Origin of the sequence: Trichocoleus sp. FACHB-90 (assembly GCF_014695505.1) — a bacterium.
In the GTDB taxonomy this organism is placed as follows: Bacteria; Cyanobacteriota; Cyanobacteriia; order Cyanobacteriales; family FACHB-T130; genus Funiculus; species Funiculus sociatus.
Genome location: NZ_JACJOK010000061.1, coordinates 1 through 115,343, shown reverse-complemented (window position 1 = coordinate 115,343; position 115,343 = coordinate 1). Strand labels below are relative to the sequence as shown.

Sequence of the window (115,343 nt, the reverse complement as noted above, 5' to 3'; positions counted from 1 at the left end):
AATTACAGGCAAATCTAGTTGATGGGCCAACAATAGCTGCGCCTCAAATACCATTTTTTGCTGCGCCCAATCTTGGGCTTTGTAAAAATCTAGCCCAGTTTCGCCAATTGCTACAACTCTGCTGTCAGAAATCGCCAGCGACCGAATTCCTTCGGCAGTCTCTGATGTCCACTTTTCGGCATCTAGGGGATGTAACCCCACGGCGAAGTGTAGTTCGGGAAAGCGGTTCGCTAGCATTTGAATACTAGCAAACTCAGCAGGCTCGACGCACGAATGCACCAGCCGAACCACCCCCGCTTCCCGCCAGCGCTCTTGTAGTGCCTCCAGATCCGACTGGAAAACATCAAAGTTTATATGAACGTGGCTGTCGATCAACTGCATACGTTGAGTCATTAGTTATTGATCGTTAGTCGTTAGCCATTGGTTAAGGCTAAGGACACAAGCGGGATGCCTGTGTTATGAACTAAGGACTAATGACAACTGACAACAAGCTCTTGAGAGCTAAGAATCAGCCGTATCCTCAGTCGTCGCTGAATCTGATGTTGTTCCCGCTTCGGTTTGGGGAAGTGTCCGTTTGAGAGCTTTGGCAAGACGGGATTTTTTCCGAGAGCCGTTGTTGGTATGCAACACTCCCCGCTTTACCGCTTTGTCAATTTTGCTGTAAGCCGCTGACATCCGACTCTCAACCTCTTGCAGTAATTCCGGAGACGGATTGGCTGCGTAGGTTTGAACGGCACTCATGTAATTCTTCATCAGCGTCTTCACAGCTGATTTGTAGGTCTTATTACGCACACGGTTGCGTTCGGCTATTTGGACTCGCTTGAGAGCTGACTTAGTATTGGCCACAGTCTTGAGGGAAATTTTAGTACAGGTAAGAAAGATAACTAGATAGATTAATATAGCATCTCTCTAAATAGTATAGCGATCCCTGGAAAAATCCAGTTAAGCTATAGAAACGAGTAAAGGCGAATCGCTGGATCGTCTGAATTGATGAGAATGCTGTTTGACCTGAACTCGTGCGGGTAATTCCTAGATGGTGATTCCGACTCCATGCTGCGAATCATTACTCAGGTAGCTGAGGCAAAAACTGAACTGCGGCGTATTTGCGATCGCACACACGACGATCAGATTGTCCACAAAGAGGCAACTGTTCGGGAAGTCTTACAGGCTGTGAAACGGCAAGGCGACAAAGCCCTGCTGCACTACACGGCTGAATTTGACGGGCAAAGTTTTACGGCTGAACAACTGCGCGTCAGTGGCTCAGAACTGGATGCTGCTTATCAGCAGGTGTCCAAAGAGTTACTAGACGCGATTGGCCTGGCACGTCAACAGATAGAAGCGTTCCACCGACAGCGCATCCCGAAATCTTGGGTGCAATTCGGGGAGGATGAAATAGTCCTAGGGAAGCGCTACACGCCTGTAGACAAAGCCGGACTTTACGTTCCTGGTGGTAGGGCAAGCTATCCCAGTACGGTGTTGATGAACGCCATTCCAGCCAAGGTGGCTGGTGTCCCTCGAATTGTGATGGTGACACCACCAGGGCAAGGGAAAACCATTAACGCGGCGGTGCTGGTGGCTGCTCAGGAAGCAGGCGTACAGGAAATTTATCGGGTAGGGGGCGCACAAGCGATCGCGGCTTTGGCCTATGGGACTGAAACTATCCCAAAGGTAGATGTCATTACAGGCCCCGGTAATATATATGTCACCTTGGCGAAAAAACTCGTGTATGGCACAGTGGGGATTGACTCCCTGGCTGGCCCTTCGGAGGTGCTGGTGATTGCCGATGGTGCCGCCAACCCGGTATACGTAGCGGCAGATATGTTGGCACAGGCAGAACACGACCCGATGGCAGCGGCAATTCTGGTGACAACGGATGCAGGGCTGGCGAAGAAAGTACAGTTAGAGGTAGAGCGACAGCTGGAGAATCATCCGCGACGGCTACTGACAGAGAAAGCGATCGCGCACTACGGCTTAATTGTTGTAGTTGACTCCTTGAATGTTGCCGCAGAACTCTCCAATGAGTTCGCCCCGGAACACCTAGAGCTTGAGGTGCAAGAACCTTGGGAAATACTCGAAAAAATTCGCCACGCTGGTGCTATATTCCTAGGTAACTCAACGCCGGAAGCGGTAGGAGATTATTTGGCAGGGCCTAATCACACCTTGCCCACCTCTGGCGCCGCACGATACGCCTCAGCGCTGGGAGTAGAAACCTTTATGAAACACTCCAGCCTGATACAATACTCTCCTACAGCGCTCCAGAAGGTTAGCAACGCTATTCAGATTCTCGCTCAAGCTGAGGGTCTGCCTTCCCACGCTGACTCGGTGCGACTGCGAACACAGAAGCCGACTGATGAGTAAGGAGATTTTTGGGTGCTAAAAACTATTCTGGTGGCTTTGGATGGTTCAGAACTTTCGGAGCGAGTGATTGAGTCTTTGAAAGAACTGCAAATACAGCCAGCGACCAAAATTATCCTCTCTCATGTCATTCCTTCGTCTGAGTCTGAGGTAGAAATTGCCGTTGACCGTCCGCAGACGTGTTCTGAGGATTTACCCTATCGGCAGATTGAAAAGCAGCTGCAATCTTATCAGGTTGACCTAAGCTGCGACAGCGAGCTAGAAATTGTCACTGGCGATCCCGCTGAAGAAATTATTCGCCTTGCTAATATCTATCAGGTTGATTTGATTGTGATTGGCAGTCGTGGTTTAACTGGGTTAAAGCGAATTTTAGAAGGTTCTGTTAGTAGCCAAGTTGTTACAGATGCCCCGTGTTCTGTGCTGGTGGTAAAGCCGGGATAACAGTTAAAAGAAGCCCTGGCGACTAAAGTCGCGGCTAAACAGACAAAACCTGCGTAGGCAGGTTTTAGAATTGTTGATTACTCTTAGCGTGGTAGGGACGGGTTTCAAACCCGTCCCTACGTTTTTGTAATCGTGAATTCTATTCGCAGGGTGTATTAGACGCAGATTAGGAAAAAGATTCAGGCTCAGGGTCTAGATTTTGAAACTCCGAATGGTTCTTGATGTCAGTCTTACTTTCTGGTTTTTCGTCAGTTGAATTTGAGTTATTCCGTTCTATTTCCGTTGGGAAGAATTGCTCTAAGCCAGGGATTACATACTGAAAGCAGTCCATAAATTTGCCTCTTTAACTTAGTTTGGAGTGCTGGATTTAGCATTAAATTCATGCTAAGAGGAACTTTTTATAATTCCTAGTCCCTAATAACTTCTAGTAAACTAGAAGAATTCTTCTAGTTGAGATTGGCTGAGTAATAGGTTAAGTTCGTAATCAAGAAGCTGAGAACCTGTCGAGACTGCGATCGCGTTATGAAATTATGGGATGGTTGGGATAATTTTCTAAAAGTGATGGCTTCTGACCACCAGCTAACTGTGGATCAACAAGCGGTTTTCTTGGTCAGATTTGCTCGGCAGAACATCCATAAGAAAAATCAGGATGTTGCAGATGAAGTTATAGGAGGTGAACCTGAGAAAGCTCTTCAGTCCTATGACAAGTATATGAAGGAGATATTCGGTAAGCTTTCACAGAGTTTTCCTGAAGTTAACTCCGAGTACAAAGGCAAGGTTAAGAGAGTGCAAGCTTGCCTGGAAAAAGTGTATTTAGAACAACAGCAAAACAAAGATTCTGAGACTGGTAGCGCAATCGCGTCTCATGACTGGAGACAAATTTGCCGCGATATGCTGGAGTCTCAGAAACTAAACATCAGGCGACAAGCTACCGAGGTAGTTTCTAAAGCATTTTATGTAGAGCTGGGATTAGTTGAGCGCAAACACCAACCCAGACGTAGCGACGATTCCTCTGTTTCACCAGAGCAAGGATCGGGTTTTTTCCAGCTACATGAGGAAGAAATCACCCAAACTTATGAGCATGAAGAGTTTCTAGAGCAAGTTATTACGCAGGGACAAAGCAAAAAGAGCCAAGGGAGACGCATCGCCATCATTGGCGAACCGGGAGCCGGGAAAACTACTCTGCTAGAAGCGATCGCATTCTCTCCAAAAACACCAGGTTTCCCAATTTGGGTGTCTCTGGGTAGTTTGAGAGATAAAAGTTTAGAAGAATACCTGCGTCAGAAGTGGCTAAAAGACGCGCTTAAAACTTCAGATGTCTCGGAACAGCAGAAAGAACTAGAAAATCTGTTCAAAAGTGGTGAAGTGTTGCTGCTGTTGGATGGAGTGGACGAAATGCCAGCATCTTCACCCGTCGAAGCTTTAGCCAAACTCAGGGAAGAAGTCACAGGCTGGGTTGCTGATGCGCGAACTGTGCTGACTTGTCGGCAAAATGTCTGGGATGCAAGTGTTAATGCTTTACCGGGTTTTGATACTTATCGCACCTTAGACTTTAGCTATGGGGAAAGCAATAAACCAGATCAGGTGAGACAATTTATCTGCGAGTGGTTCTCCATAGCTGAAAAACCAGAACTAGGGGAACCGTTACGGGAAAAGCTAGACGAAGACAGACATCAGCGCATCCGAGATTTAGTCAAAAACCCACTGCGGTTGTCGTTACTGTGCCAAAGTTGGTATTTTCGCCAAGGCGATTTACCAGAAACTAAAGCCACGCTTTACGAACAATTTACAGAAGCTTTTTATGAGTGGAAAGAAGAACTACACTCTACAACTTTGACAGAGCGAGAGAAGTTAAATGAGGCGCTAGGATTGTTGGCACGGGAAGCAATTGATAAAGAAAAATCACGGTTTGCGATCCGAGAAAGTTTTGCTCTCAAGGTCATGGGGGAAGACCTTTTTAAGTTAGCAACTGAAAAGCTGAATTGGTTGGTGGAAGTATACAAGGATACAGACACAGGTAAACCTGTCTATGCCTTCTTTCATCCCACGTTTCAAGAATATTTTGCAGCTTGTACGATTCCACATTGGGATTATTTCCTAAACCATGTCCCCCATAATCCAGCTCAGGGAACTTATCTCATTTTTGAGCCGCAGTGGAAAGAAGTATTTTTGCTGTGGCTGGGACGAAAAGAGATACCAAAAGAGCAAAAAGAGAAGTTGATCAAGGTATTGGTGAAGTTCGAGGATGGATGTAAAAATTTTTATCGGTATCGAGCGTATTTTCTCGCAGCAGCAGGGATTGCAGAGTTTAGAGAGTGCAGATGGGCTGATGACATTGTGGCGCAGATTGTAGGGTGGGGTTTTGGTTATTTCAATGCCGACATACAAGAGTTTGGGACATTTCTCGTGCCAATTGAAGAAGGATGTAAGGCAGCACTGCGAGAGAGCGCTCCCCGCAAGGCTATCAATGCTCTGATTCACCTGTTAACCAATAGTCAGCATGCAGTGACTCAGCAAAGAATTGCCCAGAGCTTAGGGGAAATTGGTACTGCTAACCTAGATGCCATAGGTGCTTTGACTCATCTGGTAGTCAACACTCAGAATGATCGAACTCGTTATCAAGCCACCAAAAGCCTGGAGAAAGTCGGCATTGGCAACCAGAAGGTTATCGACACCCTGACTCAGTTGCTGCATCCGAATCTAGATGAAGACACTCGCTGGAGATCCGCCTACACACTGGGGGTAGTTCACCCCGGCAATCAGAAAGCCATCGGCACCCTGACTACCCTACTACATAATCCCCGGAATCCGAGGAATCTTTTGTCCATCGCCTCAAGTTTAGAAAAAATACATCCTGGTAACGAGGATGCCATAAAGGCTCTGATTCATTTGCTGCATTCTGGTCAGCCTAGTTTGATTCGTCGGATGGCTGCTAAGTTCTTGTGGATAATTTGCACCTACAAGCCGGATGTTGTTAAGGTCTTGACAGATCAGCTGCATTCTAAACAGGATAAAAACACCCCCTGGATAGTTGCCGAAGGCTTGTGCGAAATCGGCACTGACAATCGGGACACCATTAACGCCCTCATATCGCTGCTGCATCCTAACCAGGATGAGGACACCCGTTTGAGAGCTGCCTACATATTAGGGGCAATCCACCACAGCAAACCGGACACCATCAACGCCCTGATTGAGCTGCTCACCAGTTTGAATGAGGGCATTCGTGGAAGAGCCGCCTACACATTAGGGGCAATAAACCCTGGCAACCGGGACATCGCCATCAACGTCCTGACTGAGCTGCTCACGAGTCCGAATGAGAGCATTCGGCTGAGAGTTGCTGAGAGCTTGGGGACAATCGCTCCAGACAACCCAAAAGCTATCACTGCCTTGATTGAGCTGCTGTACAACAGTCATGATGATTGGATTCGTCGGGGAGCCATCGAGAGTATAGGGAAAATTGGTGCTGGTAACTCGAAAGCTATTACTGCCTTGATTGATGTGCTGCATAACAGTCACGATGATTTGACCTGTCGAGAAGCCATTGAGAGCATAGGGAAAATTGCTCCTGGCAACTCAGAAGCAATTGCCGTTTTGATTAAGCTGCTGCAAATCAGCCAAGATTTGCTCATCCGCATCAAAGCTGCTAAGAGCTTACAAGAAATCCTCCAAGATGACTTGTTTTCAGATGTAGTCTCAGGCTTAAAAAACTGCTTGACAGATCGGAGCTACGAAAATGATTCTGCTCTCTACACTCTTTGCTACGAAGTCATTTGGCACTGCACCCAAAACATGACTTACCCAGACTTTTATCAAGCGTGGAATAGTTAACATTAAACAGTTTAATTCTTAGAAAACCTATTCACTGATATTCCATCTCAAGTTAAACCCACTGACAAAATATATCCCATTACCGTAGATATTCAAACTCTGAAAATTGAGGAAAGCACAAGCGCGGTAAGCGAGGCTATGCCGAAGGCGATCGCGCAAAAATTCTGCACCAAAATTCACCTTTATGAGAATGAGTAAAGTAGAGCGCGATCGCATCCTCTAGCAGAACCTTTACCTTCCTTGATATTCCTGTAACCAATCTTCTAAATCGGTAGCATCGGCGAAATCTAACAACGCCTCATTCAAATCTTCCAGTTGAGTAATAGATAGCGCCTCAATGCGTCTTTGCAGATTGGAGTCAAGTGTACCGCACAGGCGGGTAAGCGATCGCATAACCATCCTTAGCGCCTCTTCCTGCTTTCCTTCTTCCCGTCCCTTTTGGATAATATCTTGGTAAATTACAGATTCACGCATAACTTCCTCTCTAAACAAACTTTGAATTAAATTCTGGTTAAACCGTAAACCCGCTAATAGCTGAGTACAAGTCGAAAACTCTTTAAAACGGTTGCAGACGGAAGGAGAAATGGAGTCCACTGTCTTGCAGGGAGCCGCCTTGATTGTCGATAGACGTGAGGGGAATTCCCCAATCTAAACGGGCTAAAAAATATGGGGAAAGTTCCCAGCGCAATCCTAAACCAACGCTAGAAAGAGTTTGGGGAGTTGCGATTTCACTATTGTTGTTCCAAACGGTTCCGATATCAAAAAATGGAGCTATTTGGATAATTCCAATTCCATCGGGTTCGCGGATGAGGGGAAAGCGCACTTCTAGCGATCCAAGAAAGCCATTATCTGCAACTCTTTGATTTTGTCGGTAGCCGCGCACTGTATCAACGCCACCGATACTAAATTGTTCTAAAGAAAGTAGTGTGTCGTAGGAAAGTTGGATACCTGTACGGGCGATTAAAACAACGTTGCGTCCGAGAGCCTGAACGTACTGAAATTGTCCTACCCAACTGAAAAATTGCCCATCGGCTGCGGCTTCGTTGATGGTGGCGTTTAAAGCGTTCACGCCTACGCTAAATTGCGATCGCGCTGCAAAAACTCTGTTGGAGGAGCGATTTGTCCACTCTTGACTAAAACGCAAGGCGGTGACTGTGGACAAGCCATTTTCTGGCCCTTCCGAAAAAGAAAAGGGTATCTCACCTAATATATAAGTCTGGCTTTGTCGCCAATCAGCTGATACTGCAACTGCAAATTCTGTACTAGGCGTGCGGATAATTGGTTGACGGAACGAGAGTGATACAGTTTGCGCTTCACCTTCAATATTTAGCGGCGCAAAGGGTTCCTCTATAATCTTGCTGCTGTTGTTCCCATAGCGCAGGCTGAGGGTGCCATCAAGGGAATTTACGGGAATGTCGTAGCTTAAGCTGTAACTTCGGATACCTTCTGTTAGTCCATATTCGGCGGCGAAGCGATCGCCATATCCGAGTAAATTATTGTGACTGGCGGCAACTGTTCCTCTGATTTCCCCAACGCTGGGAGACTCTCGATTTTCCAGCAGGAAGGCGGTGGTGATGGGCGGCGTTTCCTTCAGGGAGAGGGTTAATATACTTAGTCCGGGAGCAGTTCCGGCTGTCAGTTCTGCTTGTACTGAACTTAGCAGCGGATTTAGTTGTAATAATTGTAACGCTTCTTCCAGACGTTGCAGATTAACTGGAGGTCGGGAGGCACGTTCGATGCGCGATCGCACATAATTTTCTCTGAGCCTATTTAACCCCTGAATTTCAACTTTTTCTATCGCTCCTTCTATTACCTGAATTGTAATCTCACCACTGGTTACATCTTGGGGCGGCAAAAATGCGCCGGAGGTAGTGTAGCGATCGCGAGTGTATAAATTTGTAATCGCAGTGCGAATCTCTAACAGTTGTTCAAAAGTTGCTTCCTTACCAATAAAGGGTTGTACAATTTCCTGTAATTTTTCTGGCGAAAAGACGGTACTCCCCAAAACCTTAATGCTCTTGATTTTGACTCTCACTCCCTCACCCGGTGGAGTTTCAGTTGGTTCTGGCTGTGGTGTTTGCAGGAAAGGTTCCGGTGATGGTGTCTCCTGGGGTGTGGGCAAAGGTTCCAGGTTAGAGCCTGGGGGTTCCACAGTTCCGGGCGGGATTTGAGGCGGTGTCTGTGGTAATTGTGCAACTGTGAATTGCAAGTCCTGCTGGGGAATCAATTCCCTCTCTAATAGCCCTGCGTTAAAACGGACTGAATTTGAGCTGTGAGATTTTAATTGCTGGCTGTCTGAACTGACTATTTCACCTTTGGAAAAATTTGGGTCATGGTCAACGCTAGACGGTGAGGCGGCGATGGTACTACAGCGCTTTTCGGGTGAGTGAGGTACACACCCCGACTTCTCCAAAAAGTCGGGGATCTCTTCACATAGCCTGGACTTCATCCGACTGCAAGCCGCTGTATCCTCTTGCATCAGCGTATTTTCTGGATTTCCAGCCCAAGCTGGCGATCGCGTAAGAGCCAGGAAACTCCAGCTGAGGCATAACAACCCTGTATTGATCGCAAACAGCTTAGAATTCATGGCTTTTATCAGTAAATCTACGGTTCGTCAATGATTCAGTAAAACTATTGAGTTGAGGTGTAGAAAGTTGTACGAATTACCAAATCCTTATAACTCATGGTTTTACATCCGTAAATCTACGGTCTGGTTCGGTAAGATTCCGTAAAACTGCTGAAATAGTTCAGTGGAGATACAGACAATTGAAAGTATCTCCACTAAAATAACAATAATCTACCTAATGATACATGACTAAGCTATATATAATATGCAACGGTTGGCATCGCTTCATTCTTTTATTTTTGTCGGGGTTTATTCTTTGTTTTGCACTCAACGCTTTGCCGATCAAGTCAGCAGAGGTGTCGGTAGCGACTCAACCTTTTTCGGATAAGGCAGACCTAACCCCCCAACCCCCTTCCCTATCAGGGAAGGGGGAGAAATTGCAGGAACCTCTCCCCTACAAGGAGAGGTTAACCGAAAAGTATGGGGTAGCGACTCACCAGACAAGCGTTATCGCTTCTACTTCCTCTGTGGCGCTGGTGCAACAGGGGATTGAACGCTATCAAGTAGGAAATTTTACAGAAGCGATCGCACTTTGGCAAGAAGCACTCGCGCAAACTAAACAAGCCAAAGATCGGGCTGTTATTCACACTAACCTGGCAGTAGCTTATCGCCAAACTGGCAAAATAGATCGAGCGATCGCTTCCTGGGAGCAAGCGATTCAAATTTACGCAAAAGATGGCAAGTCGGATCGCCAAATAGCGAAATTGTTGACAGAACAAGCGCAAGCTTACAGCGATTTAGGACAGTATCGAAAAGCGATCGCACTTTTACAGCCTGGTATTAAAATTTCCGACAAGTCCACGCAAGCCGCAGCCCAAGGAGCTTTGGGAAACGCTTACTGGGCATTAGGCGACTACGAGCAAGCATTAGCAGCTCACGACGCTAGCCTGAAAATTGCCCGCGAGCTGCAATCTAATAATCTCCAAAGCACTGCTCTAAATAATCGTGGCAATGTTTATCTGAGTCGAGCTGAGCGATATCGCTACCAGGCAACTTTGGCTCGTCTAGAAGGAGATCCGCAGTTCAAAGAGTTGACAAAACTGGCAGAAAATGATGTAGACGCTGCTCAGTCGTCTTTTCAGGAAAGTGTAGCACTAGGGGGAAGCGGATCGGCTATACAAGCTTTGCTGAATTTGAACCGCCTGTTAGAGCGATCGCCTTCGCCAAATTTGGCAGAAATTGCCAATAACCGCAACTCTGCGCTCGCCTTAATAGAACAAGCGCCAGATTCGCGAGATAAAGTATACGCCTTAATTAATATTGCCGACAGTTTAAAGCGTCAGAATTCCACAGAAGAAGTGGCGAATCGTATTTCAGAATTTCCAGTTTGGATATTAGAAAAAGCCCTCACCATTGCTAAAAATATTGGCGATAGTCGCGCCGAATCTTTTGCTCTTGGTAGCTTAGGGAATTTGTACGAAGTTTCTAGGGAATATGAAAAAGCGCTCTTGTTGACAGGTGAAGCTCAATTAGCTGCACAAAAAGTTAACGCTGCTGATAGTTTGTATCGTTGGCAATGGCAGGCGGGGCGGATTTATAAAGCCATCGATAAACAAAGTCAAGCGATCGCATCTTTTAAGGGCGCGATCGCTACTCTCCAAAGTATTCGCGGCGACATCGTTGTAGCTAACAAAGAGTTGCAATTTAACTTCCGCGACGACGTGGAGCCAGTTTACCGAGGACTGATGGAGTTATTGTTAGCAACCGAGAATCAACTTTACGGGCGAAGCATTGCACCAGAAGATTCAAAGCTTGTAGCTCAAGATAATAGCCGCAATGCTTCCCCCCTACTAAAAGACAATTCTCTCAAAACTGTTATCGGCACCTTAGAATCCCTTAAACTAGCAGAATTGCAAAATTTCTTTGGCGATGATTGTGTGCAAGTAGCACTAAATAATAACCAGAGAAATGGAGCTATTCCTGACGCCAATGCAGCTGCAATTTACTCAGTCATTTTGGACGACCGCACCGAAATGATTTTTCAACGTCCCAATGGGACAATGAGCAGCTATAAGGTAGAAATTGGCAAACAGCAACTAGAAAAAGAAATCGAGCTGTTACGCAATTTGTTAGAAAATCGGGGAAGCGAAGAATATCTCACCCAAGCCCAAAAAGTTTACAACTTGCTGATTCGCCCGATGGAGGCAGATTTAGCTGCATCCAAACTGCGTACCTTAGTCTTCATTAATGATGGGGTAATGCGACAGATACCGATGTCAGCGCTGCATGATGGCAAAGAATTTTTAATTCAGAAATATGCGATCGCTACCACACCCAGCATCAACCTTACTAACAGTCAATCCCAAGACAGGCGCAAGCTGAAAGCTTTAATTATGGGCTTAACTGTCGAAAAACCGCCATTTGCGCCGCTAATGAATGTTGAAGCCGAGGTGAAAGCCGTCAAACAAATTCTTGGCGGTACTCCCCTAGTAGACAACGCCTTCACCCTGGAAAACTTGCAAACCCAACTCCAGCAAGATAGCTACCCGGTCGTTCACATGGCGACACACGGCAAATTTGGAGTAGATGCCGAGAACACCTTTTTATTAGGGTATGACGAGCAAATTAGTATCGAGCAAATTGATAACTTATTGCGATCGCGTCCTGGTAAACCAGCAGTCAAACTCCTAACCTTGAGTGCTTGTCAAACCGCCGCTGGTGACAATCGTTCCGCCTTGGGAATTGCTGGCGTAGCAGTTCGCGCCGGAGTGGAAAGCGCACTTGCTACTCTGTGGTTTATCAATGACGAAGCTACAGTTCCGCTAATTGAAGAATTTTATACGCAACTAAGCCAACCAGGAATTACCAAAGTAGAAGCACTTCAAAAAGCTCAACTTAAAATGATCGCCAATTTCGATTACAACCATCCTGCTCTTTGGTCGCCTTTTATCCTCATCGGAAATTGGCTGTAAAAATCCTTGTTCCTAAGCTGCGGACTGAGAAAGAAAACAATTACCAATTACCTCTCAAATGAAAAATTACCCATTTCTTGCTTTTTCCCTTTTACCTTTTACCTTGTGCCTTTCTCTCCCCATTCCTGCCATTGCTCAAATCTCTTCTGATGGCAGTGTCCCTACTACAGTTACACCTGGCAACAACTTTACGATTAATGGAGGACTCAGAACTGGAAGCAACTTATTTCACAGTTTTTCAGAATTTTCTGTACCCAACGGCGGTAGCGCTTACTTCAACAACGCTTTTGATGTTCAGAACATTATCAATCGCGTCACAGGTACATCTATCTCAAATATTGATGGTTTGCTCAGAGCAAACGGTACAGCTAACTTATTTCTAATCAATCCCAACGGCATCATCTTTGGAGAAAACTCTTCGCTCAATATTGGTGGTTCATTTGTAGCAACAACTGCCAATGCTCTCCGGTTAGCTAATGGTGATGTTTTCAGTAGCGATCGCGCTCAACCATTACCATCACAAATACTAAATGTAGCTCCTTCTGCCCTGTTATTTAATCAAATTGCCGCAGGAAATATCATTAATCGCTCCGTAACTCCAGATGCAAATCCGATAAATCCCGGCTCCCTGAACGGTTTGCGAGTAAATGATGGTAATAGTATCTTGCTTTTAGGTGGCAATGTAACAGTAGATGGCGGTGTATTAACTTCCCTAAGCGGTATTATCGAGTTAACGGGATTAGCAGGAGCAGGAGAACTAGGGTTAAAGTTTTTTGGCAGCGTTCCCTTTGTAGATTTTGCTCAAGCCGATGCCCAAGGAGTGCAAAATGCAGATGTATTAATTACCAATAGCTCAAGGATTAATACAAGTGCTGCAATCGGCAACAAATTTAATGCTGGCGGTATTTTCATTAGAGGCAAAACAGTTTCTATAGAAAATAAAGCGGAACTAGCTACCAGTATCTATGAACCAGAAAATGCTGGTTTAGTATTAATTGCCGCTACAGAAAACATTTCAATCACAGGCGAAAGTAAAATTCTCAGCACTGTAGAATCTCAAGGAGTAGGCAAGGCTGGCGGTATTATTATCACCGCTCCTTCAATTTCAGTCCAAGATGGCGCTCAATTACAAACTCTAGTCCGTGGAGGTGGTATTGGAAATGCCGGAGTAATATCTTTACAAGCTACAAATAATGTCTCTCTTACAGGCGATGGAAGTGGGATTTTCAGCACTGTGGAATCCACAGGCATCGGCAATGCTGGTGGTATTGTTATTAACTCTCCTTCAATCTCCCTACAAGACGGCGCTCAACTGCAAACTCTGGTACGGGAAAATGGTTTAGGAAATGCAGGATTGATATTTTTAGAAGCTACAGACTCGGTTTCTTTAGAAGGTAATGGTACTGCAATTCTTAGCACTATACAACCCGGAGCTGTGGGAAATCTTGATACTCTTGCTGGGAATATTTTTGGCGATTCATTAGCCACAGGTGGGGATCTCATTGCTTCTATTGGTATCGAAACTGGAACGCTTAGCATAAAAAATGGCGCTCAAATTAATACCAGCACTGGAGGAATAGGCAATGCTGGCGCTGTAATTGTGTTAGCAAAAGATTCTGTTTCTATAGAAAATGGCATCGGGATATTAAGTGGTGTAGCAGAAGAAGCAACAGGATCGGGCGGCGGTATCATTATGGTTAGTAAGTCTTTTTCTGCTACTAATGGCGGTGGATTAACAACTGAAACTCAAGGACAAGGTAACGCTGGCGTTATACTTTTGGTAGTCGAAGATTCTATTTCTCTTAAAGGTAATAACGCACCACCGACATCATTACAAACTGGCATTGCTAGTACGGCAAGCCAGGGAAGCAGCGGCAAAGGCGGCGGGATTATTATTAATTCTCGATCGCTTTCGATAACTGATGGCGCTGGAGTTAGTGTCAGCAGTGCAGCAACAGGCAGCGCTGGCGACATTATTATGACGATGAGCCAAGACATAACGATGGACGGCGGGAGCATTACAGCCGAGTCTTTGCAAACTGGCGGTGGTAATATCGTGATTTCTGCCAAAGATATCAGCCTGCGTAATAGTAGCCTGATTAGCACCAGCGTTTTTAATGGCGACGGTGGCGGCGGCGATGTCGTTCTCGTGGGAACTAACCCAGAATCTTCACAATTCATTGCTCTGGAAGATAGCGACCTTCTGGCGGCTGCTGAAAATGGCCCAGGAGGAAACATCACGGGTAGAGATATCCCTGCTTTTATCTATGACAAATATGCTCCGGTTCGCAAAGACTTTGTTGATGCCAGGATATTTCGTAATAACGGTCGCGTTGATATTTCAGCTTCCTCTAGATTTGGCACCAATGGTGTAGTCGATGTGCCAGATTTCACCTTTTTACAAAATTCGATTTCGCCGTTAGCAGCTAATTTTGTTAGTCCCGATCAAGTGGTGGCTGGTAGTTGTCTGGCGCGGCGCAATGTGGAACGGGGAAGTTTCACAGTCACGGGTACGGGTGGTTTACAGCCGACTCCGTATGATGCACAAAGCGATCGCTACCGTCTCGTAGATGTCCAACCCCTTGAGGAGGGACAAGAGGAACAAGGTGAACAAGAGGCAATTCCCAATTCCCAATTCCCAATTCCCAATTCCCAAAATTGGAAACTGGGCGATCGCGTTGTTGAAGCCCAAGCAATGACCGCTACGGCAGATAGACGCATTCTCGTCGCCACAGCTGCTCAAAAGGTGGAACCTGTCAGTGCTAAGGATTTAATTTGCCATCCCGACACTGAGCCGGAAAAGGCTGAGTAATACTAAATCATTAGTTATGCGTTAAAAATTTAGCATTGTTTACACTGCCTTGCCAGGGATAGCAGCCCTAAATGATTCGTGAAGGCGAGATACCCGACTTCTCTCTCGAAGTCGGGTATCTGAAGGGCTGGCTCATAACTCAAATAGCATTGCTATATATCAGGTTTTGCTTGAGTGAGATTATTCTCGTTTCCAGCCAAAGACCCGAAGGAATCCGGGAAAAAGTCAGAAATATGGAAAATGCGATCGCCAACGTGTAGTAAAAAAAACTACGGGCATCACAACATCTGTGTATATCTATGGCTACTTCCCGTCAATTCGCTACTACAGTAACCGGAACTGCATCAATTCTTTTGATCCAGTTCTTCGGCTTAATCGATACTCCCCTCAATTCGATATTCAATCGTGTATCTAGCGATCTAGGGTTTAACTCGATGGCTTACGCAGATGTTGTGCTGAAAGCTCAAGCTGATTCTGATTCTAGGTTTGAGCCTGGTGACATAGGTGCGCCGAAAGACACCAAAGGCACTGGCACCCAAGTGCGCTATCAGCCACCCGACGATCTCGATGCTCCCAGCGGCACCAGAGGCACTGGCTCCCGCGGCTCATGCGGTGAAGCTGCCTCTGTATCTCTAACTTTGCTAGTTCCGAAAAATCACACCGGATTGACTGCATCAAGTCATCCCACCTTTTTCTGGTATCTGTCAGCTGACCCTGGAGTCCCGATCAACTTTACACTGGTGGAACCAGGAGTACCCAAACCAATCATTCAGCAACAGATAGACAAACCCAAGGCTGGAATTAATCAGCTCCAAATGCCCAAAGACCTGCCAGAACTGGTTCCGGGACGGCAATACCGCTGGACAGTGACACTGCTTTGCAATCCCGATCGACCCTCTGTTAATCCTATAGCTCAGGCAAGGATTAAGCGCGTACAAGCATCACCCGCTCTATTGGAACAACTCGCGGCGGCTAATTCAGACTTTGACAAGGCAGCAATCTATGCTGGTGCTAGTTTATGGTATGACACTCTAGCAGCAATTTCAGCAGCCCGTACTGCTAATCCCAACGATCAATTTATCCGCAATGATTTTCTGTTGCTCTTAGAAACAGTTGGACTCAAGGAAGTGACAGATATGGAGCGGCAACAACTGGTGAAGCAGTAAACTGGGGACTAGGGTAACGTCTTCTCAATCACCTCCTGACCAATCCCTAGTAATACAAAATTAAGTTTGTCTCCGCTAAAATAAAAGGCAGTTTTTAAGAAGAAAACTGCCTTTTTCTTATCAAATTAGTTCACTTAAGAATAGTTGTAGTTGTATAGCCATCCTAAATGATTCCTGAACTTTTGTAGGGACACGGCACTGCCGTGTCCCTACACCAGGGCGAATACTTTTTCACAACTTAAATAGGATTGCTATAGGTTAGATTCCTCAATCCCCTAATTCCCAGTCTCTGACTTGGAACGAAAAAAGGAGGCTCTCCCTCCTATAATATCGCCTGAGGCATAGCCTCACAACTTGCATTTCCACCCCGAAACTGGGAATGAGAATGTTACTTTTTAGATTGGGATGCCAGAAATTGCTTCAGCTGAAGCAAACTTAGGGTCTGCCCTACATTCAGCGGTAGCAGAGATATCCCTTCCAGACGCGACTGCACCCAATTTTCTCCCCAGTACCACTCGTGATAACCATCAATTCCTTGACTCAGAATCAGGCGCAGACAGTGGGGCTGGGCTATTTCTACCTTGTGTTCTATCGCTACGAGTCCCGCCCAACTCGTGTAGGTTAATCCCTCATGCAGCTGTTCCGGTAGTCCAGCAGGAAAGCGCTGCGACCATAGCCACTGGCGCAACAGGTTTGTACGCAGCAGGCTGTCGCCGATGGCTGTTGCTGGGGAATTTACTTCAATTCTGAGATGGCTTTGTTGAAAGGTTCCTAGCATAAGGAGTTTTTTGTTGTTAGTTGTTACTGGTACAAAATTTTCTATCTACCTATCCTAACTAATTGTATTAGACCTCTTGCAAAAGTCAGCCCTGAATGAAATTTATTTCGGGCTGAAAGCCAAAGTTAGCCCTGAAATAAATTTCGGGCTGAAAGCTAAAGTTAGCTAAAGCTAACTGGCAAACATCCTCAACCCGTTTTAACGGGTTTTAGCTTTAAGCGTGAACTTTAGTTCAAGGCATTTATGCAAGAGGTCTATTGAATACAGCTAATTTGATATGTTTTTCTTACCCTATTTTATAAATAATTTCATTTATTTTTTACAATTATAGTTATTTTTCTATAATAAAAATCGTTTAGTGTTTATTTCTAAAAAACAGATCCAGGGGCGATTCAAGTGATAAGAAACAAGAGATGCGCCATCACTCGTGCCGCCATGCTTACAATAAAAATAGAGTCTGTTAAGAAATGTAAGGTTTTTTCATGGCTGATCAGTTAATTCGGGCTACAGCGGCAGAGGGTGGAATTCGCGCCGTTGGTGTCATCACAACACGCCTTGCACAAGAAGCTAAACAGCGGCACAACCTCTCCTACGTAGCGAGTGCGGCGCTGGGACGCGCTATGTCATCGGGACTATTACTTGCCTCTAGCATGAAGCGTGAGGGGTCAAGGGTCAACATCCGCGTCAAGGGCAATGGGCCGCTAGGTGGGCTGCTGGTAGACGCGGGATTAGACGGAACGGTGCGGGGTTATGTGGAAAACCCAACTGTGGAACTGCCTCCGAATGCCAAAGGCAAACTCGATGTAGGCGGTGCTATAGGTCGGGAAGGATACCTGTATGTGGTGCGCGATGTTGGATACGGCTACCCGTATTCCAGTACCGTTGAGCTGGTTTCGGGGGAAATTGGGGATGATGTCGCTCATTACCTGGTGACATCCGAACAGACACCCTCGGCGCTAGTGGTGGGTGTATTTCTGGAGGCTGGCAAAGTAACCGCGTCTGGCGGTTTACTGTTGCAAATCATGCCCAAGGCGGAGCGAGACGAGCAACTGGTGCAAACTTTAGAATCTCGAATGCAGTCGCTGGCGGGGTTTACGCCTTTGTTACAGGCTGGTAAGACGCTGCCGGAAATTTTTGAACAGCTACTGGGAGACATGGGTCTGGTAATATTACCAGAAGTCCAAATGGTACGTTTTCACTGTGGTTGCTCCATGCGTCGGGTTTTGGGTGCATTAAAGATGCTGGGTGAAGCAGAACTGCAAGACATGATTGAAAAAGATGATGGAGCAGAAGCTACTTGTCATTTTTGCGGAGAAGTTTACCAAGCGAGTAGTGACGAATTGGCGGCACTGATTGAAGATTTACGAGCAGGGTCTGTTTAGCTGTAAATGGCTAAGGTGAAGATGGCTAAATGAACAATTAGCAATTAGAAAACAACTCCGGATAGAGGTAGCTTTTTCTGGCTTATAGGAGTAGCATTGCAACTACTGTATGTGCTAGAAAAGCATTCGTCCGAGGCGAAGCGTATTGTGGTGTGAGTAAGCTATGACCAGAAATCCGGAAATTCCAGAGCGCGGGCGTTTAGGCAAGTCTTCCAATCGCGGTTGGTCAGGAGATAAGAAATCGCCTGCCTCTGGGAGTCCGAGCGATCGCGTCTCCCCAAAGGCACCCGCTCCTAAACGCTCATCTCCACAAGATAGTCGTCCTAGCCGTTCGGCAGTTAATACTCCACAAGGGCTTGAGCCTAATCCATCTTTACAGCCCCAGTCACCGACAGAAGAACCCCAGAAACCTAAGAAAAAGAGGGGTTTACGCTTGCCGACAAGCTGGGCGTTTTGGGGGGCGTTGGTCGTCCTGCTCTCTGGTGGGATGGGATTTATGGCGGTGGCGCTGTTGTTTAAGCTGCCAGCTTTGCCTAATTGCCCAGCGATTTTTTGGCCTACTGCTAGTGCTTCGCTACGACTAACCTGCGCTCAGATAGCGGCTTCTAAGCAGACGGCGGACAATTTGCTTTCAGCGATCGCGTTGGTGAATTCTTTGCCAAAAGATCACCCCCTGCGTCCAGAAATTGACCGCAATTTGGAAGAGTGGTCACTGGATATCTTGAAATTAGGCGAGGAATCTTTCCAAGCGGGAAAATTGGAGGAAGCGATCGCAGTGGCGAGGAAAATTCCCACTGGTGTTCCTGCTTACAAGTTAGTAGACGAGCGCGTAACTCGCTGGCAGTCTATTTGGTCAAAGGCGGAAGGATACTATGAAAAAGCCACTGATGAAGTGCGCGAGTCTAACTGGACTCAGGCTTTTCGGGAAGCAGTGCAACTGGTTTATTTAGGAAATAACTACTGGGCTACTACCAAGTACGATGAACTGGTTAGTTTGATTCAGGCGGCGCGGGAAGAAAGCGCCAAGTTAGATAAAGCGTTCCAGCTGGCAAGAGCCGGGGGATTAAATAATCTCTTGGAGGCGATCAAACTAGCACAGGCAATTCCTGCAAACAGTCTGGCATATAAGGAAGCTCAAGGTGCTGTGACAGACTTTGCGCGGAAATTAATTGATATGGCTCAAGAGGCGCTAGATAGAAAAGACTGGCAAACCGTAATTTTAATTACGAATAAAATTCCCGAAAGTCTCAATCTCCAAGTAGAGGCTCAAGATTTAAACGATTTGGCTAATGCTCAGTCTCGCGCCGCACAAGGAACTGTAACAGATTTGGAAGAAGCGATCGCGCTTGCCCAAAAGCTAGATTTAGGGCGACCATTATACGATAAAGCCCAAGAATTAATAACTCGTTGGCAGCGAGAAATTGAAGATGTGGCGCATCTAGAACGGGCGGGAGAATTGGCAAAAGGTGGAACTGTAGGCGATTTATCAGCAGCGATCGCGGAAGCCCAGCTGATTCCCAGCACTAATCCTCGTTACTCGCAAGCAAGAGCGCAAATTAGTAACTGGACAAGTCAAATTGAAACCATAGAAGACCGTCCCTATCTCGATAGCGCCGAACAATACGCGAATTATGGGGATGCTGGTTCCCTCTCTGAAGCAGTTAACCAAGCTAGTCAAATTCGCCAAGGACGCGCCCTTTATAGCGAGGCTAGGGGCAAAATCCGCCAGTGGACTGAAAAAATTGAGCGTCAGCAAGACCAGCCTTACCTCGACCAAGCGAAAGCCTTGGCTGATGCAGGCGATTTATCTGGCGCTATTGCTACAGCGGATCAGATTCAGCCAGGACGGGCGTTGTATCAAGAGGCTCAAAGGCAAATCGGCCGGTGGACTAACCGAATCCAACGGATAGAGGATCAGCCTTACCTCGACCAAGCAAGAGCTTTGGCGGTTTCGGGCAATCTTCCCGGCGCTATTAGCTCCGCTGGACAAGTTAAAGCGGGAAGGGCGCTTTACGGTGAAGCTCAGGAAAAAATTAAAGGCTGGCGTCGGGAACTGCGATCTACTGAGATTTTGCAATCAGCTTATCAGTTAGCGAATCCAGGGACACCGGATGCGATCGCCCAAGCCGTGCAAACAGCCCAAGAGGTGCGTAACTCGGCGCGAGTCGGTTCCCAAGCTAGAGAAGCCATTAATCGCTGGAGTTACCAACTTTTATCGATGGCGCAGGATCAGTCCAGGAATGACTTGCGAAGAGCGATCACGATCGCCCAAAATATCCCCAGCGGTACATCCGCCTACTCTGATGCTCAAGCTTCAATTGAGGCTTGGAAAAAAAGCATAGAGCCTCCAGCTTCCCTCGAAACAACGCCAAATTAGGGGCTGGGGACTGGGGGCTGGGGACTAGGGACTGGGGGCTGGGGACTAGGGACTAGGTACTAGGGACAAGGTACTAGGGACAAGGGACTGGGCAAGATTCTTACCGAATTCCAATCATCAATCCCCAATTCCCAATCCCCAATTCCCAATCCCCAATCCCCAATCCCCAATCCCCAATTCCCAATCCCCAATCCCCAATTCCCGATTCCCAGTCCCCAATCCCCAATCCCCAATTCCCAATCCCCAATCCCCAATCCCCAATCCCCAATCCCCAATTCCCAATCCCCAATCCCCAATCCCCAATCCCCAACCTATTACTGGCTGATTGTAGTGGGTATCTGCACAGTAAATGTAGTCCAACCATCGGAGCTTTTTACCTGAATAGTTCCTTCTAGTTTTTCCACTAACTGATGCACCAAAGCCAAACCTAATCCGCTTCCACCTTGTTTCCAAAAATCTGCATCAGGAACCCGATAAAATTTATCAAATATTTTAGGTAAATACGCCGCCCGTATTTCGGCTTGATTACTAATATTAAAAGTAACTGTTGCCGTTGAGTTGCTTTCTGTAGAACAATCATTCAACTCGACGCTGATGGAAATTTCTCCATATTTTGGCGTATATTTACACGCATTATTAACCAGTTCTCTCAATATCTGTTCCAGACACGGGCGGTCTGAGGTAATTGGGGGAAGGTGGGGAGGAAGATTAACTTTGAGGATTTGCTGACGCTGTTCTATACGTAATTGAAAAGGCTCGATTATATTAGATAACCAATATTGTAAAATTAAAGTTTCTAAGGATGTTTCCTGTATTTCAGATTCTAATCTTTGCCAATCCAAGATATTATTAACCATATCCATCTCTCGGACACATTCCGCTTCTAATAACTTCCTGTAGTGCTGCTTTCGTTCTTCGTTAGGGATAACTTCTAACATTTGGATCATCATCTTCATATTTGCCAGAGGCGCACGCAGTTCGTGGGAGACTGTAGCCAGCAAATCATTTTTCTTAACATTTAAGTCTTGGAGTTCTTGGATTTTATTTTGCAGATTGGTAACGGCTTCTTGTTTTTTCAGACGAATAGCGATCGCTTCTAACAATTCCGCCCTGGTAAAAGGCTTAGTCAGATAATCATCAGCCCCCAACTGCATCCCTTGGCGCAAGTCTGCTCTATCCGTTTTAGCTGTGAGAAAAATGAAGGGAATCATAGCCGTAGCCTGATCTTGGCGCAACGTATTTAGCACAGCGTAACCATCAAAATCTGGCATCATAATGTCGCAGATAATCAAATCGGGTTTGTGAACTGTGGCAAATTTTACGCCCACATCACCGTTTTCTGCACCGATAAACTCAAACCCTTCAGCCTTCAACAGAAGGAGCAGGTTGTTTCTAACTGCTGGCTCGTCTTCAATCACCAGAATCTTCTTCACAGGTCTAACTCCTGAGTTGGTTATGCAGTGGAAGACAGACTCTAAAAGTTGTGCCAACTCCAACTTGACTGGCTAACATAATCCTACCCTGATGTAAATCTACACACCTTTTGACAATTGTTAACCCTAAACCCGTACCTGTGATATTACTCACATTGGTTGCCCGATGGAAAGGCTCAAACAATCTGCTTTGATCTTCTACCGGAATGCCGCAGCCTTGGTCTTGAATTTGAAAAATAGCCTCTCCATTATGGTAAGCGAGTTCAAAACAAATAACTCTGCTCTTGGGTGAATACCTAATCGCATTCGAGAGCAAATTGCTCAGAATTTGCCGCAACAGTTTTTTATCTATGCAAGCCATGAGGACAGGGTATTGGCTGACAAAGACAATTGTGTGTTCAGCATCTATCAGTTGGATCTCGGCGACCAAGGCGCGGCAGAACTCTACTAGCTCAAGCGGTGCCGGATTAAACTCTAGTCTACCTGCTTCTGCTTTACCTATCGTTAGCACATCATTTAACAACTGGTTCATGTGCTGCACAGAAGATTGAATCAAATGTAGTTGTTGTATTTTTTCCTCTGGACTCCATTGTTCGCCGTAATATTCAAGTAGTTCGGCGGAAGATAAAATCACGCTCAACGGTGTGCGGAACTCGTGAGAAGTTATGGAGACAAAGCGAGATTTAAGTTCGCTGAGTTCTTTTTCTTTGTTCAAAGCATTAAGAATTTCTTCTTCTGCCCGTTTGCGCTCGGTTATGTCTATGCACGAGCCGATGTAACCAGCAAAGCTACCATCGGGTGTATTGCGTGGGATACCCATATCGATAACCCAACGATAATTACCATCAGCACGCCTGAGACGATATTCCGCCTGCACTTGTTGGCGGTCATGGAAGGCTGAATAATAGGTGTCTATAAAACTATATAAATCATCAGGATGTATGCTTTCCATCCAACCGTTGTTTAATTCTTGTTCGAGGCTGCGTCCAGTAAAATCTAGCCAAGCTTTGTTAAAAAATGTACTAACACCGTTAACCTCTGCCACCCAAATCATTGCAGGTACAGTATCAGCCATAGTCCGGAAGCGTTGTTCACTCTCGCGCAAAGCTTCTTCCATCTTTTTGCGCTCAGTCACATCGAGAATTAGGGACAGCACTGATACTAATTTGCCTGATTCATCTAATAGCGCTGAATTGTACCATTCGCAATAAACAACTGAGCCATCCTTGGTGTAATTGCGATTTCGCGATACATTACGTTGTTCGCTGCTGTCGATTAACCGCGCCATCGTGCTATTAACAGTTTTTATATCAGAGGCAAAGATAAACTGCCATTTATTCGGATTTAATCCTAAAACTTCGTCGCTGTGCCAGCCGAAAACTTTTTCCGCTTCCGGCGACCAACGGGACACACGAAAGTTTGAATCCCATTCTATGACTGCTAAGGGCGAATTTTCAAAATGAAAATTCAGTCTTTGGAGTGCATCACGCAGCGCTTGTTCGGTCTGTTTTTGAGTTGTAATGTCACGAGAAACAGCTAATACAGACTCAACTGAACCATCACGATTAAATTCGGGAACGAGACGAGATTGATAGTATTTATAACCGTATTGTATCGGAGAATGCCATTCAATAATCCATTCCTCTTTGATGTCTAAAACGTGTTGAATACTCTGTTGAAAGTAAGTGGAAGTTTCTGGCGGTAATTCTAACTTTGAAGGCTTTTGACCGATAATTGTTTGGGGGGAGATTCCCATTGACCTTTCTACAGCTGAGTTGATGTAAATATGTCGAAATTCCCGGTCAAATCGGGCAATGATGTCAGGAGAATTTTCAGCTAATGCTTTGAATTCTTGTTCGCGGCGGTGTAGTTCTGCTTCGGCAAGTTTGCGTAGCGTAGTTTGCCGTAGGCTTTCGCTTATATCTTCTACTGTGCCAACATGACCGATGAGTTCGTCTTGATCTGAGAACATGGGGGACGAGCGAACGTGAACCCAACGCACGATTCCCTCTCGTACAAGCAGGCGAAACTCTGATGCGTATTCTCTGCCTTCACGAGTATATGCTAACCAATCGGAGAAAACGCGATCGCGTTCTTCCGGATGAACAAACTGCAACCATCCTTCTGCTAAACTCTCCTCAAAAGTGCAGCCACAGATAGCTTGATAACAGGGGTTGGTGTAGGTACAGTTACCGTAGATATCTGTTAAAAAAATTCCCACAGGTGAACAAGCACTCAAACAGCGAAACCGTTCCTCACTTTCTCGCAACGCATCCTCTAATAGCTTGTGTTCTGTAATATCGCGGCTGAAGCACCGTGTATGAATAAACTTGCCGTCTTCCCATAACACATTTGAGTCAATAAGAACATACTTAATTGATCCATCTTTACAACGAAGTTGAGCTTGATAGTTATGCAGCGTTTCATTTCTACTTAACCGTTGCAGAATGTCATTAATTACTTCAGGATTGGCGTGGAACTCGCTAATATGGTGTCCTAAATATTCCTCCCGCGTGTATCCTAGAAGGTTTAGTTCAGCTTGATTCACCCGCAGAATGTTCCCATTTGCTCCTACCCAGTGCAAACTCACAGTAGCATTCTCGAAGAAATCAGAAAGTTGCTGTTCGCTACGGCATAGTGCTGACTCCGCCTGCTGACGTTCCATAATTTCTTGTCGCAGTTGATTGTTAGCTTCTCTTAATGCAGTAGTACGTTGTTCAACTCGGATTTCTAGATTTTCATTAGCTTGCTTCAGTGCAGCTTCAGCAGCTTTGCGTTCTGTGATATCGCGGGAATTGACAACAATGCCTGCTACAAATGGGTTAGTCAGCAAGTTGCTAGCAGTTGACTCAAGCGCACACCAAGATCCGTTTTGATGTCGCCAACGGTACTCTATCGTTAAGGTCATGCCTGGATTTTGAATAAACTCATGGAAAATTTTAATTAGATTACTAACATCTTCTAAATGAACTAAATCAAAACAATTTTGACCTATCAAATCTTTTGGCTTGTATCCTAAAATTTTTTCAATCGAGTCGCTTTCATATTGAATGATTCCATCTCTATCAAGAATCGTGATAATATCCGAACTATTTTGAATCAGGGAACGGAATTTAGCTTCACTTGCAGCCAGTGCTTCCTCAGCCAACTTACGCTCAGTAATTTCTGCGGAAATACCAAGAATGCCGATAAAATTCCCTTCCGCATCGTGAATAGGCGCGTTATTAACCATCACTGGGAAGCAAGAGCCGTCTCGACGTTGAATTAGAAATTCTCCTAACCAACTCTCACCAAGCTGTAAGCGGGACATAATCTCAAATGCTTGCTCTTTTGAAACCTGCGCCGGAGTAACGTTGATAATATTTTGTCCTAATACTTCCGCTGCTAACCAGCCATATAATGTTTCTGCATATCGGTTCCAATAGATAATTGTGCCATCTAAATTAGTTGCAATAACTGCTTGTCCAACTGCATCTAGTAGACGCGATTGAAAATATATTTTTCTTTCAGCAACTTTGCAAGCCGGAATTTCTTGCCCAATTACAATGACTCCAGAAGCTACGCCTTCGGTATTCATTAAACGGGTAATGTTCCAATTTAATATGCGTTTACGTCCATCACGGCTCAAAATTATATTTTCAAAATCTTTGGAGGGTTCTCCTGCTAGTACCTTATTTATATTGGCAATGACGGTAGCCCGAACTGTTTCAGGTAAGAATAACTCAATATAGTTTTTCCCTAGAACTTCTTCCCTTTTCCAGCCATAAATACATTCGGCTTGAAGATTCCACTCGACAATTTGATAGCTGAGTGACAGGCAAATAATTACGCTTCCAGCAGTTTGAATCAGAGAAGGAAACCTTGGCTCGCTTTCACGCAGAGCATCAGAGGCTCGCTGATACTCATTGAGTTCATTTTGCGCCTGTTGAAGTTGTTGTTGAAGTTGCAAGAGTGCAGCGTTTAAAGAAGTGATAACTGCCCTCTGTTCTACTGTGCGTTCCTGTACCTGTTTTTCTAGTTCAGTATTGTAGTAATGCAGTAGTTTAGCTTTTTCGGCTTTTAGCTGACGGATTAATTGCGGCGTTAGCGCAGCCTGTACAGAGCGTACTTGCCTTCTCAATCTACGCATATTTTTCTGAGTTTTTTTATCTACGTTGTCTCAAAGTTAGCCTTGTGACCACCTAAGAAGCAAGAATAGACTTGTTGCAATCAGCCCTGAACTAAAGTACTCTTCAAGAAGCCGCTTCGCGTCTACGGGCTGAAAACTCAATAGGACTTACGCACTTGGAACCAGGAAATCAATTTCCTGGCTAAAAGCCCAAGTCAGTTGAAACTGACTAAAAAGCCTCAAACCAACCCATTTCAATGGGTTTGAGCTTTGAGCCGGAACTTTAGTTCAAGGCAAGTGGGTAAGTTATGACTCAAGTTTGTTAAAACAAACTGAAATGCTTGCTTTATATGCGATCGCGCAAACTGGGTTCAGTTTTTGGTATTTTCGATTTGCCTTACCACAGTAAGGGCTGAATAACTAACGCCTGCTGTACCTTCGCCGGGATGGGTGGAGTCGCCCACTAGCCACAAATGATTTACAGGTGTACGATTGGCAAAGCCAAAGGGGCCGAAGGTGGAAACTCTTTGCCCAATACCGCCAACAATACCGCGATCGCGACCTGTGAAATTGGCAAAGGTGCGGGGTGTAGCGGCTTCTTGATGCACAATAGTTTCCGGTTTCAGGTGGAAGAATTGCCCAAGGTGTGCGATCGCATCCTCAGTATACTTTCGCTTCAGTTCTTCATAATCCTCGCATTGCCACCAATTTCGGGTATCAACGAAGGAAGACGCGATGATAGTTGCTTTCCCCTCTGGTGCGCGACCATCGAATGGGTGGCTAACTGAAACAAATAAAGAGTTATTCTCCCCAATCGGGCCATCATAGTCATAAAGAAACTGCAAGTGAGGCGGACATCCTGGGGGAATAGCGCTCTCATCTACACCCAGATACACCACAAACGCTCCCGATGAGGGGGGAAGTTTATCTACTCGATGACGATATCGATTTTGGATTGGGAATTGGGGAAATGCTTCTTGTGTTTCTGTGTCCAACAGCTGCGTCAGATTTTGCACAGTAACATTTGCTACAACGTGGTCGGCGGGTTCTGTCCAAACTTCGTTGGTTTTTTGATTGCGAATGACGACAGCAGTAGCTTTACCATTTGTGGTGTGGATGCGTTCTACTGTGTGGCGCATCAACAGTTTGCCACCGTCTCGCTCTAAAGAGGAGACTAAGCGATCGCTCAAAACCTGCATACTACCCTTTAGATGAAATAATCCCTGCGGTTCCTGGGAAACACTCAAAGCTGTTGCTGCGTATAACAAAGCTGTACTTTGAGCATCCACCTGGGAATAAAGCTTTAGCTGCAAATCCAGAAACGTCCTCAAACGTTGATTATCACCCAGCCCGTATAGCCGCAACGCATCCCCCACCGTCAAAAAAGTGTAAGGCAGAGTAACCAAAGTACCTGGACGAACTGCTTTTGCCAGTTGCCAGAAATCCCACAAATTTCGTGGCGGTAGCACCGGATCGCGAGATTGAAACGCCCAACTTGCTTTAAAAAGAGTTGCCAACAGTTCCCAAAACGGTTCGCTTCCCGGAAACTGTCGAGTTCGTTCAAGCTTCCACTTTTCGGGGTCTCGCCAAACATTAATCGGTGACGTTTCCCCCGGTAGATACACTGCACAAGCTGGATCGCAAGGTGTCGCCGCTGGTAGTTCAATTTCTAACTCATTAAAAATCCGGTGATGAATTCCCCCTGGTTCTAGTCCAGCAACTTGCGTAGCTCCCACATCAAAGGTAAATCCTTTGCGTTTAAATGTGGAAGCACATCCCCCAGGCACCAGCGCTTGATCCAAAACTAATACTTGGTAGCCTCGACGAGCAAGTAACGCCGCAGCTGTCAAACCACCAATTCCCGCACCGATAACGACAATGCGATCGCTTGCCATAACATTATCTTTTACATTTCTTCATACTACTTAATGATATGAGCAAATCTGGGTAATTTCCATAACCGTCTCTTTACCCAAACTTTATAAGCTGTTGTGTAGCCTTACAAAAGTGAAATGGTATAAGTTATTAGCGATCGCATCCCACAAACCCAGCTAAGCTTAATAGTAAATTACATTAAGTTTAGTTTTCCTGCTAGCGAAGCTACCTATCTTTACTCTGGTTAATCGGGATTTCAATCCAGAACTCGGTTCCTTCTCCTACTTCCGAGAAACACTTCAGGACTCCGCCGTGCTTCTCAACCACAATTTGATAGCTGATAGATAAGCCCAATCCTGCCCCTTTGCCAACGGGTTTAGTAGTAAAGAAGGGGTCAAACAGCTTAGGTTTCACTTCTGAAGGGATACCTGGGCCGTTGTCTCGAATCCGAATCACTACACGAGGGTTGTCGTCATTTGCTAAAACCTCAGTGCGAATCTTAATAGAAATTGGGGGTTCAGTGCTAAAAATTGGAGGTTTTTGGTATCCCCGTACAAAACTCGGCTGCAAATTTTCTATAGTCCTAATAGCTAAATTCTGATAGCTGTACTCCTCCAGAGCATCAATTGCATTGGCAATGATATTCATAAATACCTGATTTATCTGCCCACCGTAACACTGCACGAGGGGCAAATCTCCGTACTCTTTAATCAGCTCAATTCCCGGATTTCCCAGCTTTGCTTTCAGTCGATGCTGTAAAATCAGCAGCGTACTATCTAGCCCTTCGTGAATATTAAGCTGCTTACTTTCAGCTTGATCGCTGCGAGAGAAGTTCTGCAAGCTAAGGACAATTTGGCGAATGCGGTCTGCTCCCAGTTTCATCGACGACAGCATTTTAGATAAGTCTTCTCGCACGAAATCTAAGTCAATACTTTCCTGTTGAACTTGGATTTCTGGTACTGGCTGAGGATAATAATGCTGGTATAGGTGTAGCAAGTGCAGCAAATCTTGAGTATATTGATCTGCATAAGTCAAATTGCCGTAAATGAAGCTGACTGGGTTATTAATTTCGTGAGCAACACCTGCAACTAATTGCCCCAAACTAGACATTTTTTCACTTTGAACCATTTGGGATTGAGTGTTTTGCAGCTTTTGCATTGCTGTTTCCAACTCAGTCGTTTGTTGTCGTAGAAAAGCAATTAATTGCTTTTGTGCAGCTTCCGATTGCCGCAACGCCTCAATAGCTTGCTTGCGCTCCGTAATATCTTCGGAAATGCCCAATAGATATCGCGGTCTTCCTGATTCGTCGAGAAGCGGTATTTTCCTAGTGAGAAATATTCTTAAACCTCTATGTTTGGTCTGAATTTGTTGTTCGGAAATATCCAAAAGTTTTTGTTTTCCCAGCACTCTGCGCTCGTGAGCTGTTAACAAATCAGCTTGTTCTTCTGCAAATAAGTCGTAGTCATTTTTGCCGATTACATCTTCTTTCAAATAGCCAGTTATTTCTTCGCTGGCTTTGTTACAGTAGAGAAAGCGCAGGTCATTAGCTTCTTTGATGAAAACCCCAATTGGCAGGTTTTCTACTACAGAATTAAGGAAATTTTGGAGATGCCGCGTTTCTTCTTCTGCCTGCTTGCGCTCTCTAATTTCACTTTCTAATTTTTGATTGGTCTGCAATAGCTCTTCGGTGCGCTTTGCTACCAAAGATTCCAAGTTGGCGTTTACTTTGAAAAGATCAGCATTCGCCTGCTCTAGCTGGTTTTGGGTATCGGCGAGGAGCAAGGGGTCTTCGCCGAATATCGAGTAGTAAAGCCTTAGAGCAATTAAGGTTCCAGCGGCTAGAACAGTTATTAGGTCAATGCTTGCTTGAATTGCAAAAATGGTTGAGGCGCTTTCATGTCCGCCTACAGCTAGGGCGACGTGGGCTGAATGTCCAAGAGCGCCGCTGAAGAAAACTGCGATAGTTGCCAGTAAAAGAGGATTGCTGAGTAGATGCTGCCTTCGTATAAGACCCTGAAATATTAAGAATGCAATTGTATAATAACACGCGGCAATGAAAGTATTTGTACTTAGATAAAGTACACTCAGCATCAGTAAAACTTACTCCTGTTAGGATAAATTCTAGTTTCAATCTAACTAACTAGCAAGAGTATCTGTCTAGAGGTTGAGAAAAACGTTAAAGTTTTTGGTTACTTTAAAAAGGGGCATTAAAAAAAGTAGTTTAAAGATAGGAAATTTCATATTTTTAAAGTAGGGAAAGATACAATAAGTGGCAAATTTATTTAAAATTTTTTGAAAGATAAAATAATAATTATTTATTTTGAGTAGCTTGACGAATTGAATCAGAAGAGAAATAGGCTTGCCTTGCAAAAGCGATCGCTATCCCAAAAGCTGAGATAGTTGGCACGGGGACGCTGCCCCAGACTGGTTAAAATAAAAAAAGAAACAGTAGAACAACACATGACCTCAACCCTGTTCCAAATCGCACCTGCACCCGCTCCCACCCTGCACAAGTTGCCCAACGGTCTAACCATTGTGGCTCAGCAGATGCCTCTTGAGGCTGTGAATCTCAACATTTGGCTAAACGTCGGCTCATGTGTTGAGTCAGATCCCATCAACGGAATGGCTCACTTTTTGGAACACATGGTTTTTAAAGGGACACCGCAGCTAAAAAGTGGGGAATTTGAGCTACTGATTGAACAGCGGGGTGCGGTGACAAACGCAGCTACCAGCCAAGATTACACTCACTACTACATCACATCTGCCCCTAAAGATTTTGCCCAGTTGGCACCATTGCAGCTGGATGTGGTACTGAATCCCAGCATTCCAGATGATGCCTTTGAAAGAGAGCGATTGGTAGTTTTAGAAGAAATTCGCCGTTCGGAAGATAATCCCCGTCGCCGTACTTTCCAACAAGCGATGGAAGTGGCATTTGAACAGTTGCCGTACCGCCGTCCGGTACTGGGGCCAGCATCGGTAATTGAGCAGTTGACGGCGCAGCAGATGCGCGATTTCCACGCCAGCAACTATCAACCCCAGGCGATGACAGCGGCGGTAGTGGGGAATTTGCCTGTAGAAGAATTAATTGAAATAGTGGCAGAGGGATTTTCCACACACGGTAGTCAAACAACAAACAACAAACAAGAAATAACAAGCAACCCTGAAGCAGCTTTTAAAGAAATTGTGCGGCGCGAGTATGTTGACGAAAGTGTACAGCAGGCGCGGCTGGTGATGGTTTGGCGAGTGCCAGGATTAAAGCAACTGTCCGAAACTTACCCGCTGGATGTGTTGGCGGTGATTTTGGGACAAGGCCGGATGTCGCGACTATTTAGGGATTTGCGAGAAGATAGACACCTGGTATCGCATATTGGGGTGAGCAATATGAGCCAGCAGCTTCAGGGAGTATTTTATATTGGGGCGCAGTTACCTGTGGAGAATGTGGCAGAGGTAGAAGCAGCGATCGCGCAGCACATCCGCACCTTACAATCTGAGCTAGTAACCCAAGCTGAGATGTCCCGCGTCCGGACACAAGTGGCGAATCGGTTTATTTTTGGGAATGAATCCCCAAGCGATCGCGCTAACTTGTACGGTTATTATCATTCTCTAATGGGTGACTTAGAGCCAGCCCTAACTTACCCGGCGCGAATTCAAAGCCTTGATGCTGAAGACCTTCGCGTAGCTGCTCAACAGCATCTTTCCCCAGATGCTTACGGTGTAGTTGTCGTTAAGCCAGCATAATTTTTTTTAAGCGCAAAGAAGAAACCCTCTAGCTATGCAAAGAGGGTTTCTTTTTTGCGTAGCGGTAAATTGTAGTGAAGCGTTACAGCACTCGCCAAGGCGATTAGAACAAATGCACTCTACCTTTTGGTATACAGAATGGGTGACACCATCAATCGCCGGAAAGAGGCATAGCAACCAGAGTGGTCTTTTTCATTAGTCAGACCTCGGCGTGAAATGCTTGCTGTGTCAAGACTATACTTTCTTTGGCTCTTAGTTTCCCTTTAAGTCTTGTTAGCCAATTACTGAAACTCAAATCCGCTGTTATTCAAGTAGTGACGTATACACTGGATTGTTGCTATAAGTCCCTCTAAAGAATTTCTTATAGATTCTTCTGAAGACAGAGAATAGTAGCTGCCAAGGCAAATACTATGAATGTGTACCGAGTGATTGGTGAATGGAGACACAGAATTCAAAAGACGCGATCGCAGCCGACAAAAAACAGTCTTGAATTGTAGTTAAAGATAGAGCCAGCCCGTAATTAAATCTATGGTGAAAGGGGACACTTTCAACCTATCACTCAAAAATACAGACAGACTGAGATTTGAGTTTAGGTAGCCCTTTTTACCACTATCAAAGCGCCTCTGGCTTTTTTCGGTCGTTCAATTGGACTTTCATTTGCATCAATTACAATTACTTTCCTAGCTTAGTCGTGGTAATGTAATTGGTTTTTTTTCGGCAGATTGAAGACTCCTCAGAGAACCCTCGTCTCTAATTTTCGCATCCTTATAAAACAGATAGTGGATGAATCACGAACTTCCCAAGGTTGAACAAGGTGGAAGTATGTAGGGTATCGTACCTTACTCCAGGTTAGTGACAACTTGATCTTTGATACTTAATTGATTAAGTTGACCTGATTTCTTCTTTCTCTGTTCTACGTGTCATACCCTACTTACCCTGTGGCTAAACGTTTCCTTGTGATGCCACAGAGTACGCTTGAAATTTCGCACTTTGAGAATTTTTTTTTACTTTTTGTAGGTCATGAGCTATACGCAGACTGACCTACTTCTTTTACCCCATTATCACACTTATTAAGAAAAATCATGGTTAACTTACTGAAGCCGCCCAGTGTTTCAAGTTCTCACCTCGGTAGTGTAACTGCTTTGTGGAGAGAAGGGTCTCCTTACGACAGGAGGGCGCTTAAGACTGGTATCGTCCATTTCGGGCCGGGTCGTTTTTTTCGGGGACACCTCGCCTACATAATACATAACTATCTTTCACAGAAGGGTTCCCAAGAGCAGAGGTGGGGGATTTGTGGGGTTAGCCTCAAGAGTCAACGCACCATTAATAGGTTGAAACCGCAGAGATTCCTTTACTCGTTGACCAAACACTCTAGTTGCGCTAAAAATCGTGAGGAAGCGGAAGTTATCGGTTCTATCAAGGAAATCGTTAATGGTAGAGAGAAGTGCGACTATGTGCTTGAAAAGATGGCGTCTCCCTCTGTGCATCTGGTGACTCTGACAATTACTCAAGGGGGCTACCATCTAGACAAGAGTTTTAATCTCGACACAACGAATGAAGACATCGCGCACGATCTGCAAAATCCTTCCACTCCTACTACTGCAATTGGCTTTATCGTAGAGGCGCTGCGGCGACGACGCGATCGCTCAATGGCACCCTTCACCACACTTTCTTGCGACAACCTCCCAAGAAACGGGGAGATCCTGCGAAAAGCAGTGCTAGCTTACGCTGAACAGATCGATCCTCAGCTGGCAGAATACATTAGGGATAACGCGACCTTCCCTAATTCGGTGGTAGACAGGATTGTGCCTCAAGAACAGGAATCCGACTATAGCTACCCCAACCGACTGTTGCAAGTTCGCGATCGCAGCCCCATTGTGACGGAACCATTTTGGCAGTTTGTCGTGGAGGACAACTTCACAGGCGATCGACCCAACTGGGAAGATGCGGGAGTCATTATGACCAAAGACATCACTCCCTTCCTGTATATGAAGTCGAGATTCTTAAATGCAGTACACTCCTTCATCGCCTGTTTAGCTGTAAGAGCAGGTATAGAGTATATGCACGAGGCGATCGCCCAACCGGAATTCAACTTGTTTACTCGGCAGCTCATGGACGATATCGCAGCAGCAACACCCGTGCCTCGCGAGATGTGCGAACAATATATGGAGCAGGTGTTACTAAGACTGAGTAACGAGGCTCTTCCGGATACTACTGAGAGAATCGCTTCAGAAACAGCGAGGAAAGTAGGCAAGTATATATTTCCGATACTTGAGGATGCTTATAGCCGAAAGGTCAGCATGAAGCGGATTATACTTCCCGTTGCGGCATGGCTTCTTGCAGTCAGAGAGGGAGCGTGTGAGTCTGGTCAGGCCTATCATGCCAAGGATACCGAAAGCGCAATTACAGCGATTCAAGAAGGCGCAGTGATTAGCGGCATTCTGGGATTAGAGAATTGCGAACAGACAGAGGTCGTAGATAATGAATGCCACCAAGCTTTGCGAGATATCCAGACCCACGGACTATTGACTACGCTTAAAAATCACAGTGAGGGAGGTCTTTTAAATGAAACCGTTTCAGCATGATAAGTTGGTACTTTTCGATCATGACGGAACTGTTGTTGATAGTGAAACCATCGCCCTTAAGAGCGCGTGGAAGCTGACAAATGAAGTGGCTCGTGAGTTTGCTGGCGCTCAACACTATGAGCTTGAGGGCTTTGTTAAAAGCTTCGCCGGCAAACCTTACAGGGAAATACTCAAGAAGATCTACCCAGACTCATCAACCACTCTTAATGAGCGCGATATTGACAGGCTAGTGGCTCAAGAAGAAAAGAGAGCGATTGAACGGCTTAGTGTAGAGGCAAAAGCGACGGTCGGAACGCCGGAAGTGCTGTCTTCCCTGCGCGACGACGGATTTGAATATGCGCTAGTAAGTAACAGCAGCTTACAGCGGCTGAGTGCTTGCCTTGGTGCAACTGCCCTAACTGACTATTTCCCAAGCGAGCGGATCTTTAGCGCTCACGACTCTCTCCCCGTTCCGCGACCTAAGCCGCTTCCTGACATCTATATATATGCAGTGAAATGTTTGGGCGCTGAAGTTTCGGATTGCGTGGCAATTGAAGATTCTCTCAGTGGGGTAAAGTCTGCCGTTGCTGCTGGAATTGGGCAGATTATCGGTTATGTAGGGGGAACTCATATAAGCGAGAACGAAAGAAGAAGCCGTGCAGATGCTCTTCAATCGGCTGGTGCCCACCAAGTTATCGAGCGGATGCACGACCTTATCGGGATATTGTCAGCAATGCCAGTCTAGGACGTGTCTGCTTTCCCCGGAGATCCCCCCCAGCCCCCCTTGAAAAAGGGGGGAGCAGGAATCTTAGTCCCCCTTAAAAAGGGGGATGCAAGGGGGATCTTCCTTTCCTTGAGCGCAATAACAAGTAGTTTGCAGAGACGCCTTAGTAAGATGGGGCATCAGGCGATCGCTTGATGCCCTTAGCAGGATGTGTGAAAAGTTAGATTTTGTTAAGAATAGCCTGGGCGACAACTTCCTCGGAGATCGGTCTGGCGCTCGACTTGCTATGCAGAGCCGCCAAAATTGACTCCACCTTTTTCACCCCTTCTGCAATACCGATAATAAGCCGTCATCACAAGGTCATAAATTAAGATGAACAGCAATACCAGCACAGGCTCAACAATCAAGCTGAATGAAGCATCCCTGTTTCATTTACCTGGAAACGTGCGCGTACCCAAGTACGATCGCCATCAAATTACTAATGGAATTGTGCATATTGGGGTTGGTGGATTTCATAAATCGCATCAAGCGCTCTATCTCGATGATTATTTCCATCAGAATCCGGGTAGTGATTGGGGAATCTGTGGTGTTGGATTGCTGGACTATGACTATGACAGGCGTATGCGGGATGCACTTCTGTCCCAAGATTGTTTGTATACCTTAGTTGAGCGATCGCCTGAGTGCGATCGCGCTCGAATCATCGGTTCAATCACTCGCTACCTGTTTGCACCAGACAATCGTCAAGCAGTTATTGAAGCATTAGCAGATCCCAAATGCCGAATTGTTACTCTAACGATTACTGAAAGCGGCTACTACTATATTGAAGGAAGTGGCGAATTCAATGTGAACCACCCAACGATTCAGCACGATTGGCAACATCCTGACCAACCAATCGGGACATACGGTTTTTTGACAGCCGCACTCGAAAAGCGACGTAACCAGGGGTTGCCGCCCTTTACCGTTCTATCCTGCGACAATATCCAGGGCAACGGCAACATGGTGCGGAAAATGCTCACGACATTTGCCCAAATGCGCGATCCAGAGTTGGGACGTTGGATTGCTGAACACGTAGCCTTTCCCAACTGCATGGTCGATCGCATTACTCCGATGACAGCCCCAGCAGATATCAAAATGGTGGCCCAACAGTTTGGTATTGATGATGCGTTTCCCGGTGTTGCGGAGCCTTTCATCCAGTGGGTAATCGAAGATACTTTTTGTGCAGGTAGACCTGATTGGGAAGCCGTTGGCATACAGATGACGAGCGATGTTCATCCCTACGAGATGATGAAAATTCGCCTGCTTAACGCCAGTCATATGCTGATTGGCTATCTCGGCTCTCTGGCAGGTTATACCTACGTTTATGAAGTCATGGCCGATCCCTTGTTTAAGCAAGCAGTCGCAAACTTGATGGACGAGGTGACGCCAACACTCCAATCCGTTCCTGGGATTGATTTAGACGATTATAAAAAGACTTTAATTGAACGGTTTTCCAATCCCAAAATTCGCGATCAGCTGCCGCGCCTGTGCCTGAATGGATCGGCTAAAATTCCTAAGTTTGTTTTAGGGTCGCTCCGCGATCAATTACAACTTGGAGGTGCGATCGATTACCTAAGTTTAACGATTGCTGCTTGGTGTCGCTATCTCAATGGTTATGACGACCAAAATCGTCCGATCGCCATTGATGAGCTATTAGCTGATATGCTCACTCAACAAGCTCGCTCAGGTAAAACAGATCCCACACCCTTCCTCAGCATATTTGAGATTTTTGGAGATTTAGTAGAGTCGCCACGTTTCGTCGAGACTGTTGCTGACAAGTTGAGCAGTTTGCATGAGGTTGGTGCTAAAGGAACACTCGTCCGATTCTCGCACGCACAGTAATGGCATTATCAACTTAAGCTGCGATTTTTGCTTTATTAAGCAACAAGTCTAATTTTGAATTCTTAATTTGTATTGAGGATTAGCCTAATGCTGCTTGGCATAGATTTAGGAACAGGCTCTGCTAAGGCATTGCTCCTAGCGACAGACGGAACCGCTATAGGTGAGGCATCAAGCTCCTATCCTGTTCATGCACCCCAACCTGGATGGGCAGAATCGGAGCCAGGGGATTGGTGGTTAGGTGTTGGCGAGGCTGTGAGGAAGGCAGTAGGAAATCATGCCGATCGAGTACAGGCGATCGCACTTTCAGGACAGATGCATGGTGTTGTCCTAGCAGAAGAGTCGGGTCAGCCCCTGCGTCCTGCTATCCTCTGGGCAGATACTCGCTCTAGTGCCACCCTTAATACTTATCATTCGCTCGATGCCGCTATTCTAGAGCGATTGGGCAACCCGATTACGGCTGGAATGGCGGGCCCCACTTTGTTGTGGCTACGAGAACACGAGGCTACTGTCTACACCGAAGCGCGTTGGGCACTCCAGCCAAAAGATTGGCTGCGGTTACGGATGACTGGAGAAGTCGCAACCGAACCATCTGATGCTAGTGGTACTTTGCTTTACGATGTTGTGTCGGACAACTGGGCAGAAGATGCAATCTCAGGCCTGAATCTACGTTGTGATTGGTTACCAAAAATTATCCCCTCTAGTGCGATCGCAGGTTATCTAACAACTGTTGCTTCAGAGCATCTTGGCTTAAGAGTTGGTTTACCCGTTATCGCTGGTGCTGCGGATACGGCAGCGGCGGCACTTGGTAACGGACTACTAGAGCCTGGATTAGTTCAACTAACCATCGGCACAGGCGCTCAAATCATTACACCTCGCTCGCAACCGATTATCGATCCTCATGGTCGTACACATCTCTATCGAGCCGCCGTACCTAACGGGTGGTACACCCTTGCAGCCATGCAAAATGCGGGGTTAGCGCTTGAGTGGGTGCGAGGTATCCTGGGCTTGAGCTGGGAGCAAGTCTATACTCAAGCCTTTACTGTTCCCCCAGGATGTGAAGGGTTGACATTTTTGCCATACCTTACAGGTGAGCGAACTCCACATCTTGACCCCTATGTACGCGGGGCATGGGTGGGGCTTGGGCTTCATCACACACAGGCGCACCTGATGCGGGCGGCTTTAGAGGGAGTTGCTTTTGCCTTGCGACAAGGTTTTGAGGCACTTGAGGCAACAGGTTTTAAAGCGACACAACTGCGTTTAGCAGGCGGTGGAACGGCAGAAATGCCTTGGAAACAATTACTGACTGATGTATTGAAAATACCTCTCTATGCAACTACCGTTGCTGCTGCTTCCGGGCGGGGTGCTGCTCTACTGGCGGGTATCGGAATTGGCATATACGCAGATGCTAATGACACGAGCAAACTGGCAGCCACACCAATGCTTGCTGCAACTCCCCAATCACTTGATTGGGTTCTAGAAGAGGCTTGGATGCGATATGAATCTTTGTATCCACGGCTACAAAAATCAGATAAAAATATATGACTCAAGGAGGTAGCACTAGAAGGTATCTACAATTAAATTCTTAATTGGCGAGGCTGTTTAACATCAGTCAACGAAAGAAGCGCGTTTACTAAGAGAATAGGTAGACATTATGAATATAGTAGGTGGAATAAACCTTCCTAAATCAGCCGACACTTCTGATTTATACATACAGTGTAATGAAGCTGCATCTTTAAACTACCAGGAAGATGACAAAAAAATTGTCTTACGTCAGGGGGGCATTCTATCCTCAAATTCTTATTTCAATTCATTTTATGAGAAATTTTATACTAAATATACAACTCTTAGCTCTATCTACTATTTGCTGAAACTTGAAGGCGATTTCAAAGTTACTGTTTACCGAGAAGTTAACGGGGAAAATAACAAAGAGATTATTTCTCAAGATAACTTTGAAAATTGTCAATTTTCAGAATCTGTCAAAATTCCCCCAATCAATCTCCTTCAAGATGAAAACGCTGGCAGAATATATTTTGAAATAACCTGTTCTAGTGAGCAGGGTGCTTTTAAAGAGGCGTGGATAGCAACTGATGAAAATAAAACTAGAGACGTATCATTGGGAATTATCATTTGTACCTTCAAAAAAGAGGATTATATAAAAAATACCTTAACTGCGATTTTTCAAGATAAGTTACTAGAAACTAAGGACTTCAAAGTATTTGTTGTTGATAATGGTAGAACTTTAAACGAAGCGGATTTCACACAGCCAAAGCTGAAACTGGTTCCCAATATAAATGCGGGTGGAAGTGGTGGTTTTACTAGAGGGCTAGTTGAAGCTTTAGCGGAGAACACCTCCTCTCACTTTTTGCTGATGGATGATGATATAGAGTTAGAAAGTCAATGTATTTATAGATTGTTTTCTTTGCATGAGTACGCCAAGACTGATTTTGCCGTAGCTGGCGGGCTGCTCAATTTAGAGAAAAAGCATATGTTGTATGAAGCAGGAGCAACGTACAACGAAGATTCTAAAACTAGAGGATTTGCGCCTGGGTCATTAACCGCCGCAAATCATAATATTGATCTACGAAGTTCTAGTTCTCTCAACAGGTTACTGGTGGAAGAACATATAGATTATGGGGGATTTTGGTTTTTCTCTTTTTCTAAAGACGTTGTTGAAAAAATTCAATTGCCGCTGCCTTTATTTATCAAGATAGATGATATAGAGTTTTGTTTAAGAATTAAAGAGCTGGGTAACAAAATAGTAGCTTTTCCCTCTCTGGCTGTGTGGCATCAACCTGCTTCGGCAAAAAAATTAAATTGGGAAACTTATTACTATATTCGCAATGATTTAATAACTTATGCCATCCATTATTCGATAGATTACATGGATACAGTTCAGCATTTTACAAAAGTAATACTTGAGTCTTTATCAAGCTTTGATTATAATCATGCAGAAATGGTTATAAAATCTTTTGAAGACTATATAAAAGGGCCAGGTTTTCTTAAAAACGCTGATCCAGAAGCATTCCATGTAAACATTTTAAAGCTTAGTAAAAGTTATAATAACCAGAATGAGATAGATAAATTAGCTGGTACTCACCTTTTGACTAGGTGGTTTAAAGTTGCTGCTGAAAGTAGTAGTGAATGGTCATCCGTAAGTAGAGAATGGAAAAGTGCTTCAAAGGAGCTGACATCTATTATATTTTGGCGGCAATACCTTGGGCTAAATAACTAAAACTGAGATGATACTACTGAAGGTAGGAAACGCTCAGATGATGGCAACCATTCCAACTATTTCAGGAGTGTTGACATACACCAAAAACGACTGCAACAGATGCAACGAGAACACGGCAATCTCCTGGCCTTTGAGTCGGTTAGTGGCAAGGTTAGTGATTTTTTCACTAAATATTTACTACTACCCTTCTTTGCGTAGCGAGAGCGCTTCCCTTGGCGTTACGAGAGCGTTAAAATTATTTCCATGATGTGGACACAAATAGATGCTCGTATTACTCAGCTGACTGGCGAAAAGTTTCTTTCGTCACAGCGGCGTTCGGTTAGCGGCGGCTGTATCAATCAAGGTTATGCCATCAGCGATGGGCAGCGTACTTATTTTGTTAAACTCAACCAAGCTTCTCTGGTTGATATGTTTGAGGCAGAAGCGTTGGGTTTACAGCAAATGCTGGAAACTAACAGCATCCGCGTCCCAAAACCGATTTGCTGGGGTACTGAAGGCAATTCTGCCTATCTAGTTCTGGAGTGGTTGGAACTAGGACGTGGCAATACCCAATCTTGGGAGAAAATGGGACAGCAATTGGCAGCAATGCACCACTGGGTGGGAAAAGATGCCTTTGGCTGGGACAGAAATAATACGATTGGTTCTACGCCGCAAATCAACACCTGGACAGCAGCTTGGGGAGAATTTTATGTTGAACATCGGCTGGGTTATCAATTTGGGCGGGCGTTGCGTCGCGGCGGTCATTTTCCCAATCAGGAACGGTTACTAGAGGCAATTCCTGAACTATTGGCAGATCGTCAGCCTCAACCATCGTTGGTTCACGGCGATTTGTGGGGGGGAAATGCCAGTTGTACTGTAGAAGGGGAACCTGTGGTTTTTGACCCGGCGGCGTATTATGGCGATCGCGAGGTTGATATTGCGATGACGGAACTTTTTGGCGGTTTCCCAACAGCGTTTTATCGCGGCTATAACGAAGTTTTTCCTTTAGATCCAGGCTACGAGCGGCGGAAACCTCTGTATAATCTGTATCACATTTTGAATCATTTTAATCTTTTTGGCGGCGGTTATGCGTCGCAAGCGTCGGGGATGATTGAACAGATATTGCGTTCAATTTGATGTTGAGCGTAACACGCTATCCTGGCAGGAATAATTTGCTTATGGGAGATTGTCAGGGTCAACGCCAAGCGATCGCAAGTATGCAGCCAACTGTTCAGCCCGAAGACGTTCTTGTTCAGCCCTAAGACGTTCTTGCTGTAACAACAACTCGGCCTGTTCAGCCCGTTGCTGTAGTTCCACTGAAGTTAAAAATCTCTGCCCATCTGGACGATAAATTACCAACTCTCCCTGTCCAGTTGCAAACCGAATTTTTAAGCGGGGACTCGTCCAGCCATCCATTTGCCAAAGTTTTGTTAGATGTTGATCTTGCCGCAACCATCCTTCTAATTCATAGCTTTCTGGGTCATACAGATAGTATTCTTCGACACCGTAAGTATCGTAAAACTCCAGCTTGCGATCCATCTCTTCTTGATTGTTGCTGAGAGAAAGTATCTCAAAAACAACTTGGGGCGGGATATTATCTTCTTGCCACTGACGATAAGAACGACGTTTCCCCTTCTGTCTGCCGAATACAACCATGACATCCGGTGCAGTCGGAGAAACTATCTTGGATTTGACAGGATACCACAGCAAATCTGCCGCAATAAAAACATCGTTAATGGCGGCGAACAAAATCTCTAAATTCTCTTTTATAATGACTATCCAACGATACTGTTCCGTATTGTCTGCCATTGGTTTGCCGTCACTGTCGGGATAGAGTAGATCGGAGTCAAGTTGCGAAAAGATAGTCATCGGATTTTAGCTTGCTCTCGCGCAATAAATTACGACAAAATTTTAAATAGGCTGGAAATAGCGATCGCTATTTTCCAGACTCTTGATTTTTGTCTCTTTTTATCATTTTAAAAATTAATTCTAGACAGAAATTCTGGCACACCCTGAATACCCAGATTAAGGTGAAACACCGCCCCAGCTCCCGCGCCTTCCTCATCGCGGTTGTCACCGCCTGCCGTAGTAACGTAAATATCAGTGTAATCGGGGCCGCCAAAGGTGACGCTTGTCACCTTTTTTGCCGGGAAAGGAATGCGTAAAACTTCTGTACCATCAGGAGTGTAGCGAAACAAATGTCCCCCATCCCAACGCGCCGACCAAATATAACCTTCGGCATCAACAGTCATCCCATCGGGGACACCTTCATCTTCTGGTGTGGTGATGTGAACGCGCTGATTGCTAAGATTGCCGCTAAATTGGTCGTAGTCGAACTTATAAATCTCCCGTTTATCGGAGTCGGTGTGGTAAAGCTGCTTGTGGTCGGGGGTAAATCCCATGCCGTTAGAAACACCCAGACCGTCGAGTATTTGAGTGAGAGAACCGTCTGTATCCATGCGGTAAAGGCGACCGAGACGATTAGGTGCTGGCATCGTCCCACAAAAAACGCGCCCTGCGGGGTCAGCAATTACATCATTAAAGCGGGTTTCGCGTTCGTCGGGAATTTCGGGAATCAGGGTGGTAATTTTCCCCTCTTGCCAGCGCTCAATGGCTCCACGAGCTTTAAATAGAAGTAGTGAACCGTCTTGTTGAATAGTGAAACCACCGACAACTTCCCCAGAGTAAATCTGCTCGTGGGTTTTGCTGGCATAATCGTAGCGAAACAGGCGACCTGTGGGGATGTCACTCCAGTAGAGGCGCTCCTCAAGTGGGTGCCAAAGGGGGCCTTCGGCATTGTGGCATTGGTAGTCTGCGAGGATAGATGGTGTTGCCATTCTTTGAGTATAGGATCAATAGAAAAGTGCAACTGCAATTTTAGAGCATCCCTAGTGAGTAGCGATCGCAATCTTAATTGCTTAATGTTAAGTAGTTAATAGTCCAGGCAATGAGGAAAAGAATTCTAGAAACAATTATTGCGACCTTACAGCCAAAAGACTTTATCTTAGCTTTATGGCAGGGAGGTTCCGCAGCCCACGGTTATACAGATGAGTGGTCAGACATCGATATTGTAGCAATTGTTGAGGACAATTATGTTGAAGAAACATTTAAACTCCTTGAAAAATCTCTCTTAACAATATCGGACATTAAGTTTAATTTTCGAGTTCCTGAACCTACATGGCACGGTCATTCGCAGTGCTTTTATCAGTTAGAAGCAGCAAGTTCCTTCTTATTGATAGATTTTGCAGTAATGAAGCGAAGTAGTCCCAATCAATTTTTAGAGATGGAGCGACATGGAAAAATAGTAGTTGCCTTCGACAAAGCCAATCTCTTAGTTGTACCTCCTTTGAATTTGAGCGAACATTTTTCCAAAATGAAAGCTAGATTCTATCATCTTCAAAATACTTTTGATTTTTTGCAAATATTTGTTAAAAAAGAGATAAATCGCGGACGTTTAGTAGAGGCTATTGCTAACTACCACTCTTACACTCTTCCACCCTTAGTAGAACTTCTGGGAATGGTTTATCGACCTTATAGATACGATTTTCAGACAAAGTATTTTAGTCGAGACTTTCCCCCGGAGGTCATCGCTCGTATGGAACCCCTTTATTGTGTAAAGGATATTGCCGATTTAACAAAAAAACAGCAACTTGCCGAATTGTTTTTTGCGGAAACTTTACCTCGTGCAGAAGAGGTTATAACTAGAGCAAACCTAACTGATTTATGAATTTCTTTTCTCTTCCTTAAGCGCTATCACCAACCCGCTATGTAGCGTCTTTGCGGTTCAGTTAGAAAGCTACGTTCACGCATCAAGTACAATTGCTATAAATTTAACTAAATTTTTCGGAACCAGGCATGACAGAAATTAAAAATGTCAGTGAAACAGCTTTTATCATCGCTGAGCTTAGAGTCGAAGGAAGTGAAGAGAATAATCCTCTTTACACCGATGAAATTGTTAAACTTTTTCTCAATGATGAAACTAAAAAAATTGTTAAGGAGATAGTTAAAACCTTTCCTCCGGCAAAAGATATGGTAAAAATTCGGACAAAATATTTTGATGATGTATTATCAAATCAAATTTCACTTGGTTATCAGCAAGTGGTGATTTTAGGCTCTGGTTTAGATACCCGTGCTGTCAGAAAAGGTACAGAAGACGTGTTTTTTTTTGAAATAGATAATCAAAATACTCTTCTGTTAAAAGAAAAAAGTTTAACTCAAAACCAAATTTCAGCAAATGTGAAATATATTCCTGGGGACTATGTAAAAGACGATTTAATTGCTTTGCTTGCTAGAAATAACTTTGATTTTAATCTACCGACCTATTTTTTATGGGAAGGTAATATTACATATTTAACTGAGGATGAAATAATTTTTGTAGTAAAACAGATTCGGGACAATGTGAAAAGCTTCAAGTTATCCTTGGACTATTTTACAGAAGGAGTAATTTTAAGAACAACTGGGTATCAGGATATAAATGATTACAGAGATGAGTTGGAAAAGATGGGCGCACCGTGGCTGACTGGCTTTGAAAATATTGATAGTTTTGCTAAAAAAATAAACCTAAAAGTTAGCGAAAACTTTTCAACAGCCGATTTATACAAAAGATATCGTCCTCATAGTTCACTAGAATCTAATATTTTCAATTTTTACTTTGTTTGTACTTTAGAAAGTTAAAGTAGGTTGGTTTGATGGATGTATTCCGGGCTTTTGATTAGTTCCGTGAAAGGCGCGATCGCATCTCGCGCTGCTTCGGCTTTGGGAGAGTGGACTTCGAGGAGGATGATGCGTTAGCGAAGCGCAACGAATTCTTTCGCTCCAATTAAAAGGCTATAGAATTGAGTCAATCTTATGATAATGAGCGATTGAAGCGATGAAAACGCTAGCAAAATGGTCTGTGGATGACTATCACCGCATGATCGAAGCGGGGATTTTGCGCGATCGCCGTGTGGAGTTGTTAGCGGGCGAAATTGTTGAAATGAGTCCAGAAACCCCGATTCATTACAATACGGCAAAGCGAGGCGCGAAATACCTGGAGGAGTTGCTAGTAGGCAAAGCCGATGTTCGTTTCAATGGCCCAATTACACTACCCGACTCCGAACCCGAACCGGATATGGCAATCGTTCGACTACCAGAATCTGCATACAACGATCGCCATCCTAAATCTGATGATATATTTTGGGTCGTAGAGGTGGCTAAGACCAGTCTGAAAAAAGATGTGGACTTCAAAGCCTCTATTTATGCTACTGCTGAAATTCAAGAGTATTGGGTTTTAGATTTATCAAACACGCGAATAATTGTGTTTCGAGAGCCTCACGATGGTCAGTACGTTACACAACAGGTTATTCGTGAAGGCGCGATCGCGCCGTTAGCATTTCCAGATATCCAAGTATCCGTCGAGAGACTTTTTGCTTGAATGCGATCGCTCCCTACTTTTTGCATCCTCACGCTTGCAGTTTATAAGCGATCGCATCTCGCGCTGCTTCGGCTTTGAGGGAGTGGAGTTTGAGGGGGATGATGCGATCGCAATCCCTTCTCGACACAGCACTTCTTCGCTCACTTAAATTTTGGTGGATGTTCCCCTACCTTCACCCACATCCGACGCACCCGAATCAACTGGGGACGATTCATCTTCAGGGTAGCAATCGTTGCTCGACCAATAGGCGTCAACCCTACTAACTCTGTCCCATCCTCACTCCACGTAAAATGCTCCTCCCACACTTGGCGATGGGGATGAAACAAAGGAACCGTCTGCTGGGTAGTGGGGTCTAGTGCTGTTTGCAGAGTGGCTTTGTAGCGATTACAGGTAGGACAGGAAAGGCAAAGATTCTCGAAAAGTGTCTCTCCACCAGCTGAGCGGGGAAGAATGTGTTCAAACTCAAAAATTGCAACCGTTAGAGCTTCAGCCGTGCGGCAATAGGCACAGCAATCTCTAAACTGGACGCGAATTTGTCGCTGTAGCTCAACAGGAATATATGCACTCACGCCACCGTTGCCAATCTTTCTAGGCAGTGCAGAGTATATCTGGCTCTGGTTTTGAGGATTGTCAGTTGATCGACTTGTGCTATCAAACGGTCTAGATTCGCAATTTCGTCAGCACAGAGTTGAGATTTTGCATTCCGAACTAGCAAATCGTTCAATTGATTCTGTGCTGAGGCAGCTAGCATACTATCGGCTAACGCTTGCAGCTCATCTCGGCTTAAGCCAATTAAGCATTCCTCATCCAGAGCCAGTGGGTTTGCAAGTCGATTATATGCTTCCAAATCTAACAAGACGCCAACTCGCTCCCCCTGTTCGTTGGTAATATAACGCACTTGCTCAGACATGGGTTTTCTCTCTCTCGGTCTTTGGATTCATCGTAGCTTATAGTTGTTTTGCGATCGCATCTCGCGCTGCTTCGGCTTTGGGAGAGTGGAGTTTGAGGGGAAAAATGCGATCGCGCCGTTGGCATTTCCAGATATCCAGGTATCAGTTGAGAGACTTTTTGCTTGAGCCTTTTGTGTCAGTTGTATGATAATTCCGAATGCAGAGCGTGCTGTGCTTGATGTCCGTAAGTTACGTGATTACTGTCTCAATTCCACGCATGATGAGGGCAAACATAAGGCACGTTTGTTTGAGTCCATGCTGGGCATGACTGCTAGTGATGCAGAGGAGTTACGCAGGATTTTACTGGAAGTTATCAAAACACATGAGGTACAGCTAGGGCGAAGGGACGACTACGGGCAACGTTATACCCTTGACTTTGTGCTTGAATGGGGGAGAGAAGCGCTACTGTTCGTAGTGGTTGGATGCTCGAACATGGCTCAGACACTCCAAGATTGACAACGTGCTACCCGTTGTAAGAGTGGGAGACTTATATGACAGATACAATCAAGTTGTTAGATATAGTTGCTCTTACAGTCAATTTGCCTGAGTTTAATCTGTGGCGTGGGCAAGTGGGTACAGTTGTTGAAATCCTTGCCGATGGTAGAGCGTTTGAAGTTGAATTTAGCGATCGCACAGGACGCACTTACGAGTCTCTTGGTCTACGTCCAGAGCAAATTATGGTGCTACATTTTGAGCCAGTATCTGGTGATGTTGCAGCTTAACAAGATGCGATCGCTTCTCGTGCTGCTTCAGTTTTGGGGGAGTGGAGTTTGACGAGGATGACGCGATCGCTTTGGACAATCAGGTAATTTTCCGGGAAATAAGACATCTAAGGATGTTTAAAACAAGAAATTTGTGGTTTCAAGCAAGACGTTTCGCATCGCCAGTGAGAAGTTTCTGGTTTGAAATCAGCATTCCCTAGTGCTGTTTATGGATATCCGCCTACTTTTTTGGTTTCCAGACATGAGAGGTATTCACCTTTACGGTTTGTTCCTTTGAGTGAAAGACTATCCCAATGAGGGAGTTGCTGCCACTTCCACAATGCCTTTCTGCACAACCTTGCCTTGAATAGATAGCTGAATCTTGTAGACTCCAAGTGGAGCGTCCTGAGAAGCTTGCAAATACTCCCTCACAGGACTCGCTGTGAGTATCTTTTCTCCTTTAGAACCTTCCACCGAAAGTATGAGCGAATCATCGGTACAGGAGACTAAATTTAGTCTTACCAGCCCATCCGATTTTAAGTCAAAATCATTTTGCCATTGGTTGTTATTTTCTACATTAGCCGGACTGAGGTCGTTACACACCGAATAAGCAAAAAGCCCCGCTGCTTCCCTATTAACTATTTTCTTTCGGTACTTTTATTGTTGTTTTGAGCGGTTGGCTTCCCTCACGTCATAAGCTTCATCAGGTGCGATAGCAAGATTCGGCTTCCAGACAGTAGGGTTATCTACCTGTACGGTTTGCTCATTGGTATCAACGACAAACCTAATGTGACTTTTTGATTTCACTTCCAAAGAGCCTTTTTGCCAAACCCTACCTTGAGTCAAAAACTTTATCGTGTAGGTACCAGCTGGGATGATAGAGCCTATGCTTCCAATACTGGATTTTAGAGGAGGTCTGCTGGGGTCGAGAAAGAACTGTTCATTAACTTTACCTTTACCCTCAATAGCAACTGTGACCTGCTTAGTGTGTTTATTGGTGCAGGCGAAGAAATCGACAAAGCCCTCTCCGTCTCTTATTGAGTCAGCTTGCTCTCGCTGGGCATTTAAGTAAGCTGACTTACGATTAGCACACTCAGTCCGAAAGTTAGTCTCGTCAGTTCGGGTTTGCATATAGTTACGAACCAAGCCGCAAGCTCCAGTCGTTAAGCTGATAGTAACGAGTAGTGCGTTTGTGATAATAACTTTAGGTTTCATGTTCCTTTCTACCTCGATTTGCTACTGCACAGCTTTAGAGAAAGTCAATGATTTCTCGGTGTTGCTCGGTGTCTATGGTCATTGCCAGTAATTCCCCGTTCACCAACTCATAGCGGGTATCAGTTCCATCTGAGTTGATCAGATACTCTTCAAAGGTTAGTCTCTTGGCCGTTACAGTCATGATCGCCTCCCTTCCCGCATCTAATTCGGTAAGCAGTAACCCAACTTTAACAAAGCATTGCGAAACTTGGTTTCAGATGCCATTGGCACAATCAAAGAGCGATCGCTAATCCAGCCATACATTGCAACAGATGGCACAGGCGAGAATCAGTGGAATTGAGAGAACTATCAATCCTGTTGCTACCTGTGCTAAAAACTGTTGAAGGCATTTATCGCAAAGGACAGATTGAACTGGTTGAACTGCCACAGGATGTGAGCGATCGCACCCAAGTTCTGATCACCTTTCTCGATCCTGGCAAAATCGATCCCACCAAAGTGCGTCAATTGATCGATCGGTTAGAAACCATTGCAGGTATTCAGCAAGGCTTCGTAGATAACCTAAACGATCTAGGAGATGAAGTTTAAATAGGTTGTCGGTGAGAACGTAGGGAAAGAGGTTATCCGCCAGGCGACGCTTCCTTTAACCATCAATCTGATTCGACTCCGGTAGGAATTCAGGATTCATGACTTGCTCTGGAGTGTAGGGACATTCTTCGGGAAAAACCTGTTCGCCCAACTGAGTTTCTCGAATCGCCAAAGCTAAGCCTAGTTCATAAGCAGCGAGGAAAACCTCTTCTAGATAAGGTTTCAAACTAGGGCTATCCTGCAAAAGCAACCTGATCTGAACACGTTGCTCTCGAATTGTACCCAACCAACTATTGCTGCGTTTGTCAGGTTGAAATTGCCATTTTAGGAGGTGTCCTAGCAATACTCCCAATCGATTCCTCAGTTCTTGCCGCTCTTTCCTGCCCAAAGCTTCAATTTCCTCAATCAGGTTGCCCTTGTCTAATTGATTCCACTCCTGAGTTTTGAGTAGGCTAACCTGCTCTTGAGTCCAGGCATAAAAATCTGTTTCATAGAGGTGAGATGTGTGCATTTTTATCAATGGTTGTAAACTTCTATTAGACTAGCGATCGCTCTCATATTCACGCATCAGCATTCTGAAGTCCAGGGACTTTTCGATAGATGGAAGCAATATCGCAGCGAATATCTACACTTGCGAAGTAAACTTCATCTCCTTGGCGGTAGATTTGAGAAACCCAATCGCCTGAATCGGAAAGGCGAAAACACTCGACGCTCATCTGAGATTGATTAATTAACATATATTCTCGTAACGATGGCGACGTTTGATAGTCAGCAAATTTTTCCCCTCTGTCAAAAGCTGCTGTTGAGGGAAATAGCACTTCAACGACCAAAATGGGATAGAGGATGAAGTCATCTGTAGAGTTTGTATCCCGTTCATCGCAAGTTACAGCAATATCGGGATAGTAATAGCAGTCTGCTGACTCAAGCCTGACTTTAATATCCGAGGAGAGAACAAGGCAGGGACTATTATAGAGGTGATTGCCCAATATTGTTACTAGGTTACTAGCAATAATGATATGAGGCTTCTTTGCCGCTACCATTGCATAAACTTGTCCTCGCCTATACTCATGTTTGATAGGGCTGACTCGCTCTCCTTCGAGGTAATCTTCTCTTGAGATGTAGAAGTTTTTGCTAATAGTCATTAGGTAGTTTTTCTGAATGAATCGCTATTTTAATAAGCTGTAAACCAGATTGTGTATCGCATTGCGAAATTTGGTTTCGGATTCAGGCGGGATGAGAAAAGAGCGATCGCTAATCCAGCCATACATTGCAACAGATGGCACAGGCGAGAATCAGTAGAATTGAGAGAACTATCAATCCTGTTGCTACCTGTGCTATCTGTTGAAGGCATTTATCACAAAAGACAGATTGAACTGGTTGAACTGCCGCCGGATGCGATCGCTTGCATGGTTGCAGTGCGGGGATAGTGAGTTTTATCGCTGACAGCAATCCCGGCATTCGTCAAAGGCTGTTTGCTCGTCTCGATAGTATGGCATCCTACACTATCCCCAACTTGATAGCCTATGGTTATCAAAAGAGTCGCAAGCCGCACTCTACAGTCTAATAAAGAGCAACCTAGCTGGAATGGAACAAACGCCGTCGCATTGCCTGCAAATAAGCAAAAACGGGGAATTGATAATATTCAACAACCACACTGACCACAAAAGCCAGATGAGACAAAAAGGTTAACCCCATCCAGAAAAGGGGAACCCAAGACAAGGAACTTCCTGGTATAGGCGGGAAAATATACGCAGATAGAGCAATCAACGATGTCGGCAATATTACTAATGCGATCGCTGCTAACCCAACACCCCAACCTAACTCAGCATCATTGCGCGTAGCGTTTTGCCAACCCCGACCATTCCATCGCCAACTCAGAGGTTGGGAACTATCTGCCATTTTCAACGATTGTTGGCGCGAGTCAACTGTGAAAATGTGGCGACAAAAGTTACAAGCCACCGCCTCCATCAAAGGCATCTCTGAAATTTGACCCTGCCGACATACTGGACAGCTATAAACGCCGCCAGACTTGAAATCGTTCGCTAAATCTTTTGAATTCGACATAAACTTAACAACTAGCGGACGTATTCGGCACTGGTAGAAGTGCCTCTCAAGCGCTCTGTCACACAGTATAACTATCTCAGAAGGCAGACAACAAAAATTGGGATATTGCCAGAGATAGGTGAAAAGTCGGCTGCGAGTTATTCCTCCGGTTTGAGGAAGTTTCCACCCTTAGAACGAGAGCTAAAAATTTGATTAAAGTTATTCTAATAAAAGAAGAAACACGGCACTGGATGGACGTTATACCGCAGTGATCCATAATCAAACATCGAAGGAGAGCGACCGTCAGATGTAAGAACAGTGCTAATAACTAACAGGCAGAGATGTTGTGGAGTTTTTGTCGCTTCCTCCACTTTGTTACTATCGATGAGAGGTGCAATCCTCTATCAGAGCGGTCTTAGATAGTAACCGTCAGATGCCATATAATAAACTTTGTTTAAAAGTGCAGGTAGGAATCATCAACCGATTCCTACCTGCACTTTGGAATTTGTACGCTTAAAAATTCATTTCGTAGGTAGGCATTACCCACAAAATACAGTCTAAGTTTTACCTTAAGTAAGGCAACACTATAGCGTTTCTCAGTTGGGTGGAGTATATCGCCATTGAGACCTTCGGGCGACCTTGGTAGGGACATGGCAATGCCGTGTCCCTACAGATGTATCGCACCCAACCCTTGAATTGCTATAGATAATCAACAGCCTACTAAAGTAGATTTAAACTTGCTTAGTCCATACCAAGTTTTTTCGCCTACGATTCCATCCGCTACTAGGCCGCTGCGTCTTTGAAAAGATTTTACACCCGCTTCGGTAACTGGCCCGAATATACCGTTAGCTTCTTGCTGAAAGTTTCCTGTTAGCGCCAGGGCATTTTGTAGCGTGACAACTGCTTTCCCCTGCATTCCTCTTTTCAGAACTGGCATATTAACTGGTGCGCCAGTGTAAAGAGATTGCCAGGTTAATTGACCGACGATACCATCTTCTTTGAGAAAAACCCAATTTTGGAAAACAATTACAGCATACTCTACTTCTTCATTAAAAATACCATCAATGGCTCCATAGTAAGCGTTGCGAGCTGTTAGAAGTTTTTGTAATTCTGTGACTGCTGTCCCTTTGCTGCCTAATCTAAGTATGGGCTTATTGAGTTGAGCGGTGGCGGTTGATTGATTAGATTGTGTAGCTGGCATAGTTGGTTGTCCTTGAAATTTGTTTTCTACAATTCCAAAGTAATCTTTGCGATCGCTCTCCCGCTTCGCACAACCAGGTCATATGATGGAGTATTTCAATATACCTCTAGCAGCTCACCCATTAGCAGGAAGTATAAAAATGGGGTGGGTTGTATAGCCACACCCCACAAAAAATACATTTGTCAACTCTTGACAAATGTCCACTCCAACAACTTAATCGGTGCAGTCTGAAGCGCTTCTGTGAGTTCCTCGCTTTTGTCAAATTTCACTTGGCTGAGGTAGGAAGCTTCCACATTGACAGTAAATTCTTCTTTCTCAAAAGGCCAAGGTTTCACGGTGACATTGCCATCGCTAAGCTTTATCACGTCGTAGCGCTTGCCATCTGGGCCTTTGCTGATTTCCAAAGCACGCACACCATCTGGTAAATCGCGGGTGCAGAGGATCAGCGAGAGGCGATCGCACCATTGAAAAAACGCATAAGCTTTTTCGGCTTCCTCTTTTGTAATCTTCAACTCCTTGCGCCATTTCTTTTGGTTTTCTAGTTGTTCGTCCAGAAAACTGTCCAATTCGGGTGATTCTCCGCGTTTGCCTTCATTCAGAAAGCTGACGTGCATAGAAATCAGCATTGCCACCCACCGTCCCCGGTATCGGGAATTCTTCGTCAGTTCTCTCAGCTTTGGAAGAGAAGTTTTCTTATCAACGGTAAAGTCTAAGGGTGCGCCCGCTTCGGTGATGTTCTCACCTTCCCATTCGCGTTCTAGATCGTCGTGATGGGAAATCGCCGCCACTGTCTCTATCAAGCGTTCTGGGCGATCTTTTCTATGCCAGTTTCCCGCTATTTCAGCAGCCAGTAAAGCATGGGCGCGATGGTAAATTACTTCCCAACCTGTCTCTGTAAGGTTAGCAATCACGAAAATCTATCTCCGGTTAATAATTGCAGATATATATTTTCGTGGAATGGGCATTTTGCCTGCCACTACCAAAGGATACAGTAAGCTTAGGTTGGGTTGATGGAAACCTTCCCCAAGCATCTGACGCATTTGTTGACTATAGCAATCCTATTTAAGTTCTGAACGAGTATTCGCCCTGTAGGGACACGGCACTGTCGTGTCTCTACAGGGTTTCAAGAATCATTTAGGATTGCTATATTCTTAAATTTATCTTGCCGCTAGCTGTCTTCTACCTCAAGTAGACCCACTGTGACAGCCCAAAAAGCAAAAGCCAAAACTATTGGCATTGGCGACTTTAAGAAATAACTTAAAATAACAGCTATTATTGTTGCGATCGCTGCCCCGATAGACCACCATTTTTCCTCTCCGCTCAATCCTTTTTTAGCTTTGATCGAGCGCATGACTTTCGGAGGAATTGGCTCAGGCATCACGGCTCCGGGAGGGAAAGCCCAGTAGTTGTAAGCCTCAAACACTACATCTGTCCAGCCGTTCTCTTCACACCATTCGTAAATCCATTCATCGCAATAATGCTTCATCTGATGACTTCCTCCCCCGTAAGATATAAAAATTGTTTAAAAAGAGTATCTTAACCCAAAAAGACTTTTTGCCTGACCAGCCAATTGTTAAAACATATTAAAAGTTTTTGTCGGCATTGACCGTCACTCAAACAAGGTATCTTTACTTGAAGAGGCTAACAAAACCCAGCTTCTTACAACAAAAAAAGATACTAAATTTTACTTGTGAGCTTTCCAATGTACCACACCCAACCACCTGAAGCAGCGTCAGTCCAGCAAAAGCCAGCTTACGCGATCGCTTTTCGCGCTAACACGAGAATTGGTAGCAGGTGACAAGATGCAGATTATTAACAAACTCATTGAAGTAGAAACCGACACGGGAATTGGGATTTATAACATTACGCCTCAAATCGAGAAAATTCTTCATCTAACCTCAGTTAGAAATGGTCAAGTTCTAGTCTTTTCTCGCCACACGACGACAGCTTTAGCTATCAACGAAAATGAAGAAAGATTGCTGGAAGATGTCAAAATCCACTTGGAAAAGTTAGCGCCTGCTTCCGGAAGCTACCTACATAACGATCTACATTTACGAGATGTGCCTGATGATGAACCCATCAATGCTCACTCTCACCTGATGGCAATGATGCTCAGTACCAGTGAGGTGATTCCTATCGTAGATGGTAAATTGGCTCTGGGAACTTGGCAATCCATCTTATTTTTTGAGTTGGATGGTTCCCGCAAAAGGAGTGTATCTGTACAAATCTGCGGGGAATAAACCGTTATTGAAAACCAGTAATATAGGTTGGGCTGAGGAACCTCACGCAACATTAACATGGGTTTCATGGGTAACGCTTAGTCGCTCTACCCATCCTACAAATAATTAGATCCATCTATTGATCTAAAATTAAGAGCATTCAAAATTAAAAATGGTATTAGGGTGGCGAATCTTTATCGGGCTTTGCTTGTGCATCTACCTAATCTTAGGTAATTCAGCACCAGCTTTTGCTTCTATCCACACATATCCAGAATCTCCCACACAAGTAATGTACCGCTCCAAACAAAGTTTGCGGGATGTTAAAGACCAAGCATGGCAAGTTGTACTGTTTAAGCGACTCAAGATGGGTGCGGTGGACTGCGTGCATCTACGCTTAGTAGGATTTCCTGGGATTGCTGAACTGGCGCACCCCAAGCCGTTAACAATTACGGCTGGGACTGGGGAAGCTTGGACGGCTGCTGATGTGTTAAATGAATCATTGTTGCCTCCCAATGTGGGAGAATATGACCTCTTAGAAGTGATGACCGATTTGGACTCTAACACCCCTCTGCGGTTGAATTTACCGCTCAAAGGTGGGCGTTCGGTAGACTTGCTCGTTCCTCCTTTTGGGGTACGGGAGTGGCGGTTATTAATGGATACAGAAGTAGAGTAGCTGTAGGGTGAATGGCGTTGATTTAAGCCTTGAACTAAAGCCTTGAACTAAAGTTCAGGCTAAAAGCTAAAACCCGTTGAAACGGGTTGAAAGGCTTACCGAGTAAGCTTTAGCTTACTTTAGCTTTGAGCCGCACCTAACCAGAACCATTAGCGCAGCATTCAAACCGAGTAAGCTTTAGCTTACTTTAGCTTTGAGCCGGAAATTTATTTCCAGGCTCCTTGCGTCAGTTCCATTGAGCTTTAGGGTGTGCTTCGCCGCAAGCAAAGCGAAATATACGCCCACAGGCTCAACCCTCGATGCTCCGCAAACTAAGCCTTGACTTTAGTTGTCAGGCGTTTTTACTAAAAGTTGGAGCAAAAAAGCTCATAATGTATTATATGTAACCAAAACCCTACAACATTGGCTTCTCTGCTGAATGACAATAAGTAATAGTAGGCTAAGCCTGTTTTTGTCAAAAACAGCGGAGATGAGTTTATGTACATTTATCGCACCTATCTGTTCACCCAGAAGGCGCTACGCTATGGTATTCAGGCTCAAGTAGATAGTTTATCTGTCGAACTTGAACCCCTGCGGAGTGATGAAGCGCAGGCACGTTTTGAGCGTGTGTACCCTTACTTGAAGCGCAGAGGGGAAAACAATTTACGCATAGTTGCCAGAATCCGACAGGTACAAGACTACCAAGTGCTATGCTTACTAGACATTTTTCTACGCGGCTCTAAGGAATATAAAAAATTCCTGCGAAACCCAGAGGAATACGGCGCTAGGCATCTGGATTCTCGATTGGATGAGGAAGAACTAACTAATTGGCTTTCCCAGAAGGAACTCAGTGCGATCGCTACCTCTGGATCGCCTTCATTGCTTCCAGAGAATTTGCTTCCCTGGTTGGAACCTCCCAGCTGGGAGATGGAAAACGACAGGAACTTTTGGACAATTATCTACGAAAGCGAGGAATGGATCGTCCGTTTCAAAAATCCTGAGATTAGAGAATACGAGGAAAATTTTTATCATCTTATCTCGGAAATTGAGGGAAATATCATTAATGCCGAAGGATTTCCTCAATGGCGAGGCGTATATTTGTACGGGAAAAATGATTTTTATGTGCTATTCAGCAAAATAGAAACTGCTGATACCCCACCTAGACAAGTATTATTTCTCTTGGCTATTTTCAGCCGCAGACCATCCATAGAAGAAATAGCGCAAATAGGGAAATCCACAAACTTATTTTCCGGTTCTAAAAATGTTTTATCTAGTCAATTAACGCTAGATGAACTCACTCCGTTTGCGCGGCGCTCTTACCCAAGCTACTTACTTACAGATAAACAAAGTTGGCTTACCATTCAGCAAGGAGCAGAGGTAAATTTAGCTCTTTCAGCAGAAGAGGAGGCAATTCTAAACTCTGTTTCAACTTCAGCAGCACAGAAGAATTGGTTGCCCCTTTTCCTAAACGGACGTGCAGGTAGCGGAAAATCTACCATGTTGCTGTACCTGTTTGCTGATTATTGTTATCGAAAATATTACCACGAACGGGGAATAGAACTGCCAGGAAATCCCCTGTTTCTTACTTACAATAAGCGCTTACTAGAAGTTGCTAAAGAATTTGTGCGCTGTTTGCACGCATTCCATCACCGATTTTTGTCACACAGAATGGCAGGTGGCGATTTACCTGATGTGAGTGCTTTCTTTCAACAGTTTGGGACATTTCTTTTAAATTTACTGCCAAAAGAGGAGCGGGAACAGCCTTTTGGGAATACGCTGCGCGATCGCTTCGATTCTCAAAAGTACATTTCCTTCCATCGTTTTCGACAGCTTTACAGAGATTTAAAGCTACCACAAGCACAGATTTATTCCCCAGAACTTTGCTGGCACGCCATCAGAACCTTCATCAAAGGTCATAGCCTCAGATTTATGGCCCCAGAAGACTATCAGGAAGAAGTACCTGTTCAAGAACGCACCATTCCAGTTGCTCAGTTTCAAGAAATTTACAAAACTATCTGGTTGCGTTGGTATAAGAGATTAACTACAGAGGAAGGCTACTGGGACGATCAAGATTTGATCAGAAAAGTTCTGGAACTCAAGTGTTACCGTCCTGAATATACTGCCATTTTCTGCGACGAAGCTCAAGATTTCACTAAACTAGAGCTTCAGTTAATTATGCGCCTGTCTGTCTTCTCCCAATATGATTTGGGATACCAAACTCCGTGTTTACCTTTTGCCTTTGCTGGAGATCCTTTTCAAACTTTAAACCCGACAGGATTTCGTTGGGAAAGCGTCCAAGCAGCTTTTTACAACGAAGTAATTACAGCACTCGACCCGGCGCATAGATTAAATCTGCGAATGAATTTTCCAGAGTTGAAATCTAATTATCGCTCTTGCGCTCGTGTCGTACAAGTTATTAACCTGATTCAGTTGTGTCGTCAGGTTCTATTTAAAATTCCGCAACTTCAACCGCAAACGGCATGGAAAAAAGACCATTTTCCAGAACCACAAAAATTTATTATTGGTCGAAATATTACAAAAAAAGAACTCAAACGTTACCTAAGAGACACAATTATTATTGTGCCTTGTGAAGAAGGTGGCGAGCTTTCCTATGCTCAAAATGATGAAGTGCTTTCGCAGATTTTGGCAGAGGGAATGGAATCAGAACCGCTGAAAAATGTATTGAGTGCCAGCGCCGTTAAAGGACTGGAATTTAAACGAGTAATTCTCTACAAGTTTGGTGAGGAATGTTACCGAGATGTTTGGAAGTTAGCCAGCAGCCCGGAAGATGCTAAAAAGCTGCCATCGGAACGTTTGTATGAGTTTGAATTTTTCTTTAATAAGCTCTACGTGGCGGCTTCTAGAGCAAAAGAGCTGCTGTTTATAGTCGATTCTCAAGTAGGAGATCAGCGACTTTGGAGGTTTATAGAAAACAATTTAGAAGCGCTTTTACAGCATTCGCAAATACCAGCTTGGCGAGAAAATGTTCAACCTGTGAGCATGGGAACTCGTGAAAGCGCACGGAATCTGGAGGAAGATGACTGGCGTTCTATTGCATTGGAGTTTGAGACAAGGGGGATAAATTCCGAAGATCCAGATTTTATGCGACGTGCCAGACAATGTTATAGCGATCGCGGCGAAACTAGGAAAGCAGAAATATGTGAAGCTAGGGCGCTAAAATTTGAACAGAGATTTGCCGAAGCTGGTCAAACTTTTCTCACTCTTGGGATGGCAAACGAGGCTTGGGAATGCTTTTTAGAGGGGATGTGCTGGAAACAGTTGGTGCAGCAATTTGACAAACCCCCGAAGGGTAAAGAATTGGAGCGTAAAATTGCCCTTTTTATGCAAAGACAGCCGAGTCTTGATACTCTAAAAAGCTTCACCGAAGTTCTTCAAAGCTGCATAAAAAATAAGCTGTTAGACGAGAGTACGCGCAACAGTCGCCACTGGAGAACAGCGATAGAAGAGTATGCTAAGGGAATTGGAAGTTTAGTCAGTGGAGCTAACTTGCACCGACTCCAATGGCAACGGTTTGGCGAAGTTCTGGAAGCTTTGGGAGAAGACTCGCAAGAAATGCTCTATCGTGCTGGAACTTGCTTTTATCGCGCTAAGAATTATGAAGGTGCAGTGCAATGTTGGGAAGGCTGCTATGCTGTCCGCCAGCGTAAATATTATTTGGCGAAAGCAGAGGTGTTGGGTTTCCCGGCTGGGTTGGAATTTTTAGCAAGAGCCGGAGAACGCGATCGCATACTTAAAGAATGGCACAAAGTTGGCAGGCCTCACACTCATTTCTGGCTCAAATATGTTGCTCAATGATAGAAAGCGCGAGGGTGCATTTCAGTAAAATACCTGGCGATTGGAAATCGCGGCTACGCCAACCCCCCTTACCCCCCTTCAAGAAGAAGGGGGGCAGAAGTTGCTTCGCTTCTATTCAACAAAGTCCGCCTGCGCGGACTCAATTGGGACTGGGTTGGTAGGCTTTGTTCGTGGAGCATCCAGACTTCCCGCCTGTGAGCGTGCTACCGCAATTACGAATTAAGATTGCGTAATACTAATGTGTCGAGGTTGTGATTTAACTCTTTCTATCCAACCATTGATAGCCGGAAATCTTGTCAAATCAAATCCCCCTTCATCAGCTACATGAGTATAAGCAAACAACCCAATATCAGCAATAGTGTAACGTTCTCCTACAAAAAAAGTATGATTCGTTAAATGTCTTTCCATTACATCCAACGCTGCATAACCAGGTTCCCGTTTTTGATTTAGCGCATCCCGATATTCCTCTGCCTTCCCAAGAATAGAAATCCAAAATCTAGAGGTAGCGATAAAAGGCTCGTGGCTATACTGTTCAAAAAATAACCATTGCAGGACTTTTGCTCTTTCAAAAGTGTCCTTTGGTAAAAAATTAGTACCTTCACTCAGATAAAACAGAATAGCGTTAGATTCCGCAATAAATTGACCCGATTCCGTTTCTAAAACTGGAATTCGCCCATTGGTATTTTTGCTTAAAAATTCAGGAGTCCGAGTTTCGCCTTTGAGGATATTCAGTTCTATGCTTTCAAAGGAAATTTCTAGTTGTGTCAATAAAAGACGAATTTTGTAACAATTACCAGAGGAGAAAAATTGATACAATTTGAGCATAATTATACCTAAATTGCTTTAAGGCTAATTTTACGGGGGCGATCGCGTTCGTTTTGCTTGTCAGTGGCATTATTTCCAGAGACGAGGCGCGATCGCAGCTAGCAGCAACAAAAATACAATTTCCAGTAGATAACTTATAAAAACGCTGCGATTGAGCAAACCATCCCACAGATAACCGTGACGTTTTGGGGTAGGGGTGCGCTTAAAGGCACGCGCCCAGCCGCCAAAAATCGCAGGGCTGCGGAGATGATAATCGTTGCTCAGGATACTTTCAATCTCGGTGACGCGAGGATAAAAGCCGCGTTGAAAGTGTTTCCATTGACTTTCAAGTATCCAAAAAAACAGGGGAATAGAGCAACCAATAATCGCGATCACGCCTGATTTTTGCTGTAGCATCAAACTTATAACAGCCCCAGTACCAGTAATGCCAAGAGCTTTAATCACCCAGATTTGCTTGTTATAGTCTTCGATAGTGTTTTGCAGAAAAAAGTATTCCTGTTTGAGTAGTTCTAGCTCTAATGTATTTGGTGGCTGGGGTTGAGAGTCTGCGGGTCGTGGGTTAGACATTGGGCAGGTCAGAGGATACTGAGATTAAGATAAATCAGGGCATTACGCCACGGGTAGCTGACACTAGGACTTTTCAATTTTGCCCTATGTTTGCCAAGAGTTTAAACCTGCGAATTGATTAAAGACGAAACGGGGCGATCGCTACCTCCTCAACCAAGCTATATTTTCACTCACCATGATCGACTGGAACCCATACCTAGAAGCTCTCTGCAATCACTACGCCCAATGGTGGAAAGTCTACACGCTGACGGATGTAGTCGGACGCCAGCGTGTTGAGGAGAAATCACCGCTATTGCTTGATTTTATGGTGGAGACGGTGCAGCCTGCCAAGGGAGAACCGGGCGAAACAAAGCAGGAAACTGAGCGTTTGGGGGTGCTGGAAGGGTTGCGGAAGTATGCCGCAGATCATGTGTTGTTGGTGGGGCGTCCCGGTTCGGGGAAATCGACGGCACTGGCGCGGTTGTTGTTGGAAGAAGCGCAAGCCAGCCTAGAAATTAATTTTCCGGCTGATAGCGAAAGTCGTCTAAAGACGATTCAATCCGCTGCAATTAGTCCGTTTCAACGGACTTCAGCTATGAGCCAGGGAATTGATTCCCTGGCGGATTCACGCATCCCTGTATTGGTAGAATTGCGCTACTACCAAACCTCCGTCCTAGACTTAATTCGGGACTTCTTGAAACAGCATGGATTGTTTCTCAACACTTCCGGGATTGAAAGGCTGCTGTTCGAGAAGCGATTTTTGCTGCTGGTGGATGGCATTAATGAATTGCCCTGGGAAGCTACTAGGCGGGATTTGAAGGCTTTTCGCCAGACGAATGCTGCCACGCCGATGATTTTCACGACGCGGGATTTGGGGGTGGGGGGCGACTTGGACATTGCCAAGAAGCTGGAAATGCAACCCCTGAGTGAAGCGCAGATGCAGCAGTTTGTCTGCGCCTATCTGCCCCAGCAGGGAGAGCAGATGTTGAGGCAGTTGGGTAGTCGGTTGCGAGAGTTGGGAGAAACACCTCTGCTGTTGTGGATGCTGTGTTCCCTATTTAAGGCGAGAGGGAAGGTGCCGCCGAATCTGGCTTTGGTGTTTCGCCAGTTTGCCCAGAGTTATTATGACAAGCTGAAACAGGATGTCCCAATCACTGATGAGTCGCGGCGCTGGTGTCAGTTAATCTTGCAGCATCTTGCTTGGAGAATGACTCAGGGGCGGGAGGCAACGGAATTACAAGTTGCGATTTCCCGACAAGAGGCAGAGGAGACGTTGACAGCATATCTGGGGAATGAGGGGTTTGCTCAACCCCGTAACCGGGCTATTGAATGGCTAGGAGATTCACTCAAGTATCACCTGCTGCAACTGGGAGTAAATAATCAAATAGAATTTCGCCATCAATTAATTCAGGAACATTGCACGGCAGAAAGCCTGCTGAAGCTGTTACCGAGGCTTAGTGATGACGAATTGAAACGGGAGTATCTGAATTATCTCAAATGGACAGAACCCCTGGCACTGATGCTGGAGTTGGTGGAGGATGAGGCGCAAGCGCTGCGAGTGGTGAAGTTAGCTTTAGAGGTGGATTTGAGGTTGGGGGCGAGGTTGGCAGGAGCGGTAAAACCAGAATGGCACGAGCAAACAGTGGCTTTAGTGGCTGGATTAGAACTTCCTCAACAACTCAAAACTCAGCTTTTAGACATAACAAACTCTGAAAGTGTAATTCCTGGTTTACTCCCAGCTTCAAAAGATCAAGACTCTCCTGTGGATAGGAGTGCTGCCTCTGCTATAGGAGAAATCGGCTCTGAGGAGGCAGTGGAGGAATTATTGCCAGCTTTGAAGGATGAAGACTCTTCTGTTCGTAAAAGTGCGGTATCTGCACTAAGTAAAATTGCTAACTCTGAAGTGCTACCTTATCTCTCTGAGCTTCTACTAACAACTGGAGAAAGCAATTTGCTCGATACAATTGCTGCAATACAATACCGTTGCAAGTACTACAACCATATTCTTGCTGCTTCTCCTCCACATAAAGAGGAGAATAATGCCAATTCTTTGATGGATTCTCTAAACAGACTTAATCAAAGTATCAGAACTATGGCAGAAGCTCCTAAATATGATTTAAGGGGAGCCACTATAGAGTCTTTAGTTGTTAATGATGTGGAGCAATTCAACCAGGATTCCAATACTATGTCAGAAGCTTCTAAATATAATTTAGAGGGGGCTGTTATAGAGAGTATAGTTCTTAACAAAACGGAACAAGTAAACGATTTAGTAAAAGTTCCGGCTCTACGCCAATCTTTACGAGATGCAGATGCTGAAGTTCGTAGGGAAGCTGCTGAAGCTTTAGGGGCTTTAGGGGAAATTGGGAATGAAGCTGCAATTTCTACTTTGCTACAGGTTTTGCAAGATAGCAACGCTATGGTTCGTGCCAGTGCAGCTAAGGCATTAGGTAAAATTGGCAGTGAAGACGCAATTTCTGCTCTACTTATAGCTCTGCAAGATAGCAGTGCTATGGTTCGTGCTAGTGCGACTGAGGCATTAGGCAAAGTTGGCAGTGAAGACGCAATTTCTGCTCTACTTACAGCTCTGCAAGATCAAGATGCTATGGTTCGTGCTAGTGCGACTGAGGCATTAGGCAAAGTTGGCAGTGAAGACGCAATTTCTGCTCTACTTACAGCTCTGCAAGATCAAGATGCTAAAGTTAGGGTTACTGCGACTGAGGCATTAGGTAAAGTTGGCAGTGAAGACGCAATTTCTGCTCTACTTACAGCTCTGCAAGATCAAGACCCTAAAGTTAGGGTTAGTGCTGCTGAAGGGTTGACAAGACTTGGTATCTCCGAACGAAACATAGCTGAGTCTGCGGCAGAAATTAATGAATTACTCAAACAACTGGCTCAGGCTGAACCAACTATGACAGAAGCTAAAAATTCTATTGCTATAACTGAATTGTTAAAGCGAATAAAGTCTAATCCAACTCTGAAAGAGAGACTACGCAAGGCTTTAAATACAGGAGGTATTGAAGCATTGACAGCAATATTCAATCACCCAAATATCAATATCCCTCTTGAAGCTATTAAGAGCTTGATTCAGGCTGAGTAAATAAAATACTTGTTGTGAATATATTTGACCCTTCTATACAACAACAAGTAATTGATGAAATGATCCGGACTCTTGAGACGGATCTAGACTCTAGCAATCGTTCTAGAGCAGCTGCTTTGCTAGGAGTGTACAAAGCTGAAAACAGCGTTTATCATTTATGCAAAGCTCTACAAGAAGATCCAGAATCTGATGTTCGTTCTCAAGCAGCTTCTGCATTAGGAGAAATTGGAAGTAAAGAAGTTATTCAACCTTTATGTCAAGCTTTAAAAGATAAAGATCCTACAGTTTGTTGTAGTGCTGCTTCTGCTTTAGGTAAGATTGGCAGCAATGAGGCAGTTCCAGAGCTTCACAAATTTTTAGAGGCTCAAAATATAATAATTCCTAGTATCGTCAGAGCTTTAGAGAACATCGGTAGCTCTCAATCGATTCCTCGTCTTGTTCAATACCAAAATCAAATCAAGAGTATCAATCACCTTATACTCGCGGCAATCACTAAGATCAAAATACGTCGTGAGTCCTCCTACAACCCTACCTCTACTCAACTAGATATCCCGGCAATAAAATCTAACTCTATCCGCACGATGCACATTCTCCACCTCAGTGACCTCCACTTCGGCACCCTCGACCAAGCCAACCTCTGGTCTAACCAACTCGCAGCAGACTTATACCACGACCTCAACATCCCTCACCTAGACGCCCTCATCCTCTCCGGCGACATCGCCAACTTCTGCACAGAGGAAGAATACAAAGCCGCCGAACAATTTCTCCACAACTTCTGCCAAGACTTCCCCCTAAACCCCGACCAAATTATCCTCGTTCCCGGCAACCACGACATTGATTGGAAAACTACTAGCTGGGAAAAAGCAGATGACGTAGCCTACACAATGAAACTTCGTAGGCAATGTAAGCCACATGAACTTCAGGAAGGTTATTACATCGAAGAGAGTCAAAACGCTGTCTGGATTAGAGACGACGAAAAATACAAACAGCGCTTTGCCCACTTTAGCTCTTTCTATAAAACCATTACACAAAAACCCTATCCCCTCGAATACCACCAGCAAGCCACCCTAGACCACCTAAAAGAGCAAAACCTGCTAATTTTGGGGCTAAACTCCGCTTGGCAACTCGACCACCATTACACAACCCGCGCCAGCATCAACACGAATGCCCTCAGCAACGCCCTCGCCCAAATTCGCCGCAACCCAGACTACAAAAATTGCCTAAAAATCGCCGTTTGGCACCATCCCCTCGATAGTGCTTACTCAGACCGCATCACCGACCAAGGATTCCTAGAACAGCTAGCCATCAATGGTTTCCGCCTCTTCCTGCACGGACACATCCACAAAGCCGAAACCAGCCTCTTCCGCTACGACATGAGTACCAACGGGCGAAAATTAGACCGGATTTGTGCCGGAACCTTTGGCGCACCCACCAAAGAACTAAATACAGGTATCCCCTGGCAATACAACCTGCTGAAATTTGAAGACAACCAACTCACCGTCTACACCCGCTGCCGCGAAGAACTCAATGGTGCCTGGAAACCGGATGCACGCTGGGGTCAGGGTGCAGGGCAAGAGCCGTTGTCTTATTATGCGATCGCATTGTGACCTCACATCCCCTTCAGCGTACCTTCAAAAGAGAAGAGGACAAAAATGCGATCGCATTCCTTCATCAAAAATGCGATCGCATTCCTTTATCAAAAACGCGATCGCATTCCTTCATCAAAAACGCGATCGCATTCCTTAATCTAAAATGCGATCGCACTCCTTGATCAAAAATGCGATCGCACTCCTATCTTCCTAAGACCTATCTCGTGAGATTCTTCCTAGCACGTTCGGCACGCGCTTCGGCTGATTCCATCACCTCAGTCATATTTTCCATCATTTCGCCGGGGTGATTTTCTAACACTCTGGTAGACAAAGAAACCCGACCTTTTCCTTCATCCAGGTCAATAATTATTGCCTTAATTAACTGCCCGACTTGAAACACTTTTTCAAGAGATTCTACAAAAGTTTGGCTTACCTGTTTGATGTGCAGTAAACCTGTTACACCCTCTAAATCAACAAAGACACCAAAAGGCTTGATGCCAGTAATTTTGCCTTCAATTAGTTGTCCTACTTCAAGTAGGTTAAAGCTAGCAGAACGAGTGGCTTCCCGTTGAGAAAGTACAAGTTTATTGGTGTCGGGAGAAATTTCTAAAAAGCTGGCAGTCAGTTTTTCACCAATTAAGGCATCTAGATTATCACGGTCAATCAGGTGCGATCGCGGAATAAATCCCCGCAACCCCTGCACATCTACCGTGACACCCCCTTTATTCACGCCGCTGACTCGTACTTGCACTGTTTTGCCGCCTTCGAGCATTTCCGCAAGGTTATCCCACGCTTGCTTGATTTCCATCTGCCGCACCGAAAGCGTCATTTGACCATCAGCATCTTGCTCTCGGATAATCAGAAAATCTCTTTCTTCTTGCAACGGCAACACTACAGATAAGTCTGTTACCCGTCTCAATGAAGCCTCTTCCAAGGGGACAAAAGCTAGAGACTTGCCGCCAATATCAACATACGCGCCATTGCTTTCGTGGTTTTCCACTCTGCCGCGCACTACCTGTCCTCTTTGAAACTGGTAGTCGTGTTGTTCGAGGGCTTTGGCAAAATCATCCATTGAAAAAGACGGTTTTGCATCTTGAGAAGGGGTCGATTTGGAATTCATGACCGATAAAGTGTGAAGTGTAAAAGTATGAACAATCGAGTAAAGGTTTTTTAACTCGATTGTTCCGATTTCAGTTGTTGCTCAAATAGCTGCTGCACCTGCTTCCAGGCATCTGCTGCTGTGGCGTTATTGTAACTGGCGCGATGGTCGCAGAAAAAGCCGTGATCTGCTCCATCGTAACGGAAGACGCGATGCGGAATTTTGTGTTTCTCTAGTTCTGCTTCAATTTGGTCTACCTGTTCGGCAGGGATGCTGGCATCTTCCATGCCAAAAAAGGCATAAATTGTGCCAAAAATGTCTTTTGTCCGCCTGACGGTAGGATCTCCGCCGCCGGGAGTGCGAGTGGTAATGCCAGCACCGTAGAAGGAAGCAGTGGCTTTGATATCGGGTAGGGTGGCGGCGAGATAGGCTACGTGTCCGCCAAAGCAGAAGCCGATGCAGCCAAAGGCTGGTTTCACGTTGCTCCTAGTTTTGAGGTAGTTAATTGTTGCCTGGATGTCGCCTAGTAGCTGCGGTGCGGTAGTTTGCATCGCGTACTCTCTACCGATTTCAATGTCTTGGGGAGTGTAACCTGTTTCAAAATCCGGGGCAAGGCGTTGGAAAAGAGCGATCGCGATCGCTACATACCCCTCTTTCGCTATCCTTTCTGTCACCTCCCGGATGTGGACATTTACCCCAAAGATTTCTTGCAGCACCACGACTCCGGGAAAAGTCCCTTCCACTGGCATCGCCAGGTAAGCCGCAATTTCTACATCTCCATTGTGAATCTTGACCGTATCTGTCCGAATCTCTCTGTCTGCCATCAGAATTTCTTCCTTTATTCTGCCATTTTTCTAGCAGATGGTGCTAATATCTTATCTACCAGTACATTGCCCATTATTTTTAGCTTTTTAAGCACTTTAAATATTTTTAAACTTTTTTCTAAACTTATAGATATTCTTAGAATAACTTTATCTTATTAATTATTTGATGAAAAATTTAAAATAGATTAAAACTTAATATTTTTTTAATTATTATGAGAGATAGATGAGATTCTCTTGTTGAAGACACGAGCTTTTCGTGAATAATTTATAGTTGTAGTTTGTAATAAATAGTTAGGTAAAAGTAAGAAAAGTGTGATGGAATGAGTTCGCCATTGGTAGACTCAAAAGAAAGATTTTTTCCCAGCTACAACGAGCTATACTGACTCAGACAGCTACCCGGAGGGATAAGCAGGGTAGCAATTGTGCTATTACAGATATGCTCCCTCTAACCCCTTTATCGGAGTCTTTGGAGGCTCTGGAATGGTACAATTTCATATTCAACCAGACAGTGAAATACCAGCATCAAAACAGCTGTTTGACCAGATGCAGTTTGCGATCGCATCCCGGCAGTTTCCTCCCGGTCATCGGTTGCCCAGCACACGACAGCTAGCAATGCAGACGGGGTTGCACCGCAACACCATCAGCAAAGTATACCGACAGCTAGAAGAAACCGGACTCGTGGAATCTCAAGCTGGATCGGGCATTTATGTCCGCGCCCAAGGTCACGAAGGCGGGACAAACTTGCGATCGCCCATCCTCGCCCAATACCCCCAAGCCTACAAACTGGTGCAGCAAAGCCTTGACGAGTTGCTTAACCAGGGTTGTTCGCTCAACCAAGCTAGAGAACTGTTCCTCTCAGAAATTGACTGGCGCTTGCGTTCCGGTGCGCGGGTGCTGGTGACAGTTCCTTCACGAGACATGGGTGCTGGCGAGTTGATGGTTCAGGAACTGGAAAAATCTTTAGGGATACCAGTGCAACTGGTGCCGATGGAAGAACTTTCCCAAGCTCTGGATCAAACCCACTCCGGTACAGTAGTCACAAGTCGCTATTTTATCGGAGATGCGGAAGCGATCGCTGCCCCCCGGTCAGTGCGCGTTATCCCCGTTGATATCTACGACTACGCCCAAGAACTCCAACTGATTCAAAAACTCCCCAAAGACAGCTGTCTTGGTGTAGTTAGCCTCAGCTCCGGTATCTTGGGAGTCGTAGAAATTATTATCCACAGCCTGCGTGGAGATGATTTGCTGGTAATGACAGCTCAGGAAAAAGATGCCTACAAAATTAACGCCATCGTCCGCAGCGCCCAAATAGTTATGGCCGATCAGGCAAGTTTCGCTACAGTGAAAGCGGCAGTTGCAACTGCTAGGGAAGATATTATCCGCCCACCCCAGCTATTTTGCAGCGAAAACTACATCGGCACCAAGTCGATTAACTTGCTTAAACGCGAACTAGGTTTAGGTTAAGCGATTTTGAATTAATGATTCTTGGAGCGCCTAATCTAAAATTGACAAAAAACAACAGGAGAAAAAATGACAATTGACATGAAACCCTCCACAGGTTTAAAAGATGCCATTGAGCAGCGTCGTGGAGCCAGAGCTTTCCGACCCGACCCGATTCCAGAAGCCATTCTGGAAGAAATTTTGCGTTTAGGAGTACACGCTCCATCCGGCTACAATTTGCAGCCTTGGCGGTTTATTGTTGTCCGGGAGCAAGAAAATAAAGAAAAGCTGAAAGCGTGCGCCTTTAATCAGCGTCAGGTTGGCGAAGCGCCAGTAGTATTGATTTGTTGTGGCGATCGCCGCGTCGCCAAACTAGAAAACATCGAATCCGTCATCGAACTGGGTAGCAAAGCCGGGGCCATGACTGATGACTACGCAAATTATATGCGATCGCAAATTCCCGCCTTCTTTGAAAACCACCCCTCCTTTGGCAGCATCGAAACTTGGACAAACCGCCACACCATGTTAGCCGTAGCGCATATTCTCATTGTCGCCAAGAGCTTTGGTATTGATAGCTGTCCAATGGAAGGGTTTATGGCAGCTCAGGTAAAAGAAGCTTTCAACATCCCCGCAGAGGTGGATGTTTGCTGTCTAGTACCCTTGGGCTATGCCTCAGAACCTTTTAAAGGGTATGGTGGGCGCTTTGATATCGAGCAGGTTTACTACGGCGAAAGCTACGGCGAATCTCTGCATCTATCTTGAAAATAGCAATCACAAAGCGCCAGAACCGAAAAATTTTCCTCGTCTTTAGAAAATCTAAAATAAACTCCTTAGGTGATTGGCACAAGAGCAAATAAGCGCTATCATCTCAGCTCAAGTACAAACAGTAACTATACCTTTGCCTCAAAGGTCGCGCCAGAAAAGCTAGCTGCAACCAAGATTTTCTAGAACGGTAGAACAAATTACCTTTACCCGAAATGTTTAAGCGCTGAATTTCTCTCAAAAATAAGCTGTACCAAAAGGTAGATTTACACTATTTGATGACGATTGGGGCAAAAATTGAAGCTTTGAAATTGCCGACGGGTAAGGTTTTTATAATCAAAAATCAAAAATGAGATTACCCTTTCTTCTTCTTTTCACTGATGGCTAATGACTGATGACTGATGACTAATAACAATGACATTTAATGCCTGACGCTATGACTGCTGTGCCTCTTCCCCGCCAGCCATCTCCCTCAACCGACAGCACCAGTAGTGGTGCCGCTAACGACACAACACCAGTTTTTGCCCTCAAAGAACTGGTGGCACGTTTGCATAAAGAACAGCGCAAGATTCAAGACTTGCTCTCGTCTTTAGGTTTTGCCCTGCGTAGCTTCAACAACTTAAATCAGTTTTTGGAGCTAATTCCACTGATGGCAACACGGGTGACAGATGCCGATGGCGGCATTCTGATCAGATTTATGCCTAACGGTCAAGTGCGCCTGGAGCGCCTACACTGCCAGGAGGGGCAAGCGTGTCAGGATATTCGCAAGACGCTACAGCTGGCAACTCGTCAGATCAGTAACTCGCTGGCAAAAGCAGCGATGGCCCAAAGTGACGACACAGGCAAGTTCGCTGCTGTGCCAATATCTGTAGACGAACAACTGAGCCGTTACCTGGGGTCAGACATTAAACTGTTTGGCACGCCCATTTTGGTGAAGAATGCCGAACGGGGACGTTTGTATGTGTTCAGTCGCGATCCGAAATACATTTGGACAGACACGCGACAGAAGTTAGTCCGGTTAGTAGCAGATCAAACCGGAGTAGCGATCGCTAACGATGAACTCACCGTCGAGTTACGCCAAAAAGAACGCTTAGATCGAGAATTAGAAATTGGTGCCGATATTCAACGACACCTGCTACCGCGTCAATGTCCTGATATCCAAGGTGTCGAATTAGCCGCAAAGTGCCAAACAGCTAGCCGAGTCGGTGGAGATTACTACGACTTCATCCCCGCCAACTACGACCAACTGCGACCGAAAAAGAAAACCGACTCCGAGATAGATACCGTCCAAGGGCTTTGTGTGCCGTGGAGCGTCGTCATTGGCGATGTCATGGGCAAAGGAGTCCCAGCGGGCTTGATCATGACCATGACGCGGGGGATGCTGCGAACTGAGGTGCTAAACAGGCACACACCAGCCAAGATTCTGCAACACTTAAATCGGGTAATGTACGCCGATCTGGAAAATTCCCATCGGTTTGTCACCCTATTTTATTCCGAGTATGACCCGCAAACCCGCATCCTGTCTTACAGCAACGCCGCGCATAATCCTCCCCTGTTGTGGCAGGCATCAACCCGTACCATCAAGCGCCTAGATACCTGGGGAATGCTGATTGGACTCGATGCCGATTCTCAGTACGAGGATGCCCAGGTACATCTGTGTCCTGGGGACACGATTATTTATTACACAGATGGGTTTACGGATGCGGCGAATCAAAATGGCGATCGCTTCGACGAAGAAAACCTGAGTCGCGCCTTCCAGTGGGCTTGTCAGCATTGCAATAGTCCCCAAGCAATTCTAGATTACCTGTTTGAGCGAGTCCAGCAGTTTATCGGTTCATCTAACCGTAACGGCGATGATATGACTCTGGTAGTGATGCAGGTCAAAACTCAGTTGTCAAGTTGAAACCTTAAAAAGTTGAAACCTTGGAACGTTACCACGCCTTCGGACTAGCCAAGTCATCCGCTTTATGTTAATAAAATCCTGAACAGATATTTAACGACACCAGCCAACATTCATTGGTTGTGAGGAAATCAGCGTGATGGAACTCTACGGAATGCAAGACATAATCAGTTGGCTACCCAACTTGACCCACGGACACGATGCTGTATCATTGTGGCTTTCGCACTCACCACTAAATTCGCCCTTCTTGGCTCAGAACATACGAGATCCAGATGTTTTGGGTCAAATACAACGTGCCTTTAACTACTTCATTAAGTCAGGGCAAGTGTGGGCGCTGTTGATTGGGCTGTTTTTAGGCTACGTGATTCGAGGAATTACAGCTTAGTCATTGGCGGCGTGAAGGTTTAAAGATGCAAGAAAGGGCGCTGATACCGCTCTAGATCGGGATGAAAAAGTAATCTTTCATACTTCATCTTTGATGCTTCATCCTTCATACTTTTTTGCAACCTGCTTCTACGGGTTGTTCTAGGGAGTGAGGAGTGAGGAGTTAAGAGTGAGGAGTTATTAATTCAAAACTCAAAAGTCAAGATGCGATACATCGCGTCTGGAACAACTCCTCACTCCTCGCCTCCTAACTTTCTTGTCTACTTTCCAAGGTAAACAACAAGCTCGTGACTCAACAAAAAACCTGGAGCCAGCGTTTTGAATCAGCGTTGCATCCCGCGATCGCTCGCTTCAACGCCAGTATCGGCTTTGACATTGAACTTATCGAATATGACATTACAGGTTCTATCGCTCACGCTAAAATGCTTGCCAAAACTGGCATCATCTCAAAAGAAGAGGGAGAGCAACTGGTCGCTGGCTTAGAGCAGATCCGCCAAGAGTACAGGCTAGGAGAGTTTAACCCAGGCATTGATGCTGAGGATATACACTTCGCTGTAGAACACCGCCTGACGCAATTGGTAGGTGATGCTGGCAAAAAGCTGCACACGGCGCGATCGCGTAATGACCAGGTAGGAACCGATACGCGCCTCTACCTGCGCGACCAAATTACCCAAATTCGTAGCCAGTTGCGCGAATTTCAGGGAGTCCTCTTCAACCTGGCCGCAGACAATGTAGAAACTCTGATTCCCGGTTATACGCACCTACAACGCGCCCAACCAGTAAGTTTAGCCCATCACCTCTTAGCTTATTTTCAGATGGTACAGCGGGACTGGGAGCGGCTAGGAGAAATCTATAAGCGAGTCAATATATCACCCTTGGGGAGTGGCGCTTTAGCGGGTACTACTTTCCCCATTGACAGGCACTATACAGCCGAACTGCTGAATTTTGATGGTGTCTATGCAAATAGCATGGATGGAGTGAGCGATCGCGATTTTGCCATTGAATTTTTGTCTGCCTCCAGCATAATCATGGTTCACCTCAGCCGACTCGCTGAGGAAATTATCCTTTGGTCATCTCAGGAATTTGGCTTTGTCACCCTACTAGACACCTGCGCCACGGGCAGCAGCATCATGCCCCAAAAGAAAAACCCCGACGTACCAGAACTGGTGCGGGGTAAAACCGGTCGTGTTTTTGGGCATCTTCAAGGAATGCTGGTGCTGATGAAGGGGCTACCCTTGGCTTACAACAAAGATTTGCAAGACGACAAAGAAGCCCTTTTTGACAGCGTGAAGACAGTTAAAGGCTGCTTGGAAGCAATGACCATTCTGTTGAGCGAGGGGCTAGAGTTTCGCACCTCCCGCCTTGCCCAAGCTGTCGCTGAGGATTTCTCCAACGCCACAGACGTTGCCGACTATTTAGCGGCGCGGGGTGTCCCCTTCCGGGAAGCTTACAACCTTGTCGGCAAAGTTGTAAAAACTTCCCTCGCCGCTGGGAAATTGCTCAAAGATTTGAGCTTAGAAGAGTGGAAAGAACTGCACCCAGCTTTTGAGTCAGACATCTATGATGCGATCGCACCTTCACAAGTCGTTGCTGCCCGCAATAGTTACGGCGGTACTGGCTTCGACCAAGTGCGACAAGCAATTCAAGCTGCCCAATCTCAGCTGAGTGGTGACTAAACAATACCCCACAGCGCCTTAGCTTTGATGCTAGACAACCAAAGACCGCACAAGCGGTCTTTGTTTTAGTCTAGGTAGGCAGGCTTAATCTGCATAGCCCTTGACTTTAGTCGTCAGGCTCTACGCAGCGAAGCTAGGACATTGCGCCCATTCCGCCGCCCATAGCGCCCATTCCACTCATAGCGCCCATTTTGTCGCTATCCTCTTCTTCATTGTTTCTCTCTCCAGGCGCTCTTTGACGCCGGAATTTAGAGAAACGACCCGTAGTTTGACGCTTACGAAACTTGCGGGCGTATGCTTGATTACGCTGCGCCTTTTCTTTCTTGGGGTTACGGCGCTTCGCCATGTTCACCTCTTTGATAAACTACTAAAACAGTGCCTTAAACGCCTATTTAAGGCAATTCATTATGTCATTTGCTTTGGTTGCGTTGCCGCTTGCTAAATAAAAACCTTGCCGCACTTACAACGAACAACCTATGATAACCTTACAACCTGCTGCGATCGCGTGTGGGTCGAGAATTTTCCTTCGGTTTGGCTTTATTCCCTCGCATCAGACGCCCCATCCCTTCGAGATAGCCGCATCTTCTTGAGGAACTTCCACCATCTCCACGAAAGCAAAACCCCGTATTTTCTCTGTCTCCCGGTCAGTAGGTACGATCAAACTTTTGACCGCATACGCAAAGACTTGTTTAAGGTCTTCTTGAGTGACCTGGTAAGAGTTCCCGACGCAAATAGTCATCCAACAAAATCCATCCGAACAGTTGACTTACAGGATTCAGCTAGAGATGCTTAAGAAACAAAAGCTTCTAAAAACATCTGATAACGTACAAAGGCAACGCGAATTAAGACAGCTTATTCCCCAACACCATTTTTTTAGTCTTGGAAGTCTCGGCATTCAAACCTGTGGAATAAATACCGAAACAGGCTAGCCAAAAGGCGGCAGGTTGCTGATTGACGTTACCGAACTTACATCCTTATCCTCTATCATAACAGTCTGCACGCAGCCAACTAAACAACGTTAATGACACTCAAACCTGGTGATATTGCTCCTGACTTTCACTTGTCGGATAGCATGGGCAACCTGATACATCTTTCAGACTTCCGAGGGCGGCGAGTCGTGCTATATTTTTATCCCCGCGATAATACTCCCGGCTGCACTAAAGAAGCTTGCGGCTTTCGAGACGCTTACTCAGACTACCAGGAACGCGATATTGTAGTTCTGGGCATCAGTACAGACGATGCTAAATCTCATACCAAATTTGCCACCAAGCTGAAGCTACCTTTTTTGTTGCTATGTGACCCAGAAGGGAAAGTTGCTACCGTTTACGGGTGCTACAAGCTCAAAAAATTCATGGGCAAAGAATTTATGGGAATTGAGCGCAGCACCTTTGTAATTAGTCCAGATGGTACGATTGAGAAGACTTATCTCAAAGTCAAACCGGAATCTCACGCAGCGGAAATTCTGGCACAGCTATAGCATCAAAAATTACCACTTAGGGGCAACTCATTTGATTAACCGGATCTATGTACTTTGAAACTTTTCAGGCTTTTTGCTTGTCCCTAACTCAATAAACAAAGCTAAGAACTTAACCAATGCGTCGGTCATGGCGATTTGTTCAAACAGTGCTGGGGATCATCTTCCGCCATCCCATCATCGGCACCACCATCATCCCGATTTTACCGGATGGTCGGATTGTGTTCATTCGGCGGCGAGACACGGGACAATGGGGTTTACCTGGGGGTATTGTCGATTGGGGTGAAGACATTGCTACAGCCGCAGGCCGAGAGTTGACTGAAGAAACCGGACTAGAGTTAGTGAAAATTCGCCGCTTAGTTGGGGTATATTCAGCACCAGACCGCGATCCCAGACTTCATTCGATTTGTGTAGCAGTTGAAGCAGAAGTTCAGGGATCGATGCAGGTTCAGGATACGCTGGAAGTTAGTGAAGTACAAGCTTTCTCTAAGGAGAGTTTGCCAGAAGGGAAACTCTCCCATGACCACGATAAGCAGTTACAGGACTACTTGAACGGCTTAACAACCCTCGCTTAACAGAATTTTAGATTTGGGATTTGGGATTTCGGATTTTAAATCTATCCCAAATCTAATATCTAAAATCTAAAATCTAAATAGGATGATACCGTTACGCAATTCTCGAATTAAACTGTCTCAAGGACAAATCTTCTGGCATGAAGTCGGTCAAGGGACGGCAATTGTGTTTTTACACGGCTCAGCTGACGATAGCAGTCAATGGCTATCGGTCATCGAGCATTTGAGTGAAGATTACCACTGCTTCGCGCCGGATTTATTGGGTTTTGGTGAGTCAGAACGCCCTAACATCCACTACTCGATTGATTTAGAGGTTGAATGCCTAGCTGATTTATTGGAGGCGTTGAGACAGCGAGAGGTTTATTTAGTTGGTCACTCGCTGGGCGGATGGATTGCGGCAAGCTTTGCGCTGAAATATTTAGAGCAGGTTCGCGGCTTGGTGCTGGTAGCGCCTTTTGGGGTGGAAGCTGAGAAATATAAGATAACTCCGCCGTTGTTAACGAAGTTGTCGAGGGCGGTATCTTGGTGTATGCGATCGCTTTCTCGTCTCACAAGTCGGCTGGGTAGGCACAAGAAAACCGGGAAAAATACCCAAAGGCAGCAACAGCCGTTACAGTCTCCCACTGCTGCTAAGTTGTTGTATCAACGCCGCCGCGCTGAAATTCAAGCAGAATTATTGAAGGAACGATTGGATTGGCTGAAAATTCCAGTTTTGGTTTTGCAAGGCGGACAAGATTCACGCGATCGCATCGCCCAAAGTCAAGCCTACGCTGATTTATCCCCACAAGCTCAACTGGAAATCATCAGCAATGCTGGACATGATTTGCCGCAAGCATTGCCAGATGTGGTAGCTCAGTATATTCGAGCTTTTGTTAGTAGTCAGTAGCTACTGACTACTGGCCGCATTCCTAAAAAAATTATATTGGGGTCAGTAATTACATGATTCCCTATTTCTGGAAATTGGGTTTGGAGGTAGGAGAGGAGAATTGCGCGATCGCCTCCAGTTAAAATAATCTTACTTTCTGGGAAATCCTGCTCCCAAGCTTGGATAAAGTCTTTTATCCCAGCCAACACGGTGTAAATCACACCACTCTGAATCGCCTGGGGTGTATTCCGAGCAAAACGGGGCGCTAATCTATCAGGTAATTCAATTTTTGGCAAGGCGGCAGTTTTTTGAGCCAGAGAATTTAGCTGCAACCTCAAACCTGGCAAAATTGCCCCACCTATCAGCCGACGATTAGCATCCGCACCCGTGAAAGTTAACGCAGTTCCAGCATCAATAACCAACACTGGCAAACCCCAAACCTCACCAGCACCCAACACAGCTAAAGCTCTATCAATTCCCAATGTGGGATAAACTCCCTCTAGGGGCAATTGATCCAACGTAATCACGCGAACATCGGTGTAAGCTTGCCAAAGTGCGGTTTGCGCTGGAACCACCGAAGCCAGATAAATTGATTGGGAATTGGGAATTGGGAATTGGGAATCGGGAATTGTCGATAGATGGTCAGTATCCCAAGCTTTCTCAAGCGTCTTTCCCGCAAACTGCGCCCAGTGCAGCCGTGAATTTCCAATCATCAAACCTAGCCAATTCTTCTCTTTGCGTCTTTGCGGTTCCACGTATTGATATTTCTTAGCTCACTCATAGGTTTTTTAATAAAACGTTACAACGCGGCTCGTGTCAAAATGAAAGAAGAAAAAATACCTATGGGTTATTTATAAGGAGGTCAGAGAATGGTATTACTCACAGACCGAACCCAAAAGCGGTTAACCATACAGACAGAAGAAATCACAGCCGATACGACAACGATACGATCGCTTGACTGGGATCGCGATCGCTTCGACATAGAATTTGGACTGCAAAACGGCACCACCTACAATTCATTCATAATTCGCGGCGAGAAAACAGCCTTAGTTGACACCTCCCACGAAAAATTCCGGCAACTGTATCTCGACACCCTGACAGGTATCATCGATCCCAAAGAAATTGATTACCTAATTATCAGCCACACAGAGCCAGATCATAGCGGATTAGTCAAAGATGTGTTGGCATTGGCACCCCAAGCAACCGTCGTCGGTTCAAAAGTCGCAATTCAATTTTTAGAAGATTTCATCCATCAGCCATTTGAACGGCGCATCGTCAAAAATGGAGACAAGCTAGACTTAGGCAACGGACACGAACTAGAATTCGTCATCGCGCCCAACTTGCACTGGCCTGACACCATATTCACATTCGACCACAAAACCCAAACCCTTTATACCTGCGATGCGTTTGGGATGCACTATTGTTCAGATAGCACCTTTGACGAAGACTTAGCAGCCATCGAAGCCGACTATCAGTTTTACTACGAATGTTTAATGGCTCCCAATGCCCGTTCGGTGCTATCTGCCCTAAAGCGGATGGGAGAACTGCCGGAAATTAGCACCATTGCCACCGGACACGGCCCATTATTACACCATAATGTTGTAGAACTGACCAGACGTTATCGCCAGTGGAGTCAAGCGCAAACCAAAGGCGAAACCACCGTAGCTGTATTTTACGTCTCCGATTACGGATATAGCGATCGCCTCTCCCAATCTCTTGCCAAAGGCATCACCAAAACTGGTGTCGCAGTCGAGATGGTAGATTTAAAATCAGCCGATCCGCAGGAAGTGCAAGAACTGGTGGGACGTTCCTCTGGCTTAGTTATTGCTACACCCCCAGCCGCATCCGCCACCGCCCAAACCGCTATTGGTACAGTTTTAGCAGCCGCCAAAGATAAACAAACTGTCGGGATTTTCGAGTCTTACGGCGGAGATGATGAACCAGTCGATCCGCTAGTGAGTAAATTTAGAGAATTGGGCTTAACAGTAGCCTTTCCCGCGATTCGGATTAAAGACACACCCAACGAACTCACCTACCAGCTGTGCGAAGAAGCGGGTACAGACTTAGGACAATTACTAACACGCGATCGCAACATCAAGCAGAAAAAATCCCTCGATAACGACCTCGAAAAAGCACTGGGACGCATTAGCGGTGGTTTATACATCATCACCGCCAAAAAAAGTGAAGTAACAGGGGCGATGCTGGCATCTTGGGTTTCTCAAGCCAGTTTCCAACCACTCGGCTTTACAATTGCCGTAGCCAAAGATCGTGCTATTGAGTCATTGATGCAAGTAGGCGATCGCTTCGTTCTCAACGTCTTAGAAGAAGGCAACTACCAGGGACTAATGAAACACTTTCTCAAGCGTTTCCCACCCGGTGCAGATCGCTTTGCGGGGATAAAAACCCAACCAGCCGAGAACGGTTCCCCAATTCTCACGGACGCATTAGCCTATATGGAATGCGAAGTTGCAAGCCGCATGGATTGTAGCGATCACTGGATAGTGTACAGCACCGTGCAATCTGGTCGAGTTTCCAAACCCGACGCACTCACAGCAGTTCACCATCGCAAAGTCGGAAATTATTATTAACGCAAAGGAACGCCAAGGTAATCGCAGAGGTTCGCAGAGGATCTCTTTGCGTACCTTTGCGTAAACCTTTGCGAACCTTTGCGTTTAACTCATAACCCATGACAACCACCAAACCCCGCGATGTTCAAGTTCTCCCGATTGGTGCAGATACAACCGTGTTGCGATCGCGCACTTGGGAAAGACTCAAGTTTGAAGTAGAATATGCCTTACAACGAGGCACAACAGCTAATTCCTATTTGATTCAAGCGGATAAAACAGCGCTTTTTGACCCGCCGGGAGAATCGTTTACAGAAATTTTTCTCTCAGCTTTGCAACAGCGAATTGATGTTAAAAAGCTGGATTATGTAATTTTGGGACACGTTAATCCCAACCGCTTAGTCACCCTGAATGCTTTACTAAAACTAGCTCCTCAGATTACGTTTGTTTGTTCAAATCCTGGGGCGAAACTTTTACGGGAATTGTTCAAAAATACCTTCAATGACACCTTGCAAGAACACGGTTTAAAAATTGCCGTGATGCGGGGGGAAGAAACCCTAGATTTAGGCAATGGTCATCACTTACAATTTATCCCCACGCCTAGCCCCCGTTGGCCTGATGAGCTTTGCACGCACGACCCGCAAACGGAAATTCTGTACACAGATAAGCTATTCGGGGCGCACATTTGCGGCGATCAAGTGTTTGACGAAGGGTGGACGGTGTTTAGCGAGGATCGACGCTACTATTTCGATTCTCTCATGGCTCCCCACGCTCGTCATGTGGAGACAGCACTGGATAAACTAAGAGATTTTCCCGCCAGACTCTATGCTACTGGTCATGGCCCTTTGGTACGCTACAGTTTGATCCCCCTGACTCAGGCATATCGACAATGGAGCGAGAAGCAAAGAGCTACTGAAACGAGCGTAGCGCTAATCTATGCTTCAGCTTATGGGAATACGGCGACAGTAGCGCAAGCGATCGCTACTGGTATCACTAAAGCTGGTGTTGCTGTCGAATCTATCAACTGCGAATTTGCCGAACCCGCTGAAATTCAAGAAGCTGTGGAAAAATCCGCCGGGTTTATCATGGGTTCTCCCACCCTCGGCGGTCATGCTCCCACCCCGATTCAAACTGCACTGGGAATTGTCCTATCCACCGCTACCAAAACTCAACTCGCTGGTGTTTTTGGTTCCTTTGGTTGGAGTGGCGAAGCAATTGATTTAATTGAAGGCAAATTAAAAGATGCTGGTTATCAATTTGGCTTCGACCCCATCCGCGTCAAATTTAAACCCACAGATGTAACGCTCAAATACTGCGAAGAAGTTGGTACAGACTTTGCTCAAGCTTTGAAAAAAGCTAAAAAAGCAAGAGTACCCAAACAGCAAACCAGTGACTCGCAAACTGCTCGAATTGAACAAGCAGTAGGGCGTTTGGTTGGTTCTGTTTGTGTCGTCACCACCAAACAAGGCGAACTCAGTGGAGCAATGTTAGCTTCATGGGTTTCCCAAGCAACCTTCAACCCACCTGGTTTAACTGTTGCTGTCGCCAAAGACCGAGCTATAGAATCGCTAATGCACTCTGGCGGAAACTTTGTGTTAAATATCTTGCCAGAAGGCAAACATCTGGGTTTAATGAAGCATTTTCTTAAACCTTTTGGCCCCGGTGAAGACAGATTTGCTGGTGTCGCCACGCAAGAATCGGAAAATGGTTGTCCTATTCTCAGCGATGCTCTCGCCTATCTGGAATGTTCCGTCAGCAACCGGATGGAATGTGGCGACCACTGGTTAATCTACTCCGTAGTAGAAAATGGCAAGCTGCTACAGCAAGAAGGCGTTACAGCAGTGCATCACCGCAAATCTGGAAGCCATTATTAAACTCGTTCTCCAGGCCTAGGCCTGGAGAACGCCAACCAAATCAAACCCGGTTAATGGTCTTAATCAAGGCAGGTATTTAATGTAACTGTTCTTGTCTATGGTGCATCTGCTGGTGTTGATTTCTTTTAAACTTAACCAGCGCCCCGCTAGGTGCAGGGCTTGAAATTAGTCAAAAACGGTATCTTAATTTAGACTAGGAAATGCCCACAAAATGCTAGTCCAAAGGCTGGAAAGCAAAGAAAATGGGCGTTTCCGTCAAAAGGTGAAGCGAAAATTCGTACAATTAATACTTACGCCAGATAATTTCATTAATTCATAGTTAGGAGATTGCCAATGCCACAGGCAGTTGGATCGATAGAAACCAAAGGTTTTCCTGCTGTACTAGCAGCGGCAGATGCAATGGTTAAAGCTGGACGAGTCACCCTAGTTGGCTATATAAGAGTCGGTAGCGCTCGCTTTACAGTCAACATTCGCGGGGATGTTTCTGAGGTTAAAACCTCTATGGAGGCTGGTATTGCGGCAATAGAGAAGGTTCATGGTGGGGCGCTGGAATCTTGGGTGATCATTCCCCGTCCCCATGAAAACGTCGAATGCGTTTTGCCCATCGCCTACACCGAAGAAGTTCAACAGTACCGAGACGCTGTTGAACAGCCGATAATCCGCAGGTAGAAAAATTGTAGGTTAGGCTTTTCCTCTTTTTTCCTCGTTCCCAGTCTCTGGCTGGGAATGCTTGTTTTTGTTAGCGAAGCGGCGCGTAAGCGCGGTGTCTCAATTTGAGAGCTTTCTTATTCATTGAGGCAAAAGAACTTCCCAATAAGCATCCCCAGTCAGAGACTGGGGACGAGAAAGTGAAAGCTACACGACGAAAAAGTGAGAGTGCAGTTTCTTTTTCGTAGTCACCCGCGGACTGAGGAGCGGATTCGTCGTCTGGTAGAATTGGCTCAACAAAGACGGCAAGCGAATGCGATCGCATCTGTATAACTTTGAATGAACGCCCACATATAAAGTATTCTTTCCCTAAATGGGGGGTCAAGGGGGAATCTAGCGCTTGTTGTATTAAGGTTTTGATCCCCCCAACCCCCCTTAAAAAGGGGGGAAAGTCTCAGTAAAATTATTCTTTCCGGGCTAGGTGATGTCTCGCGTCTCGATTATTATTCCTACTCTGAATGAGGCGAAGTGTTTGGAACGCACTTTGCGCCAGTTGAGTGTATTGGAACCGACTGCAAAGGAAGTGCTGATAGTCGATGGCGGGAGTGAAGATGAGACAGTTGCGATCGCGCAGCGCTTCAGTTCATCTACAATACGTGTCATCTCATCCGACACGCGCGGGCGTTCGGTGCAGATGAACCAAGGCGCAGCAGCCGCAACGGGGGATATTCTTTGCTTTCTACACGCAGATACCTCTGTACCAGATGATCTGGTAGCAGTAATTGAACAAACTTTAGCAGACAAAACTGTTGCTGGCGGTGGGTTTATTTCCCTGATGACAGGCGAACAAACAACACGTTGGGGAGTTTCCCTGCACAATTACCTTAAAACTTACTACGCGCCGCTAATTTTTCGACCGCATTTGTTTTTTAAAGGGTTGCGATTATTATTTGGCGATCAGGTGATGTTTTGTCGTCACACTGATTTTTTAGAATCTGGTGGGTTTGATCCTGCCATACCCATTTTAGAAGAAGCTGACTTGTGCCTAAAGCTGGTGCAACGCGGCAAAATTCGTCAAGTAAACCGAGTTGTGCAAAGTAGCGATCGCCGCGTGGCAAAATGGGGGTCGCTCAAGGCTACAGCTATATATCTTTATATCGGCTTTCTCTGGGGATTTGGTGTTTCTGGAACATACCTGAAGAAATTCTATGAGGATATTCGGTAATTTTAGGGGACTGGGGGCTGGGGACTAGGGACTGGGGGCTAGGGAGTAGCGACTGGGTAAGAGTCCGCCCAATCCCCAATCCCCAATCCCCAATCCCCAATCCCCAATTCCCAATTCCCAATCCCCAATCCCCAATCCCCAATCCCCAATCCCCAATTCCCAATCCCCAATCCCCAATCCCCAATCCCCAATCCCCTCAATTTGGCGTACAACATTGAACGATGGGTTCTTTAGCGATCGCATTTAAACCAATAGCCTTAAATAGATTTTCCCAGTCAGTGGTCAGCTTGGCATCTTGGGGATTAGCACTGCGGAGTTGGGCGAGTATATCTAACGCATCATGCCAAATGCCATTAGCAGCATAAAGCGCCGCGCGATCGCGTGGCGTACTTTGCTGTAACTCAGTTGCCATCTCAGGAGGTGCAATCCTTTGAATAAACCCGTCAACATAGACAGATTCCTCCGCATCACTAGAAATTGCCAAGAACCAATGGTACATTTTGCCAATTTCTAAAGGTGCTGCATTCGCTGGAAGACGGAATTTTACCAAACCGGGTTGGGTTTGGGAGGCGCTGAAAGTGGTTTTGTAAATTTCTTTACCCTGATGCTCTTTCCCGTGATATTCCTGTAACACAAACGTTATCGGGCGATCGCTACTTAAGGCAAAAGGAACGTAAAACCACAAAGCGGGATATTCAGCAACTGTTAATGCTACAACAGATTTCTCGTTTGAAAGTCTACCTTGGTTTCCGGCTTTTCGAGCCGCCAAAGTTTCTTCTGTGACAGGCACCAAGGCAGTCAGAGATAGGCTGTCGCCGCCACGAGTTCCCCCACCTCGCGGTCGTCCTTTGGGCGCGTCTCGCTGTCCTTCTGGTGGTACTGTGGGCGGGACGAAGCGCACTGCTGAAATTAATGATCTTACCGGAGGTTGTGCTGATGAGTGCGTAATGTAGAAGGTATTGCTGACGAAAAAAAGAGCAAATGCGCTCGTCAGTATTAGTTTTTGGCGGGGTAATTGTAAGCGATTCATGACTAAAATTTAGATGTATTTTGCTGTTGTCGAGTTTTAGATGTTGTGTATGCCACACTTGCACTCGTTGCAACCAAGGCTAAGGCTGGGGGAACGAGTGGCAACCAACAAGTGGTTTCTACCAACAAAGCAAAGCATAATCCGCATAAACACGCGATCGCGATCGCAATCGCGATCGCCAAATTTAGTCCCAACCTTATACGCCAAGCCAGCACTCCACCAATTGCAGACCAACCCCAGATCCACAAAACTTCACCCCAGTGGGGCAAAACCCATAATAAACTTCGCTTATCTAGAACAGCGCTGAGGATTTGACTCACCATCTGCGCGTGAACCAGCACTCCCGGCATTTTCCCCTCATACCACTGACCTGTACTATAAGGTGTTGCCCATTCATCAGGAAAACTTTGGGCGGTAGTACCGATTAGCACGATTCGATCTTTGACTGAATTGGGATCTATCTGACCCTTAAGGACATCTGTAAGCGTGACTTGTTTGGCAATATCTTGGGGGGAGCGGTGCGAGCGATAATTAAGTAGCACTTGATGCCCCCAAGCATCTACTTGTTGGTAGCCGCCAGTATGGGGTTCTAAGGGCTTGAAAACAACATTCCCGATCTGTAAGTTTCCTTTTGGGGTAAATTTAGGCGAGATGCCTTCTGCGTCCAGGTAACGGAATGCTAATTGTACGCTTAAAGCGTAGGGTGTAGTACACGGCGATGCCGGGTCTGGACTCATAATTAATAGATGGCGACGGACAACGCCATCATCGTCAACTATAAAGTCACTAAAACCTAAACGTTCTTGGGGAATTTCCGGCGGAGGTTTAATTCCAAAGTTAGCAACTTCTGGCGCACTAACTTTGCAAATTGCTATCAAGCGCTCGTTTTTCTCCAAACGATTTGCTAAATCTTTTTGAGTTGAATCTACAGGAAAATCGCGATAAATATCTAAGCCAATTGCTCGCGGTTGATACTCGGATAGTTTTTGCAAAAGTTTATTGAGTGCGACATCTGATACAGACGAACCGCGTCTTTTTGCTGGATCTTGAGCTTGAATATCTGCTTCTGTAACTGTGACTATTAACAGGCGCGGATCTGATTTTTCTTGTGGTTGCAGCCGCAGTATTTGGTCATAAGCTTTTAGTTCTAATTTCTGAAGTATTCCCAAATACCGAATTCCCATTATGGATAAGGTTACTACGATGCTGGTAAGAAATGCTGCACGGAGGTTTATTAAGATTTGGGAATTCGATTTAACAGATTTGTTTTGACCGCACAGTTCTTCCCAAGTAGGAGGCACAAAAGCGGGATTTTGACAAATTAGCGGCAACCAGGTAGCGCAAGGAAATTTTGCCTCTAGTCCTTGCAATCTTTCCCGTGCTTCCCGGACTGCTAAATAGAATGATTCACCACGGGCAAAGGCTTCTATAAAAGATTTCAAAAATTCTTGTGCTACTACGTCTGGCACTGGTTCCCGCATTACAATAATTTGCGGAATTTGCAATGATGCCAGATTTCGTGCTAATCCTAATCCATCACAAGAATTGAATATAGCAATTTTTAAGCCACTACAAGTAGCTTTTTTTAAGGCATATTTTAGTTGGTCAATTGTTAAACTATCAGTTTGATTAATATACATTCGACCTGTTTCCCCATCGCCTTGACTGCAACTATGTCCGGCGAAAAAGAGAATGTCCCAGCCTTGTTTCCAAAGCTGTTCGGTTAGTTCTTCGGGTTGCGGTTCTACAAGAAAGGTAATTTGAACGTTGGGTATATGTTCTAATAATCTGCGATCTGCCTGGGTATTAATTCCAGCACTATTACCGATAATTGCTAAAATTTTGACTCCGTTTTTGGGTGGCGATTGGTGTTCTACACGTTCGTAGGCGGGCGCACTTAAGGCAATTTCTGCTTTGGGGTAGCGATCGCATAAATCCCAGAGATGCCAGGGTAATCTCCGCAAGCATAAGTCTTCAGTTTGAACGATCACCCTTACTTTGTCGGAGGGCATCAATTGTTCTAACAGTTTCTCTCTAATCTCACGAAATGACTCGGAATTCAGCCAAAGATTCAAGCGGAGGCGCAACACATTTGCCGCCAGAGTGCAGTCCTCAATCTTGGAAACATTGGTCAGTTGTCCGGGTTTGGCTTCTAACCTATAATTAGCTCCCAAGCGACGATAAGCTAATCTCCAGATATTGTAATGTTGAGGAATTTCTGGTGCTGGAGGTAACTTGCCGATGATTTCAGTAAATGGGCGAGATCCATCGTCTCCAATCTGCAATGTGACTGGAAATCCATTATCAAAGCTACCATCCCCTAACTTAAGGACAACTAACTTGCTCATTGCTAATTGTTCATTGTTCATTGCTAACGGCTAATGAAGAATTAGCCATTAAGCTAAATAACAAAATTTTCCTCTTGCGTCGCATCACCCAGAGCTACCTTAATGCTAAACCTTTCGCCCGGTTCTCCGCTAAACTCTAATTGGATGTAATTATCGGCACTTCTAGCTTCTGCTTCTAAAAAAATTGCTTTAGATTCATCGAGTATCACCAGTTGCACTGATGGCGGTAGATAAATTGAGGAGCCAGCAGGATGCAACTGGACGAGGATATTATATCTTTGTTCGGATTCTGGACTGAGTTCTACAACTAGCGCGATCGCATTCCCCGCTAACTGCATCCCCAAGTCAATCATCTTAGCTCGTCTAATGCCAGTATCTAGATCGTCTTGGGTAGTTACTGCAATCTCCCTACTTCTAAAACTAAAGGCTAAAGTTGATTGTTGTGGGTGTAAGACAGATTCCACCGTTTCCCAACCTGCATCAATAATATTCTGAAGCCACTGGCTCAATTTCACCATCTTGCCAGAAGCAGGTGCGGCGGAGGGTTGCGCCAGTTGACTTAAGCGATCGATTAAATCTTCCACTGGTCGGAGTTGGCTAACAGGTAACTCCTCTACATCTGCGGTTTCGGTAAATCCCAGCACAGATGCTGAGTGCAATGATTCATCTATCTCAACTACTACATAGCCAATTCGGTCTGACCAAACTTCCGGGGGAATATCGCAAGTAAGCGATCGCATTGATAGCGGACGACATTCCAAGCGACCTACCCCTGTCACGTCTAAATCTGCCACATCAGCGCACATTCTGACAACTGGGTTCCAACTATCGCTGGCTGTTGGATCGCAAGAAATCCCCATCATCTGTAAGTAGTCATTCACCACACACACAGCTAGCGTGTTCAAACGAACTTGCTTTGCTTTATCAGGTGTTGGCATAGAATTAGCAAACTGCTGCGCTGTTCTACGTGCTGCTTGGGTTATAGGCAGAGGTAGAGCAAATTCTCTCTCATTAGTGGTGTAACTCATAATATTATTTTTTGATGTAACTCATATTTGTAACCCTCCTTCATATATATCCCTCCGATTCGCCAAATTTACGCAACCGAGGAATGCACCGGCGTTGGTAAAAACTACTCAATGTCGAAACTGGTAGACCAAATTCTGCTGAAAGCTTTTTCCAGCTTGCTTCTGGGGGCAAACGCCGCAATATTAAGATTTGGGCAGTAATTTTAGGATAACCTTCTATGCAAATGCGGCGCAGTTCGCCTGTGGAATCTGCCTCTGCCCATGTTCTTACATCGTCCAGCATGGGAGGAACATCCGGCTCGGCTTCCAAGATGTCTACTGGGTCAATAATATCGTTAGTTTCGCCGGATCTGGCTGATTTTATCTGACCCGGAGCTGTTCTGGCTTGCTGCTTTTGAGTATCTATGTAAAAATCTTGCAGTCGCCGCTTTAGATAGGTATTTAGCCAAGTGACGACACTGCCCTTGGTGGGGTCATACACTTGCCCTGTAGTTGCTTCGCAGATATTGTGGCAAAAATATACCCATGTTTGTTGCAGAGCATCTTCATAGTAAGGTGTATGTTCTTTCCAAAGCTTTTTTGTAGCTAGGCGAATGACTTTCGTTAAGTTTTTCTGGCGTTCTGGGCTACCTGGAGGATGTTCACAGGCTTGTTTGGCCAAGGTTCGCAGCTGTTCGTCTAGTTCATCCATAGAGCGATCGCTCCTGCGGTTAATACATCACCGATTTAGTTGGGAAACTCATTAATTTTAGACAATGGGTGTTGCGTTTCTTTTTGTTTATTAAAAAGTTGACAGCTTAAAAGTTGTGTTATTCTGCCACAATCCTCTGAAAAATATATCCTTATAGAGATGCCAAAAGTTTTTTAAGTAGTGAAAGTGGTGAAAGGCGGAGAGGGTATCTACCAAAGGGAAGAGAAAACCATACTTGGATGTAATATTGGCGCGATCGCGTCAGTACCTCAAGGACAAAACCCATGAGTGAAATAGCGCCACCCCAGAGCAAAGCTGCATCAACACCACTTCCCCCTGCCAGGGAGGCCCAGCCTGAGTTGATGCGATCGCGCCCGTTTGCAGAAACCACACAGACGACAGCATCATCGGGTGTCGCCACACCACAGCAATCGCCCGACCCGCCACCACCACCAGACTTATCCCAACTGGAGACAGAAAGACGCTGCGGTTTTGACTTCAGCCGGGTGAAGGTATCCGGCGCACCGCCCGTTGTGCAGCCGAAACTGGTCATTGGCAAACCGGGGGATAAATACGAGCAGGAAGCTGACTCTATGGCAGCGCAAGTGATGGCAATGCCGGAACCTGCTGTCCCACAGGTACAAAGCAAGCTTTTCGGGAAGGCTAGCGATCGCAACATTCAGCGTTCCTCCCAGACACAAGCCGCATTTCCTGAACCAAGTGCCTTAATCAAAAGAATCACCGCTCCCGATAAACGCCAGCAGCAACAACCGATTCAAACCAACTCCTTGCTGCAACGGTCAATAACTGCCAGCAATGACGCGAGCCGCCACTTAGAGAGCCGTCTGTCCAGTAGTAAAAGTGGAGGTAGCCCGTTATCGGAGGAAGTGCGATCGTTTATGGAGCCGCGCTTTGGAGCCGATTTTAGTTCTGTGCGGACGCATACCGATAGCAATGCTATCCAGATGAATAAGGAGTTAGGGGCGCAGGCGTTTGCTCACGGTAGCAATATTTACTTTGCCGAAGGGAAATCTCCTGGTAAGGATGAGTTAACGGCGCATGAGTTGACTCACACTATTCAGCAGGGTGGTGGGCTTCCGGTTAAGACTTTCAGCAACCAGCCGCACAAGGGAAACAAACGGCAAGCCAAAGTAGACTTCAGCCAACCATCGATACATCTGAAGGAGAATCGGCAAGAACCAGCAGTAGGTAAAGAAGCCGAACCAGCGCCGCAGGCTGCCCCTTCCTCACCTATGACTGATGTAACACTAGCAGGGCAACAGGCTAAGAGCATTGCAACACCAGCTAAGACTATCGAGAAACCAGCAGGTGGCGGTGCTGGTGCGCCATCGATACCAGCCGGAAGTAGTGAGGGCGGCGCTGCTGTGGCCTCACCAGAGGGTATCAAGCAAGCAGCTTCAGACGGTGGAGCGATCGCGAGTGAGGGCATGGATGGGGGGAGTCCTGCCACTTCCAGTGAGGGCGGCGCTTCTGTGGCCTCGCCAGAGGGTATCAAGCAACCAGTTTCAGACGCTGGAGCGATCGCGAGTGAGGGCATGGATGGAGGGAGTCCTGCCACTTCCAGTGAGGGCGGCGCTGCTTTGGCTTCGCCAGAGGGTATCAAGCAAGCAGTTTCAGACGGTGGAGCGATCGCGAGTGAGGGTATAAATAGGGGCAGTTCTACCACTTCCAATGAGGGCGGCGCTGCTGTGGCTTCGCCAGAGGGTATCAAGCAAGCAGTTTCAGACGGTGCGGGGATTACGGGTTCCGGCATGGATGGGGAGAGTTCTGCCACTTCCCCCGAAAACGACCCTGGCTTTAAGGCAGTCGCCAATCGCACCAAGAGTGTCGCACAAAAGCAAAAACAGCATCAGCCAGCAGGGGCTAAATCAGCAGAGGCGCAAGCTGCTGCTGTACCTCCAGGTAACGAGGTAGAAAGCAAAGCGCAGGACAAGCAGGTTCAGGAGATGAACCAGCAGCAGCCTGGTCAATTTAACGCTGCTACGTTCAAAGCAGCACTGATGCAGAAAATCGCTGCTGTTACTCCCCAAACTCTTGAAGAAGCCGACAACTTCAAAAACGACAATAAAATCGACTCTGTAAAGGGTGAATTGTCGTCGAAGGTGACAGAGGAGAAGAAGCAAGCTTCTGGCCCCATCGAAGAGAAAGCCAAGGAACAGCCGGATACTAGCGGTATCGCGCCTAAACCCGTCACGCCACTAACACCCGAAAAGGCGGGTAGCCCACCGTCTGATATTGGCGCAGAAAAGGCTGCACCCAAGCCTAAGCCTGCATCTGAGGTGTCTTTGCAAGAGGGTAGTCAATCGCTCGACCAGCAGATGACTGAGGCGAATGTCACCGAAGAACAACTGGCTTCGTCAAATGAGCCACAATTTCAGGGGGCATTAAAAGCCAAGAAGGATGCCCAGACCAACGCCGTTACAGCGCCCCAAGAATATCGCCAGCAGGAGCAGGGAATACTGAAGCAGGCGCAAGCCGAGGCACAGACGACAGCGCAAACGCAGCTGCAAGGAATGCACGGCAGCAAAGAGCAGGTTTTGGCTCAGGTGCTTGGCTCTCAAGGTGAAACCAAAACAAAGGACGAGCAGGAACGGGCTAACGTTGCCACCAAGATTAATGGTTTCTACGAAACAACTAAGTCAGAAGTCGAAACCATTCTCAACAATTTGGACAATGAGGTCATCGGTAAATTCGATGCGGGTGCTGCTGCTGCTAAGCAAAAGTTTGAGACTTTTGTGGCCCCCTACATGGAAGACTACAAGGAACGGTACGACGGCTTGTTTGGGGCTGGACGTTGGATAAAAGATAAATTGCTTGGCGTGCCGTCAGAGGTGACTGCCTTCTTCAAACAAGGGCGGGAATTATATCTCGCAGAGATGAACAAAACCATCAACGACATTGCCAACCATGTTGCAACGCAGTTAAACCAGGCTAAACAAAAAATTACTGAGGGTAAACAACAAATCCATGATTATGTCTTCAAGCTGCCGGAAAATCTCAGGCAAGTGGGGCAGGAAGCAGCGCAGGACATTCAAGGTAAGTTTGATGAGCTAGAGAGTAGTGTCGATAACAAGCAGAATGAGTTGGTTGATTCTTTGGCACAGAAGTACAACGAGAATCTCCAACAACTCGATGCCCAACTAGAAGAGATGAAGGCATCCAATCGCACTTGGATGGACGCAGCGATGGATGCTGTGGGTGGAGCGATTAAGACCATCGTGGAGCTGAAGAACCTGCTGATGGGCGTGTTGGCTAAAGCGGCGGGTGCGGTTGAGAACATTATCAAAGACCCCATTGGTTTCTTGGGGAATCTGGTTTCTGGGCTGAAGCAAGGTTTTGAGAACTTTAAGGACAATATCCTAGAGCATCTTGAGAAGGGGCTGCTGGGCTGGCTGACAGGCGCGATGGGAGCGCTGGGTCTTCAGTTGCCGGATGATATTTTAAGTCTTCCGGGAATTTTTAGTCTAGTCACGCAGATACTAGGGCTGACTTGGGATTATATCCGCTCCAAGGCAGTGAAGATGTTCGGTGAGCCGATCGTCGCTGGTATGGAGAAAACCGTCGAGATATTCCAGATGCTCACTCAAGGGCCGATGGCCCTGTGGGAACACGTCCAAGAGCAGTTCGGCGACTTGAAGGAGACGGTAATTCAGGAAATCAAGGGAATGCTGATCACCCAGGTAATTATGGCTGGGGTGAAGTGGATTATTGGTTTGTTGAATCCTGCTTCGGCATTTGTGAAGGCGGCGATGGCGATTTATGACATCGTGATGTTCTTCGTTAATCAGGGTAGCCAGGTGGTGGAACTGGTGGGTGCGATTACTGATGCAGTGGTTGCGATCGCTTCTGGTGCTGTTAGTGGTGCGGCGAAGTTGGTGGAGAATGCGCTGGCGAAGTCGTTGCCTGTCGTGATTGGCTTCTTAGCTTCGTTGCTGGGTGTCGGTGACTTGGCGAAGAAGGTGCAGGGTATTGTCAAGAAGGTGCGCGATCGGATTGATAAAGCGATTGACAAGGTTCTTCACAAGGCTAAGAGTTTCTTTAAGGGTAAGAATAAAGGTAGCAAAGACAATAAAGATACTGAACTTAGCGATCCTGACAAACAAAAAGAGGTTGATAAAGGACTTCTTAAGCTGCATCAAGAAGAAGCTAAATATGCTAAAAGTGGCAAGCTAAAGCGAGAAGATGCTCAAAAAGTCGCAAATATAACTCAAGATAATCATGCAGTATTTAAATCTATAAGTGTAATAGATGGTGGTCAAAGCTGGAAATATCAATATGTTATTCAAAAAGCTAATGAAGAAAGTAATTTAAAAAAGGCAGACGAGGAACCTATTAGAATATCATTCTCCAAATCAAGGCATCTATTGAAGGGGGTTGGAAAATCAAATACGCCCATTAAGGAAAATAACACTGTTATCCTTGAAGACTTTAGCCAAGATGCTGTCAATGAAGCAGCACGTCAAGTATATCAGTCAACTGCCAAAGGGAGTGGAACTTTTAGTGCTGAAGGTATATCTTGGCAGTATGATAAGAAGGTTTCTGATTCGGGAGAGGAATATTTACATATCAATCCTACCCATAGTCCTCCTAAAGCCGTCAACCTGAACAGATCGGAACCTAAAGCAATTAATAATTATCTAAGCCTTAGAGAGAAAGGGAAATCTCATGATGAAGCAATCGCTAAATTAAAAGAACTAGCTAATAATGGTATTTATACTTTAAGTGAAAGTTTTTGGATTGTTCTTGAGGCAGTGAAACCGTGAAAAAGTTCTCTGTAGATTTTTATTTGTGGTATGAAGATGCTTGTACATGGCTGTTGATTCCTCCTGTTCCCGGTAAACTTAAGTGGTCTATCAAGCTTCCACAAAGTGAACTAATTTCGTGTGATGCCGGAATTGACTTCAGAATTGATGACGTTTTATTTCTCGGTAACGAGAGAGATCGGATTCCTTTGGATGTGGCAGTTTTTGAGCTAGCAAATACTCTTTTAGATGAAAAGAATAGCCTAAGTGCGAAAATTCGTGCGAGTGAGTTTTTGAGTATCGAAATCAAGAGAAATCCAAATGCCGAACTTCTAATTTCTCGCTTATGTACTAGCGAGAGTGAAGAATATCTTGAAAAGGTTGCAAAATTCGTTGGCAGTTATTACGAAGATTTTCCAGTAGATTATAAACTATGGAGTGAGGCAGTTAAGTCTAGTCTAGACGGTTTAGCGCTCGTATTTGGTCAAAGTAAGGCTGATCTTGAACCCAAATCTTCTCCATTAGCTGACTGGTTGATAACTCGCTTTCGAGAGCTGACGTCTAAGTATAAAAACTAACTGAGAATAGCTTAGAGACAGCCTCTTATATTTCTGATAGTCGAAACATCACGATTGTAAAGGAGTTCGTGTGTTAGAGAATTAAGATTCTATTAGCTTATGACGACAAAGACAGAAAAATATCAACTGAACAAGGAACTATCTTTACGCGATCGCTCCCCATCAACCCTAACTGTCCGAGCGATCGCCCTTTCCCTAACCAAACAAGACGACCAACTCATCGAGTGTCGTCTCACCTTAATAGTCAACTCAGAACTCTACAAGCGCATCGACACCGATGCCTTATTTAATCTTAAGCCGGAAGTGCGCGGCTCTTTTTCTGCGGGGAAATTCCAACCCGAACTAGATATCAAAATTGAAATTAGTTTAAAACCCGATTCACTACTGCATCTAGTAGAACACGCCGCAGATGTTAACGAAGCGGCAAATTATATCCTAAATCTTAGCCAAGAACAGCCAGACCACCCGCTACTATATACCGAGAATTGGTTGGGGTTATCTGTTAAGCAGCAACAGGAATCAGGCGAAACTGGCTACAGTACATTCTGGGCTTATATTAATCCATCTGCTCTGGCAAATGGCGAAACTTCCAGCGAGGAAATTGGGAATGCGATCGCCAACTTCTTCAAAGAGTGGACAGAAGCCAATCTGTCGGAAATGACTCAAAATGCCACAAATGACATACTTGAGGGAATTGTCGATTTCTTCCAAGAAATGGCGGATGTTACTATAGATGCGATCGCCGGGGTTGCAACTTCTAGCGGACAAATCTTTGAGGAAATGGTCAATTTCTTCAAAGAGGATGAATGGCCTTTTTACCAAATTAAAGGACAGCCAGTTTTACAGATGGCTTTTCAGGGTGAAAATGGCAAATTGACTTGCTACGCCAAGGTAAGAGAGAAACAAGAGCAATTTGTCTTTTACTCAGTTTGCCCAGTAAACGCGCCAGAAAACAAGCGAATGGCGATCGCAGAGTTCATAACTAGAGCCAATTCTGGCACCATCGTTGGTAACTTTGAGCTAGACTTCGCCGATGGGGAAATTCGCTACAAAACAAGTATAGATGTTGAAGGCGATCGCCTCACTTCAGCACTCATCAAACAGATGGTTTATGCCAACGTGACCATGATGGATGAATACCTACCTGGGATTATGTCTGTTATCTATAGTGATGTGTCGCCAGCGGATGCGATCGCGCAAATAGAAGACTAAAGACTTATACCATTTCGGATTTTGGATTTTGAAAGACTTGCCTATAGGCAGTTTCAACAATTCAAATGTTGCGCCGATAAACCCAACTGGTATTCATACCTATCAGCCATTTTGCATAAGCTGTCAGCTGGATAATTGCTAAAGTGGTTAAAGTCAGCTTTAACTATCTAGCGAAGTATCACCTTGGCTCGTAAACAATCCTTAAATCGGTCGCCTAAGACGCATCCCTTCAAGCGTCTGTTTGAATATGGACACAACTATCGCGATGCTATTAGACAGGCGACTGTCTGTTCAATTCTCAATAAACTTTTTGACTTAGCACCACCCGCATTAATCGGTTTAGCAGTCGATGTGGTAGTTCAAAAAGATACTTCTCTGATTGCTAAATTCGGGATAAAAGATGTCTTTGGGCAACTGGTAGTAATTACCTTTCTCAGCTTCATTATTTGGGGGCTGGAATCTATTTTTGAGTATGCTTATGCTCTGCTTTGGCGCAATTTGGCTCAGAATATTCAGCATGACTTGCGCCTTGATGCTTACAGCCATATTCAGGAACTGGAATTAGCATACTTTGAAGAACGCAGCACTGGCGGTTTGATGTCTATCCTCAGCGACGATATCAATCAATTAGAGCGTTTTTTGGATGCTGGAGCTAACGATCTGATCCAGGTTGCCACAACAGTTGTAATTATTGGCGGTGCCTTCTTTATTTTGGCTCCTAGTGTGGCTTGGATGGCGATGTTGCCAATACCTTTTATCCTCTGGGGTTCGATTGCTTTTCAGCATCGCCTTGCTCCTCGCTATGCTGATGTTCGGGAAAAGGTAAGTCTGCTCAACAGTCGCTTATCGAATAATTTGAGCGGGATAACAACGATTAAAAGTTTTGTCACCGAGAAATATGAAACTAACAGGATAGCAGAAGAAAGTGAGGCTTATCGGCAAAGTAATAGGAAAGCGATCGCTCTCAGTTCTGCCTTTGTTCCTTTGATTCGCATTATTATCTTAATCGGCTTTACAGCAACGTTGCTAATCGGCGGTATGGATGCCGCAAATGGCAGACTTTCGGTAGGTACTTACAGTGTATTAGTATTCCTAACACAACGGTTGCTTTGGCCTTTAACAAGATTAGGGGAAACTCTCGATCAGTATCAACGGGCAATGGCTTCCACGAATCGAGTTATGAATCTGCTTGATACACCGATTGCAATTCATTCTGGACACATTTCCTTACCCGTTGCTTCAGTGCGCGGCGAAGTGGAATTACAGAATGTCACTTTTGCTTATAACGGGCGAAATCCAGTTATTAAAAATCTCTCTTTACACATTCCGGCGGGGAAGACAATTGCCATCGTCGGTTCTACTGGTTCGGGTAAGAGTACCCTGGTGAAACTGTTACTGAGATTGTATGAAATTAAATCGGGAAATATTACCTTAGATGGGATTGAATTGCGCGATTTAAACTTTAGAGATTTGCGCTCTTGCATCGGGTTAGTGAGCCAAGATGTCTTCTTATTTCATGGTACAGTAGCAGAAAATATCGCCTACGGTAGTCCCGATGCTACTGAAGCTGAAGTAATAGAAGCTGCTAAAATTGCCGAGGCGCACGATTTTATCATGCAGCTTCCGGAAAGCTACGACACAATTGTAGGTGAGCGAGGCCAGAAATTATCTGGCGGACAAAGACAGAGGATTGCGATCGCGCGTGCGGTGTTGAAAAATCCACCGATTCTGATTCTCGATGAGGCTACCTCCGCAGTGGACAATGAGACAGAAGCAGCCATTCAGCGATCGCTAGAACGAATTACCGCCAATCGCACCACGATCGCGATCGCGCATCGTCTCTCCACTGTCCGCAATGCTGATTGTATTTATGTGATGGAACACGGCAAATTAGTAGAACACGGACGACACGAACAACTATTAGCTAAACCGGGAATTTATGCCAGTCTTTGGAAAGTACAGACAGGTATCAAAAGCGAAATGAATTAAAAATAAATTAGATAATTAGCCTTTTGTATCGTAAATTTATCACTCACCAATTGAGGTAGATGATGGTCAATGTAAGCAAAGGAGCCAAACTCACATTACAGGAATTTTTGGCTTTAGCAGAAGGAGATGTAATATATGAGTTTGTAGATGGTCAAGCAGTACCTAAAGTGTTTCCAAAATATTTCCATTCGACTTTACAGTTTGCTTTGATGGTTCTGATTCGTGCGTGGTGTAGAGGACGCGGACGAATCGTTCAAGAATGGGCAGTGCTGTTGCAGCGTAATGGTCAGGATTGGGCGCCTGTACCCGATTTAACGTACATTTCCTATGAACGCTTACCCGCAAGTTGGAAGCGTAATGAAGCTTGTCCTGCCATTCCTGAATGGGTTATAGAGATTATTTCGCCAGATCAAACTCTCAAACAATTTGAAGATAAAGCTAAAGATTATTTTGCGGCTGGTATTTCAAGAGTCTGGGTTGTAGATCCTGAACCTATGAATATTAGGGTATTTTTACCAGATGGAACAATTCAAGCCTACACAGATACTATGCCGATTGTGGATACACTGCTTCCAGGGTTAGAACTAACAACAAGACAGATTTTTGAACAAGCAGAATTGATTTGAAGCTAAGGCGACAATAAACGCGATCGCGTAGTTTCAGTTAAGAATAATTATAGGTTCCGCGGGGCGGCTAAAGCTTAGATCACAAATGTTTACATCGAGTTTAGTTTCCTTCCTTCCCATTACTTTAATCCTTGAAACTAGCACCGCGAATTTTTAAATCTCTGCGCTGTTCGTTTGTTAACCCAATTCCCGTGCCAAAGTTGCACCCCTCTACTAAAGCCTCTCTCCATATAGTTTCATTAAGAGTTGCACCCCTCAAATCTGCATTTCTCAAGTCTGCGCCAGTGAAATTGGCAAATAACAAATCTGCTTCTAATAAACGGCTTACTCTTAAATTTGCTCCTAATAAATCTCCACGGATAAAGTTAACACCATCCAAATTTAAGCCAGATAAATCTGCTCCCCGAAGATTAGGAAATTTGACCCGGCTTGTATCTTTAAAAAAACGCATTACACAAACTACATTTGCCTCAGTGAATGGCATTTGAGTTAAAAAATCGGCGTAACGCGCTATACCAAGGTCTTTGAGTATCAGCAACCGTTTTTCAGAACTTTGTTCGAGAAACTCGGTGCAGGTGCGATAGAGGTTTCCAGTTGTAAAATTCAGCATTATATCAAACTGTGGTGATAACTTTAATATTAAATATTTCTTTCTCTATGTTTACAGATAATACCTCCCACTCACTCAATCTAGCGAACACTCTGACACCGCTACATCTTTGCTCACCAACTCGTACTTTCAGTTCGTGTACTTCCGGAATACTGCCTCATACGATGGCAAAACGAACATTGAGTTCGTTTTTAGTATATGAGGTCTTATGGATCACGAAGCGGCTCGACAACGCTTTGCGAATAGAATACGTGACCTGCGAACAGAGAAGGATATAACCCAAGAACAGTTAGCCGAACTTATAGGCAAGACGACCGAACACGTTAGCTTTTTGGAGCGTGGTGAGCGTTCGCCATCATTTGAGGTAATTTTAGACCTTGCTGATGCGCTCAGTGTGTCAGTCCCTTATCTAATGAATATTGATCAGCCCGACGATAACACTGATCTCATCACTACGCTGATAGCTGCACCAGTTTCTCCCGCCCTTGTCGAGCCTGTTGAAGAACCAATTACCACAGAAAATGAACGCGAATCAAATCTTGACCGCTTACAGTCTGCGTTTGAGGGCATCCGGGAAATGCAGCACCTAGCCAATGAATATGGTATTACTGATATTTTTCAAGACAATGGAGGAAAGGTATTACAGGTACTGATTCTTCTAGGGTTACGTATATCTCCAGGCCGTGAAGGGAATGATGCAATTGATGCTGAAGGCAATGAGTATGAATTAAAAACACTAAATCGCTCACTTAATAAAAATGCAGGTGTTACTACTCACCACCATTTAAACAATGATATTCTTAAAAAGTATCGAGCTGTAAAAGGATGGTATATTGCTATATATGAAGGAATAGAGTTGATGGAAATTTATAAAGTTACTCCATCTATACTCGAAGTAAAATTTAAAGACTGGGAAGCAAAGCTTGAGAAACAAGAATCAATCAATAATCCCAAAATACCGATGAGATTGGTTAGGCAGGGTGAGCTTGTATACACTAAAGACACAAACCCACCCATACAAACTAAACTTCCTATTTAAATTTACTGAACTCTACAACTTCATATGCCGAGATTAAGCTGAACTGAGCGTGTAATACTAATGGTTTCTTGTCTTGTCAGAAGCTTTTCAAATAGTTTTGCAGCTGCATCATTATTTTCGTTAGCATCTATAAATCGAAAAGCAGAAGCAGCTAAATAAGACGGATTTTGCTCGAAGGCAATCCAGCGGCGTTGCACAGTTTCAGCAGCAAATCCAGTAGTATTAGATCCGGCAAAAATATCCAAAACTGTATCTCCTGGTTCTGTTAAGAAGTTGATAAAAAATAGCGGTAGTTTTTGAGGAAAGCGCGCCGGATGTGCAGGAATTCCCACCGCCTTACATAGCTGAATGTATCGAGAATTGCTTTCAGTATTGGGAATCTGCAACAAGTTGGAAGGTATAGCACCACCATTATTAGTAGCAAAACTCGTTCCAATATCATGACCTGATGGACGTTCTTTTGGTTTGTAATATTTTTCAGGATTTTCGTGCAGCTTTTTCATTCGTTCGGAGTAAGGAACCAGAACCTTACTCACATTAGCTTTAGGATTGTCAGTTTTAGACAACCACCAAACAGTATTAACAGCATCTTTAGCTCGAATTTTACGTTTATTAACCCATTCAATCGGCGAAGGTAACTTGGAAGGATTGTACCAAAAAAACTCTTCAGCTAGACGATAATCCAGCTCGTCGCATAGTTTAATTAAGATACGGTAATTATATAGCGATCGCACTGGACGTTTACTTTGGTATGCTCCGCCAAGATCGAGTACAAAGCTTCCCTGCGGCGCTAGAACGCGATACACCTTTTTACAGAAAGCCAACAGCCAATCTATATAAGCTTCTTGATCAACATTGCCATAACTTTTTTCGCGTAGCAGCGCAAATGGGGGAGAAGTAATTACTAAGTCAATTGAATCAGGTTCAATGCAATCTAGTAATTCCAACGAATCGCCAATATAAGCAGCGCCATAGTTTGTAGTATATAAAGGATTTTCTAAAAACATAGTTATCATTTTTTAATAATACTTACAGTACAAATTGTATAATAAAATCAATGCTCAGCAGCTTTCAGCCAGTTGTAGCGCCAGCACAAAATGAAAAAAAGGAGTCATAAAATGAGTACGGATAATACTGCAAATCATGAGGAGAAAAATATTGCTAGTGATAGCAAAGACAAACAAACTCCTAAAACAATTGACATCGATGGGAAGCGTCCAATTGCTTCTGATGAGATTCAGGTTAAAGACACCATCGACATAGATGGACACCGCCCAATTGCCTCTAGTACTATTCAAAATCAAAACACTCTTGACATCGATGGACACCGTCCGGTTGATCCTAGTAATCTTCAGGTTCGTGAAACAGTCGATATAGATGGGAAGCGTCCAATTGTTGCCGATGATATTCATGTTCAAGGCACTATTGATGTAGATGGACACCGCCCAATTGCCTCTACTAATCTTCACGTTGATGAGACGATTTCTATAGCCGGAGAGCGCCCAATCGCTTCAAATAACCCTGACGAACTTGACATTACAAGTGATTATATCGATTAGCAAAAATGCGTTCAGTGCGCTCAGGCTATTTGGCGCTTTTGCCTTCTAAGCCTGGCTCAGCAGGCTTTATATCTAATTTTTATAGATATTATCAAAGCCAAACAAACTCCGTGAATGCTTGGTAGGAGCGCGGAAAAACAACTCGCTCCTACGCCGTCGGGGATTTTTCCTATGCTGCATTAAAAGCCATCTGCCAAAAATCTTTTTCCAATCTTGCTACTTTTAGAAATGCTTCTTCTGCTTGATGTTGAATGTTTTCTGACCCAGTTTGTAGCACCTCATCAGCTTGCTGTTCCAAAAGTTTTACATACTTTGTAAAACCGGGATTTCCCCATCTGTCTGCAAATTCAGTGTAGGGTTCTGACACCACCCCAGGCAACTGCCAACCTTGATTATATGCTAATTCAATTGCCCAAAAAGCAGTCGCTTGAACTGGGTATGGCATTGCAGCAAGGCTGTTCATGTAGTCACAGTATTCTGAGCAAGTTGGTTGTTTTTGGGTATCCAAATCTAGCTTTTGCAGAGCAGCTTTTTCCTTAAACCAGTTAAGTTCATCTTTCAGTGCTACTAATCCGCCCAAAATTACATCAAAATTTTGTGAAGGCGCGTTAGCTAATATTCTCCCTACCATTCGGGTAAAATCCACAACAAAGAGATAATCTTGCACCAACCATGTATTGAATTGTTTCTGCTGAATGGTTCCTAATTTGCATTGCACAAGAAAGGGATGCACGGTAGCTTCTTGCCACGCTTGAGTATGTTTTTGCAGAAGTTGTTGACAAGTCAAGGTCATATCAATTTTATTTTTTGATTTAGAACTAAGTGAGCGTTAAAGAAAGCCGGCTTTTACTAAAACTTTATCTTGATTTAACTGCTAACGCAACAGTAAAACTTGAGCTAATAGGAAGGATATCTTCTAAAAAAGCCTCCTGTTAAGAAGGCTTTTTTAGAGTTACGGCACTAGCTAATCTATATCTTCTTTGAGAAAAGTTTTTAAGTTCCTCAAATCATCGCCGATTATTTTGAATAAACCGATTTACAAAACCTAGAATGGCTGCAAAGATAGCTGAGCCAATAATTGACCAGATAATGGGGAAGGGCTTACCTCCGATATCGAGAGCAAATATCACAGGAAGATCAAACTCATTGGCAACCCAGAGTCCTATGTATGCACCGATAATTCCAACTACTATCGAAAGTAGGCAACCTCCTGCCGAGTAACCAACCAACGCTTGCCCAGTGCTGCCGCAAATCGCGGCAATCACCAGTAACACAAGAATCTCTACTGGTGTCATTGTCCCTCCAGTGTGCGAGTAATAGAACTGCTAATAGATTCTCACAATGCGTGCTGTTTCAGGAAAGTGATGAATATTAGAGGACTTTTCCCGAACAGTTCGTAAAACTGCTCGTTAGTTAATTCTAAATCCGGTGTAGATTTAGCGTTACGTTCATATTCCTCTTCTATTCTGCTAAGCCTCAACCTCAGCTAATTCCATCCAGCGTTCAGTCGCAGCGTCAATTTGTTGAGTTAAAGATTCCACCTTTTCGTAGAGTTCTCGAACAACGGTGATTTTGCCAGGAGGAGCATTATAAAGCTCTTTCTCTACTTCAGATTTTTGAGATTCCAGTTGGGCAATCTTACCTTCAAGCATCTCAAACTCGCGCTTTTCTTTTGATGAAAGCTTGCGCGGCTTGCCGTTATCTGGTGCTTGCCTCTGGGACTTCCAATCTTTGGATTGAGTATCTTTCTGCTTGTCTTTATTATTAGCAGTGGCTTGAGCCTTTTCAAGTTCTTCTTCTGCTTGCTTGAACTCCAGATATATAGAGTAATTGCCCGGATATAGACGTAGGTTTCCCCCTGGTTCAAAAGAAAAAATCGTCTCTACAGTACGGTCGAGGAAGTAGCGATCGTGGGATACTGCAATTACGCATCCGTTGAAATCTTCTAGATAGTCTTCCAGCACTGCGAGGGTTTGCACATCTAAGTCGTTTGTCGGTTCATCCAAAATTAAGACATTGGGAGCGCTCATCAAAACGCGCAATAGAAATAAGCGACGTTTTTCACCGCCGGAAAGCTTATTAATGGGGGCATATTGTTGATTACCAGGAAATAAGAAACGTTCCAACATTTGCGAAGCTGTAATCTGAGTTCCGTCGGCAATTTTGACGTATTCTCCGACTTCCTTTATGTAGTCAATTACTCGCTGATTTTCATTTAAAGCTTCGAGTAATTCTTCAGAGTGCTGGTCAAAGTAGCCGATGTGAATTGTTGTGCCTATTTCAACGCTGCCTGAATCCGGTTGAATGCGTGCGGTGATCATATCCATTAAAGTAGATTTACCCGCACCATTGCCGCCAATAATACCGATGCGGTCTTCCGGACTGAATTCGTAGGTAAAATCTTTAATTAGAGTGCGTCCATCGTAGCCTTTAGAAACATTTTTTACCTGAATAACTTTTTTGCCAATCCGACGACCAGGAGTAGCAATATCAACTTTTCCTTGAACTTGTTTAAACTCCAGGTTTTGCATATCGTGGATGCGATCTATCCGGGCTTTTTGTTTGGTGCTACGCGCTTTTGGCCCTCTTTTTAGCCATTCTAATTCGCGACGAAGTACGCCCTGATGTTTGCGTTGACTGCTGATGGCAGATTCTTCACTGAGAGCTTTCTTTTCCAGATAATAAGAATAGTTTCCAGCGTATGTGTAGAGTTCTCCTCTATCGATTTCGAGGATACGATTGGTGACGCGATCGAGAAAATAACGATCGTGAGTAATTAACAGAATTGCACCTCGATAACGATTCAAATAACTCTGCAACCACTCAACAGATAAAGCATCCAAATGGTTTGTCGGTTCATCCATCAACAACACATCGGGTTCTGATAGCAAGGCGGCTGCTAAGGCAATCCGTTTGCGATATCCGCCAGACAAACTACCAACTTGAGCGTTAAAATCTTCTATTCCTAGTTTGGTGAGGATGATTTTCGCATTCGTTTCTAGTTCCCAAGCGCCAGTAGCATCCATGCGTTGCATGACAGCAGAGAAGCGGGACATTAGCTGCTGGCTATCCTCTGGATTGTGAGCCAGTTTATCTGACAATTCCTCGTATTCCCGCACGAGGGACATTTGTTCGCCGCTATCAGCAAAAACTTGCTCTAAAACTGTATTATCTTCGTTTAAATCTGGTTGTTGCGGTAAGTAAACAATTCGCACTCCAGAGTTAACTAAAAGTTGACCGTCATCAATCGGTTCTAAACCAGCTATTATCTTCAAGAGCGTAGATTTTCCAGAGCCGTTGGTGCCAATTAATCCAACTTTATCTGTGGGCTCAAGGCTAAAACTGGCATCTTTTAGGATTTCTTTGATGCCAAAGTCTTTTTTAACAGATTGTAGTGTGAAGATGCTCATAATTTCAGTTTAATTGTTCAGCATTTTCAGAGTGGATAATTCCCACCCTACAAATTTTCTTAACCCTCTTTTAAAGAGGGTTGGGGGGATCAAGACGTTAAGCGAAAAGGCTCTAGATCCCCTCGTCCCCCTTTAAACAGGGGGATCTGATAAAAACTCAAACATTGTGTCAATCTTTTAACACTATCTACTGAGGGGCGGATGTATCCTGAAGATTACCCAGGTTAAAAAGGAATGGAATACTGCTATTAGAGTTACCACCCGTTACCAAAACTTTTGGCATTTGGGAACCTCCCTGTCTCCAAGCTTCAATTGCTTCTTTCTGAAGAACTAATGCACCCCCTTGTGCCTTAAGTGTCTCAGCGAGGAGTCTTTGAGCTTCCGCTTTACCTTGGGCGCGATTGATTTCTGCTTGGGCTTCTTGTTCAGCTTCCTGAGCTACGTAGACGGCTCGTTGCGCCCGCTGTTCAGCGATTTGTTTCTCTTCGACTGCTCTAGAGAATTCTGGGGAGAAAGCTAGGTCAACTACGCTGGTATCTAGCACAATAATGCCGTACTTATCTAATCGTTCCCCCAAGGCAGTATCAAAGTCTTCCTTCAGTTCATTTCTTTTGGTAATTGCTTCTTCAACTGTTCTCCGGGCGGCGGCAATTTTGAAGGATTCCTGAGTCTGGGGCGCAATAATTTTCGAGACGATATTCTCTAAGGTTCCTTGTTTCCTTCTTACCTCAACTACCTTTATCGGGTCGAGGCGGAAGTTGATGGCGAATCTAGCGGATAAATCCTGAAGATCCTTGGTGGAACTTTGCGCCGGAACTTCAAATTTTTGCACTGTCAGATCGTACACGTCTACTACTGAAATCAGTGGTGGTTTGATGTGGATTCCCTCTAACAAACCTCCATCTTGGGCTTTACCGAGGATGCTGATTACTCCGGCTTGGCCTGGGGTGATGATAATAAAAGAATTGAGACCAATGAGAAGCACAAATGCTGCAAGAATCCCTGCTACGAGTGTTTGCCAATTCTGCGAATACTGATTTTTCAAGGTTTGATCTCCATTTCTTCTAGGGTGACTTTTCGATCGCCCTTCTCCACGGTAAACTAAAATTTATGTTTACCAGTTCTCTACCATCCGCGATCGCGCAACTCTCTGAATCTACCTCGATTGCGCTGGCTCAAAGCATCGAGTGTCACGCGATCGCTACTCCTGTTGGGCAACAAGCGATCGCTACTACCTACGTCCACCAGGGTAGCGGTGGCACGCCGATCTTGCTACTTCACGGCTTCGATAGCTCTGTATTCGAGTTTCGTCGCCTCTTACCGCTGCTGGCGGCTCAAAATGAGACATGGGCGCTGGATTTATTGGGTTTCGGGTTTACGGAACGCTTGACCAAATTACCCTTTAGCCCATCTGCCATCAAAACCCATCTCTACTATTTTTGGAAAACCCTGATAAAAGAGCCGGTAATTTTGGTGGGTGCCTCTATGGGAGGTGCGGCGGCGATAGATTTTACTCTAACCTACCCGGAAGCTGTGCAAAAGTTGGTGCTGATTGATAGCGCTGGTTTTGCCAGTGCGCCCAATATTGGCAGGTTCTTAGTTCCGCCCATCGCCTATCTAGCTACTTCATTTTTGCGGAATCCGAAAGTACGCGATCGCATTTCACGCAATGCTTACCACGATCAAACTCTTGCCTCCCTCGATGCCCAACTGTGTGCCGCTTTGCACCTGGATTCTGCTGGTTGGCACGATGCTTTAATTGCCTTTACCAAGAGTGGCGGTTACAACTTTTTGGGCGATAAAATTGCCAAAATTGACAAGCAAACGCTGATTTTGTGGGGCGACTCTGACAGGATTTTAGGGACGGGAGATGCAGAGAAGTTTAGGAATGCGATCGCCCAATCTCAACTAATCTGGCTCAAAAATTGCGGTCACGTTCCCCACCTCGAACAACCCCAAATTACCGCCCAGCAAATTCTGGAATTTAGTAAAAATGCCTGACGACTAAAGTCGCGGCTATACAGACAGGCTTTGCTTGTGTAGCGCCACCCTTGAGTGTGTGGGCGTATATTAGCAGCTTCGTAATTTCTCTTTTTTCATTTTTTTCGCCCTCGATTCAATCGTAAACTCAGGAATATCTTCAAGTTCCTTTTCACACAAACTGTACTGTTCGCAAACCAAACTCAGGCGAAACCCTGGACTTGTAACTTGATTAACTGAGTGAGTTAAATCGCCCTGAAAATCTACTAAAGTATTAACTTGGGGGCGGATTTGTCCTACATTTCGCTTTGAAGAGCGCAGCACTAGCTCCCCTCCAACAAGATCCGGTGGCACCTGGATATAAAGTACACTTACTCTATCTGGCGGTTCGATAGTTTTGCAATAAGAACGCAGGCTGCGGTCGATATGCGGATCTACACGAGAACCCTCTTTAAGCATCAAAGGATTCAGATAAAAGGCGTTGCACGTCGAATGCAAAGCCACGCTTAAATAAGGTTTAAAAAAGGGAAAAACTCTCTCAACTTCCGCAAAACCTGAGCGCTGAAATACAATCGAAAATCCTTTAGTCCCCACAAAGTCGCGGTTTAAGTTGTTAACCGCAAAATACGGACAAGCTAGAATCTGCCCCTGCAATTCGCTGAGATATTCAGGCGCAAAAATATTTTTCTGTAGGCAATAGTAACTCAAGGCAAGGTAATTGGTAATTAGTAACTAAAAATTTAATAGAGGAACAAAACCCTACGCACTCAATGCAACGTAATTGGAAAATTTTTAAAATTAGGACTTAGTAACTATTAATTCAAAACTCCTATAGCCATCATAACTCATTGGTAAACTTCTCCCTTCTCTTCCTCGGCGTTCTCTGCGCCTCGGCGGTTCGTTTAAAAAATGTAGAGACGTTGCATACAACGTCTCTAGAAATCAAATAGAATTGCGATAACTCACAACTCTGCTAAATTCTATTACTTCGCAAGCACAGCCCGGTAACGCACCTTGTTATCGCGCACTTTTTGCATTGCCTCATTAGCTTGTTCAAAAGGAAACACTTCAACCAGCGGTTGAATCCCATATTTCTCCGCCACAGAAAGCATTTCCAGCATCATTGCCCGTCCCCCAATTGGAGATGCCATAATCCGGCGACGCTTATTTAGCATTGCCCCCATAGGCACATTTAGCGGTTCAGAGGGAACGCCCACCAAAACTAAAGTTCCATCAGAATCAAGGTGTTCCAGATAAGCTGCCCAATCAAGAGAAGCAGGAACCGTACTCAGCAGAATGTTTAGCTTCTGGGTGGGTGCTGGTGGCGTTCCAGCAGGGACAACAACTGTGTGACGCGCCCCTAGCTGATGGGCAAATTCAGCTTTGTCGTCTGAGGTAGTAAAGACCGTGACGCTGTTACCTAAACGGCTGGCAAACTGCACCGCCAAATGACCCAAACCACCAACGCCAATCACGCCAATTTCTTGCCCAGAAGTCATTCCCGCACTGCGTAAAGCGGAGTAGACTGTGATTCCGGCGCACAATAAGGGCCCTGCTAATTTTGTCTCAATGCCTGCTGGAATCGGGAAGGCAAAGCGAGAATCCACCATCAGATAGTCAGCAAAGCCACCCGGCCCGGTGACAATTAATCCTTGATTTTCGTCGCAGAGATTTTCATTTCCTCTGAGACAATCGCGGCATTGCAGACAGGAGGAACGTTGCCAGCCAACACCTACTCTGTCTCCCGTCTTGATATGATTCACCTGCGAACCAATTTCCACTACTTCGCCAATGACTTCGTGACCAGGCACTAGAGGATATTTGGATGATCCCCAGTCGTTATCAATCATATGCAGGTCTGAGTGACAAATGCCGCACGCTAACACTTTGATGACGCAATCGTGCGCTTGTGGGGGTTCGACGGCGAATTGATAGGGCTGGAGATTTGCCCCTTGCTGCTGGGCTGCTAATGCTTGGATTTGCATTTTAAAGTTCCTTACTAATTGTGGAAAAAAATACTGATTGATTGTTTTATGGAATTCTATACTTTGAACCAGTATCTCTTTGACTGGTAGAGAAAGAAATCAAGTAAGTGAGTATAAATTAATAAGCGTTTCTACGTATTCCCAAGTTGAAAAAATGATTTAAGAGCAATTAATAATTCTTCAAGGTCTTAATTAACACATTAATCTTACAGTGTATGTATCATGTTTTTTGGGGAAATGGTGAGAGCATGAGAAATAAAGCTGTTGAAAAGTGGGATGCGTTGCTGTTTCTATGCTTTACTCAAGCACATTGGCGCGAATACATCCTCATTTACCTCGCCCTTCACAATTTTAGCGATCGCTTCCAACTCGAAAACATCGCCGCTGCTGTCGAAACTGATCTTAATGCCTTGCGCGACAACTACGAGCAAGTTGGGGAAACTGCTGCTGAAATTTTGTTGGATGCGATCGCATCCGGTATCATTGCTTACTGTTGTCAAGTCAGTGAAATTGGTAAACTCTTGCCCGGAGCGCTTTACGTTCATGTATCAGCACTTTCGCACCTTCATCCTCTGCTGAGACTCTCCGAAGGCTATGCAAGGCGCACTTTTAATCGTATTGATGGCGCTAACATTATCAAGTTCAACATAGAGCAGCCAACTAAAATATCTTACCTGTTCTACCCTGAATTTGATACCGATGCCCATCCCGCCTTACACGCCAGCATCCAGGTTGACATCCAAAATAGGAGTATAAGCGATCGCGACTACAGCACCAGCGATAATCCTCCCATTCTCCACCGTAAAGAAACCTTCGTTACCCCAGACTATCCCCACTATCAAGAATTTGCTAACCTCACCCGCCAGGAAGAAGAATTGCGGCTTTTAAACAAGACTTCTTCGATTGGAACTCTTCGGGGTTGGTTGCAATGTTTAGAAAATTATGGAGTTGAAATTCAGGGACATCAAATTATTCGCCTAGCGCCAATATCGCCCTTTCAACTGCCAAAAATAGAACGCCATAAAGCCGCAATTATCCGCAAAAATATTTCCCGTCCGGTGCGTCTTGCAATGGAAGCGGACTTATTTAATCAAGATACAACTTTTTTTGATTATGGTTGCGGTCATGGTAGCGATATCACGTACATCTCAGAAAAAGGCTACACCAGCGCAGGTTGGGACCCTTATTATTCTCCTGATACTCCTCTTACCCCAGCAGATATCGTCAATATCGGCTATGTAATCAATGTAATTGAACGCACAGATGAGCGCCGAGAAGCGTTAATAAAAGCGTGGGAATTAACAGGAAAAGTTTTAATTGTTGCCGCACTTGTTTTAATTGATGATAGAGAAACGGGACAAGTTGCTTATGGCGATGGGGTGATAACTCGCCGCCATACTTTTCAGAAATACTACCAACAGGAAGAAGTTAAAACTTATATTGACCAGGTTCTCAGTGTCGATTCGGTGCCAGTTGCGCTGGGAATTTACTTTGTTTTTCGAGATGAAAGCCTTGCCGAAACATACCGCGCTTCGCGCTTTCGTTCCCGCGCTACTACTCCCAGAGTTCGCGCGAACATCAAGCGATTTGAAGATTACCAGGAAATGTTAGCGCCGCTAATGACTTTTGTAACTGAACGCGGTCGTTTGCCAGTAAAAAGTGAAGTAGCAGAGTTAGAAGATTTGAGGGCGGAATTTGGTAATTTTCGTCGTGCATTTCAGGTAATTTTACAAGCTACCGACCAAAAAGAGTGGGATGCGATCGCGCATAAACGCCGCCTCGACCTTCTAGTTTATCTTGCACTCAGTAAATTTGCGCGATCGCACAAATCCAAACACATTACTTCAGAAATCCGAAATGACATAAAAGGTTTATTTGACACCTACGAAGAAGCTTGGGAAATGGCTGAAGAAATGCTATTTAGTTTAGGCGACCCTGGTGTAATTGCTAACTGTTGCCAACAAAGTGTCGTTGGCTGTACCACCGGGTTTAAACACGCTCCCCTTTTTCCCAGTTCCTTTCTAGTTCACATATCAGCTTTTTCGGAACTCGACCCTTTGTTGCGCCTCTACGAAGGCTGCGCCAATCGCACAATCGGCCGATTAGATGGAGCCACCTTAATCAAGTTTTACACCAACCAACCAAAAATATCTTACTTATTTTACCCCGAATTTGACGCCGAACCTCATCCAATTCTGCACACCAGTATGCAGATTGATCTCAGAGATTTAAGCGTCAGACATAAGAATTATAAAAAAATCAACGATCCTCCAATTTTGCACCGAAAAGAAAGTTTAGTCACTCCGGACTATCCAAACTACGAAAAATTTGTCAGGCTTACTCAGCAAGAAGAAAATTGGGGACTTCTAGACGATCTTAGTGCGATTAAAAACCTTAAAGGTTGGCAGCATATTCTAGAAAAAAACTGTGCGGAAATTAAGAATTATCGTCTTTATTGGCGCAAAGATGCCGATCCCTATCATATAAAATTAGTACAATCTTATCGTAAAAAAAGACAAAAGACAAAAGCCAATTATAGCGGTTCTCCCTTCGATGTAATACAATCTGACCTCTCCCCCAACCCAACACCTACAAGGGGAGGGGAGTAAATTTTCTCGTAGTTCTTTTTAGGTAAGTGGGTTGGGAGCCTACTGTCTGGGAATGTCTTTCTGGAGACGACCGCCTCCATTTATGGAGTGACACATAACCCATAACTAGGTTATGTGTCATCAACTTTACGAATCAGAAACGCGAGGCAGGGGCCTCTCCTCAAGCATTTATTTCTATTCGATTCTTAAGCTATCCTTGCAATTCCTTAGCTACCTTAACCCAATGTTCAATTCCCTTTTGTGTCGGTTGTCCCGATGGCGTGAACGTCCTTATGTCTCTCTTGTGTTGAGAACCATAACTGATATGAATTGGTCTATCTACTCCATAAAAGTATAAAGAATCAAACGGTAATTTTTCGCTGACTATCCAATCTACTACTTCATTACTAGGTGAACCCAAAATAAAAAAGTCACAAGCAGCACCCGGCCGTTTACAATAATATTTACCATTGTTATTCACTTCATGCGCCATGTGCTGATCTAGTTCAGGAGCAACACGCCCATTTTTCAGACCTGTAACTGGATCTTTGCTTTCTAGATATTTTTTCAAATTTTTAGAGCAAAAACCATAAGTTAGCTGAAAATTCTCAATACCGAAAAAATCAATAATTGGATTTAAAATAAATTCATTTAACTTTTGCAGTGCCGGAAGCGTTTGTTCACTATTTTGAGGAAAAGGATTAATTTGCGCGGCATACTTTTGATAAGTCTGAGTACAAGTGCAAAAATGATCTAGAGTAAAATATTTTCCTAGTAAGATTTTCTTCATAGTTATCATTACCCTGTATGCGTCAAGAGTACAATAAGCTAGTGCGAGACAATATTCCCGAAATTATCCACCAAGCAGGGAAGCAGTGCGAAGTCGAGGTAATGTCACAGATAGAGTACCTTCAGGCTTTACGAAATAAACTTATCGAAGAAGCACAAGAAGCAGCTGTTGCCACTCCTCAAGACTTAGTGAAAGAACTAGCTGATCTCTACGAAGTCATTGATACATTATGTACAGAATATCAGATAAATACTTCTTCAATTCTTGCAGAACAAGAACGACGACGCGCCGAGCGTGGTGGCTTTAAAAGTCGCCTGAGATTATTGTGGACGAAGTAGGCACAAAGTCGCTAACTTATAAGCATGGATAAACAGCCACACCTTCTAGACATTGCTGAGTTTTACCTGCGAAAATCAGTTGCACCATTAGCCGCAGAAATTGATAGCAACCCAGAAGCACTACAAGAGGCATTAGAAGGACTGGGCGAACGTTCCTTATTGGCGTTGCGAGTTCCCCAACAGTGGGAAGGTGCGGAAGTCAGTGAAGAGACTTTTCGGACTTTCCAAGAGCTAGTAGCAAGATATTCTGGGGCTTTGGCGTTCTTACAAACTCAACATCAAAGTGCTGCTGGGATGCTTGTCGCCAGTGAAAACTCTTCCCTAAAACAAGAGTATCTTCCCCGCATGAGCAGCGGTGAGATTTTAGTGGGTGTCGGATTCTCGCAACTGCGTCGTCAGGGCGAAGCAACTGTGAAAGCTTTGCCAGTCGAAGGGGGATATCTGTTAGATGGACAAGTGCCTTGGGTGACAGGTTGTAATTTATTTCAAGAGTTTATTGTTGCTGCAACACTCCCCGATGGTGGTGCTGTATTCGGCGTTTTGCCTTTTGCGGAAATGTATCAGGAATCTGGAGGTTCAATAACATTCAGTAAGCCAATGGAACTAGCAGCAATGACTTCAACCAACACTGTCACCGCAACGTTAAAAAGTTGGTTTTTGATGCGATCGCATATCGTTTCTGTCAAGCCTGCGGGTTGGATACATGAAAACGACAAAAAGAATGTCCTCCACCACGGATTTTTTGCTTTGGGATGCGCCAGAGCAGGTCTTGATATCTTGGAAAGTGCCTCCCAATCCAAGCAAAATACCTTTATTACCGAAGCTTTAGCGGCACTCGACTGGGAACTTAACGACTGTAGAACTGCTATCAGACATCCCCCTGAGCCTTTTACAGAACGTTTGCAAATCCGAGTTTGGGCAATTGACTTAGCGGTGCGATGCGCCCATGCTGCTGTCACCGTTTCCAGCGGTGCTGCGAACTACAGCCGCCATGCAGCGCAGCGAGTCTACCGCGAGGCGCTGGTGTTTACTGTTTCCGGTCAAACTACAGCTGTGATGGAAGCGACGCTCAACAGGTTAGCGCGATCGCAATCCCTGCTCAAAACCAATGCAACCGCGACCAATTTTCCTTACCAGGCGTAGCGCATACAAGATGCCTGCAATAGTTACTAACAATTAGGCAGCGGCAATTAATCTATGAATCGTCAAGAAGTTGAAAATAGAACTATTATTATTGCCTTAACGGGTTCCAGAGGTTACGGATTAGCAACTGAAACCTCTGATTATGACTATCGCGGCATTTTTATCGCCACAAAACCGTATTATTTGGGCTTTTCCCAAATAGAACAAAAGGACAAAGGTTGGGCAGAAGAACCAGGAAATTTTACTTATCTTACTAAAGATACTAGCATTTATGAGCTAAAAAAGTTTTTAGAACTATCTGCTGACAACAACCCAAATATTCTAGAGATTTTGTGGTTTAAAGACTACGTTCATATAACTCAAATCGGCAAAATATTGAAAGAGCATAAGCAGATGTTTCTCTCGAAAAAAGTGAAACATACATATGCAGGATACGGTTATGCCCAAATTAAAAAATTAGAGTCTCACCGCCGCTGGTTACTAGAACCACCTACAAGAAAACCTGAGCCAGAAGATTTTGGATTGGAGCCAAATCAACCGCTGAGTGTGGGGGAAATTAATTCCTTTTTAGAATATTTATACCTGTTGATTAGAGATAGAATTCAATTTTTAGAAGAAGCTCAGCAGCTTTATAATTTGCTGACTGCGGATATTGATTTCAAGGGAATATTGAAGCAATACACGTTACCGGAAGAAACGTTTGAATATACGCGCCAACTTACCAATAGTTCGCCAGATTTTATTAAACTATTGCAAAAAAGCCAGCAGTATCAAAATGCCCGTAGAGAGTATGACAACTATCAACAATGGAAGAAAAATCGCAATCCAGAACGAGCAGTAATGGAAGCGAAAGTAGGGTATGATTCTAAATTTGCTATGCAGGCTATCCGGTTATTAAGAACAGGAATTGAAATTTTAGAGACACAGAAATTGATGGTGGATCGCCGAGAGACGGGTGATGCACAGGAATTGCTGGCTATTAAAAGTGGCGAATTTAGCTATGAAGAAGTGATGGCGATCGCTAATGCCCTCTACAAAGGACTCGATGAAGCTTACGCTAAATCTACCCTCCCCAGAAGTGTAGATAGAGAGGCCATCAATCAACTTTGTATTGATTTAGTGGCAATGCAAGGATGGTAAAGGCTTTTACTTTGTTCCGGCTGCCTTCTTTTTCCACTGCACAATTGCCTTTTGAGCTGGCGTATAAGCTGGTGTATTTTCCGGAACTAAAGCCGCCGTCTGAATAGCATCATTAAGCCTACCCTGAGATGCGCGAGACTGAGCTGTTTGATAAATTGTTTGACTCCACTGGGAAATTAACTGCTGAGCTTCAGCAAAACCAGGCTGATCCGGCGGTACTTTGCGGGCGGCGCGGATGGCAAGATTGTAAGAAGAAGCCTGTCCGGGCTTAATTAATCCTTTAGCTCCCTGGATGATTATGTTGTTCGTTCGCTGCACCTGTGCCTTTTCGCGCCAGGAAGCCATCGCCTGCTGAGTCTGATTGTAAATCGACTGATTATCTTGGGGAACCAGTTGCGCCGTAGCGATCGCTTTATCAAACTGCCCCTGTTTTGCCCGTCCCTTAGCTAAATCTAGAATCACCCCACTCCAGCGTGCTATGTCATCCTGCGCTTGTTGGTATAGCGGTTCGTCCGGTTTAATTTGTTGGGCAACTGCGATCGCTTGACTAAACTGAGAAGCTTGATTCGGCACAATCAAAGTTCTTGCCTTGTCCAACACCGCTTGATTAGCCTGTTGTTGAGTTTCTTGACTTACTGTTTTAGTCGGCGATTCAGAACCATAAGGAGCCGACTGTAACTTCACAGTTTGAGGTATGGAACCCACACTATTGGTATCTGTTGGCGTTAACAGTGTCTGCTGACCCATAAATGCTGCCTGATTACGGAGAACTACTCCCCCTATCAAGGCCACTAGCAGTGCAGCACCGCCGCCCAGTAAAAGCCAGCTTAGCCAACCTGGTGTGTCATCTGCTACCTCTGTAGTGTTTCCACCTGTGACGGGGACAAGAGCAGCGCGGCTTAAGTTTGTTTCTGGTGGTGTAGAATTCGGCATCTTCCTAAAGGAGGCTGCCGTTGGTGTGTTATTGTGAATTACCCGATCAGGAGTAGGCTCCTGACGAGTTATTTTGCCTTTGAGGTTATCCCTACCAGAGTTATAAATAGCTGCTGGAACCGTATCAGAAGCTATTGCTGCATTCCAATTCCTGACATATTCTGGCAGGGTTGGTAGCTGATGGTGACTTGCCAAAGAGGGCATCACAATCAAGGGTGACTGAACAGGTTTCCAGTGGTGTTGGCTCAACTCTGGCAGACGCGATCGCAGATAACTTACCAGGCTCTCGAATGTCTTGCCTTGGCTAGAGCGCAGTCCTTCCAACAGCACTGCTGTAAACAATCCGTGACCCAGCGAGGAAGTTTCATGCGAAAACTGGTCAAGCTGGCAGGAAAGCACTGTGGCAATGCCCATCTCTTTAGCCAATTCCACAGTCTGCGTCCCCACATTGGCACCAGATTGACCGCCTTGAGAGCGATTCATATCTAGCAGAACCAAGATATTTTCAGACGGGGACTCTTTGAGAGAGGCAAAAAGCGATCGCACGGATATTCCAGTTTCAGCAATTTCCGCTGGATTACCCTCACTAGGCATCAAGTAATCCTCTCCATCCAGCGTTACACCATAGCCACTGAAAAACAACCAAAGCGAATCATCAGCACTTATTGGACTTTGGCACCATTCATCAATCCAGTCCAGCAAGTTTTCCCTGGTAGGATACGCTGAGCGATCGCCAATTGGCGGCGAGGTATCGGTTAATAGCAAACACTGGTCTGGTGACCATCCAGCTTCCTCAAGCAGAAACTGCCACAGAGCCTGTGCATCGGCTTGGGCATAGCTAAGGGGTTGAAAAAACTGATATTGATTAATGCCAATTGCCACGCAAGAGTGATTTGCCATATCCCATACCCCAGCTATCTATTAGAGCCAAAATAGCATTTACTAACCAAGCCAGCTTGCTACTGCCAGAGTGCGACAGGAGGTGACACCTGACACCACAAAATTTATAGCAGCGGTAGCAGCGTGCATAAGCTCAATAATATGATAAAAGGGTCGCTCCGAGGAGCGACCCTTTATGTTATTAATAACCTGGCACTGAGCTATTTTCCCAGGCAGTCACCCACCAAGTATCTTCGCCGCGGCCGCGTTTCACCTCCGAGTTCGGGATGGAGTCGGTGTGGTTCCACAGCGCTAAT

At 45.1% G+C, this 115,343-nt stretch carries 98 protein-coding genes, 1 rRNA gene and 2 pseudogenes (1 of these 101 running past the window's edge); 54 read left to right on the top strand and 47 right to left on the bottom strand.

All coding sequences use genetic code 11. The features are described from left to right. Together H6F74_RS18355 and rpsT are read right to left on the bottom strand one after the other, a co-directional pair. Nucleotides 1-381, bottom strand: the 5' portion of a protein-coding gene (locus tag H6F74_RS18355) for a TatD family hydrolase (protein ID WP_190443712.1). It extends 411 nt beyond the left edge of the window; the window shows 381 of its 792 coding nt (coding positions 1-381); the start codon lies at nt 379-381; its stop codon lies beyond the left edge, outside the window. Nucleotides 382-501: 120 nt separating this feature from the next. Next, nucleotides 502-846 carry a 30S ribosomal protein S20 gene (gene rpsT / locus H6F74_RS18350; RefSeq protein WP_190443639.1) on the bottom strand — a complete coding sequence of 115 codons (345 nt, stop codon included), beginning with the start codon at nt 844-846 and terminating at the stop codon, nt 502-504. A 204-nt stretch (nt 847-1,050) separates the two neighbouring features. On the opposite strand from rpsT, the gene hisD reads away from it, so the two are divergent. From hisD to H6F74_RS18335, 3 genes are all read left to right on the top strand, one after another. Then, entirely contained in the window at nt 1,051-2,358 is a 1,308-nt protein-coding gene (gene hisD / locus H6F74_RS18345) for a histidinol dehydrogenase (RefSeq protein ID WP_190443638.1), read from the top strand. Between the two features lie 12 nt (nt 2,359-2,370). Beyond that, a complete protein-coding gene (locus H6F74_RS18340; protein ID WP_190443637.1) occupies nt 2,371-2,796 on the top strand; it encodes a universal stress protein in 426 nt (141 codons plus the stop codon). Nucleotides 2,797-3,318: 522 nt separating this feature from the next. Beyond that, nucleotides 3,319-6,624, top strand: a complete 3,306-nt coding sequence (locus H6F74_RS18335; RefSeq protein ID WP_190443636.1) for a HEAT repeat domain-containing protein — start codon at nt 3,319-3,321, stop codon at nt 6,622-6,624. Between the two features lie 27 nt (nt 6,625-6,651). Here H6F74_RS18335 and H6F74_RS18330 read toward each other — a convergent pair whose 3' ends face one another. From H6F74_RS18330 to H6F74_RS18320, 3 genes are all read right to left on the bottom strand, one after another. After that, complete coding sequence (locus H6F74_RS18330; protein WP_190443635.1) at nt 6,652-6,840, bottom strand: hypothetical protein; 189 nt, start codon at nt 6,838-6,840, stop codon at nt 6,652-6,654. Between the two features lie 15 nt (nt 6,841-6,855). After that, the gene (locus tag H6F74_RS18325) at nt 6,856-7,098 is read right to left on the bottom strand and encodes a DUF4351 domain-containing protein (protein ID WP_190443634.1); all 243 of its coding nucleotides are present in this window, start codon (nt 7,096-7,098) and stop codon (nt 6,856-6,858) included. 82 nt (nt 7,099-7,180) lie between these two features. Then, the gene (locus tag H6F74_RS18320; RefSeq protein WP_199301379.1) at nt 7,181-9,211 is read right to left on the bottom strand and encodes a ShlB/FhaC/HecB family hemolysin secretion/activation protein; all 2,031 of its coding nucleotides are present in this window, start codon (nt 9,209-9,211) and stop codon (nt 7,181-7,183) included. A 224-nt stretch (nt 9,212-9,435) separates the two neighbouring features. On the opposite strand from H6F74_RS18320, the gene H6F74_RS18315 reads away from it, so the two are divergent. The 4 genes from H6F74_RS18315 (at nt 9,436) to H6F74_RS18300 (ending at nt 16,140) form a co-directional block, all read left to right on the top strand. Next, on the top strand, nt 9,436-12,162 hold the full coding sequence (locus tag H6F74_RS18315; protein ID WP_190443633.1) for a CHAT domain-containing protein: 2,727 nt from the start codon (nt 9,436-9,438) through the stop codon (nt 12,160-12,162). Between the two features lie 58 nt (nt 12,163-12,220). After that, nucleotides 12,221-14,974: a filamentous hemagglutinin N-terminal domain-containing protein gene (locus H6F74_RS18310; RefSeq protein ID WP_190443632.1), complete on the top strand. Its 2,754-nt coding sequence runs from the start codon at nt 12,221-12,223 to the stop codon at nt 14,972-14,974. 71 nt (nt 14,975-15,045) lie between these two features. Next, on the top strand, nt 15,046-15,234 hold the full coding sequence (locus H6F74_RS18305; protein ID WP_190443631.1) for a hypothetical protein: 189 nt from the start codon (nt 15,046-15,048) through the stop codon (nt 15,232-15,234). Between the two features lie 39 nt (nt 15,235-15,273). Further along, nucleotides 15,274-16,140 (top strand): DUF928 domain-containing protein, encoded by an 867-nt coding sequence (locus tag H6F74_RS18300; protein ID WP_190443630.1) that lies wholly within the window; start codon nt 15,274-15,276, stop codon nt 16,138-16,140. 388 nt (nt 16,141-16,528) lie between these two features. Here the strand turns inward: H6F74_RS18300 and H6F74_RS18295 are convergent, their stop codons facing one another. Next, nucleotides 16,529-16,918 (bottom strand): hypothetical protein, encoded by a 390-nt coding sequence (locus H6F74_RS18295; protein WP_190443629.1) that lies wholly within the window; start codon nt 16,916-16,918, stop codon nt 16,529-16,531. 482 nt (nt 16,919-17,400) lie between these two features. On the opposite strand from H6F74_RS18295, the gene hslO reads away from it, so the two are divergent. Both hslO and H6F74_RS18285 read left to right on the top strand, forming a co-directional pair. After that, on the top strand, nt 17,401-18,300 hold the full coding sequence (gene hslO / locus H6F74_RS18290) for an Hsp33 family molecular chaperone HslO (protein WP_190443628.1): 900 nt from the start codon (nt 17,401-17,403) through the stop codon (nt 18,298-18,300). Nucleotides 18,301-18,463: 163 nt separating this feature from the next. After that, on the top strand, nt 18,464-20,677 hold the full coding sequence (locus tag H6F74_RS18285) for a chromosome segregation ATPase (RefSeq protein WP_190443627.1): 2,214 nt from the start codon (nt 18,464-18,466) through the stop codon (nt 20,675-20,677). 117 nt (nt 20,678-20,794) lie between these two features. Here the strand turns inward: H6F74_RS18285 and H6F74_RS18280 are convergent, their stop codons facing one another. The 5 genes from H6F74_RS18280 to H6F74_RS18260 form a co-directional block, all read right to left on the bottom strand. Further along, a complete protein-coding gene (locus H6F74_RS18280) occupies nt 20,795-21,037 on the bottom strand; it encodes a hypothetical protein (protein ID WP_190443626.1) in 243 nt (80 codons plus the stop codon). Then, nucleotides 20,992-22,110: a response regulator gene (locus tag H6F74_RS18275; RefSeq protein WP_190443625.1), complete on the bottom strand. Its 1,119-nt coding sequence runs from the start codon at nt 22,108-22,110 to the stop codon at nt 20,992-20,994. The genes H6F74_RS18280 and H6F74_RS18275 overlap by 46 nt, the downstream gene beginning before the upstream one ends. Before the next feature lie 4 nt (nt 22,111-22,114). Next, nucleotides 22,115-26,239 (bottom strand): PAS domain S-box protein, encoded by a 4,125-nt coding sequence (locus H6F74_RS18270; protein WP_190443624.1) that lies wholly within the window; start codon nt 26,237-26,239, stop codon nt 22,115-22,117. A 350-nt stretch (nt 26,240-26,589) separates the two neighbouring features. Beyond that, nucleotides 26,590-28,113: a C-3',4' desaturase CrtD gene (gene crtD / locus H6F74_RS18265; RefSeq protein ID WP_190443623.1), complete on the bottom strand. Its 1,524-nt coding sequence runs from the start codon at nt 28,111-28,113 to the stop codon at nt 26,590-26,592. Nucleotides 28,114-28,318: 205 nt separating this feature from the next. Then, a complete protein-coding gene (locus H6F74_RS18260; protein WP_190443622.1) occupies nt 28,319-30,184 on the bottom strand; it encodes an ATP-binding protein in 1,866 nt (621 codons plus the stop codon). Between the two features lie 369 nt (nt 30,185-30,553). On the opposite strand from H6F74_RS18260, the gene H6F74_RS18255 reads away from it, so the two are divergent. From H6F74_RS18255 to H6F74_RS18225, 7 genes are all read left to right on the top strand, one after another. Then, nucleotides 30,554-31,831, top strand: a complete 1,278-nt coding sequence (locus H6F74_RS18255) for a pitrilysin family protein (RefSeq protein WP_190443621.1) — start codon at nt 30,554-30,556, stop codon at nt 31,829-31,831. Between the two features lie 1,082 nt (nt 31,832-32,913). Then, nucleotides 32,914-34,416 (top strand): mannitol dehydrogenase family protein, encoded by a 1,503-nt coding sequence (locus tag H6F74_RS18250; RefSeq protein ID WP_190443620.1) that lies wholly within the window; start codon nt 32,914-32,916, stop codon nt 34,414-34,416. Continuing rightward, entirely contained in the window at nt 34,397-35,140 is a 744-nt protein-coding gene (locus tag H6F74_RS18245) for an HAD family phosphatase (protein WP_190443619.1), read from the top strand. Before H6F74_RS18250 ends, H6F74_RS18245 begins: the two co-directional genes overlap by 20 nt. Before the next feature lie 351 nt (nt 35,141-35,491). After that, nucleotides 35,492-36,997 (top strand): mannitol dehydrogenase family protein, encoded by a 1,506-nt coding sequence (locus H6F74_RS18240; protein WP_190443618.1) that lies wholly within the window; start codon nt 35,492-35,494, stop codon nt 36,995-36,997. Between the two features lie 87 nt (nt 36,998-37,084). After that, complete coding sequence (gene xylB, locus H6F74_RS18235) at nt 37,085-38,539, top strand: xylulokinase (RefSeq protein WP_190443617.1); 1,455 nt, start codon at nt 37,085-37,087, stop codon at nt 38,537-38,539. Between the two features lie 109 nt (nt 38,540-38,648). Continuing rightward, a complete protein-coding gene (locus H6F74_RS18230; RefSeq protein WP_190443616.1) occupies nt 38,649-40,229 on the top strand; it encodes a glycosyltransferase family 2 protein in 1,581 nt (526 codons plus the stop codon). Nucleotides 40,230-40,475: 246 nt separating this feature from the next. After that, nucleotides 40,476-41,345 carry a fructosamine kinase family protein gene (locus tag H6F74_RS18225; RefSeq protein ID WP_190443710.1) on the top strand — a complete coding sequence of 290 codons (870 nt, stop codon included), beginning with the start codon at nt 40,476-40,478 and terminating at the stop codon, nt 41,343-41,345. Nucleotides 41,346-41,384: 39 nt separating this feature from the next. On the opposite strand, the gene H6F74_RS18220 is transcribed toward H6F74_RS18225, so the two are convergent. After that, nucleotides 41,385-42,077 (bottom strand): Uma2 family endonuclease, encoded by a 693-nt coding sequence (locus H6F74_RS18220; protein ID WP_190443615.1) that lies wholly within the window; start codon nt 42,075-42,077, stop codon nt 41,385-41,387. 107 nt (nt 42,078-42,184) lie between these two features. Then, the gene (locus H6F74_RS18215; protein WP_190443614.1) at nt 42,185-43,045 is read right to left on the bottom strand and encodes an SMP-30/gluconolactonase/LRE family protein; all 861 of its coding nucleotides are present in this window, start codon (nt 43,043-43,045) and stop codon (nt 42,185-42,187) included. Between the two features lie 110 nt (nt 43,046-43,155). Here H6F74_RS18215 and H6F74_RS18210 point away from each other — a divergent pair, with 110 nt between their 5' ends. The 3 genes from H6F74_RS18210 (at nt 43,156) to H6F74_RS18200 (ending at nt 45,621) form a co-directional block, all read left to right on the top strand. Then, nucleotides 43,156-43,935 carry an aminoglycoside 6-adenylyltransferase gene (locus H6F74_RS18210; RefSeq protein WP_190443613.1) on the top strand — a complete coding sequence of 260 codons (780 nt, stop codon included), beginning with the start codon at nt 43,156-43,158 and terminating at the stop codon, nt 43,933-43,935. A gap of 128 nt (nt 43,936-44,063) precedes the next feature. After that, a complete protein-coding gene (locus H6F74_RS18205) occupies nt 44,064-44,882 on the top strand; it encodes an SAM-dependent methyltransferase (RefSeq protein WP_190443612.1) in 819 nt (272 codons plus the stop codon). A 196-nt stretch (nt 44,883-45,078) separates the two neighbouring features. Then, nucleotides 45,079-45,621: a Uma2 family endonuclease gene (locus H6F74_RS18200; protein WP_190443611.1), complete on the top strand. Its 543-nt coding sequence runs from the start codon at nt 45,079-45,081 to the stop codon at nt 45,619-45,621. 140 nt (nt 45,622-45,761) lie between these two features. On the opposite strand, the gene H6F74_RS18195 is transcribed toward H6F74_RS18200, so the two are convergent. Both H6F74_RS18195 and H6F74_RS18190 read right to left on the bottom strand, forming a co-directional pair. Further along, nucleotides 45,762-46,190 carry an HNH endonuclease gene (locus H6F74_RS18195; protein WP_190443610.1) on the bottom strand — a complete coding sequence of 143 codons (429 nt, stop codon included), beginning with the start codon at nt 46,188-46,190 and terminating at the stop codon, nt 45,762-45,764. Next, entirely contained in the window at nt 46,187-46,531 is a 345-nt protein-coding gene (locus H6F74_RS18190; RefSeq protein ID WP_190443602.1) for a hypothetical protein, read from the bottom strand. The genes H6F74_RS18195 and H6F74_RS18190 overlap by 4 nt, the downstream gene beginning before the upstream one ends. A 184-nt stretch (nt 46,532-46,715) precedes the next feature. On the opposite strand from H6F74_RS18190, the pseudogene H6F74_RS18185 reads away from it, so the two are divergent. Together H6F74_RS18185 and H6F74_RS18180 are read left to right on the top strand one after the other, a co-directional pair. Further along, nucleotides 46,716-47,047 (top strand): annotated as a pseudogene (locus H6F74_RS18185) (DUF6883 domain-containing protein). Nucleotides 47,048-47,062: 15 nt separating this feature from the next. Further along, nucleotides 47,063-47,293 carry a DUF4926 domain-containing protein gene (locus tag H6F74_RS18180; protein ID WP_190443600.1) on the top strand — a complete coding sequence of 77 codons (231 nt, stop codon included), beginning with the start codon at nt 47,063-47,065 and terminating at the stop codon, nt 47,291-47,293. 285 nt (nt 47,294-47,578) lie between these two features. Here H6F74_RS18180 and H6F74_RS18175 read toward each other — a convergent pair whose 3' ends face one another. The 3 genes from H6F74_RS18175 to H6F74_RS18165 are packed head-to-tail and all read right to left on the bottom strand — an operon-like array spanning nt 47,579 to nt 48,668. Next, entirely contained in the window at nt 47,579-47,875 is a 297-nt protein-coding gene (locus H6F74_RS18175) for a hypothetical protein (RefSeq protein ID WP_190443598.1), read from the bottom strand. Nucleotides 47,876-47,929: 54 nt separating this feature from the next. Further along, nucleotides 47,930-48,487 (bottom strand): hypothetical protein, encoded by a 558-nt coding sequence (locus H6F74_RS18170; protein ID WP_190443597.1) that lies wholly within the window; start codon nt 48,485-48,487, stop codon nt 47,930-47,932. 34 nt (nt 48,488-48,521) lie between these two features. Continuing rightward, nucleotides 48,522-48,668: a hypothetical protein gene (locus H6F74_RS18165; protein WP_190443595.1), complete on the bottom strand. Its 147-nt coding sequence runs from the start codon at nt 48,666-48,668 to the stop codon at nt 48,522-48,524. 185 nt (nt 48,669-48,853) lie between these two features. Here H6F74_RS18165 and H6F74_RS18160 point away from each other — a divergent pair, with 185 nt between their 5' ends. After that, on the top strand, nt 48,854-49,072 hold the full coding sequence (locus tag H6F74_RS18160) for a hypothetical protein (RefSeq protein WP_190443709.1): 219 nt from the start codon (nt 48,854-48,856) through the stop codon (nt 49,070-49,072). Between the two features lie 55 nt (nt 49,073-49,127). Here the strand turns inward: H6F74_RS18160 and H6F74_RS18155 are convergent, their stop codons facing one another. Then, nucleotides 49,128-49,583 carry a DUF29 domain-containing protein gene (locus H6F74_RS18155; RefSeq protein WP_190443593.1) on the bottom strand — a complete coding sequence of 152 codons (456 nt, stop codon included), beginning with the start codon at nt 49,581-49,583 and terminating at the stop codon, nt 49,128-49,130. Nucleotides 49,584-49,632: 49 nt separating this feature from the next. Beyond that, entirely contained in the window at nt 49,633-50,214 is a 582-nt protein-coding gene (locus H6F74_RS18150; protein ID WP_190443592.1) for a Uma2 family endonuclease, read from the bottom strand. A 51-nt stretch (nt 50,215-50,265) separates the two neighbouring features. Here H6F74_RS18150 and H6F74_RS18145 point away from each other — a divergent pair, with 51 nt between their 5' ends. Next, a complete protein-coding gene (locus tag H6F74_RS18145) occupies nt 50,266-50,499 on the top strand; it encodes a hypothetical protein (protein ID WP_190443590.1) in 234 nt (77 codons plus the stop codon). After that, nucleotides 50,499-50,636, top strand: coding sequence for a hypothetical protein (locus H6F74_RS18140; RefSeq protein WP_190443588.1), 138 nt, complete (start codon nt 50,499-50,501; stop codon nt 50,634-50,636). Before H6F74_RS18145 ends, H6F74_RS18140 begins: the two co-directional genes overlap by 1 nt. Before the next feature lie 11 nt (nt 50,637-50,647). Here the strand turns inward: H6F74_RS18140 and H6F74_RS18135 are convergent, their stop codons facing one another. The 4 genes from H6F74_RS18135 to H6F74_RS18120 form a co-directional block, all read right to left on the bottom strand. Then, nucleotides 50,648-51,136 (bottom strand): hypothetical protein, encoded by a 489-nt coding sequence (locus H6F74_RS18135; protein WP_190443587.1) that lies wholly within the window; start codon nt 51,134-51,136, stop codon nt 50,648-50,650. Nucleotides 51,137-51,824: 688 nt separating this feature from the next. Then, entirely contained in the window at nt 51,825-52,316 is a 492-nt protein-coding gene (locus tag H6F74_RS18130) for a peptidoglycan-binding protein (RefSeq protein WP_190443586.1), read from the bottom strand. 182 nt (nt 52,317-52,498) lie between these two features. Continuing rightward, a complete protein-coding gene (locus H6F74_RS18125; protein WP_190443584.1) occupies nt 52,499-53,227 on the bottom strand; it encodes a DUF3891 family protein in 729 nt (242 codons plus the stop codon). A 257-nt stretch (nt 53,228-53,484) separates the two neighbouring features. Then, nucleotides 53,485-53,802 carry a hypothetical protein gene (locus H6F74_RS18120; protein WP_190426468.1) on the bottom strand — a complete coding sequence of 106 codons (318 nt, stop codon included), beginning with the start codon at nt 53,800-53,802 and terminating at the stop codon, nt 53,485-53,487. Between the two features lie 316 nt (nt 53,803-54,118). Here H6F74_RS18120 and H6F74_RS18115 point away from each other — a divergent pair, with 316 nt between their 5' ends. The 3 genes from H6F74_RS18115 to H6F74_RS18105 all read left to right on the top strand — a co-directional run bounded on the left by H6F74_RS18115 (nt 54,119) and on the right by H6F74_RS18105 (nt 59,003). Next, nucleotides 54,119-54,556, top strand: a complete 438-nt coding sequence (locus tag H6F74_RS18115; RefSeq protein ID WP_190443582.1) for a secondary thiamine-phosphate synthase enzyme YjbQ — start codon at nt 54,119-54,121, stop codon at nt 54,554-54,556. A 151-nt stretch (nt 54,557-54,707) separates the two neighbouring features. Next, on the top strand, nt 54,708-55,208 hold the full coding sequence (locus H6F74_RS18110) for a DUF3122 domain-containing protein (RefSeq protein ID WP_190443580.1): 501 nt from the start codon (nt 54,708-54,710) through the stop codon (nt 55,206-55,208). 477 nt (nt 55,209-55,685) lie between these two features. Continuing rightward, on the top strand, nt 55,686-59,003 hold the full coding sequence (locus tag H6F74_RS18105; protein ID WP_190443578.1) for a hypothetical protein: 3,318 nt from the start codon (nt 55,686-55,688) through the stop codon (nt 59,001-59,003). A gap of 219 nt (nt 59,004-59,222) precedes the next feature. Here H6F74_RS18105 and H6F74_RS18100 read toward each other — a convergent pair whose 3' ends face one another. Together H6F74_RS18100 and H6F74_RS18095 are read right to left on the bottom strand one after the other, a co-directional pair. Then, a complete protein-coding gene (locus tag H6F74_RS18100; RefSeq protein WP_190443576.1) occupies nt 59,223-59,828 on the bottom strand; it encodes a glutathione S-transferase family protein in 606 nt (201 codons plus the stop codon). A 69-nt stretch (nt 59,829-59,897) separates the two neighbouring features. Continuing rightward, on the bottom strand, nt 59,898-60,395 hold the full coding sequence (locus tag H6F74_RS18095) for a hypothetical protein (protein ID WP_190443574.1): 498 nt from the start codon (nt 60,393-60,395) through the stop codon (nt 59,898-59,900). A 175-nt stretch (nt 60,396-60,570) separates the two neighbouring features. On the opposite strand from H6F74_RS18095, the gene H6F74_RS18090 reads away from it, so the two are divergent. The 3 genes from H6F74_RS18090 to H6F74_RS18080 are packed head-to-tail and all read left to right on the top strand — an operon-like array spanning nt 60,571 to nt 65,242. Continuing rightward, a complete protein-coding gene (locus tag H6F74_RS18090; protein ID WP_190443572.1) occupies nt 60,571-63,471 on the top strand; it encodes a HEAT repeat domain-containing protein in 2,901 nt (966 codons plus the stop codon). Nucleotides 63,472-63,485: 14 nt separating this feature from the next. Beyond that, complete coding sequence (locus tag H6F74_RS18085) at nt 63,486-65,078, top strand: HEAT repeat domain-containing protein (RefSeq protein ID WP_199301375.1); 1,593 nt, start codon at nt 63,486-63,488, stop codon at nt 65,076-65,078. Continuing rightward, entirely contained in the window at nt 65,075-65,242 is a 168-nt protein-coding gene (locus H6F74_RS18080; protein WP_190443570.1) for a hypothetical protein, read from the top strand. Before H6F74_RS18085 ends, H6F74_RS18080 begins: the two co-directional genes overlap by 4 nt. 35 nt (nt 65,243-65,277) lie before the next feature. Here H6F74_RS18080 and H6F74_RS18075 read toward each other — a convergent pair whose 3' ends face one another. Continuing rightward, nucleotides 65,278-66,180 carry a S1 RNA-binding domain-containing protein gene (locus tag H6F74_RS18075; protein ID WP_190443568.1) on the bottom strand — a complete coding sequence of 301 codons (903 nt, stop codon included), beginning with the start codon at nt 66,178-66,180 and terminating at the stop codon, nt 65,278-65,280. A 50-nt stretch (nt 66,181-66,230) separates the two neighbouring features. Further along, complete coding sequence (locus H6F74_RS18070) at nt 66,231-66,983, bottom strand: dienelactone hydrolase family protein (RefSeq protein ID WP_190443567.1); 753 nt, start codon at nt 66,981-66,983, stop codon at nt 66,231-66,233. Nucleotides 66,984-67,463: 480 nt separating this feature from the next. Here H6F74_RS18070 and H6F74_RS18065 point away from each other — a divergent pair, with 480 nt between their 5' ends. The 5 genes from H6F74_RS18065 to argH all read left to right on the top strand — a co-directional run bounded on the left by H6F74_RS18065 (nt 67,464) and on the right by argH (nt 73,145). After that, a complete protein-coding gene (locus tag H6F74_RS18065) occupies nt 67,464-68,447 on the top strand; it encodes a GntR family transcriptional regulator (protein ID WP_190426494.1) in 984 nt (327 codons plus the stop codon). Nucleotides 68,448-68,513: 66 nt separating this feature from the next. Further along, complete coding sequence (locus H6F74_RS18060; RefSeq protein ID WP_190443565.1) at nt 68,514-69,185, top strand: nitroreductase family protein; 672 nt, start codon at nt 68,514-68,516, stop codon at nt 69,183-69,185. A gap of 436 nt (nt 69,186-69,621) precedes the next feature. Next, nucleotides 69,622-71,088 carry a PP2C family protein-serine/threonine phosphatase gene (locus tag H6F74_RS18055; protein WP_190443707.1) on the top strand — a complete coding sequence of 489 codons (1,467 nt, stop codon included), beginning with the start codon at nt 69,622-69,624 and terminating at the stop codon, nt 71,086-71,088. Nucleotides 71,089-71,239: 151 nt separating this feature from the next. Beyond that, on the top strand, nt 71,240-71,470 hold the full coding sequence (locus tag H6F74_RS18050; RefSeq protein WP_206756328.1) for a hypothetical protein: 231 nt from the start codon (nt 71,240-71,242) through the stop codon (nt 71,468-71,470). Nucleotides 71,471-71,756: 286 nt separating this feature from the next. Continuing rightward, complete coding sequence (gene argH, locus H6F74_RS18045) at nt 71,757-73,145, top strand: argininosuccinate lyase (RefSeq protein ID WP_190443563.1); 1,389 nt, start codon at nt 71,757-71,759, stop codon at nt 73,143-73,145. A 133-nt stretch (nt 73,146-73,278) separates the two neighbouring features. On the opposite strand, the gene H6F74_RS18040 is transcribed toward argH, so the two are convergent. Together H6F74_RS18040 and H6F74_RS18035 are read right to left on the bottom strand one after the other, a co-directional pair. Continuing rightward, entirely contained in the window at nt 73,279-73,491 is a 213-nt protein-coding gene (locus H6F74_RS18040; RefSeq protein WP_190426596.1) for a hypothetical protein, read from the bottom strand. A gap of 139 nt (nt 73,492-73,630) precedes the next feature. Further along, nucleotides 73,631-73,884 (bottom strand): annotated as a pseudogene (locus tag H6F74_RS18035) (RNA-binding protein). A gap of 282 nt (nt 73,885-74,166) precedes the next feature. Here H6F74_RS18035 and bcp point away from each other — a divergent pair. The 3 genes from bcp (at nt 74,167) to H6F74_RS18020 (ending at nt 76,077) form a co-directional block, all read left to right on the top strand. Next, complete coding sequence (gene bcp / locus H6F74_RS18030; RefSeq protein WP_190443561.1) at nt 74,167-74,622, top strand: thioredoxin-dependent thiol peroxidase; 456 nt, start codon at nt 74,167-74,169, stop codon at nt 74,620-74,622. 116 nt (nt 74,623-74,738) lie between these two features. Then, nucleotides 74,739-75,194: an NUDIX hydrolase gene (locus H6F74_RS18025; RefSeq protein ID WP_190443559.1), complete on the top strand. Its 456-nt coding sequence runs from the start codon at nt 74,739-74,741 to the stop codon at nt 75,192-75,194. An 82-nt stretch (nt 75,195-75,276) separates the two neighbouring features. Next, entirely contained in the window at nt 75,277-76,077 is an 801-nt protein-coding gene (locus tag H6F74_RS18020) for an alpha/beta hydrolase (RefSeq protein WP_190443557.1), read from the top strand. Here H6F74_RS18020 and H6F74_RS18015 read toward each other — a convergent pair. Further along, nucleotides 76,071-76,811: a pantothenate kinase gene (locus H6F74_RS18015; RefSeq protein ID WP_190443555.1), complete on the bottom strand. Its 741-nt coding sequence runs from the start codon at nt 76,809-76,811 to the stop codon at nt 76,071-76,073. The genes H6F74_RS18020 and H6F74_RS18015 overlap by 7 nt on opposite strands. 114 nt (nt 76,812-76,925) lie before the next feature. On the opposite strand from H6F74_RS18015, the gene H6F74_RS18010 reads away from it, so the two are divergent. The 4 genes from H6F74_RS18010 (at nt 76,926) to H6F74_RS17995 (ending at nt 82,367) form a co-directional block, all read left to right on the top strand. Beyond that, nucleotides 76,926-78,644 carry a diflavin flavoprotein gene (locus H6F74_RS18010; protein WP_190443553.1) on the top strand — a complete coding sequence of 573 codons (1,719 nt, stop codon included), beginning with the start codon at nt 76,926-76,928 and terminating at the stop codon, nt 78,642-78,644. 98 nt (nt 78,645-78,742) lie between these two features. Next, nucleotides 78,743-80,494 (top strand): diflavin flavoprotein, encoded by a 1,752-nt coding sequence (locus H6F74_RS18005; RefSeq protein WP_190443551.1) that lies wholly within the window; start codon nt 78,743-78,745, stop codon nt 80,492-80,494. Nucleotides 80,495-80,827: 333 nt separating this feature from the next. After that, on the top strand, nt 80,828-81,163 hold the full coding sequence (locus H6F74_RS18000) for a carbon dioxide-concentrating mechanism protein CcmK (protein ID WP_190443549.1): 336 nt from the start codon (nt 80,828-80,830) through the stop codon (nt 81,161-81,163). A gap of 463 nt (nt 81,164-81,626) precedes the next feature. Continuing rightward, nucleotides 81,627-82,367, top strand: a complete 741-nt coding sequence (locus tag H6F74_RS17995) for a TIGR04283 family arsenosugar biosynthesis glycosyltransferase (protein ID WP_190443547.1) — start codon at nt 81,627-81,629, stop codon at nt 82,365-82,367. Between the two features lie 24 nt (nt 82,368-82,391). Here H6F74_RS17995 and H6F74_RS17990 read toward each other — a convergent pair whose 3' ends face one another. From H6F74_RS17990 to H6F74_RS17970, 5 genes are read right to left on the bottom strand one after another with little or no spacing between them, the layout of a single operon-like run. Further along, nucleotides 82,392-82,610 (bottom strand): hypothetical protein, encoded by a 219-nt coding sequence (locus H6F74_RS17990; RefSeq protein WP_190443545.1) that lies wholly within the window; start codon nt 82,608-82,610, stop codon nt 82,392-82,394. Continuing rightward, nucleotides 82,564-83,397 carry a DUF928 domain-containing protein gene (locus tag H6F74_RS17985; protein WP_190443543.1) on the bottom strand — a complete coding sequence of 278 codons (834 nt, stop codon included), beginning with the start codon at nt 83,395-83,397 and terminating at the stop codon, nt 82,564-82,566. Before H6F74_RS17985 ends, H6F74_RS17990 begins: the two co-directional genes overlap by 47 nt. A 2-nt stretch (nt 83,398-83,399) precedes the next feature. Continuing rightward, nucleotides 83,400-85,766 (bottom strand): CHASE2 domain-containing protein, encoded by a 2,367-nt coding sequence (locus tag H6F74_RS17980; RefSeq protein ID WP_242022185.1) that lies wholly within the window; start codon nt 85,764-85,766, stop codon nt 83,400-83,402. Between the two features lie 32 nt (nt 85,767-85,798). After that, a complete protein-coding gene (locus H6F74_RS17975) occupies nt 85,799-86,773 on the bottom strand; it encodes a DUF1822 family protein (RefSeq protein ID WP_190443542.1) in 975 nt (324 codons plus the stop codon). Nucleotides 86,774-86,813: 40 nt separating this feature from the next. Further along, on the bottom strand, nt 86,814-87,464 hold the full coding sequence (locus H6F74_RS17970; RefSeq protein ID WP_190443539.1) for a sigma-70 family RNA polymerase sigma factor: 651 nt from the start codon (nt 87,462-87,464) through the stop codon (nt 86,814-86,816). A gap of 284 nt (nt 87,465-87,748) precedes the next feature. Here H6F74_RS17970 and H6F74_RS17965 point away from each other — a divergent pair, with 284 nt between their 5' ends. The 5 genes from H6F74_RS17965 to H6F74_RS17945 all read left to right on the top strand — a co-directional run bounded on the left by H6F74_RS17965 (nt 87,749) and on the right by H6F74_RS17945 (nt 96,632). Continuing rightward, nucleotides 87,749-92,248 carry a DUF4157 domain-containing protein gene (locus H6F74_RS17965; protein ID WP_190443538.1) on the top strand — a complete coding sequence of 1,500 codons (4,500 nt, stop codon included), beginning with the start codon at nt 87,749-87,751 and terminating at the stop codon, nt 92,246-92,248. Next, complete coding sequence (locus H6F74_RS17960) at nt 92,245-92,805, top strand: hypothetical protein (RefSeq protein ID WP_190443536.1); 561 nt, start codon at nt 92,245-92,247, stop codon at nt 92,803-92,805. The genes H6F74_RS17965 and H6F74_RS17960 overlap by 4 nt, the downstream gene beginning before the upstream one ends. A 99-nt stretch (nt 92,806-92,904) precedes the next feature. Next, nucleotides 92,905-94,017, top strand: coding sequence for a YbjN domain-containing protein (locus H6F74_RS17955; RefSeq protein WP_190443534.1), 1,113 nt, complete (start codon nt 92,905-92,907; stop codon nt 94,015-94,017). 183 nt (nt 94,018-94,200) lie between these two features. Then, a complete protein-coding gene (locus tag H6F74_RS17950) occupies nt 94,201-96,006 on the top strand; it encodes an ABC transporter ATP-binding protein (RefSeq protein WP_199301371.1) in 1,806 nt (601 codons plus the stop codon). Nucleotides 96,007-96,068: 62 nt separating this feature from the next. Further along, the gene (locus tag H6F74_RS17945; protein ID WP_190443703.1) at nt 96,069-96,632 is read left to right on the top strand and encodes a Uma2 family endonuclease; all 564 of its coding nucleotides are present in this window, start codon (nt 96,069-96,071) and stop codon (nt 96,630-96,632) included. A gap of 124 nt (nt 96,633-96,756) precedes the next feature. On the opposite strand, the gene H6F74_RS17940 is transcribed toward H6F74_RS17945, so the two are convergent. Then, the gene (locus H6F74_RS17940; RefSeq protein WP_190443533.1) at nt 96,757-97,242 is read right to left on the bottom strand and encodes a pentapeptide repeat-containing protein; all 486 of its coding nucleotides are present in this window, start codon (nt 97,240-97,242) and stop codon (nt 96,757-96,759) included. A gap of 208 nt (nt 97,243-97,450) precedes the next feature. Here H6F74_RS17940 and H6F74_RS17935 point away from each other — a divergent pair, with 208 nt between their 5' ends. Continuing rightward, entirely contained in the window at nt 97,451-98,281 is an 831-nt protein-coding gene (locus tag H6F74_RS17935) for a helix-turn-helix domain-containing protein (RefSeq protein WP_190443531.1), read from the top strand. Between the two features lie 20 nt (nt 98,282-98,301). Here the strand turns inward: H6F74_RS17935 and H6F74_RS17930 are convergent, their stop codons facing one another. Next, nucleotides 98,302-99,288 (bottom strand): site-specific DNA-methyltransferase, encoded by a 987-nt coding sequence (locus H6F74_RS17930; RefSeq protein WP_190443529.1) that lies wholly within the window; start codon nt 99,286-99,288, stop codon nt 98,302-98,304. A gap of 111 nt (nt 99,289-99,399) precedes the next feature. Between H6F74_RS17930 and H6F74_RS17925 the strand changes: the two genes are divergently transcribed. Beyond that, nucleotides 99,400-99,840: a hypothetical protein gene (locus tag H6F74_RS17925; RefSeq protein WP_199301367.1), complete on the top strand. Its 441-nt coding sequence runs from the start codon at nt 99,400-99,402 to the stop codon at nt 99,838-99,840. A 169-nt stretch (nt 99,841-100,009) separates the two neighbouring features. Here H6F74_RS17925 and H6F74_RS17920 read toward each other — a convergent pair whose 3' ends face one another. The 4 genes from H6F74_RS17920 to H6F74_RS17905 form a co-directional block, all read right to left on the bottom strand. Further along, on the bottom strand, nt 100,010-100,633 hold the full coding sequence (locus H6F74_RS17920) for a TenA family transcriptional regulator (RefSeq protein WP_190443525.1): 624 nt from the start codon (nt 100,631-100,633) through the stop codon (nt 100,010-100,012). 214 nt (nt 100,634-100,847) lie between these two features. Further along, entirely contained in the window at nt 100,848-101,135 is a 288-nt protein-coding gene (locus tag H6F74_RS17915) for a hypothetical protein (RefSeq protein WP_190443524.1), read from the bottom strand. Nucleotides 101,136-101,309: 174 nt separating this feature from the next. Next, nucleotides 101,310-103,250, bottom strand: a complete 1,941-nt coding sequence (locus H6F74_RS17910) for an ATP-binding cassette domain-containing protein (protein WP_190443522.1) — start codon at nt 103,248-103,250, stop codon at nt 101,310-101,312. Between the two features lie 187 nt (nt 103,251-103,437). Beyond that, nucleotides 103,438-104,295 carry a prohibitin family protein gene (locus H6F74_RS17905; RefSeq protein WP_190443514.1) on the bottom strand — a complete coding sequence of 286 codons (858 nt, stop codon included), beginning with the start codon at nt 104,293-104,295 and terminating at the stop codon, nt 103,438-103,440. Nucleotides 104,296-104,360: 65 nt separating this feature from the next. Here H6F74_RS17905 and H6F74_RS17900 point away from each other — a divergent pair, with 65 nt between their 5' ends. After that, entirely contained in the window at nt 104,361-105,251 is an 891-nt protein-coding gene (locus H6F74_RS17900) for an alpha/beta hydrolase (protein WP_190443512.1), read from the top strand. A 69-nt stretch (nt 105,252-105,320) separates the two neighbouring features. Here the strand turns inward: H6F74_RS17900 and H6F74_RS17895 are convergent, their stop codons facing one another. Next, nucleotides 105,321-105,938: a 2OG-Fe(II) oxygenase gene (locus tag H6F74_RS17895; RefSeq protein WP_190443510.1), complete on the bottom strand. Its 618-nt coding sequence runs from the start codon at nt 105,936-105,938 to the stop codon at nt 105,321-105,323. Between the two features lie 275 nt (nt 105,939-106,213). Further along, nucleotides 106,214-107,215: an NAD(P)-dependent alcohol dehydrogenase gene (locus tag H6F74_RS17890; RefSeq protein ID WP_190443508.1), complete on the bottom strand. Its 1,002-nt coding sequence runs from the start codon at nt 107,213-107,215 to the stop codon at nt 106,214-106,216. A 248-nt stretch (nt 107,216-107,463) separates the two neighbouring features. On the opposite strand from H6F74_RS17890, the gene H6F74_RS17885 reads away from it, so the two are divergent. Continuing rightward, nucleotides 107,464-109,824 carry a DNA phosphorothioation-associated putative methyltransferase gene (locus H6F74_RS17885; RefSeq protein ID WP_190443507.1) on the top strand — a complete coding sequence of 787 codons (2,361 nt, stop codon included), beginning with the start codon at nt 107,464-107,466 and terminating at the stop codon, nt 109,822-109,824. A gap of 190 nt (nt 109,825-110,014) precedes the next feature. Here the strand turns inward: H6F74_RS17885 and H6F74_RS17880 are convergent, their stop codons facing one another. Further along, nucleotides 110,015-110,593 carry a hypothetical protein gene (locus tag H6F74_RS17880; protein WP_190443505.1) on the bottom strand — a complete coding sequence of 193 codons (579 nt, stop codon included), beginning with the start codon at nt 110,591-110,593 and terminating at the stop codon, nt 110,015-110,017. Nucleotides 110,594-110,610: 17 nt separating this feature from the next. Here H6F74_RS17880 and H6F74_RS17875 point away from each other — a divergent pair, with 17 nt between their 5' ends. From H6F74_RS17875 to H6F74_RS17865, 3 genes are read left to right on the top strand one after another with little or no spacing between them, the layout of a single operon-like run. Then, nucleotides 110,611-110,931, top strand: coding sequence for a nucleoside triphosphate pyrophosphohydrolase (locus H6F74_RS17875; RefSeq protein WP_190443503.1), 321 nt, complete (start codon nt 110,611-110,613; stop codon nt 110,929-110,931). 24 nt (nt 110,932-110,955) lie between these two features. Beyond that, the gene (locus H6F74_RS17870) at nt 110,956-112,074 is read left to right on the top strand and encodes an acyl-CoA dehydrogenase family protein (protein ID WP_190443501.1); all 1,119 of its coding nucleotides are present in this window, start codon (nt 110,956-110,958) and stop codon (nt 112,072-112,074) included. A gap of 54 nt (nt 112,075-112,128) precedes the next feature. Beyond that, nucleotides 112,129-113,214, top strand: coding sequence for a nucleotidyltransferase domain-containing protein (locus tag H6F74_RS17865; protein ID WP_190443499.1), 1,086 nt, complete (start codon nt 112,129-112,131; stop codon nt 113,212-113,214). 6 nt (nt 113,215-113,220) lie between these two features. Here the strand turns inward: H6F74_RS17865 and H6F74_RS17860 are convergent, their stop codons facing one another. Together H6F74_RS17860 and rrf are read right to left on the bottom strand one after the other, a co-directional pair. Beyond that, nucleotides 113,221-115,047 carry a caspase family protein gene (locus tag H6F74_RS17860; protein ID WP_190443497.1) on the bottom strand — a complete coding sequence of 609 codons (1,827 nt, stop codon included), beginning with the start codon at nt 115,045-115,047 and terminating at the stop codon, nt 113,221-113,223. A gap of 187 nt (nt 115,048-115,234) precedes the next feature. After that, nucleotides 115,235-115,343, bottom strand: a 5S ribosomal RNA gene (gene rrf, locus H6F74_RS17855); the annotation flags it as partial.

Excerpts from the sequence above, each read along its gene's own strand:
- hisD (WP_190443638.1), top strand. The coding sequence starts at position 1,051 with ATGCTGCGAATCATTACTCAGGTAGCTGAGGCAAAAACTGAACTGCGG.
- H6F74_RS18335 (WP_190443636.1), top strand. The coding sequence starts at position 3,319 with ATGAAATTATGGGATGGTTGGGATAATTTTCTAAAAGTGATGGCTTCT.
- H6F74_RS18330 (WP_190443635.1), bottom strand. The coding sequence starts at position 6,840 with ATGCGATCGCGCTCTACTTTACTCATTCTCATAAAGGTGAATTTTGGT.
- H6F74_RS18325 (WP_190443634.1), bottom strand. The coding sequence starts at position 7,098 with ATGCGTGAATCTGTAATTTACCAAGATATTATCCAAAAGGGACGGGAA.
- H6F74_RS18320 (WP_199301379.1), bottom strand. The coding sequence starts at position 9,211 with ATGAATTCTAAGCTGTTTGCGATCAATACAGGGTTGTTATGCCTCAGC.
- H6F74_RS18315 (WP_190443633.1), top strand. The coding sequence starts at position 9,436 with ATGACTAAGCTATATATAATATGCAACGGTTGGCATCGCTTCATTCTT.
- H6F74_RS18310 (WP_190443632.1), top strand. The coding sequence starts at position 12,221 with ATGAAAAATTACCCATTTCTTGCTTTTTCCCTTTTACCTTTTACCTTG.
- H6F74_RS18305 (WP_190443631.1), top strand. The coding sequence starts at position 15,046 with ATGATTCGTGAAGGCGAGATACCCGACTTCTCTCTCGAAGTCGGGTAT.
- H6F74_RS18300 (WP_190443630.1), top strand. The coding sequence starts at position 15,274 with ATGGCTACTTCCCGTCAATTCGCTACTACAGTAACCGGAACTGCATCA.
- H6F74_RS18295 (WP_190443629.1), bottom strand. The coding sequence starts at position 16,918 with ATGCTAGGAACCTTTCAACAAAGCCATCTCAGAATTGAAGTAAATTCC.
- hslO (WP_190443628.1), top strand. The coding sequence starts at position 17,401 with ATGGCTGATCAGTTAATTCGGGCTACAGCGGCAGAGGGTGGAATTCGC.
- H6F74_RS18285 (WP_190443627.1), top strand. The coding sequence starts at position 18,464 with ATGACCAGAAATCCGGAAATTCCAGAGCGCGGGCGTTTAGGCAAGTCT.
- H6F74_RS18270 (WP_190443624.1), bottom strand. The coding sequence starts at position 26,239 with ATGCGTAGATTGAGAAGGCAAGTACGCTCTGTACAGGCTGCGCTAACG.
- crtD (WP_190443623.1), bottom strand. The coding sequence starts at position 28,113 with ATGGCAAGCGATCGCATTGTCGTTATCGGTGCGGGAATTGGTGGTTTG.
- H6F74_RS18260 (WP_190443622.1), bottom strand. The coding sequence starts at position 30,184 with ATGCTGAGTGTACTTTATCTAAGTACAAATACTTTCATTGCCGCGTGT.
- H6F74_RS18255 (WP_190443621.1), top strand. The coding sequence starts at position 30,554 with ATGACCTCAACCCTGTTCCAAATCGCACCTGCACCCGCTCCCACCCTG.
- H6F74_RS18250 (WP_190443620.1), top strand. The coding sequence starts at position 32,914 with ATGGTTAACTTACTGAAGCCGCCCAGTGTTTCAAGTTCTCACCTCGGT.
- H6F74_RS18245 (WP_190443619.1), top strand. The coding sequence starts at position 34,397 with ATGAAACCGTTTCAGCATGATAAGTTGGTACTTTTCGATCATGACGGA.
- H6F74_RS18240 (WP_190443618.1), top strand. The coding sequence starts at position 35,492 with ATGAACAGCAATACCAGCACAGGCTCAACAATCAAGCTGAATGAAGCA.
- xylB (WP_190443617.1), top strand. The coding sequence starts at position 37,085 with ATGCTGCTTGGCATAGATTTAGGAACAGGCTCTGCTAAGGCATTGCTC.
- H6F74_RS18230 (WP_190443616.1), top strand. The coding sequence starts at position 38,649 with ATGAATATAGTAGGTGGAATAAACCTTCCTAAATCAGCCGACACTTCT.
- H6F74_RS18225 (WP_190443710.1), top strand. The coding sequence starts at position 40,476 with ATGTGGACACAAATAGATGCTCGTATTACTCAGCTGACTGGCGAAAAG.
- H6F74_RS18220 (WP_190443615.1), bottom strand. The coding sequence starts at position 42,077 with ATGACTATCTTTTCGCAACTTGACTCCGATCTACTCTATCCCGACAGT.
- H6F74_RS18215 (WP_190443614.1), bottom strand. The coding sequence starts at position 43,045 with ATGGCAACACCATCTATCCTCGCAGACTACCAATGCCACAATGCCGAA.
- H6F74_RS18210 (WP_190443613.1), top strand. The coding sequence starts at position 43,156 with ATGAGGAAAAGAATTCTAGAAACAATTATTGCGACCTTACAGCCAAAA.
- H6F74_RS18205 (WP_190443612.1), top strand. The coding sequence starts at position 44,064 with ATGACAGAAATTAAAAATGTCAGTGAAACAGCTTTTATCATCGCTGAG.
- H6F74_RS18200 (WP_190443611.1), top strand. The coding sequence starts at position 45,079 with ATGAAAACGCTAGCAAAATGGTCTGTGGATGACTATCACCGCATGATC.
- H6F74_RS18190 (WP_190443602.1), bottom strand. The coding sequence starts at position 46,531 with ATGTCTGAGCAAGTGCGTTATATTACCAACGAACAGGGGGAGCGAGTT.
- H6F74_RS18180 (WP_190443600.1), top strand. The coding sequence starts at position 47,063 with ATGACAGATACAATCAAGTTGTTAGATATAGTTGCTCTTACAGTCAAT.
- H6F74_RS18170 (WP_190443597.1), bottom strand. The coding sequence starts at position 48,487 with ATGAAACCTAAAGTTATTATCACAAACGCACTACTCGTTACTATCAGC.
- H6F74_RS18165 (WP_190443595.1), bottom strand. The coding sequence starts at position 48,668 with ATGACTGTAACGGCCAAGAGACTAACCTTTGAAGAGTATCTGATCAAC.
- H6F74_RS18155 (WP_190443593.1), bottom strand. The coding sequence starts at position 49,583 with ATGCACACATCTCACCTCTATGAAACAGATTTTTATGCCTGGACTCAA.
- H6F74_RS18150 (WP_190443592.1), bottom strand. The coding sequence starts at position 50,214 with ATGACTATTAGCAAAAACTTCTACATCTCAAGAGAAGATTACCTCGAA.
- H6F74_RS18135 (WP_190443587.1), bottom strand. The coding sequence starts at position 51,136 with ATGTCGAATTCAAAAGATTTAGCGAACGATTTCAAGTCTGGCGGCGTT.
- H6F74_RS18130 (WP_190443586.1), bottom strand. The coding sequence starts at position 52,316 with ATGCCAGCTACACAATCTAATCAATCAACCGCCACCGCTCAACTCAAT.
- H6F74_RS18120 (WP_190426468.1), bottom strand. The coding sequence starts at position 53,802 with ATGAAGCATTATTGCGATGAATGGATTTACGAATGGTGTGAAGAGAAC.
- H6F74_RS18115 (WP_190443582.1), top strand. The coding sequence starts at position 54,119 with ATGCAGATTATTAACAAACTCATTGAAGTAGAAACCGACACGGGAATT.
- H6F74_RS18110 (WP_190443580.1), top strand. The coding sequence starts at position 54,708 with ATGGTATTAGGGTGGCGAATCTTTATCGGGCTTTGCTTGTGCATCTAC.
- H6F74_RS18105 (WP_190443578.1), top strand. The coding sequence starts at position 55,686 with ATGTACATTTATCGCACCTATCTGTTCACCCAGAAGGCGCTACGCTAT.
- H6F74_RS18100 (WP_190443576.1), bottom strand. The coding sequence starts at position 59,828 with ATGCTCAAATTGTATCAATTTTTCTCCTCTGGTAATTGTTACAAAATT.
- H6F74_RS18095 (WP_190443574.1), bottom strand. The coding sequence starts at position 60,395 with ATGTCTAACCCACGACCCGCAGACTCTCAACCCCAGCCACCAAATACA.
- H6F74_RS18090 (WP_190443572.1), top strand. The coding sequence starts at position 60,571 with ATGATCGACTGGAACCCATACCTAGAAGCTCTCTGCAATCACTACGCC.
- H6F74_RS18075 (WP_190443568.1), bottom strand. The coding sequence starts at position 66,180 with ATGAATTCCAAATCGACCCCTTCTCAAGATGCAAAACCGTCTTTTTCA.
- H6F74_RS18070 (WP_190443567.1), bottom strand. The coding sequence starts at position 66,983 with ATGGCAGACAGAGAGATTCGGACAGATACGGTCAAGATTCACAATGGA.
- H6F74_RS18065 (WP_190426494.1), top strand. The coding sequence starts at position 67,464 with ATGGTACAATTTCATATTCAACCAGACAGTGAAATACCAGCATCAAAA.
- H6F74_RS18060 (WP_190443565.1), top strand. The coding sequence starts at position 68,514 with ATGACAATTGACATGAAACCCTCCACAGGTTTAAAAGATGCCATTGAG.
- H6F74_RS18055 (WP_190443707.1), top strand. The coding sequence starts at position 69,622 with ATGACTGCTGTGCCTCTTCCCCGCCAGCCATCTCCCTCAACCGACAGC.
- H6F74_RS18050 (WP_206756328.1), top strand. The coding sequence starts at position 71,240 with ATGCAAGACATAATCAGTTGGCTACCCAACTTGACCCACGGACACGAT.
- H6F74_RS18040 (WP_190426596.1), bottom strand. The coding sequence starts at position 73,491 with ATGGCGAAGCGCCGTAACCCCAAGAAAGAAAAGGCGCAGCGTAATCAA.
- bcp (WP_190443561.1), top strand. The coding sequence starts at position 74,167 with ATGACACTCAAACCTGGTGATATTGCTCCTGACTTTCACTTGTCGGAT.
- H6F74_RS18025 (WP_190443559.1), top strand. The coding sequence starts at position 74,739 with ATGCGTCGGTCATGGCGATTTGTTCAAACAGTGCTGGGGATCATCTTC.
- H6F74_RS18020 (WP_190443557.1), top strand. The coding sequence starts at position 75,277 with ATGATACCGTTACGCAATTCTCGAATTAAACTGTCTCAAGGACAAATC.
- H6F74_RS18010 (WP_190443553.1), top strand. The coding sequence starts at position 76,926 with ATGGTATTACTCACAGACCGAACCCAAAAGCGGTTAACCATACAGACA.
- H6F74_RS18005 (WP_190443551.1), top strand. The coding sequence starts at position 78,743 with ATGACAACCACCAAACCCCGCGATGTTCAAGTTCTCCCGATTGGTGCA.
- H6F74_RS18000 (WP_190443549.1), top strand. The coding sequence starts at position 80,828 with ATGCCACAGGCAGTTGGATCGATAGAAACCAAAGGTTTTCCTGCTGTA.
- H6F74_RS17995 (WP_190443547.1), top strand. The coding sequence starts at position 81,627 with ATGTCTCGCGTCTCGATTATTATTCCTACTCTGAATGAGGCGAAGTGT.
- H6F74_RS17990 (WP_190443545.1), bottom strand. The coding sequence starts at position 82,610 with ATGCGATCGCTAAAGAACCCATCGTTCAATGTTGTACGCCAAATTGAG.
- H6F74_RS17985 (WP_190443543.1), bottom strand. The coding sequence starts at position 83,397 with ATGAATCGCTTACAATTACCCCGCCAAAAACTAATACTGACGAGCGCA.
- H6F74_RS17980 (WP_242022185.1), bottom strand. The coding sequence starts at position 85,766 with ATGAACAATGAACAATTAGCAATGAGCAAGTTAGTTGTCCTTAAGTTA.
- H6F74_RS17975 (WP_190443542.1), bottom strand. The coding sequence starts at position 86,773 with ATGAGTTACACCACTAATGAGAGAGAATTTGCTCTACCTCTGCCTATA.
- H6F74_RS17970 (WP_190443539.1), bottom strand. The coding sequence starts at position 87,464 with ATGGATGAACTAGACGAACAGCTGCGAACCTTGGCCAAACAAGCCTGT.
- H6F74_RS17965 (WP_190443538.1), top strand. The coding sequence starts at position 87,749 with ATGAGTGAAATAGCGCCACCCCAGAGCAAAGCTGCATCAACACCACTT.
- H6F74_RS17955 (WP_190443534.1), top strand. The coding sequence starts at position 92,905 with ATGACGACAAAGACAGAAAAATATCAACTGAACAAGGAACTATCTTTA.
- H6F74_RS17945 (WP_190443703.1), top strand. The coding sequence starts at position 96,069 with ATGGTCAATGTAAGCAAAGGAGCCAAACTCACATTACAGGAATTTTTG.
- H6F74_RS17940 (WP_190443533.1), bottom strand. The coding sequence starts at position 97,242 with ATGCTGAATTTTACAACTGGAAACCTCTATCGCACCTGCACCGAGTTT.
- H6F74_RS17935 (WP_190443531.1), top strand. The coding sequence starts at position 97,451 with ATGGATCACGAAGCGGCTCGACAACGCTTTGCGAATAGAATACGTGAC.
- H6F74_RS17930 (WP_190443529.1), bottom strand. The coding sequence starts at position 99,288 with ATGTTTTTAGAAAATCCTTTATATACTACAAACTATGGCGCTGCTTAT.
- H6F74_RS17925 (WP_199301367.1), top strand. The coding sequence starts at position 99,400 with ATGAGTACGGATAATACTGCAAATCATGAGGAGAAAAATATTGCTAGT.
- H6F74_RS17920 (WP_190443525.1), bottom strand. The coding sequence starts at position 100,633 with ATGACCTTGACTTGTCAACAACTTCTGCAAAAACATACTCAAGCGTGG.
- H6F74_RS17915 (WP_190443524.1), bottom strand. The coding sequence starts at position 101,135 with ATGACACCAGTAGAGATTCTTGTGTTACTGGTGATTGCCGCGATTTGC.
- H6F74_RS17910 (WP_190443522.1), bottom strand. The coding sequence starts at position 103,250 with ATGAGCATCTTCACACTACAATCTGTTAAAAAAGACTTTGGCATCAAA.
- H6F74_RS17900 (WP_190443512.1), top strand. The coding sequence starts at position 104,361 with ATGTTTACCAGTTCTCTACCATCCGCGATCGCGCAACTCTCTGAATCT.
- H6F74_RS17890 (WP_190443508.1), bottom strand. The coding sequence starts at position 107,215 with ATGCAAATCCAAGCATTAGCAGCCCAGCAGCAAGGGGCAAATCTCCAG.
- H6F74_RS17885 (WP_190443507.1), top strand. The coding sequence starts at position 107,464 with ATGAGAAATAAAGCTGTTGAAAAGTGGGATGCGTTGCTGTTTCTATGC.
- H6F74_RS17880 (WP_190443505.1), bottom strand. The coding sequence starts at position 110,593 with ATGAAGAAAATCTTACTAGGAAAATATTTTACTCTAGATCATTTTTGC.
- H6F74_RS17875 (WP_190443503.1), top strand. The coding sequence starts at position 110,611 with ATGCGTCAAGAGTACAATAAGCTAGTGCGAGACAATATTCCCGAAATT.
- H6F74_RS17870 (WP_190443501.1), top strand. The coding sequence starts at position 110,956 with ATGGATAAACAGCCACACCTTCTAGACATTGCTGAGTTTTACCTGCGA.
- H6F74_RS17865 (WP_190443499.1), top strand. The coding sequence starts at position 112,129 with ATGAATCGTCAAGAAGTTGAAAATAGAACTATTATTATTGCCTTAACG.
- H6F74_RS17860 (WP_190443497.1), bottom strand. The coding sequence starts at position 115,047 with ATGGCAAATCACTCTTGCGTGGCAATTGGCATTAATCAATATCAGTTT.